At 65.8% G+C, this 115343-nt stretch carries 97 protein-coding genes, 1 tRNA gene, 3 pseudogenes and 2 riboswitches (2 of these 103 cut by a window edge); of the genes and pseudogenes, 50 read left to right on the top strand and 51 right to left on the bottom strand.

The window, feature by feature from the left end; translation table 11 throughout:
• Positions 1 to 128, bottom strand: the 5' portion of a protein-coding gene (locus DL899_RS07815) for a DUF2235 domain-containing protein (protein WP_111733537.1). The gene continues 934 nt to the left of window position 1, outside the view; only the first 128 of its 1062 coding nucleotides appear in the window; its start codon is at positions 126 to 128; its stop codon lies beyond the left edge, outside the window.
• 106 nt (positions 129 to 234) lie between these two features.
• The gene (locus DL899_RS07810; protein ID WP_111733535.1) at positions 235 to 1365 is read right to left on the bottom strand and encodes a type III PLP-dependent enzyme; all 1131 of its coding nucleotides are present in this window, start codon (positions 1363 to 1365) and stop codon (positions 235 to 237) included.
• A 116-nt stretch (positions 1366 to 1481) separates the two neighbouring features.
• On the opposite strand from DL899_RS07810, the gene DL899_RS07805 reads away from it, so the two are divergent.
• Together DL899_RS07805 and DL899_RS07800 are read left to right on the top strand one after the other, a co-directional pair.
• Positions 1482 to 1916 (top strand): Lrp/AsnC family transcriptional regulator, encoded by a 435-nt coding sequence (locus DL899_RS07805; protein ID WP_111733533.1) that lies wholly within the window; start codon positions 1482 to 1484, stop codon positions 1914 to 1916.
• An 81-nt stretch (positions 1917 to 1997) separates the two neighbouring features.
• Complete coding sequence (locus DL899_RS07800) at positions 1998 to 3020, top strand: aspartate-semialdehyde dehydrogenase (protein ID WP_111733531.1); 1023 nt, start codon at positions 1998 to 2000, stop codon at positions 3018 to 3020.
• 167 nt (positions 3021 to 3187) lie between these two features.
• Here DL899_RS07800 and dacB read toward each other — a convergent pair whose 3' ends face one another.
• Positions 3188 to 4678, bottom strand: a complete 1491-nt coding sequence (gene dacB, locus DL899_RS07795; protein ID WP_111733529.1) for a D-alanyl-D-alanine carboxypeptidase/D-alanyl-D-alanine endopeptidase — start codon at positions 4676 to 4678, stop codon at positions 3188 to 3190.
• A 58-nt stretch (positions 4679 to 4736) separates the two neighbouring features.
• Positions 4737 to 5351 carry a nicotinate-nucleotide adenylyltransferase gene (locus DL899_RS07790; RefSeq protein ID WP_111733603.1) on the bottom strand — a complete coding sequence of 205 codons (615 nt, stop codon included), beginning with the start codon at positions 5349 to 5351 and terminating at the stop codon, positions 4737 to 4739.
• Positions 5352 to 5495: 144 nt separating this feature from the next.
• On the opposite strand from DL899_RS07790, the gene ettA reads away from it, so the two are divergent.
• Positions 5496 to 7148, top strand: coding sequence for an energy-dependent translational throttle protein EttA (ettA, locus tag DL899_RS07785; protein WP_111733527.1), 1653 nt, complete (start codon positions 5496 to 5498; stop codon positions 7146 to 7148).
• A gap of 74 nt (positions 7149 to 7222) precedes the next feature.
• Here ettA and DL899_RS07780 read toward each other — a convergent pair whose 3' ends face one another.
• Positions 7223 to 7825, bottom strand: a complete 603-nt coding sequence (locus DL899_RS07780; protein WP_111733601.1) for an REP-associated tyrosine transposase — start codon at positions 7823 to 7825, stop codon at positions 7223 to 7225.
• 622 nt (positions 7826 to 8447) lie between these two features.
• On the opposite strand from DL899_RS07780, the gene DL899_RS07775 reads away from it, so the two are divergent.
• Both DL899_RS07775 and DL899_RS07770 read left to right on the top strand, forming a co-directional pair.
• Positions 8448 to 9002 carry a L,D-transpeptidase gene (locus DL899_RS07775; RefSeq protein ID WP_111733526.1) on the top strand — a complete coding sequence of 185 codons (555 nt, stop codon included), beginning with the start codon at positions 8448 to 8450 and terminating at the stop codon, positions 9000 to 9002.
• A 185-nt stretch (positions 9003 to 9187) separates the two neighbouring features.
• Positions 9188 to 9394, top strand: a complete 207-nt coding sequence (locus DL899_RS07770) for a cold-shock protein (RefSeq protein WP_111733524.1) — start codon at positions 9188 to 9190, stop codon at positions 9392 to 9394.
• A gap of 73 nt (positions 9395 to 9467) precedes the next feature.
• Here the strand turns inward: DL899_RS07770 and DL899_RS07765 are convergent, their stop codons facing one another.
• Complete coding sequence (locus DL899_RS07765; protein WP_111733522.1) at positions 9468 to 10145, bottom strand: arylesterase; 678 nt, start codon at positions 10143 to 10145, stop codon at positions 9468 to 9470.
• Here DL899_RS07765 and DL899_RS07760 point away from each other — a divergent pair.
• Positions 10144 to 10848 (top strand): ABC transporter ATP-binding protein, encoded by a 705-nt coding sequence (locus DL899_RS07760; protein WP_111733520.1) that lies wholly within the window; start codon positions 10144 to 10146, stop codon positions 10846 to 10848. The genes DL899_RS07765 and DL899_RS07760 overlap by 2 nt on opposite strands.
• Positions 10845 to 13364, top strand: a complete 2520-nt coding sequence (locus DL899_RS07755; RefSeq protein WP_111733518.1) for an ABC transporter permease — start codon at positions 10845 to 10847, stop codon at positions 13362 to 13364. Before DL899_RS07760 ends, DL899_RS07755 begins: the two co-directional genes overlap by 4 nt.
• Positions 13365 to 13414: 50 nt before the next feature.
• On the opposite strand, the gene gcvP is transcribed toward DL899_RS07755, so the two are convergent.
• The 4 genes from gcvP to DL899_RS07735 form a co-directional block, all read right to left on the bottom strand.
• The gene (gcvP, locus tag DL899_RS07750; protein ID WP_111733517.1) at positions 13415 to 16264 is read right to left on the bottom strand and encodes an aminomethyl-transferring glycine dehydrogenase; all 2850 of its coding nucleotides are present in this window, start codon (positions 16262 to 16264) and stop codon (positions 13415 to 13417) included.
• A 116-nt stretch (positions 16265 to 16380) separates the two neighbouring features.
• Entirely contained in the window at positions 16381 to 16740 is a 360-nt protein-coding gene (gene gcvH / locus DL899_RS07745; protein ID WP_111733516.1) for a glycine cleavage system protein GcvH, read from the bottom strand.
• Between the two features lie 21 nt (positions 16741 to 16761).
• Complete coding sequence (gene gcvT / locus DL899_RS07740) at positions 16762 to 17886, bottom strand: glycine cleavage system aminomethyltransferase GcvT (RefSeq protein ID WP_111733514.1); 1125 nt, start codon at positions 17884 to 17886, stop codon at positions 16762 to 16764.
• A gap of 87 nt (positions 17887 to 17973) precedes the next feature.
• Positions 17974 to 18057, bottom strand: a riboswitch (glycine riboswitch).
• A riboswitch (glycine riboswitch) is annotated at positions 18058 to 18144 on the bottom strand.
• 8 nt (positions 18145 to 18152) lie between these two features.
• The gene (locus DL899_RS07735; RefSeq protein ID WP_111733513.1) at positions 18153 to 18626 is read right to left on the bottom strand and encodes an RrF2 family transcriptional regulator; all 474 of its coding nucleotides are present in this window, start codon (positions 18624 to 18626) and stop codon (positions 18153 to 18155) included.
• 62 nt (positions 18627 to 18688) lie between these two features.
• Here DL899_RS07735 and DL899_RS07730 point away from each other — a divergent pair, with 62 nt between their 5' ends.
• Both DL899_RS07730 and DL899_RS07725 read left to right on the top strand, forming a co-directional pair.
• The gene (locus DL899_RS07730) at positions 18689 to 19360 is read left to right on the top strand and encodes a gamma-glutamylcyclotransferase family protein (protein WP_239494639.1); all 672 of its coding nucleotides are present in this window, start codon (positions 18689 to 18691) and stop codon (positions 19358 to 19360) included.
• Positions 19361 to 19363: 3 nt separating this feature from the next.
• Positions 19364 to 20644, top strand: coding sequence for a DUF2254 domain-containing protein (locus DL899_RS07725; RefSeq protein ID WP_111733511.1), 1281 nt, complete (start codon positions 19364 to 19366; stop codon positions 20642 to 20644).
• Here the strand turns inward: DL899_RS07725 and gltX are convergent.
• Together gltX and DL899_RS07715 are read right to left on the bottom strand one after the other, a co-directional pair.
• Positions 20628 to 21953 carry a glutamate--tRNA ligase gene (gene gltX / locus DL899_RS07720; RefSeq protein ID WP_111733598.1) on the bottom strand — a complete coding sequence of 442 codons (1326 nt, stop codon included), beginning with the start codon at positions 21951 to 21953 and terminating at the stop codon, positions 20628 to 20630. The genes DL899_RS07725 and gltX overlap by 17 nt on opposite strands.
• Positions 21954 to 22012: 59 nt before the next feature.
• Positions 22013 to 23359: an MFS transporter gene (locus DL899_RS07715; RefSeq protein ID WP_111733596.1), complete on the bottom strand. Its 1347-nt coding sequence runs from the start codon at positions 23357 to 23359 to the stop codon at positions 22013 to 22015.
• A gap of 127 nt (positions 23360 to 23486) precedes the next feature.
• Between DL899_RS07715 and DL899_RS07710 the strand changes: the two genes are divergently transcribed.
• From DL899_RS07710 to ipdC, 3 genes are all read left to right on the top strand, one after another.
• Entirely contained in the window at positions 23487 to 24407 is a 921-nt protein-coding gene (locus tag DL899_RS07710; protein ID WP_111733509.1) for an MBL fold metallo-hydrolase, read from the top strand.
• A 55-nt stretch (positions 24408 to 24462) separates the two neighbouring features.
• Positions 24463 to 24858: a metallopeptidase family protein gene (locus tag DL899_RS07705; protein WP_111733507.1), complete on the top strand. Its 396-nt coding sequence runs from the start codon at positions 24463 to 24465 to the stop codon at positions 24856 to 24858.
• Between the two features lie 79 nt (positions 24859 to 24937).
• The gene (gene ipdC, locus DL899_RS07700; protein ID WP_111733505.1) at positions 24938 to 26575 is read left to right on the top strand and encodes an indolepyruvate/phenylpyruvate decarboxylase; all 1638 of its coding nucleotides are present in this window, start codon (positions 24938 to 24940) and stop codon (positions 26573 to 26575) included.
• Between the two features lie 172 nt (positions 26576 to 26747).
• On the opposite strand, the gene DL899_RS07695 is transcribed toward ipdC, so the two are convergent.
• A complete protein-coding gene (locus DL899_RS07695; protein ID WP_111733502.1) occupies positions 26748 to 28415 on the bottom strand; it encodes an NAD+ synthase in 1668 nt (555 codons plus the stop codon).
• 157 nt (positions 28416 to 28572) lie between these two features.
• On the opposite strand from DL899_RS07695, the gene DL899_RS07690 reads away from it, so the two are divergent.
• Both DL899_RS07690 and DL899_RS07685 read left to right on the top strand, forming a co-directional pair.
• Entirely contained in the window at positions 28573 to 30042 is a 1470-nt protein-coding gene (locus DL899_RS07690; RefSeq protein ID WP_111733500.1) for an MORN repeat-containing protein, read from the top strand.
• Positions 30043 to 30268: 226 nt separating this feature from the next.
• Positions 30269 to 31858, top strand: coding sequence for a 2-isopropylmalate synthase (locus tag DL899_RS07685; protein WP_111733498.1), 1590 nt, complete (start codon positions 30269 to 30271; stop codon positions 31856 to 31858).
• A gap of 107 nt (positions 31859 to 31965) precedes the next feature.
• On the opposite strand, the gene DL899_RS07680 is transcribed toward DL899_RS07685, so the two are convergent.
• The gene (locus tag DL899_RS07680) at positions 31966 to 33864 is read right to left on the bottom strand and encodes an acyl-CoA synthetase (protein WP_111733496.1); all 1899 of its coding nucleotides are present in this window, start codon (positions 33862 to 33864) and stop codon (positions 31966 to 31968) included.
• Positions 33865 to 34114: 250 nt separating this feature from the next.
• Here DL899_RS07680 and DL899_RS07675 point away from each other — a divergent pair, with 250 nt between their 5' ends.
• Positions 34115 to 35134: an extracellular solute-binding protein gene (locus tag DL899_RS07675; RefSeq protein WP_111733494.1), complete on the top strand. Its 1020-nt coding sequence runs from the start codon at positions 34115 to 34117 to the stop codon at positions 35132 to 35134.
• 171 nt (positions 35135 to 35305) lie between these two features.
• Positions 35306 to 35722: an Hsp20/alpha crystallin family protein gene (locus DL899_RS07670; protein ID WP_111733594.1), complete on the top strand. Its 417-nt coding sequence runs from the start codon at positions 35306 to 35308 to the stop codon at positions 35720 to 35722.
• A gap of 449 nt (positions 35723 to 36171) precedes the next feature.
• On the opposite strand, the gene DL899_RS07665 is transcribed toward DL899_RS07670, so the two are convergent.
• The 9 genes from DL899_RS07665 to DL899_RS07625 all read right to left on the bottom strand — a co-directional run bounded on the left by DL899_RS07665 (position 36172) and on the right by DL899_RS07625 (position 46965).
• Positions 36172 to 37137 carry a DUF6236 family protein gene (locus tag DL899_RS07665; RefSeq protein WP_162685526.1) on the bottom strand — a complete coding sequence of 322 codons (966 nt, stop codon included), beginning with the start codon at positions 37135 to 37137 and terminating at the stop codon, positions 36172 to 36174.
• A 305-nt stretch (positions 37138 to 37442) separates the two neighbouring features.
• A complete protein-coding gene (locus DL899_RS07660) occupies positions 37443 to 38570 on the bottom strand; it encodes a TFIIB-type zinc finger domain-containing protein (RefSeq protein WP_111733490.1) in 1128 nt (375 codons plus the stop codon).
• Between the two features lie 87 nt (positions 38571 to 38657).
• Positions 38658 to 39062, bottom strand: a complete 405-nt coding sequence (locus DL899_RS07655; RefSeq protein ID WP_111733488.1) for a RidA family protein — start codon at positions 39060 to 39062, stop codon at positions 38658 to 38660.
• 45 nt (positions 39063 to 39107) lie between these two features.
• Positions 39108 to 40247 (bottom strand): SPFH domain-containing protein, encoded by a 1140-nt coding sequence (locus tag DL899_RS07650; RefSeq protein WP_111733486.1) that lies wholly within the window; start codon positions 40245 to 40247, stop codon positions 39108 to 39110.
• Between the two features lie 20 nt (positions 40248 to 40267).
• Complete coding sequence (locus DL899_RS07645; protein ID WP_239494638.1) at positions 40268 to 41224, bottom strand: DUF2927 domain-containing protein; 957 nt, start codon at positions 41222 to 41224, stop codon at positions 40268 to 40270.
• An 8-nt stretch (positions 41225 to 41232) separates the two neighbouring features.
• Positions 41233 to 42432 carry a toxic anion resistance protein gene (locus DL899_RS07640; protein WP_111733484.1) on the bottom strand — a complete coding sequence of 400 codons (1200 nt, stop codon included), beginning with the start codon at positions 42430 to 42432 and terminating at the stop codon, positions 41233 to 41235.
• A 12-nt stretch (positions 42433 to 42444) separates the two neighbouring features.
• Positions 42445 to 43362, bottom strand: coding sequence for a 5-bromo-4-chloroindolyl phosphate hydrolysis family protein (locus tag DL899_RS07635; RefSeq protein WP_111733482.1), 918 nt, complete (start codon positions 43360 to 43362; stop codon positions 42445 to 42447).
• 166 nt (positions 43363 to 43528) lie between these two features.
• Entirely contained in the window at positions 43529 to 44953 is a 1425-nt protein-coding gene (locus DL899_RS07630) for an FAD-binding oxidoreductase (protein ID WP_111733480.1), read from the bottom strand.
• A 29-nt stretch (positions 44954 to 44982) separates the two neighbouring features.
• On the bottom strand, positions 44983 to 46965 hold the full coding sequence (locus DL899_RS07625) for an AsmA family protein (RefSeq protein ID WP_111733478.1): 1983 nt from the start codon (positions 46963 to 46965) through the stop codon (positions 44983 to 44985).
• A gap of 102 nt (positions 46966 to 47067) precedes the next feature.
• On the opposite strand from DL899_RS07625, the gene rimO reads away from it, so the two are divergent.
• The 4 genes from rimO (at position 47068) to DL899_RS07605 (ending at position 53948) form a co-directional block, all read left to right on the top strand.
• Positions 47068 to 48441 carry a 30S ribosomal protein S12 methylthiotransferase RimO gene (gene rimO / locus DL899_RS07620; RefSeq protein ID WP_111733476.1) on the top strand — a complete coding sequence of 458 codons (1374 nt, stop codon included), beginning with the start codon at positions 47068 to 47070 and terminating at the stop codon, positions 48439 to 48441.
• Positions 48442 to 48537: 96 nt separating this feature from the next.
• Positions 48538 to 49683: a site-2 protease family protein gene (locus DL899_RS07615; protein WP_111733474.1), complete on the top strand. Its 1146-nt coding sequence runs from the start codon at positions 48538 to 48540 to the stop codon at positions 49681 to 49683.
• Between the two features lie 85 nt (positions 49684 to 49768).
• A complete protein-coding gene (locus tag DL899_RS07610) occupies positions 49769 to 50740 on the top strand; it encodes an efflux RND transporter periplasmic adaptor subunit (RefSeq protein WP_111733472.1) in 972 nt (323 codons plus the stop codon).
• Entirely contained in the window at positions 50733 to 53948 is a 3216-nt protein-coding gene (locus tag DL899_RS07605; RefSeq protein ID WP_111733470.1) for an efflux RND transporter permease subunit, read from the top strand. The genes DL899_RS07610 and DL899_RS07605 overlap by 8 nt, the downstream gene beginning before the upstream one ends.
• An 8-nt stretch (positions 53949 to 53956) precedes the next feature.
• Here DL899_RS07605 and DL899_RS07600 read toward each other — a convergent pair whose 3' ends face one another.
• The 3 genes from DL899_RS07600 to DL899_RS07590 all read right to left on the bottom strand — a co-directional run bounded on the left by DL899_RS07600 (position 53957) and on the right by DL899_RS07590 (position 57812).
• On the bottom strand, positions 53957 to 54673 hold the full coding sequence (locus DL899_RS07600) for a hypothetical protein (protein ID WP_111733468.1): 717 nt from the start codon (positions 54671 to 54673) through the stop codon (positions 53957 to 53959).
• Positions 54651 to 57095: a Lon protease family protein gene (locus DL899_RS07595; protein WP_239494637.1), complete on the bottom strand. Its 2445-nt coding sequence runs from the start codon at positions 57093 to 57095 to the stop codon at positions 54651 to 54653. The genes DL899_RS07600 and DL899_RS07595 overlap by 23 nt, the downstream gene beginning before the upstream one ends.
• Before the next feature lie 351 nt (positions 57096 to 57446).
• The gene (locus tag DL899_RS07590) at positions 57447 to 57812 is read right to left on the bottom strand and encodes a hypothetical protein (RefSeq protein ID WP_111733588.1); all 366 of its coding nucleotides are present in this window, start codon (positions 57810 to 57812) and stop codon (positions 57447 to 57449) included.
• 287 nt (positions 57813 to 58099) lie between these two features.
• On the opposite strand from DL899_RS07590, the pseudogene DL899_RS07585 reads away from it, so the two are divergent.
• Both DL899_RS07585 and rpmB read left to right on the top strand, forming a co-directional pair.
• Positions 58100 to 59074, top strand: a pseudogene (locus DL899_RS07585) (glutathione S-transferase family protein).
• 221 nt (positions 59075 to 59295) lie between these two features.
• Positions 59296 to 59586: a 50S ribosomal protein L28 gene (gene rpmB, locus DL899_RS07580; protein ID WP_111733586.1), complete on the top strand. Its 291-nt coding sequence runs from the start codon at positions 59296 to 59298 to the stop codon at positions 59584 to 59586.
• A 61-nt stretch (positions 59587 to 59647) separates the two neighbouring features.
• Here the strand turns inward: rpmB and DL899_RS07575 are convergent, their stop codons facing one another.
• Positions 59648 to 60337 carry an NAD-dependent deacylase gene (locus DL899_RS07575; RefSeq protein ID WP_111733466.1) on the bottom strand — a complete coding sequence of 230 codons (690 nt, stop codon included), beginning with the start codon at positions 60335 to 60337 and terminating at the stop codon, positions 59648 to 59650.
• Between the two features lie 28 nt (positions 60338 to 60365).
• Between DL899_RS07575 and DL899_RS07570 the strand changes: the two genes are divergently transcribed.
• The 7 genes from DL899_RS07570 to DL899_RS07540 all read left to right on the top strand — a co-directional run bounded on the left by DL899_RS07570 (position 60366) and on the right by DL899_RS07540 (position 69129).
• Entirely contained in the window at positions 60366 to 60812 is a 447-nt protein-coding gene (locus DL899_RS07570) for a low molecular weight protein-tyrosine-phosphatase (protein WP_111733584.1), read from the top strand.
• Between the two features lie 122 nt (positions 60813 to 60934).
• Entirely contained in the window at positions 60935 to 62260 is a 1326-nt protein-coding gene (hisD, locus tag DL899_RS07565; protein WP_111733464.1) for a histidinol dehydrogenase, read from the top strand.
• A gap of 6 nt (positions 62261 to 62266) precedes the next feature.
• The gene (gene cuyA / locus DL899_RS07560; protein ID WP_111733462.1) at positions 62267 to 63271 is read left to right on the top strand and encodes a D-cysteate sulfo-lyase; all 1005 of its coding nucleotides are present in this window, start codon (positions 62267 to 62269) and stop codon (positions 63269 to 63271) included.
• Positions 63272 to 63281: 10 nt separating this feature from the next.
• Positions 63282 to 63962: a cysteate racemase gene (gene cuyB, locus DL899_RS07555; protein WP_111733460.1), complete on the top strand. Its 681-nt coding sequence runs from the start codon at positions 63282 to 63284 to the stop codon at positions 63960 to 63962.
• Between the two features lie 166 nt (positions 63963 to 64128).
• On the top strand, positions 64129 to 65049 hold the full coding sequence (locus DL899_RS07550; RefSeq protein ID WP_162685525.1) for a LysR substrate-binding domain-containing protein: 921 nt from the start codon (positions 64129 to 64131) through the stop codon (positions 65047 to 65049).
• Between the two features lie 90 nt (positions 65050 to 65139).
• Positions 65140 to 66693: a trimethylamine methyltransferase family protein gene (locus DL899_RS07545; protein ID WP_111733456.1), complete on the top strand. Its 1554-nt coding sequence runs from the start codon at positions 65140 to 65142 to the stop codon at positions 66691 to 66693.
• A 24-nt stretch (positions 66694 to 66717) separates the two neighbouring features.
• A complete protein-coding gene (locus DL899_RS07540) occupies positions 66718 to 69129 on the top strand; it encodes an FAD-dependent oxidoreductase (protein ID WP_111733454.1) in 2412 nt (803 codons plus the stop codon).
• Positions 69130 to 69150: 21 nt separating this feature from the next.
• Here DL899_RS07540 and DL899_RS07535 read toward each other — a convergent pair whose 3' ends face one another.
• The 4 genes from DL899_RS07535 to ubiA form a co-directional block, all read right to left on the bottom strand.
• Positions 69151 to 70095 carry a DMT family transporter gene (locus DL899_RS07535; RefSeq protein WP_239494636.1) on the bottom strand — a complete coding sequence of 315 codons (945 nt, stop codon included), beginning with the start codon at positions 70093 to 70095 and terminating at the stop codon, positions 69151 to 69153.
• Positions 70096 to 70159: 64 nt separating this feature from the next.
• On the bottom strand, positions 70160 to 70483 hold the full coding sequence (locus tag DL899_RS07530) for a hypothetical protein (RefSeq protein WP_111733452.1): 324 nt from the start codon (positions 70481 to 70483) through the stop codon (positions 70160 to 70162).
• Positions 70470 to 72467 carry an OmpA family protein gene (locus DL899_RS07525; RefSeq protein ID WP_111733450.1) on the bottom strand — a complete coding sequence of 666 codons (1998 nt, stop codon included), beginning with the start codon at positions 72465 to 72467 and terminating at the stop codon, positions 70470 to 70472. Before DL899_RS07525 ends, DL899_RS07530 begins: the two co-directional genes overlap by 14 nt.
• A gap of 61 nt (positions 72468 to 72528) precedes the next feature.
• Complete coding sequence (gene ubiA, locus DL899_RS07520; RefSeq protein WP_111733447.1) at positions 72529 to 73494, bottom strand: 4-hydroxybenzoate octaprenyltransferase; 966 nt, start codon at positions 73492 to 73494, stop codon at positions 72529 to 72531.
• A 12-nt stretch (positions 73495 to 73506) separates the two neighbouring features.
• Between ubiA and DL899_RS07515 the strand changes: the two genes are divergently transcribed.
• The 3 genes from DL899_RS07515 to DL899_RS07505 all read left to right on the top strand — a co-directional run bounded on the left by DL899_RS07515 (position 73507) and on the right by DL899_RS07505 (position 76199).
• On the top strand, positions 73507 to 74235 hold the full coding sequence (locus DL899_RS07515) for a 16S rRNA (uracil(1498)-N(3))-methyltransferase (protein WP_111733445.1): 729 nt from the start codon (positions 73507 to 73509) through the stop codon (positions 74233 to 74235).
• Entirely contained in the window at positions 74232 to 74762 is a 531-nt protein-coding gene (locus DL899_RS07510; RefSeq protein WP_111733443.1) for a hypothetical protein, read from the top strand. Before DL899_RS07515 ends, DL899_RS07510 begins: the two co-directional genes overlap by 4 nt.
• Before the next feature lie 66 nt (positions 74763 to 74828).
• Positions 74829 to 76199: a glutamate--cysteine ligase gene (locus DL899_RS07505; protein WP_111733441.1), complete on the top strand. Its 1371-nt coding sequence runs from the start codon at positions 74829 to 74831 to the stop codon at positions 76197 to 76199.
• Positions 76200 to 76530: 331 nt separating this feature from the next.
• On the opposite strand, the gene plsY is transcribed toward DL899_RS07505, so the two are convergent.
• The 4 genes from plsY to DL899_RS07485 are packed head-to-tail and all read right to left on the bottom strand — an operon-like array spanning position 76531 to position 79928.
• Positions 76531 to 77136, bottom strand: a complete 606-nt coding sequence (gene plsY / locus DL899_RS07500; RefSeq protein ID WP_111733439.1) for a glycerol-3-phosphate 1-O-acyltransferase PlsY — start codon at positions 77134 to 77136, stop codon at positions 76531 to 76533.
• Complete coding sequence (pyrC, locus tag DL899_RS07495) at positions 77136 to 78410, bottom strand: dihydroorotase (protein ID WP_111733437.1); 1275 nt, start codon at positions 78408 to 78410, stop codon at positions 77136 to 77138. Before pyrC ends, plsY begins: the two co-directional genes overlap by 1 nt.
• 19 nt (positions 78411 to 78429) lie before the next feature.
• Positions 78430 to 78969, bottom strand: coding sequence for a hypothetical protein (locus DL899_RS07490; RefSeq protein ID WP_111733435.1), 540 nt, complete (start codon positions 78967 to 78969; stop codon positions 78430 to 78432).
• Entirely contained in the window at positions 78966 to 79928 is a 963-nt protein-coding gene (locus DL899_RS07485; RefSeq protein ID WP_111733433.1) for an aspartate carbamoyltransferase catalytic subunit, read from the bottom strand. Before DL899_RS07485 ends, DL899_RS07490 begins: the two co-directional genes overlap by 4 nt.
• 111 nt (positions 79929 to 80039) lie before the next feature.
• Here DL899_RS07485 and DL899_RS07480 point away from each other — a divergent pair, with 111 nt between their 5' ends.
• The 6 genes from DL899_RS07480 to DL899_RS07455 all read left to right on the top strand — a co-directional run bounded on the left by DL899_RS07480 (position 80040) and on the right by DL899_RS07455 (position 87572).
• Positions 80040 to 80822 carry a uracil-DNA glycosylase gene (locus DL899_RS07480; protein WP_111733431.1) on the top strand — a complete coding sequence of 261 codons (783 nt, stop codon included), beginning with the start codon at positions 80040 to 80042 and terminating at the stop codon, positions 80820 to 80822.
• Positions 80819 to 81418 (top strand): metallophosphoesterase family protein, encoded by a 600-nt coding sequence (locus tag DL899_RS07475; protein ID WP_111733429.1) that lies wholly within the window; start codon positions 80819 to 80821, stop codon positions 81416 to 81418. The genes DL899_RS07480 and DL899_RS07475 overlap by 4 nt, the downstream gene beginning before the upstream one ends.
• Positions 81415 to 82035: a LysE family translocator gene (locus tag DL899_RS07470; RefSeq protein WP_111733427.1), complete on the top strand. Its 621-nt coding sequence runs from the start codon at positions 81415 to 81417 to the stop codon at positions 82033 to 82035. The genes DL899_RS07475 and DL899_RS07470 overlap by 4 nt, the downstream gene beginning before the upstream one ends.
• A gap of 4 nt (positions 82036 to 82039) precedes the next feature.
• Entirely contained in the window at positions 82040 to 82582 is a 543-nt protein-coding gene (moaB, locus tag DL899_RS07465) for a molybdenum cofactor biosynthesis protein B (protein WP_111733425.1), read from the top strand.
• Positions 82583 to 82685: 103 nt separating this feature from the next.
• Positions 82686 to 84158: an efflux RND transporter periplasmic adaptor subunit gene (locus DL899_RS07460; RefSeq protein WP_111733580.1), complete on the top strand. Its 1473-nt coding sequence runs from the start codon at positions 82686 to 82688 to the stop codon at positions 84156 to 84158.
• 3 nt (positions 84159 to 84161) lie between these two features.
• Positions 84162 to 87572, top strand: coding sequence for an efflux RND transporter permease subunit (locus DL899_RS07455; RefSeq protein ID WP_111733423.1), 3411 nt, complete (start codon positions 84162 to 84164; stop codon positions 87570 to 87572).
• On the opposite strand, the gene DL899_RS07450 is transcribed toward DL899_RS07455, so the two are convergent.
• Positions 87551 to 88372 (bottom strand): protein-disulfide reductase DsbD domain-containing protein, encoded by an 822-nt coding sequence (locus DL899_RS07450; RefSeq protein WP_111733579.1) that lies wholly within the window; start codon positions 88370 to 88372, stop codon positions 87551 to 87553. The genes DL899_RS07455 and DL899_RS07450 overlap by 22 nt on opposite strands.
• A gap of 167 nt (positions 88373 to 88539) precedes the next feature.
• On the opposite strand from DL899_RS07450, the gene DL899_RS07445 reads away from it, so the two are divergent.
• Positions 88540 to 89094 carry a YqgE/AlgH family protein gene (locus tag DL899_RS07445; RefSeq protein ID WP_275426788.1) on the top strand — a complete coding sequence of 185 codons (555 nt, stop codon included), beginning with the start codon at positions 88540 to 88542 and terminating at the stop codon, positions 89092 to 89094.
• A 30-nt stretch (positions 89095 to 89124) separates the two neighbouring features.
• Here the strand turns inward: DL899_RS07445 and DL899_RS07440 are convergent, their stop codons facing one another.
• Both DL899_RS07440 and DL899_RS07435 read right to left on the bottom strand, forming a co-directional pair.
• Complete coding sequence (locus DL899_RS07440) at positions 89125 to 90042, bottom strand: histone deacetylase family protein (protein ID WP_111733421.1); 918 nt, start codon at positions 90040 to 90042, stop codon at positions 89125 to 89127.
• 13 nt (positions 90043 to 90055) lie between these two features.
• Positions 90056 to 92737, bottom strand: a complete 2682-nt coding sequence (locus tag DL899_RS07435) for a bifunctional acetate--CoA ligase family protein/GNAT family N-acetyltransferase (RefSeq protein ID WP_111733419.1) — start codon at positions 92735 to 92737, stop codon at positions 90056 to 90058.
• Positions 92738 to 92899: 162 nt separating this feature from the next.
• On the opposite strand from DL899_RS07435, the pseudogene DL899_RS20230 reads away from it, so the two are divergent.
• Positions 92900 to 93045 (top strand): annotated as a pseudogene (locus tag DL899_RS20230) (serine--glyoxylate aminotransferase); the annotation flags it as partial.
• 36 nt (positions 93046 to 93081) lie between these two features.
• On the opposite strand, the gene DL899_RS07430 reads toward DL899_RS20230, so the two are convergent.
• The 3 genes from DL899_RS07430 to hemC form a co-directional block, all read right to left on the bottom strand.
• The gene (locus tag DL899_RS07430) at positions 93082 to 93834 is read right to left on the bottom strand and encodes a sulfite exporter TauE/SafE family protein (protein ID WP_111733417.1); all 753 of its coding nucleotides are present in this window, start codon (positions 93832 to 93834) and stop codon (positions 93082 to 93084) included.
• A gap of 173 nt (positions 93835 to 94007) precedes the next feature.
• A tRNA-Met gene (locus DL899_RS07425) sits at positions 94008 to 94084 on the bottom strand.
• A gap of 200 nt (positions 94085 to 94284) precedes the next feature.
• Positions 94285 to 95244 (bottom strand): hydroxymethylbilane synthase, encoded by a 960-nt coding sequence (gene hemC, locus DL899_RS07420; protein WP_111733415.1) that lies wholly within the window; start codon positions 95242 to 95244, stop codon positions 94285 to 94287.
• 98 nt (positions 95245 to 95342) lie between these two features.
• Between hemC and hemE the strand changes: the two genes are divergently transcribed.
• Positions 95343 to 96377, top strand: a complete 1035-nt coding sequence (gene hemE, locus DL899_RS07415) for a uroporphyrinogen decarboxylase (protein WP_111733413.1) — start codon at positions 95343 to 95345, stop codon at positions 96375 to 96377.
• Positions 96378 to 96554: 177 nt separating this feature from the next.
• Positions 96555 to 97534 (top strand): annotated as a pseudogene (locus DL899_RS07410) (M24 family metallopeptidase).
• Here DL899_RS07410 and DL899_RS07405 read toward each other — a convergent pair.
• From DL899_RS07405 to coxB, 9 genes are all read right to left on the bottom strand, one after another.
• The gene (locus DL899_RS07405; RefSeq protein ID WP_204355269.1) at positions 97531 to 98115 is read right to left on the bottom strand and encodes a GNAT family N-acetyltransferase; all 585 of its coding nucleotides are present in this window, start codon (positions 98113 to 98115) and stop codon (positions 97531 to 97533) included. The pseudogene DL899_RS07410 and the gene DL899_RS07405 overlap by 4 nt on opposite strands.
• Positions 98115 to 99377 (bottom strand): M16 family metallopeptidase, encoded by a 1263-nt coding sequence (locus tag DL899_RS07400; protein WP_111733411.1) that lies wholly within the window; start codon positions 99375 to 99377, stop codon positions 98115 to 98117. The genes DL899_RS07405 and DL899_RS07400 overlap by 1 nt, the downstream gene beginning before the upstream one ends.
• The gene (gene thrC, locus DL899_RS07395; protein WP_111733409.1) at positions 99374 to 100762 is read right to left on the bottom strand and encodes a threonine synthase; all 1389 of its coding nucleotides are present in this window, start codon (positions 100760 to 100762) and stop codon (positions 99374 to 99376) included. The genes DL899_RS07400 and thrC overlap by 4 nt, the downstream gene beginning before the upstream one ends.
• Positions 100759 to 101445, bottom strand: a complete 687-nt coding sequence (locus DL899_RS07390; protein WP_111733407.1) for an SURF1 family protein — start codon at positions 101443 to 101445, stop codon at positions 100759 to 100761. The genes thrC and DL899_RS07390 overlap by 4 nt, the downstream gene beginning before the upstream one ends.
• 115 nt (positions 101446 to 101560) lie before the next feature.
• Entirely contained in the window at positions 101561 to 102361 is an 801-nt protein-coding gene (locus tag DL899_RS07385) for a cytochrome c oxidase subunit 3 (protein WP_111733405.1), read from the bottom strand.
• Positions 102362 to 102387: 26 nt separating this feature from the next.
• The gene (locus DL899_RS07380) at positions 102388 to 102969 is read right to left on the bottom strand and encodes a cytochrome c oxidase assembly protein (protein WP_111733403.1); all 582 of its coding nucleotides are present in this window, start codon (positions 102967 to 102969) and stop codon (positions 102388 to 102390) included.
• Positions 102969 to 103130 carry a hypothetical protein gene (locus tag DL899_RS19590; RefSeq protein ID WP_204355268.1) on the bottom strand — a complete coding sequence of 54 codons (162 nt, stop codon included), beginning with the start codon at positions 103128 to 103130 and terminating at the stop codon, positions 102969 to 102971. Before DL899_RS19590 ends, DL899_RS07380 begins: the two co-directional genes overlap by 1 nt.
• The gene (gene cyoE / locus DL899_RS07375) at positions 103130 to 104071 is read right to left on the bottom strand and encodes a heme o synthase (RefSeq protein WP_111733401.1); all 942 of its coding nucleotides are present in this window, start codon (positions 104069 to 104071) and stop codon (positions 103130 to 103132) included. The genes DL899_RS19590 and cyoE overlap by 1 nt, the downstream gene beginning before the upstream one ends.
• A gap of 82 nt (positions 104072 to 104153) precedes the next feature.
• Positions 104154 to 104996 carry a cytochrome c oxidase subunit II gene (gene coxB, locus DL899_RS07370; RefSeq protein WP_111733400.1) on the bottom strand — a complete coding sequence of 281 codons (843 nt, stop codon included), beginning with the start codon at positions 104994 to 104996 and terminating at the stop codon, positions 104154 to 104156.
• Positions 104997 to 105212: 216 nt separating this feature from the next.
• On the opposite strand from coxB, the gene tldD reads away from it, so the two are divergent.
• The 5 genes from tldD to DL899_RS07345 all read left to right on the top strand — a co-directional run bounded on the left by tldD (position 105213) and on the right by DL899_RS07345 (position 112151).
• Entirely contained in the window at positions 105213 to 106637 is a 1425-nt protein-coding gene (tldD, locus tag DL899_RS07365; protein WP_111733398.1) for a metalloprotease TldD, read from the top strand.
• Between the two features lie 85 nt (positions 106638 to 106722).
• Complete coding sequence (gene dprA / locus DL899_RS07360) at positions 106723 to 107955, top strand: DNA-processing protein DprA (RefSeq protein ID WP_111733396.1); 1233 nt, start codon at positions 106723 to 106725, stop codon at positions 107953 to 107955.
• 146 nt (positions 107956 to 108101) lie between these two features.
• Entirely contained in the window at positions 108102 to 110621 is a 2520-nt protein-coding gene (topA, locus tag DL899_RS07355; RefSeq protein ID WP_111733394.1) for a type I DNA topoisomerase, read from the top strand.
• Between the two features lie 204 nt (positions 110622 to 110825).
• Positions 110826 to 111521, top strand: a complete 696-nt coding sequence (locus DL899_RS07350) for a CoA transferase subunit A (protein WP_111733392.1) — start codon at positions 110826 to 110828, stop codon at positions 111519 to 111521.
• A 3-nt stretch (positions 111522 to 111524) separates the two neighbouring features.
• The gene (locus DL899_RS07345; protein WP_111733390.1) at positions 111525 to 112151 is read left to right on the top strand and encodes a 3-oxoacid CoA-transferase subunit B; all 627 of its coding nucleotides are present in this window, start codon (positions 111525 to 111527) and stop codon (positions 112149 to 112151) included.
• Positions 112152 to 112182: 31 nt separating this feature from the next.
• On the opposite strand, the gene DL899_RS07340 is transcribed toward DL899_RS07345, so the two are convergent.
• A complete protein-coding gene (locus tag DL899_RS07340) occupies positions 112183 to 113013 on the bottom strand; it encodes a lytic transglycosylase domain-containing protein (protein WP_239494641.1) in 831 nt (276 codons plus the stop codon).
• Positions 113014 to 113373: 360 nt separating this feature from the next.
• On the opposite strand from DL899_RS07340, the gene DL899_RS07335 reads away from it, so the two are divergent.
• The 3 genes from DL899_RS07335 to DL899_RS07320 all read left to right on the top strand — a co-directional run.
• Positions 113374 to 113583: a hypothetical protein gene (locus tag DL899_RS07335; RefSeq protein WP_111733388.1), complete on the top strand. Its 210-nt coding sequence runs from the start codon at positions 113374 to 113376 to the stop codon at positions 113581 to 113583.
• A 559-nt stretch (positions 113584 to 114142) separates the two neighbouring features.
• The gene (cpaB, locus tag DL899_RS07325; RefSeq protein ID WP_111733384.1) at positions 114143 to 115006 is read left to right on the top strand and encodes a Flp pilus assembly protein CpaB; all 864 of its coding nucleotides are present in this window, start codon (positions 114143 to 114145) and stop codon (positions 115004 to 115006) included.
• 261 nt (positions 115007 to 115267) lie between these two features.
• Positions 115268 to 115343: the 5' portion of a type II and III secretion system protein family protein gene (locus DL899_RS07320; RefSeq protein WP_111733382.1), read on the top strand. Its footprint extends 1346 nt past the window's final position; 76 of the gene's 1422 nt are visible here — the first part of the coding sequence; it begins with the start codon at positions 115268 to 115270; its stop codon lies off the right edge, out of view.

Genomic DNA, 115343 nt, shown 5'->3' with positions numbered 1-115343 from the left:
GACATGGTGCCGTCAAGGATGATGACATGGGTCAGATGCCCACGTTCGTGCCGCTGTCCCTGCCGCCCCTGCCGCCGGCCGGGACGCAGCACGGAATAGATGCGTTTCGCCCACGCCGTCCATGTCATCGGCAGTCACCTCCGTCGCCCCGATCATGGCAGATATATCTGAACACGGCATTTCATTTTCCAGCGGATCTGCCGTGACCGGGTTCCGGCGCAACAGGTACCGCGATCAGCCCAGACCGTCCACCGTTACCGTCTCGCCCGGTCCATAGCCGTTGAACCGGGTGGCCAGGCTCAGCGAATAGGCGCCCATGCCGGCAAATAGCAGATAGTCCCCCTCGGCCAGATCGGAAGGCAGGTCAATCGCCTCGGGCAGCCGGTCAAGGCTGTCACAGGTCGGGCCAAAGACGGTGCGCGCCACCGGCGCCCCATTGCGCGGGGTGCCATCGGGCGCGATCGCGGTGATGCGCCGGGCGGTGCCGATGTCGCGGGCCTCGAACAGCCCGCCATAGACCCCGTCATTAAGCAACACCGCATTGCCCCCGCGCAGCGCCTTAACCCGTGTCGCCAGGGTAAACGCCTCTGCCGCCATGGCGCGGCCCGGCTCGCACAAGAGCCCCGGCGCGTCAGGGCCGAATTCCTGCCGCGCCACCTGTCCGATATGATCGAATATCGCCTCAAGGTCCGGCGCGGCGCCATCGCGGTGCGAGGCAAAGCCGCCGCCGACATTCAGCCGCCCGATGCGCACCCCGGCCTCGTGCGCGACCTGTGCCGCGGTCCGGATATAGGTGCCCCAGGCCGCAGGATCGGCGCATTGCGTGCCGGGGTGAAAGGTCAGTACCGGGCGAAACCCCATTTCCGCCACCTCGCGCAGCAGTGCCACAGCGGCGGCGGGCGGGGCGCCGAACTTGGCGCCGAAATCATAGGCCGCCCCCGTCACCGGCAGGGCCAGCCGCACCGCCACCTCGACATCGCGCGGCAGGGGGGCCAGCTTTTCCAGCTCGCGCCGGTCATCGACCGAACAGGACGCCACCCCCATTTCGCACGCGAACGCCACCTCATCGGGGCTGCGCACGGGGTTGTTGTAGTGCAGCACCGCATCCGCACAGATGGCGCGCACGGCGCGCATCTCTTGGGGGCTGGCGACGTCGAAGGTGCCGATCCCGGCCGCGACGAGGTTGGCAAGCACCTCTTCGCCCGCGTTGGCCTTGACTGCATAGGTGACAAGACCCGGGAACCCGGCCAGGAACCGGCGCGCCGTGGCCTGTAACACCGCGGGCGCAAAATAAAAAAGCGCGGTATCGGGACGGTGGCGGGCGATATGGGTGGCCGGGTCGGCCCAGGTCGGGATTTCGCGCATGGTGCTGCCTCGTTCTGCCTCGCGGGATTTACCCCAAGAATGGGCGCGAATTACGTCGATTTCACCAAGCACTTCGTATATATATGGTATCTGGCTCGGCAATTCGACGAGGACCAATGCAGATTGACAATCTCGACCGGGCACTGCTGGCGCTCTTGCGTGAAAACGCGCGCCTGCCGGTGGCGGTACTGGCGCGGCGGCTGGGGCTGGCGCGCACCACGGTTCAGGCCCGGCTGGACCGGCTGGAGGCCACCGGTATCGTGCAAGGCTATACCGTGCGGCTGAACGAGTCGCTCAGCGCGCCGCTCAGGGCAACGGCGCTGGTCAGCATCGAACCGCGCAGCGCCCCCGCCGTGCTGGCGCGGCTTGAATCGCTGCCGGGGGTGCGCACGGTGCATACCACCTCGGGCCGGTTCGACCTGATCGTGGGGCTTGAGGCCAGCAGCACCGAGGAACTTGATGCCACGCTCGACCGCATCGGCGAGGCCAAGGGCGTGCGCGGTTCCGAAAGCCTGATCCGTCTTTCGACCAAGCTCGACCGACGCGGCTGAGAGGGCCGATCGGCGCACCCCCCTTTCATCGCCCCGAAAAGCTATGTATGACGCGCCGGCAACCCCGCAATGGAGAGTGAAATGGGTTACAAGGTCGTCGTCGTCGGCGCCACGGGCAACGTGGGCCGCGAAATGCTGAACATCCTGGCCGAACGCCAGTTTCCGGTGGACGAAATCGTCGCACTGGCAAGCCGCCGCTCGCTGGGCACCGAGGTGAGCTTTGGCGACCGAACTCTCAAGACAAAGGATCTTGACGCCTTCGATTTCACCGGCTGGGACATCGCGCTTTTCGCCATCGGCTCGGACGCGACCAAGATCTATGCCCCCAAGGCGGCCAAGGCCGGCTGCGTGGTGATCGACAACTCGTCGCTCTACCGCTACGACGCCGATGTGCCGCTGGTGGTGCCCGAGGTGAACCCCGAGGCGGTCGAGAGCTACGCGAAAAAGAACATCATCGCCAACCCCAACTGTTCCACCGCGCAGATGGTGGTGGCGCTCAAGCCCCTGCATGACCGTGCGCGTATCAAGCGGGTGGTGGTGTCGACCTATCAGTCGGTGTCGGGCGCCGGCAAGGAAGGCATGGACGAGCTGTGGGATCAGACCAAGTCGATGTACAACCCCACCGACGACGTGCCGCCGAAAAAGTTTCAAAAGCAGATCGCCTTCAACGTCATTCCCCATATCGACGTCTTCATGGAAGACGGATCGACCAAGGAAGAGTGGAAGATGGTCGCCGAGACCAAGAAAATCGTCGATTCATCGATTAAGGTGACTGCCACCTGTGTGCGGGTGCCGGTCTTTGTCGGCCACGCCGAAGCCATCAACATCGAGTTCGAGGACTTCCTCGACGAGGATGAGGCCCGCGACATCCTGCGCGAGGCGCCGGGCATCATGGTGATCGACAAGCGCGAAGCCGGTGGCTACGTCACCCCGGTCGAATGCGTGGGCGACTTCGCCACCTTCATCAGCCGCATCCGGCAGGACTCGACCATCGACAACGGGCTGAACCTGTGGTGCGTGTCTGACAACCTGCGCAAGGGCGCGGCGCTGAACGCCGTGCAGATCGCCGAAACCCTTGGCACGCGGGTTCTGAAAAAGGGCTAGGGGCGTATCGCGCCAGATCAGACCTGTTAATTGCCCCGGCCCCGGGCCGGGGCCTTTCCTGTCGGCGGGCGTGGACCCCGGGTCAGGCCCGGGGCGCGGGAATTTCCGATAGAGCGCAACAGATCTCTGTCCCGGCCGGGTCGGCGGCAGCGGCGATTGTCTTGGGCCTAGCTGCCGTAGACCCGCGTCCAGCGTTCGATCAGACCCTGCTGCAGCTTCTTCGCGCGGCGGTTCCAGCCATAGGCGCCCGGCGGGCGTTCGCCGGTGGTGCGGTCGTACCCTTCGCGCAGCTCCGTATTGGCGGCAAGAATCGCAAAGGCCAGTTCGGGACTGCCGGGCGCGGTGACATAACCCGCCAGCGAACTGACAAAGTAAAGCGTGCCGGTCTTGGCAGCGACATTGATGGGGTGGTCCGGCACCGCCTTGCCGTTGCTGTCGCGCATCGGGAACGGCTTTAGCAGCGGCTTGAGCAGGCCGTCGGCATGCATCTGCGCCAGCGCATGTGCCAGCGATGCCGCGCCAAGCCTCGATGCCTCTCCCAGCCCCGAATGATCGACCAGATGCGCGCCCGGTATGCGCAGCAGGTCCTGGGCCCAGGCGCTCATCTCGCGCGCCGAGGCCGCCAGCGGCGCCGGCTTTCCACGCCGCCGTGCCGTGGCGGTCAGGCCCACCAGCTCGGCCGTCAGGTTGTTGGAATACTTCAGCATGCCGCGCAGGATTTCGCTCAGCGGCGCGCTCTTGTGGGTCAGCAGGATCTGCCCGCCCGGCGTCTCGCCCAGGGGGCGGCCGGGGGTCAGCACGATGCCATGGGCGCGGGCGAAGGTGGCAAAGACCTCTGCCGCATAGGCGGCTGGGCGGCGAACCGGCAGCCAGCGCGAACCACCCTTGCCCAGCGCCCCGCTGGCCACGCTCCAGGCGTCATGGTCGCCACGGTCGGCATAGGTGTAGACCGGCAGGCTGCGCTTGGCGACGGCCATCCGCGCGACACGCACCTCGGGCCGATAGCGGGCCGAGCGCGCATCCATCGTCACGCTGTACCCCTGACCGGCGCGCTTCCACTCGAAATGCACCCGGTTGTAGTTGAGGTTGAGCCCCGACAGCGATGGGTTGTAACTCACATGCTCGGGCTGCGAGGGGTCGATCACGCGCTGATAGGGCAACGCCCCGGACCAGACCCTGAACTTGCCGCGCACCTCACGCACGCCCGCCTCCTTCAGCCGGGCCGCCATGTCGGCCAGCTCATCGGTATCCAGCGTCGGGTCGCCGCCGCCGGCCAGGATCAGGTCGCCGTCTACGACCCCGTCGCGCACCGGGCCGGAGGCCAGCAGCCGCGTCTCAAAACGGAATTGCGGCCCCAGCACGTCAAGCGAATAAAGCGCGGTGATCACCTTGGTCACGCTTGCCGGCGGCTGGCCCAGGCCCCCACCTTGGCTTTCCAGCACCTTCCCCGTCGCGACATCGACAACGGCATAGGTGACGCGCCCGCCCAGTTGCGCCGCGTCGATCAGCCCGCTTACCGGCGGTTCTGTCCGACCCCCGAAATCCTCCGGCCTCGTCCTGGGCCGCAGGGACACGGCCGGAGGCCCCGCCCAGCCCGGCCCCGCAAGCCCTGCAAACACGCCCCCCAGAAAAAACCGTCTCGAAACATGATTTAACATATGATCAATTATGCCACGGCACTGCGCTCAGACAATGTGAATTGCACACAGGGCCGGATCAATTGTTGCCCAATTCGCGCCAATTGCCAGCCTCCCGCAGCTCGGTTGACGAAATACTCCGCATCGGCACGTTGACGAAACACCACGCCGGCGCCTGCACCCGGGCCAGCAGGCGGCTTTGCGACGGGCGCAGCCGGGCGTGGGAATAGATGCGCGCAGCCTTGGACATGCGCGCCGAAATGCGCTGTTCCGGCCGGGCCAGGATGCCCAGCGGCACGCGTTTCACGATCTCTTGCCAGTCCTGCCACAGGTGAAACTGCGCCAGGTTGTCGGCCCCCATCAGCCAGACGAACCGCACACCGGGCTGCGCCGCCTGCAGCGCCGCAATGGTTTCGGCGGTATAGCGGGTGCCGGCGCGGGCCTCGAAATCGCTGACCTCCATGCGCGGATGGTCCAGGATGGCGCGGCAGGCCTCCATCCGGTGGGCCAGCGGCGCGGGGCCGTGGGTTTTCAGCGGGTTGCCGGGGCTGACCAGCCACCACACGCGATCCAGCGCGAAACGCTTGAGCGCCTCGCGACTGATATGGACATGGCCCTGGTGCGGCGGGTCGAACGACCCGCCCAGAAGACCGACCGCCTGTCCGGGGCGCACGGGTGGAAGCGGTTGCCGCATGGCGCCTGTTTGGCCGCAGGGGCGCGGCCATGTCCAGCGGTTTTCGCGAAAGCGCGCATATGCCAGCACTTTCGGCATTTGAATTCCGCGCCCCACAAGGTTAGATGCCCCTCAACCCGGCTTCAGCGAGAAAGAACAAGACACATGGCGCAGAAATACGTCTATCACATGCAGGGTGTCTCCAAGACTTACCCCGGCGGCAAGAAATGCTTCGAGGACATCCACCTCAGCTTTCTTCCCGGGGTAAAGATCGGCGTCGTCGGCGTGAACGGCGCCGGTAAATCGACCCTGATGCGGATCATGGCCGGCCTCGACACCGATTTCACCGGCGAGGCATGGGCGGCCGAAGGCGCGCGCGTCGGCTATCTGCCGCAAGAGCCGCAACTTGACCCCTCGCTGGACGTGCGTGGCAACGTCATGCTGGGCGTGGCCGACAAAAAGGCCAAGCTGGACCGGTTCAACGAACTGGCGATGAACTATTCCGACGAAACCGCCGACGAGATGGCGGCGCTGCAGGACGAGATCGACAGCCAGAACCTGTGGGATCTCGACAGCCAGATCGACGTCGCGCTCGAGGCACTGCGCTGCCCGCCCGACGATGCCGATGTCGCATCGCTTTCGGGCGGCGAAAAGCGGCGGGTGGCGCTGTGCAAGCTGCTGCTCGAGGCGCCCGACATGCTGCTTTTGGACGAGCCCACCAACCACCTTGACGCCGAAACCATCGCTTGGCTGCAACAGCACCTGATCGACTATAAAGGCACCTGCCTGATCGTCACCCACGACCGCTATTTCCTGGATGACATCACCGGCTGGATCCTCGAGTTGGACCGTGGCCGCGGCATCCCCTACGAGGGCAACTATTCCGCCTGGCTGGAACAGAAGGCCAAGCGCCTGGAACAGGAGGCGCGCGAGGACAAGACCCGGCAAAAGACGCTGGAGCGCGAACTCGAATGGATCCGCCAGGGGGCCAAGGCCCGCCAGGCCAAGCAGAAGGCCCGGATCAACGCCTATAACGAGATGGCCAACCAGTCCGAACGCGAAAAGGTCGGCCGCGCCCAGATCGTCATTCCCAACGGCCCCCGCCTTGGCAGCAAGGTGATCGAGGTAGAGGGCCTGAAAAAGCACATGGGCGACAAGCTGTTGGTCGAGGATCTGTCGTTCTCGCTGCCGCCCGGCGGCATCGTCGGCGTGATCGGCCCCAACGGCGCGGGCAAGACGACGCTGTTTCGCATGCTGACTGGCCAGGAACAGCCCGACGCGGGCCAGATCGAATATGGCGACACCGTCAAGCTGGCCTATGTGGACCAGTCCCGCGACGACCTGAAGGACAACGAAACCGTGTGGGAGGCGATCTCGGGCGGTGCCGAGATCATCGAGCTGGGCGACGCCAAGATGAACAGCCGCGCCTATTGCTCGGCCTTCAACTTCAAGGGCGGCGACCAGCAAAAGAAGATGTCGCTATTGTCCGGGGGCGAACGCAACCGGGTGCACATGGCGCGCCTGCTGAAAGAGGGCGGCAACGTCCTGTTGCTGGACGAACCCACCAACGACCTGGACGTCGAGACGCTGCGTGCGCTCGAGGATGCGCTGGTGGATTTCGCCGGCTGCGCGGTGGTGATCAGCCACGACCGCTTTTTCCTCGACCGTATCTGTACCCACATTCTGGCCTTCGAAGGCGAGGCGCATGTGGAATGGTTCGAGGGCAACTTCGAGGATTACGAGGAAGACAAGAAACGCCGGCTTGGCCCGGATGCGCTGGAGCCGAAGCGGATCAAGTACAAGAAGTTTGTGAGATGAATGGGGGTGGGTGGGTTTGCAACCCACCATCTGCCTATGCCCTGCAGGGCATATCGGTGGGGTGAAACCCCACCCTACACCGCCTCTCCGAAGTTTCCTTCCGCCACCGTGCCCGCCCATTCCGGCGCCACCAGACCGGCGTCTACATCGCGGTGGATGGACGAATACGGCCAATCGACCGCCCGTTCGACAAACCCGTGCCTGACCGGGTTCGCCCAGCAATAGCGCAGATGGGCATGGTAATCCGCCGCGTCCCGGATGTGGTGTTCCCAGAAACGGCGCTGCCAGATCGCGCATTCGCGTTTGTTCTGTCGTAGGCCGGGCTTCAGCCCGGCATATCGCCCCGCCCTGATCACCGGAAATTCCGTCGGCAGCGGTGCCGGGCTGAAGCCCGGCCTACGATGTGCCTCGTTCAAGCTCCGCGTGAACCGCGCCTTGATCGCGCCCCACCGCGTGGAAAAATCCGCGTCCCCCTCAGGCAGGGTCCAGACCGCGTGGATATGATCAGGCAACACAACCCACGCGTCGATTTCAAAGGGCCGTTCCTGCCGTGTCGCCCGGACAGCGGCGCGCAGGTGCACGATTTCGTCCACCAACAGCCACCTGCCCCGCTCGGCCAGGTTGACGGTAAAGAACACGCATGCCCCGGGCAGCTTTGGACGAATGTATCGCGTCATGCCCCAATCTGCGGGCATCAAGGTTAACAATCCTTTGCACGGCGCCTGAAAAACAGCCCCCACAACCGGCCCCCGGCATGAAAACGGCATCAACATACCCCGGCCCCGCCCCGCCACCGGCAGATTTCCGGCGCAGGCTCCTGATCATCAAGGAGACCGGCAATGCGACACACCGCAGACAAATGGCACGGCACACACCGCCACCCTGACCGCATCCCGACCTACCGGCCGCAAAAGCCCTTTCGTTTTACCGATTGGGCCGCGCTCTGACACTGGCCAGGCGGCTTTCGTGCCCGTCACGAACGCGCCAAGCAGGGGCAGCCCCTGCTGCCAGGGCCGCTTTACCCGCGCCCCAGTTTAATCTTGTCACTCCCGGCGCCGGCCCGGCGCACACGGGCTGTTCGATGGCGTTGGTCGACAAGGCCCTTTCCCCGCGACAAGCTGTGCGGCGGGTTGGTGACGGGGGGTTGCGCGCGGCAGCTGGCAGCAGTGTTCGGGCCCGGCACAGCGGCCGATCTGTCTGACACATGCCGCCAGAGGTCACCGGATTTTGATTTTGCCTATACCTCGTGGCAGATTACATGCAGGGTTCACCGAATGCACCAATCGACGGGAGAATGACATGACGAGCAGGCGCCAGTTCATTGCCACCGGCCTTGCCGCGCTGGCCACGCCGGCGCTGGCGCGGGCCTATGAGCTTGACCCCAAGTTCCAACCCACCCGCGTGCAGATTCAGGCGAATTACGGCCCCGGACAGTTGCTGGTGCTGCCGCGGGCGCATTTTCTCTATTACGTCACCGCACCGGGCGAGGCGCTGCGCTATGGCGTCGGCGTCGGGCGCGCGGGGCTGGAATTCCAGGGCACTGCGGTGATCGGGGCCAAGCGCAAGTGGCCGACATGGCGCCCCACCAACGAGATGATCAAGCGCGACCCCGGTGCCTATGCCAAGTTCGTCGACAACGACTATATCCAGCCCGGCGGGCCCGGTAACCCGCTGGGTGCGCGGGCGCTCTATCTCTTTCAGAACGGGCGCGACACCTATTACCGCATCCACGGCACGAACGCGCCGCGCACCATCGGGCTGTCCGTTTCCAACGGCTGCATCCGCATGCTGAACGAACACGTCAAGGACCTTTTCGAACGGGTGCCGACCGGCACCAAGGTCACGGTGCTCTGATCCGCGCCGCGATCAGACGGTTGAAAGATTCTTCTTGAAAACACGTCAGGGAACGCACATATACGGTTTCGCGACGTTATTTCTATCGACCATCTGTTCCCGTACCACGGCTCAGTCAATCGATCCAGCTATGACGAGCCGACCTGCCGCAGTACCGTGGGCAGGAAACTACAGGAGTAATACAGATGGCCAATGGCACTGTAAAATGGTTCAACGCCACCAAAGGGTTTGGCTTCATTGCCCCCGAATCCGGTGGTCGTGACGTATTCGTTCACATCTCTGCAGTCGAGCGTGCCGGTCTGACCGGTCTGGCCGACAACCAGAAAGTGACCTTCGACGTTGAAGCCGGCCGTGACGGCCGCGAAGCGGCGACGAACATCGCGCTGGCCTGAGCCAACGCCGAAATGACGGATCAGGGCCCCTTTCGGGGCCCTTTTTCATTTGGGCGGCTAAAATTGGCGGTCGTCAGCGCGCGGCCTCGATCAGCCGCATCACTTCGGGGCCGATCGCCTCAATGATGCGCGCGACGCCTTCGGCGTTGGGGTGAATGCCGTCGGGCTGCATCCACTCGCGCATGTCCTCAAGGCTGTCGCCCGCCAGCCCGGCAAAGAAGTTCGGATAGTAGAGCGTGCCATATCGCGCGGCGAGGTCGGGAAAGATCGCGTCGAACGCGGTCTTGTAGTCCTCTCCGAAATTGCCGCTAGCCGGCACCCCCACCAGCAGCACCGGCACGTCCTGCGCGGCGGCCGTATCGAGGATGGCCGACAGGTTGGCCCGCGTCACCGCCGGGTCGATCCCGCGCAGCATGTCGTTGGCGCCCAGCGCCAGGATCATCGCGTCGATATCGGGTGTCAGGCTCCAGCCCACGCGGGCCGCGCCGCCAGCGGTGGTTTCGCCCGACACGCCGCCATTGATGATTTCGGCCGAAATGCCGCGATCCGTCAGCCATGCCTGCAACTGCGGAACAAGGCCCTTTTCCCGCACCAGCCCATAGCCCTGTGTCAGGCTGTCGCCAAAGGCCAGGACCGTGACCTCATCGGCACGCGCCGGCGCGGACAGCGCAAGGCACAGCAGCAGCGCCTTGCCGCAGGCCGCCGCCACCCCATATGTCAGAAAACCCCTGATCCAGCGGCGCCTTTTCATGACCTCTCCCGTCCTTTCGCTTTCCAATGCTTCTCTTGACCTCAAGGGCAATGCCGGCCCCGTCCGGATACTTGATGCGATCTCGCTCGATGTCCACCGCGGCCAGACGGTCGGGCTGGTGGGGCCGTCCGGGTCGGGCAAATCATCGCTGCTGATGCTGATGGGCGGGCTGGAGCGCGCCACCGGCGGGCGGGTCTGTGCGCTTGGCCACGACCTGGGACGGATGAGCGAGGATGCCCTCGCCCGTCTCAGGCGCGACCATTTCGGGGTGGTGTTCCAGTCCTTTCACCTGATCCCGACAATGACGGCGCTGGAAAACGTCGCCACGCCGCTGGAACTGGCCAGCGCGCCCGATGCCTATGATCGCGCGGTCGAGGAATTGCGCGCGGTCGGCCTGGCGGCACGGGCGCAGCATTACCCGGCCGAATTGTCAGGTGGCGAACAACAGCGCGTGGCACTGGCGCGCGCCGCGGTGACGCGCCCCGACATCCTGCTGGCGGACGAACCCACCGGCAACCTCGATTCCGTCAATGGCTCGGCCATCGTCGAGATGCTGTTCGGCCTGCGCGAACGCCATGCCGCGACGCTGGTGCTGGTCACCCACGCGCCGGAGCTGGCCGAACGCTGCGACCGGGTGATCCGGCTGCGCGACGGGCACATCGTCACGGATGCGGATGCCGGGACGGAGGCGGACACGGCATGAGCCTGCGCATCGCCGCAAGGCTGGCGTGGCGCGAGTTGCGCGGCGGGCTGGCCGGGTTCCGCATCTTTCTGGGCTGCGTGATCCTTGGCGTTGCGGCCATAGCCGCGGTGGGCACGGTGCGCGAAAGCGTCACCCGCGGCCTTGTCGCCGAGGGGGCTAGGCTGCTGGGCGGGGACGCCGAGATCACGCTGACCTACCGCTTTGCCAGCGGGGAAGAGCGCGCCTTCATGGACGGCCTGGCCAATGCAGCCTCGGAAATCGTCGATTTCCGTTCCATGGCGGTGGTGCCGGACGGGCCGCAGGCGCTGACCCAGGTCAAGGCGGTCGATGCAGCCTATCCGTTGATCGGGGCGGTAACGCTCGATCCGCCGATACCGCTGGCCAAGGCTCTGGCCGGGCAGGATGGGGTGCCCGGCGCGGTCGTGCACCCGATGCTGGCGCAGCGGCTGGGGATCGGGCCCGGTGACAGCTTTCGCCTTGGCCGGCAAGAGTTTCACCTAATGGCGCTGCTCAAAGATGAGCCCGACAACGCCACCCCCGGTTTCGGGCTTGGCCCCCGCAGCATCGTCGCCACAACCGCGCTGGCGGAATCGGGGCTGCTGTCACCCGGCACGCTGTTTTCCACGCGCTACCGGCTGGACCTGCCGCAAGGCGTTGACCCGGACCATGCCAGGGCCGATGCCGAGGCGGCGCTCAAGAACAGCGGCATGCGCTGGCGCGACGCGCGCAATGGCGCGCCGGGCGTGGCGGCCTTTGTCGACAGGCTGGGCAAGTTCCTGGTGCTGGTGGGGCTTTCGGGCCTCGCCGTGGGCGGCGTCGGCATTTCGGCGGCGCTGCGGGCCTACCTGGCGGGCAAGACCGAAACCATCGCCACGCTGCGCACGTTGGGAGCCGAACAGGGCACGATCTTTCTGACCTATTTCCTGCAGACCGGCGCGCTGGCGGCGGTCGGCATCGTGCTGGGCCTCATGCTGGGGGTCGGCGTGCCGGTGCTGCTGGCCCCGCTGATCGAGGCGCGGCTGCCGGTTCCGGCGGTCTTTGCCCCCTGGCCCCGCCCGATGGCCGAGGCCGCGCTATACAGCGCGCTGACAGTGCTGATCTTTACGCTCTGGCCACTGGCGCGGCTGCGCGATGTGCGGGCAGCCGCGCTCTATCGTGGCGCGCTCTCGCACGGGCGGGCGCTGCCGCCCCGGCCCTTTGTCGTGGCGACATTTGCCCTGCTGGCCGCGCTGCTGGCGGCGGCGGCGCTGTTTTCCGGCAACGCGGTGCTGACGCTCTGGACTGCGGGCGGCATCGCCGCCTCGCTGGCGGTGCTGGCGCTGGCCGGCAGGGGCATCGCGGCAGCAGCACGGGCACTGAGGCGGCGCGCGCGGGGGCGACCTGCGCTGGGCTGGGCGCTGGCGGCCATCGGGGCGCCGGGCGGCAGCGCCGGCGCGGTGGTGCTGTCGCTGGGGCTGGGGCTGTCGGTGCTGGCCACGGTGGGGCAGATCGACGCCAACCTGCGCAGCGCCATCACCCGCGACCTGCCGGACCGGGCGCCGGCCTTCTTTTTCGTCGACATTCAAAAGGACCAAATGCCGGCGGTGCTGGAACGCCTGCAATCCGACCCCGCCGTCGAGCGCGTGGACCACGCGCCGATGCTGCGCGGCATCATCACCGCCATCAACGGCCGCCCGGCGGCCGAGGTCGCCGGCGATCACTGGGTTTTGCGCGGCGACCGGGGCGTCAGCTATGCCGGCGCCCTGCCCCCGCGCACGCGACTGGTCGAAGGGACATGGTGGGGGGCGGGTTATGACGGCCCGCCGCAGATCAGCTTTGCCACCGAAGAAGCCACTGAGATGGGGCTCAAGCTGGGCGACGAGATCACCGTCAACATCCTGGGGCGCGCGATCACGGCGCGGCTGACCTCACTTCGCGCGGTCGATTTCTCGACCGCCGGGATGGGGTTCGTCATGGTGATGAACGAGGCCGCGCTGGCGGCTGCACCGCACAGCTTCATCGCCACCGTCTACGCCACGCCCGAGGCAGAGGCGGCGATCCTGCGCGACATCACCACCGCCCACTCCAACATCACAGCCATCGGCGTGCGCGAAGCGATCGAACGGGTGAGCGGGCTGCTGGACGGTCTTGCCTCGGCCACGGCCTGGGGCGCGGCGGCGACGCTGATGACCGGGTTCCTCGTGCTGATCGGGGCCGCCGCTGCCGACCAGCGCGCGCGCCGCTACGAGGCGGCGATCCTGAAAACACTGGGCGCCACGCGGGCGCGCATCCTGTGGGGGCTGACGCTGCGCGCGGCCTTGCTGGGCGCGGCGGCGGGGCTTGTCGCGCTTGGTGCCGGGATCGGCGGCGGCTGGGCGGTCAGCCATTTCGTGATGGAAACCGGCTTTGCCGTGGCCTGGGGGCCGGCGGTGCTGATCGTGGCCGGCGGCGCGCTGATCAGCCTTCTGGCCGGGCTGGCCTTTGCCTGGGGCCCGGTTTCTGCCCGGCCCGCACGGGTACTGCGGATGCAGGACTGACCGGGGCGGCATCCTGTGCCGCCCCTTTCTGAGATCTTCGAGCGAATTCCCTACTCCGCCGCCTCGCTGTACGCCTCCATCGGCGGGCAGGTGCAGATCAGGTGACGGTCGCCCCAGACGTTGTCGACACGGTTGACTGGCGGCCAGTACTTGTCGACGCGGAACGCGCCGGGCGGGAAACACGCCTCTTCGCGGCTATAGGGACGGTCCCAGTCACGCACCAGATCCTCCATCGTGTGCGGCGCGTTCTTGAGCGGGTTGTTTTCCGGGTCGATCCGACCTTCCTCGATGGCGCGGATTTCCTCGCGGATCGCCAGCATCGCGTTGCAGAAACGGTCCAGCTCGGCCTTGGTTTCGCTCTCGGTGGGTTCGACCATCAGCGTACCGGGCACGGGAAAGCTCATCGTCGGGGCGTGAAAACCGTTGTCGATCAGCCGCTTGGCGATGTCGTCGACGGTCACGCCGGCGCTGTCGGCAAAGGGGCGGGTGTCAAAGATGCATTCATGCGCAACCCGACCGTTCTGCCCCTTGAAGAGCACGTCATAGGCCCCTTCCAGCCGCTTGGCGATGTAGTTGGCGTTCAGGATCGCCACCCGCGTCGCCTGGGTCAGCCCCTGCCCGCCCATCAGCAGGATATAGGCCCAGCTGATCGGCAGGATCGAGGGCGAGCCATAGGGCGCGGCCGCAACCGGCCCTTCCTGCCCGCCGGTTTGCGGATGACCTGGCAGGAAGGGCGCAAGGTACGCCTTGACCCCGATCGGCCCCATGCCGGGGCCGCCACCGCCATGCGGGATGCAAAAGGTCTTGTGCAGGTTGAGGTGGCTCACATCCCCGCCGATGTCGCCCGGCCGCGCAAGCCCGACCATGGCATTCAGGTTGGCGCCGTCGATATAGACCTGCCCGCCATGCCGATGCACGATGTCGCAGACCTCGCGCACGCCCTCCTCGAACACGCCGTGGGTGCTGGGATAGGTGATCATGCAGGCGGCCAGGTTGTCGGCGTTGGCCTCGGCCTTGGCGCGGAAATCGTCCAGGTCGATATCGCCGTTCTCGGCTGATTTCACCGTCACCACCTTCCAGCCGACCATATGCGCGCTGGCCGGGTTGGTGCCGTGGGCGCTGACCGGGATGAGGCACACATTGCGGTGGCCCTGCCCGTTGGCGCGGTGCCAGGCCGCGATCGTCAGCAGCCCGGCATATTCGCCCTGAGCGCCGGAATTGGACTGCATCGACATCGCGTCATAGCCGGTGATCTCGCACAGCCGGGCGCAAAGATCGTCGATCATCTCGCGGTATCCCTCGGCCTGGTCGGGCGGGCAGAAGGGATGTAGCTGCGCGAATTCGCGCCAGCTGATCGGCATCATCTCGGCGGCCGAGTTCAGTTTCATCGTGCAGCTGCCCAGCGGGATCATCGCCCGGTCAAGCGCCAGGTCACGGTCGGCCAGCCGGCGCATGTAGCGCATCATCTCGGTCTCGGCCCGGTTCATGTGGAAAATCGGGTGGGTCAGGTATTCGGTCCGCCGGTGCATGTTCTCGGGCACCCGGTATTCGGGTTCGAAATTGTCGTCGCGGCGTTCGATACCAAAGGCCCGCCAGACCGCCTCGATGCTCTTGGGGCGCGTCGCCTCGTCCAGCGTGATGCCGACACGGGTTTCGCCGACGCGGCGCAGGTTGATGCCCTCGTCCACCGCCGATTTCAACACCGCCGCCTGCAGCGGGCCGACATCCACGGTGATGGTGTCGAAGAACGCCTTGGGATCGACCTTGAAACCCGCCTCTTCCAGCCCACGGGCCAGGCGCACGGTCTTGCGGTGGATGCGCTGGGTGATGGCCTTCAGCCCCTTGGGCCCGTGGAACACCGCGTACATCGACGCCATCACCGCCAGCAACGCCTGCGCGGTGCAGACATTGCTGGTCGCCTTTTCCCGGCGGATATGTTGTTCGCGGGTCTGCAGGGCCAGGCGATAGGCGCGGTTGCCGTGGCTGTCGACCGAAACGCCCACCAGCCGCCCCGGCATCGCCCGTTTGAACGACTCGCGGCACGCCATATAGGCGGCGTGCGGGCCGCCATAGCCCATCGGCACGCCGAATCGCTGGGCGCTGCCCACCGCGATGTCGGCCCCCATTTCGCCGGGTTCCTTGAGCAGCGTCAGCGCCAGCGGGTCGGCCGAGACGATGCCGATGGCACCATGTTCGTGCAGCGCTTCTATGTGAGAGGTGAAATCGCGCACATGGCCATAGGTGCCCGGATACTGGAACAAAGCACCAAAGACCTTAGAGGCGTCCATCTTGTCGGGGTTGCCGACGATCACCTCGATCCCCAGCGGCGCGGCGCGGGTCTGGACGACGGCGATGTTCTGCGGGTGGCAGTCGCGGTCGACAAAGAACGCGCCGGCCTTTGACTTGGCGACGCGCTGCGCCATGGTCATCGCCTCGGCGCAGGCGGTGGCCTCGTCCAGCAGCGAGGCGTTGGCGATCTCCAGCCCGGTCAGATCCGAGATCATGGTCTGGAAGTTCAGCAGCGCCTCCAGCCGGCCCTGGCTGATCTCGGGCTGATAGGGGGTGTAAGAGGTGTACCAGGCCGGGTTTTCCAGGATGTTGCGCTGGATCGCCGGCGGCGTGACCGTGCCGTGATAGCCCTGCCCGATCAGGCTGACCAGGACCTTGTTCTTACCCGCCGTCATCCGCATGCGGTGTATCAACTCGCGCTCGGAAAGCGGCTTGCCGAACTCCAGCGGCTTTTCCTGCCGGATGGATTTCGGCACCGCCTCGTCGATCAGCTGGTCCAGGCTGTCGACGCCCAGCACCTGCAGCATCCCGTCCATTTCCTCGGGCGAGGGGCCGATATGGCGGCGGTTGGCGAAATCGTAGGGCAGGTATTCGGTGGGCTTGAAGGGCATGGTTTCCTCATCCGTTGTTCAGGCGGCGCCGATCAGCCGGCGCCTGCGCCCCGTTCATCAACATCCTAGGCACGACAGCCGTGCCGGAGGCGGGACATTTCTGTCCGCGATACCTGTTAGGCGATGAACGCCTTGTAGGCGGCCTCGTCCATCATCGCGTCCATCTGCGACGGGTCCGACGGTTTGATCCGAAAGAACCAGCCATTGCCCATCGGGTCTTCGTTCACCTTGGCGGGCTCGTCGGCGATGGCGTCGTTGACGGCGGTGATTTCACCGTCGATGGGGGCCAGGATATCGGACGCCGCCTTGACGCTTTCGATGACGACGATCTCGTCATCCTTGGTGACGGTGGTCCCGGGCTGGGGCAGTTCGACAAAGACGATGTCGCCCAGTTCCTCGGCCGCGTGTTCGGTGATGCCAACGACAACCTCGTCATCCTCGACGCGCAGCCACTCGTGTTCTTCGGTAAATTTCATTCTTTTCAATCTCCTGTTGGATCAGCGTTTGAAGCCGGCCGGGACAAAGGGCAGCTTTGCCACGCGGGCGGGCATGCGCCGGCCGCGCACCTCGCCCCAGACCATCGTTCCCGGCTCGGCCAGATCGGCCGGGACATAGCCCATCGCCACGGGCGCGCCGACGCTGGGGCCGAACGCGCCGGATGTGATTGTGCCCACCGGCTCTGCCGCGTCCTCGGCCGCGAACAGCAGCGTGCCGTCGCGCATCGGCGCGCGGCCCTCGGGGGCAAGCCCTACGCGCCGGCGCGCAGGGCCGTCCAGGAACTCGCGCAGGATGCGATCGGCACCCGGAAAGCCGCCCGCGCGCGCGCCGCCGCTGCGGCGAACCTTTTGTATCGCCCAGGAAAGCCCGGCCTCGACCGGGCTGGTGGTGGTGTCGATGTCATGGCCGTAAAGGCAAAGTCCTGCCTCAAGCCGCAAACTGTCGCGGGCGCCCAGGCCGATCGGCTCGACCGCCTCATGCGCCAGCAGGGCGCGCGACAGGGCCTCGGCCTGCTCGGCCGGCACCGAAATCTCGTACCCGTCCTCGCCGGTATAGCCGGAGCGCGACAGCCACAGCTCGCCATAGTCCGAGGCCATGATGGCCAAATCCATGAACCGCATCGCCGCCACGTCGGGCAGGATCGCACCCAGCACCGCATCTGCCGCCGGCCCCTGCAATGCCAGCAGCGCACGTTCGGTCAGTTCCTCGACCTCGACACCGGGCAGGTTCGCGCGCATATGGGCGATGTCATCGCCCTTGCAGGCGGCGTTGACCACCAGGAACAGATGATCGCGCCGGTTGGCGATCATCAGATCGTCCAGGATGCCGCCACCCTCATCGGTAAAGATCCCGTAGCGCTGGCGCATCTCGCCCAGCCCCAGCACATCGACCGGCACCAGCGTTTCCAACGCCTGCGCCGCCGGGCCAACCCCACCCTCATGGCGCAGGATCACCTGACCCATGTGGCTGACATCGAAAAGCCCTGCCGCCGCGCGGGTGTGAAGATGCTCCTTCATCACCCCCAGCGGATATTGCACCGGCATCTCGTACCCGGCAAAGGGCACCATTTTGGCCCCCAGCTCCAGATGCAGGGCATGGAGCGGCGTCTTGCGAAGATCGCTCATCCCGCGTCTCTCCCATCGCTCATGGGCCGGTTGGAAAATGGAATCATTCCCGGCACCGTTTCAGCGCGCGGAAAACCGCGCGCCCTCGATGCCCCCTCTGTCCTTTTGCCTGAGATCGCTATCCCTTCGGCGCCCCGGCTCTTTGCCCGGGATCTCTCCAGAGTCTGTCACAGATGCGGAACGGTCCCTGTCGCCTGAGAGTTTCCGGGGCGGTTGCTCCTTCGGCACCGGCTAAGCCGGTTCTCCCGTTCCGATCGCGGTGTACCCTAGTATGCTGTGCGAGTCGTTTCAAGCCGTCGTGAACAGCCCATCTGCGCAAAAAAACCTGCCAGCGCGTCATTGCCGCAAATCAGGTCTTCCAGCGTCATCGCGTCGAGATGGGTAAAAAAGGCCTCTGCCGCATCGGCCAGCGCATCGCGCAGCCGGCAACTGTCGGACAGCGGGCAGGTGTCGTCGGTATCGGCCAGGCATTCGGTATGGTGGGTGGGCACCTCAAGATCGCGAAAGACCGCGCCGACCGCGATCTCGCGCATCGGCCGCGCCAGCCGCAGCCCGCCCGACCGGCCGCGCCTGGTATGCAGATATCCCAGCTGTGCCAGCTGGTTGACGACCTGCGCCAGGTGACTTTCAGACGTGTTGCACCGCTCGGCGATCTCGGCCTTGGTGGCCAATCGGTCGGAGTGAATGCCGCAGAACATCAGCACACGAAAGGCGAGGTTGGTTCGTTTGGTCAGGCGCATGGTGTCAATCGGGCTCCGAGCTTGATATCGGGACAAGGTGCGGGCAGAAAAAAAAGTGTACCATGACACAGATCAAATCGCCGATTCACACTGCCGGGGCGACCGCCGCCGACCAGACCGCCGAAACCGACCCCTGGTTTTTCAGATATGGCAGCCTGGTGAACCGTGAAACCCACACATTTTCCGAGGCCGCACCGGCCCGGCTGCGGGGGTGGCGACGCGTCTGGCGGCATACCCGGCTGCGGCCCGTCGCCTATCTGACGGTGGTGCCGGACCCGAGCGCTGAAATCGACGGGTTGATCGCCGCCGTGCCCGGGGCGGACTGGGCCGCGCTGGACATGCGCGAACGCGCCTATGCGCGGCTGCCCGCGCATCACCAGGTCAACCATGATCTGTCGCACGCGCCGCAAATCGCGCTTTACGCCATTCCCGAGGGCCGGCACGGCACCCCCGACGCGACCTGCCCGGTCTTGCTGAGCTATGTCGACGTCGTGGTGCAGGGCTATCTGCGCGAATTCGGCGAGGCCGGCGTGCGCCGGTTTTTCGACACCACCGATGGCTGGGATGCGCCGGTGCTCGACGACCGCGACGCGCCGCGCTATCCGCGCCACAGGGTACTGAGCCGGGACGAACGCGCGCTGGTCGATGACCATCTTTCGGATCGCGGGGTACGCCGGACCCGCGGCCAGGCGCAAGGGGCGCTGGACGCACAGGCGTGCTTGCCCCATGGTTGATCCATGGCGAATGTAACGCACCTGTCGGGCACCGCGATGATGGTGCTGCGTTTCGCGCGGCGGCTATGGGTCCGGGTGTCGCTGATGGCCCTGTTGGCACTGATGGCGGCTGTCAGCGCAACGCTGCTGGAAGAGTTCATTCCCCAAGGCCTGCGCGAGCGGGTACCGGCCAAGGCGATCATGCCGGTTCTGACAATCCTGGCGTCGGGAATGCTGGCGGTCAGCACGTTCTCGCTCAACGTCATGGTCACGGCCTATCACGCCGCGGCCTCGCAGGCGACACCGCGGGCGCACCGTATCCTGCTGGCCGACACCACCACCCAGACGGTTCTGGCAACGTTCATCGGCGCCTTCGTCTATTCACTGAGCGCGATCCTGCTGATCCAGGCGGGATTCGGGGCGCAGGGATCATCGGTCATGTATATGGCCGTCACGGTGGCGGTGGTGGTGCTGGTGATCCTGGCGATGCTTCGCTGGATCGACCATCTGAGCGACCTGGGCAGCATGGACGCCACCCTGCGCAAGACCGAGGCCGAGGCCCGAAAGAGCCTGAAACAGACCCGCGCCGCGCCGGCGCAGGGGGCCACACCGCTGACTGCCGAAACCGTCATCCCGAACGACGCCAGCCCCATCCCCGCGCCCCAATCAGGGTATCTGCAGTTCATCGACGCCGCCCGCATCGACAAGGCCCTGACCGATGCCGGCGCCCGGGTGTATCTGCATGTCTCGCCAGGGCAATTCGTGCTGAAGGGGCACGCGATCGGCTATGCCTGTGGCCTCGACGACAAGGGGGTCTGCACGGTGCAGGCGGCGCTGACCATGGGGCAATACCGCACCTTCGAACAAGACGCGGCCTATGGCCTGCTTGTGCTGTCGGAAATCGCCTCGCGCGCCCTGTCGCCGGGGATCAACGACCCCGGCACCGCGATCGACGTGATCGCCCGGCAGGAACGGCTGATCTGGGAATGGGCATGCACACCGCCCACGCGCGATGCGCCATGCTACGAGCGGGTGTTCGCACCGGCACTGACGCCTGAAACGCTGATCACCAATGCCTTTGCCAGCACCGCGCGCGACGGCGCGGACAAAATCGAGGTCGTCTGCCGGCTGCTGCACGCGCTGAGGTCATTGGCGACATCGGGCGACAGCCATCTTGCCGCCGCGGTGCGGGACGCGGCCGACCGCACCCGCAATCACGCCCAGGCCGCCCTGACGCAAGAGGCCGACCGCGAAAGGATGCATCAGGCCTATGACGTCGAAGGGGTCTTTATTCCTTCGCCCTGATCCGCTGCAACAGCGGCAGCAACCGGCGCATGTCGGGTCCGTGCTGCTGGCCGGTCAGCGCCAGCCTGAGCGGCATGAACAGCCCCCTGCCCTTGCGGCCCGTGGCCTCTTTCACCGCGCCCGTCCAGTTGCCCCAGCTGTCTTCATCCAGCGGCCCCTCGGGCAGCATAGCCATGGCCTGTGCCACGAATTCGCGGTCGGCCTCGTCGATGATCGGCTCGGCCCCGTCGCGGCAGAGCGCCCACCAGTCGCCCAGATCGTTGAGCGTGGTGATGTTCTCGCGCATGACCTCCCAGAACCGGGGGGCGATGTCACCGGGTACGCCCAGCGCGGCGATGGTGTCGGCGACCTGTTCATAGGGGCGTTCCTGCAGCACATGCGCGGTCAGCGGAAACAGATCGTCGGCGTCGAACTTGGTCGGTGCCGCGCCGAAATGGGTGATGTCAAAGCCTTCGACCAGCTCATCGATGCTGGTGCGCAGTTCCACCGGGTCGGACGACCCCAGCCGCGCCATCAGCGACAACAGCGCCATCGGCTCTACCCCTCGGGCGCGCAGGTCGCGCAGCGAAAGCGTGCCCAGCCGCTTGGACAACGCGTCGCCCTGCGGGCCGGTCAGCAGCGAATGGTGGGCGAAATCGGGCGCCTTGCCCCCCAGCGCGGCAATGATCTGGATCTGGGTGGCGGTGTTGGTCACATGGTCCGCCCCGCGCACGACATCGGTCACGCCCATCTCGGTGTCGTCCACCACCGAGGCCAGCGTGTAAAGCACCTGCCCGTCGCCGCGAATCAGCACAGGGTCCGAGACGCTGGCGGCGTCGATGGAAACCGGGCCGAGGATGCCATCCTCCCAGCCGATGCGTTGGTGATCGAGCTTGAAACGCCACACACCGGGGCCGCGTTCGTCGCGCAGGCGGGCCTTTTCGTCCTCCGACAGAGCCAGCGCGGCGCGGTCATAGACCGGCGGGCGGCCCATGTTCAGCTGCTTCTTGCGCTTGAGGTCCAGCTCGGTCGGGGTCTCGAACGCCTCGTACAGCTGGCCCATGTCGCGCAGGCGGTCGGCGGCCTCGGCATAGCGGTCCAGCCGCTGCGACTGCCGTTCGATCCGGTCCCAGTGCAGACCCAGCCATTCCAGGTCTTCCTTGATCGCGTCGACGTACTCTTCCTTCGACCGCTCGGGGTCGGTGTCGTCGATGCGCAGGATAAAGGTTCCCCCGGCCTTGCGCGCGATGAGGAAATTCATCAGCGCGGTGCGCAGGTTGCCGACATGGATATAGCCCGTGGGCGAAGGGGCAAAACGGGTAACGGTCATTTCTTGCGGCTCCGGATATGTTGCGCGGGCCATGTCACAGGCTGCGCGTTTTGTCCAGTTCAGCCCTGCCTTGGCCACACCGGATGCAGATCATCTATGACAAAGACATGTGCATGGCGCCGCACTTCGCCGTCTACAGCCCCGTGAGCGTACAGATGCGGATGGTGCGGTGGCAGTTCCGGGTGGTCATGAAACAGCTCCAGCGGCTCTCCCGCTGGCCACAGCCGCCACGCCACCAGCACCCCGACCAGCGCCAGCGCCCCCAGGATGCCCAGCGCGGCGGCCATCTCCAATGCCTCGCCCGCCCAGCCGGCCAGCGGATAGGTGATCAGCCAGCACGCATGGCTGAGCGCGAACTGCGCCGCAAAGATCGCGGGACGGTCGGCGGGATGGGCCGACCGCCGCAAGAGCCGGCCCGAGGGTGTCAGAACCGCGGAATAGGCCAGCCCGAACGCCGCCCAGACGGCCAGAAAGACAGGCCAGCCCGGCAGGCCAGCCACCCCCATCCGCAACGCCAGCCCCAGGCACAGCATCACGAGGGTCGCCGCCCCCGCCATCATCACCCCGCGATCCGGCAGCCGTTCGACCAGGCGCGGCAGCGCCAGGGCCGCAGCCATCGACCCCGCGCCAAAGGCCGCCATTGCCAGCGCCAGATCGGCCTCGTCCCCGGCCATTGCTCCGCGCACAAGGACCACCGTGTTGACCAGCACGAACGCACTTGCCGCAGCCGCCGCGAAATTGAGTGCGAGCAGCCCGCGCAGCCGCGGCGTTGCCAGGTAGATCCGCGTGCCGCGAACCAGTCGCTCACGAAACGGGCGCATGGATGCCTCGGGCGACAGGGGCGGTATCGCCGCCCAGCCGACCAGAACCGCCGAGACGGCAAAGCCCAGTGCCGTGCCCGCAAACAGCATGGAAAAGCCCGTTACGGTCAGCAACAGGGCGGCGATGGCCGGGCTCAGAAGGTTTTCCAGATCGTAGGCCAGCCGCGACAGCGACAGCGCGCGGGTATAGTCACCCTCGTCCGGCAGCAGGTCCGGCAGGATCGCCTGATAGGCCGGGGTAAACGTGGCCGAGGCCGACTGCAACACGAAGATCAGCACGTAGACCTGCCAGACCTGGGTGACAAAGGGCAGGCACAGTGCGACTGCCACACGCACCAGGTCGGCCCCCACCAGCACCGGTTTGCGCGGCAGCCGCTGCGCCAGCGCCTGCGCCACCGGTGACAGGCCCACATAGGACAGCATCTTGATGGTGAACGCGATGCCCAGGACCATCCCCGCGCCATCCCCGGCCAGATCATAGGCCAGCAACCCCAGCGCCACGGTCATCAGCCCGGTACCGAGCAGCGACACCACCTGCGCGGCGTAGAGCGCGGCATAGTCTCGGTTGGCGAACAGCGCGAACATGGTATCGATCATAGCGTTGCGCGACGCGCCGTCCAGCGCACCCGCGTCGGTCACAAAGGCGTGAAAAACCGCTCCGCGCCCTGTTATTGCGCTATGATCAACGTGATTCATTTCAGGGAGAACCGACATGACCCTTCGCATGACCCGCCGCGGCCTGCTGACCAGCGCCGCCGCCGCCGCGTTGCCGCTGGCCGCACCCGGCGCGCTATATGCCGCCGCGCCCATGCTGGGGGCGGGGACCCCGCCCTGGCGCCGTTTTGCGCTCGGCTCGTTCGAGGTGACCAGCCTGTTGGCGGCGACGGCGATGCGCCCCGACCCGCATTCGATCTTTGGCCTCAACGTCAGCGACGACGAATTTGCCCAGGCCTCGGCCGCCGCGATGCTGCCCACCGACGCGGCGCAGTTCTTTTTCACCCCCATGCTGGTGAACACCGGCGAAAAGCTGGTCCTGTTCGACACCGGGCTGAACCCAGAAGGTATCACCGGCGCGCTGGCCGCCGCCGGGCACACGCCCGACCAGATCGATCTGGTGGTCATCACCCACATGCATGGCGACCATATCGGCGGGCTGCGCGCGGGCGGCAGCGACACCTTTGCCAATGCCGATTATGCCACCGGGCGGGTCGAATTCGACGCCTGGTCGGGTATGGAAAACGCGGGGTTCGAGGAAAAGGTGCGCCCGCTGGCCGAGCGCATGACCATGATGGAGGACGGCGCCAGCCTCTTTTCCGGGCATACCGCGATGGCCGCCTTCGGGCACACGCCGGGGCACATGGCCCACCTGATCGAAAGCGGCAATGAGAGGCTGCTGATCGCGGTCGACTTCGCCAATCACTATGTCTGGTCGCTCGCCCATCCCGACTGGGAGGTGAGTTTCGACATGGACAAGGAAACGGCGGCGGCCACCCGGCGGCGCCTGCTGGACATGCTGGCGGCCGAAAAGATGCCCTTTGCCGGCTATCACATGCCCTGGCCCGGCACCGGCTTTGTCGAGGCGGCGCAGGGCGGCTATCACTATGTGCCGACCAGCTATCAGCTGATGCTCTGAGGGCGCGACGGCGGGTGGCCTTCCATTCGCGCCCGCCCCGCCACATATCTGGGGCATGAACCACACCGACCCCGCCCTGCCCGAGTTCGAGGCGATGGCGCGCGCCGCCATCGACGCCCTGCCGCCCGCGTTTCGCGCCCATGCCCGCGATGTGGTGCTGCGGGTCGAGGACTGGCCCGCGCGCTGGATGCTCGATGAGTTGGGCATGGCCGACCCGCTGGAGCTGACCGGGCTGTATGACGGGATCCCGGTGACGGAAAAATCGGTCATTGATCAGCCGATGGGCCCCGACACGGTCTGGCTGTTTCGCGAACCGATCCTGGCGGAATGTCGAGAGCGCGGCAATGTCGCGTTGCCGGACCTGATCGCGCATGTCACGGTGCATGAATTCGCTCATCATTTCGGCTGGTCGGATGCGGACATCGCCACAATCGACCGCTGGTGGGAATGACCGGCCCCGCCCCTTCACCGCCGCCGGCACCGGGATAGGCATTCCCTGCCGGGCACCTTAGTAAAACGGAAACCGCACAATGACCACGACCATCGCCACCGCCCTGTTGCACGCTCTCAAGGATCGCGGCGCCGACCGCCTGTTCGGCATCCCCGGTGATTTCGTTCTGCCCTTTTTCCGTGTGATCGAGGACAGCGCCATCCTGCCCTGGCACACGCTCAGCCACGAACCGGGCGTGGGCTATGCCGCCGACGCCGCCGGGCGCATCACCAGCACGCTGGGGGTGGCGGTCGTCACCTATGGCGCCGGGGCGCTGAACATGGTCAACGCCGTGGCCCAGGCCTATGCCGATAAATCGCCGCTGGTGGTTATCTCGGGGGCGCCCGGCGCGCAGGAGGGCAAGCTGGGCCTCAGCCTGCACCACCAGGTCAAGACGCTGAATTCGCAGTTCGAGATCTACCGCGAACTGACCTGCGCGCAGGCGGTCCTTAACGACCCCGCCACCGCGCCGGCCGAAATCGCCCGCGTGCTGGATGCCGCGCGCAAGTATTCCCGCCCGGTCTATCTGGAGGTGCCGCGCGACATGGTGGATACACCCTGCGCGCCGGTGCCGCCCTTCGACCCCGCCCCGTCGGACCCGGACGCCGCACGCGCCTGCGCCACCGAGATCCTGTCCCGGATGCGCGCGGCGCAGTCCCCGGCGATTCTGGTCGGGGTCGAGGCGCGCCGCTACGGCATCGAGGACAAGATTGCGGCGCTTTGCCGCAAGCTCGGCCTGCCCGCGGCCACCAGCTTTATGGGCCGGGGCCTGTTATCGCGTGAGGATTTGCCGCTGACCGGCGTCTATCTGGGCTCGGCCGGCAGCGAAACGGCGGCGCGCCATGTCGAGGGGTCCGATTGCCTGCTGATGCTGGGGGTGATCGTGAGCGACACCAATTTCGGCGTCTCGGGCCGGAACATCGACCTGCGCGGTGCCATCCAGGCGCTGGACCGCAATGTGACCTTTGCCCATCATACTTATCCAGAGGTCACGCTGGAGGCGCTGGTAGAGGCCATGACCGAACTGGCCGATCCGCTGGACCATGCCCGCCCCAACGCGCATGTGCCCGACTATGCCCACGGGCTGCCGGACGACGACACGCCATTGATGCCCACCCATGTGGCGCAGGCGGTCAACAACCTGTTCGACGCCCACGGACGGATGCCCGTCGCCACCGACATCGGCGATTGCCTGTTCACCGGGCTGGAAATCGTCGATACCGAATTCGTGGCGCCGGGCTATTACGCCTCGATGGGGCTTGGCGTGCCCGCCGGCATGGCAATCGCCGCCTGCACCGGGCGCCGGCCCATCGTTCTGGTCGGTGACGGCGCCTTTCAGATGACCGGGTGGGAGCTGGGCAACTGCCCCAAATACGGCTGGGCGCCCATCGTGATCCTGTTCAACAACCTCAGCTGGGAGATGCTGCGCGCCTTTCAGCCGGGGCCGTCCTATCACGACCTCGACGACTGGCATTATGCCGAAATCGCCAACCATCTGGGCGGGCACGGCGTGCGCGTGCATACCTGCGCGGAACTGGGGCGCGCCTTGGCGCAGGCCCATGCCGACGACAGCCGCTTTCAGCTGATCGAGGTGATGCTGCCCCGGGGCGCGACATCAAAGACGCTGGCCGGCTTTGTCGGCGCGGTGCGCGAGATGTCAGCGCTCAAGGGGGAATGATCGACGGGTAGTACACCGCCGGAACCTTGGTGCAAGCCGACCGCGGGTGGCGCGGAACGCGCCGCCCTGGGGGGCGGTCGGCGCGTGGCCGATCTGCGATCGGCCGGGGCTGAAACCGACCCTTCCGAAGACGCCCGAACATTCCTGGACACTCAGAACAACAGCCCCGCGCTCAGCCCTCGCCGGTGCGGTCGCGCCAGCGGTTGACCACCGGATAACGCCGGTCCAGCCAGAAGGCGCGTTTCGACAGCCTTGTGCCCGGCGCCGACTGGAACCGCTTGTATTCCGAAATCCGCAGAAGATGCGCGACCCGCTCGGCATCCGCCTGCGCAAAACCCGCAGCGACGCAATCGGACACCGCCCCGTCGCGGTCGACGAGAATTTCCAGAATGCCATCCAGCACCGGGTAGTCGGGCAGCGAATCACTGTCCTTCTGATCCTCGCGCAGCTCGGCCGAGGGGGGCTTGTCGATCACCCTTTGCACAATGACCTCACCCGCCGGGGCCTGCATCCAGGGCCGGTGATTGGCGTTGCGCCAGCGGCAGATATCGAAGGCGCGCGTCTTGTAGAGATCCTTGAGCGGGTTATAGCCGCCGGCCATGTCGCCATAGATCGTGGCATAGCCCACTGCCACCTCGGACTTGTTGCCGGTTGTCAGCAGCATCTCGCCGAACTTGTTGGACATCGCCATCAGCAAAAGCCCGCGCAGGCGTGACTGGATGTTTTCCTCGGTCAGGTCGGGGGCCAGCCCCTCGAACAGGGGCGCCAGCGTCTCTGTCACCGCGGCGCGCGGGGCCGAGATCGGCACCGTGTCGTAGTGACAGCCCAGACGTTCGGCCACCGCCTGCGCATCCTCCAGCGACTCGGGCGATGTGTATTCCGAGGGCAGCATCACGCAGCGAACATTTTCAGGCCCCAGCGCATCGGCGGCGATGGCGGCGACAAGCGCGCTGTCAACGCCGCCCGACAGCCCCAGCAACGCCTTTTCAAACCCGCTTTTGCGCATGTAGTCGCCCAGCGACACCACCATCGCGCGGTAATCCTGTTCCATAGTGTCGGGCAGATGCGCGCGCATGCCCGGCTCCGCGCGCCAGCCATCCTCGCCCCGCACCATGTCGAGATGGGCAATCGCCTCTTCCATCACCGGCATCTGCAACGCCAGATCGCCACCGGGATTGAGCACAAAACTGCCGCCGTCGAAGACCTGATCATCCTGCCCGCCGACGAGGTTGAGATAGATCAGCGGCAGACCGGTCTCGACCACCCGCGCCACCATCAGGTTGAGACGCGTATCCATCTTGCCCCGGTAATAAGGCGACCCGTTGGGAACCAGCAGGAACTCGGCCCCGGTTTCGGCCAGTGTCTCGGTCACGTCATCGAACCAGGCATCCTCGCAGATCGGGCTGCCGATGCGCACGCCGTCGATGGCATAGGGCCCGCCGACGGCCCCCGCGGCGTAGATGCGTTCCTCGTCGAACACCGTCTCATTGGGCAGGTGATGCTTGAACACCCGCGCCGCGATACGGCCCTTGTCGAGAATGTAATAGGCGTTGAACAACTCCGCCCCGTCCAGCGCCGGGGCGCCGATGGCCAGCGCCGGGCCATCGGCACAATCGCGCGCCAGTTCGTCGATCATGGCGATGGCCTGCTGGTGAAAGGCCGGTTTCATCACCAGGTCCTGGGTGTTGTAGCCGGTCAGGAACATCTCGGGCAGCGCCACCAGCCGCGCGCCGGCATCGCGCCCCTCGGCCCAGGCACGGCGGGCCAGGGCGGCGTTGCCGGGCAGGTCGCCCACGGTCGCATTGAGCTGGGCCAGGGTCAGGCGGAACCTGTCGGTCATCTCGCTGGGGTCTCCTTGTGCCGCGCCATGCCGCCCGATTTAGCAGATGCGACGCCAAGGGAAACCCGGTTTCGGCAAAACCCGTTGTCAGCCTTGGTCGCGTCCTCTAGGTTTGGCGCCACCGCAGGGTTAAGACGCCGGGGCATCAGAGGCAGACATGAAAAAAAGGCTGACCATATCGCTGGCCGTCGCGATTGCCACCGCCGGGGGCGCGCTGGCGCAGGACGGCGACATCCAGACCAAGCAATACGAGGATGGCGGCATCTACGAGGGTACGTTCAAGGACGGGCTCCAGCATGGTACCGGCACCTACACCCTGCCCAACGGATATGAATATACCGGCGAATGGGTCGAGGGTGAAATCCGCGGCACGGGCGTGGCGCGCTTTCCCAACGGGTCGGTCTACGAGGGCGAATTCGCCCGCGGCAAGCCCCACGGCGTCGGCAAGATCGTCTTTACCGATGGCGGCACCTATGAGGGCGCGTGGGAAGATGGCAAGATCACCGGAAGCGGTGTCGCCGTCTACGCCAACGGCGTGCGCTATGAGGGTGAATTCCTCAACGCCATGCACCATGGCCGCGGCCGGATGGAAAGCCCCGGCGGCTATGTCTATGACGGTGACTGGGTCGAGGGCGTCAAGGAAGGCCAGGCCACGATCACCTATCCCGATGGCGCGGTCTATGAGGGCCAGGTCGTCAACGGCGCGCGCGAGGGCGAAGGCAAGCTCAGCATGCCCGACGGGCTGGTCTATCAGGGCACCTGGAAAGACGGTCAGATCGACGGCAAGGGCCGGCTGGTACAGCCCAACGGCGATGTCTACGAGGGCGACCTCGTGCGCGGCCGGCGCGAGGGCGAGGGCCGCGTGACCTATGACAACGGCGACGTCTACGAAGGTCAGTTCAAGGACGACCGCCGCCACGGGCATGGCACGTTCACCGGCACCGACGGCTATCGTTACGAAGGCAACTGGATGGCCGGCAAGATTTCCGGTCAGGGCAAGGTCACCTATCCCGACGGCTCGGTCTATGCCGGCGAATTCCGTGACGACCTGGCCAACGGGCAGGGCATGATCACCTATCCCGACGGCTCGACCTACGAAGGCGAATGGGTCGGCGGCGTGATCGAGGGCATGGGAAAGGCCACCTACCCCAACGGGCTGGTCTATGAGGGCGAATTCCTGAACGCCCGCAACCACGGCACCGGCGTGATGACCTATGCCGATGGCTATCGCTATGAGGGCGAATGGCGCGACGGCCAGCGCCACGGCCAGGGCACGGCCACCTATCCCGATGGCACCATCTATGCGGGCGAGTTCGCCAATGGCCAGCGTCACGGGCAGGGCAAGATCGTGATGCCCGATGGATTCACCTATGAGGGTGAGTGGCAAGAGGGCGAGATTTCGGGAATGGGCGTGGCCACCTATTCCAACGGCGACGTCTACGAGGGCATGTTCAAGGGCGGAAAGCGTCAGGGTCAGGGCACGATGCGCTATGCCACCGGCGAAGAGGCCAGCGGCGAATGGAAGGACGGCGCGCTGGCCGAGGCCGCCACCGCCGACACCCCGACCGAAGAGACCGACGAGGAAACGGGCGCCGAACCGGAGGCCGGGGAACCGGCCATCGAATAGGGGCAGCATGGCAATTGCGGGTTTTCAACCGCGATTCGTGCGGCTATAGTCCCACCCCATGACGAAGCAGAACCATATTACCGGACCGGCCCCGCGCCTGCGCGCGGCTTGTCATTCCGTTCTGCTGCTCCTAAGCCGCCTCTGAGCGTGCCATCCGGCGCGACCGCTCAGAGGATGTGCCTGTCATCGCGCCAATTGGCTTAGGACAATCGAAAAGAGACACGACATGACGACCGAAAAGATCTCCGTTTCGCCACAGGCGGAAAAGGACAGAGTGGTGATCTTCGACACCACATTGCGCGACGGCGAACAATCACCCGGCGCGACCATGACCCACGAGGAAAAGCTCGAAATCGCCGGGCTGCTGGACGATATGGGCGTCGACATCATCGAGGCCGGCTTTCCCATCGCGTCCGAGGGCGACTTCCGCGCCGTCAAGGAAATCGCCAAGCACAGCCGCAACGCGGTGATCTGCGGGCTGGCGCGCGCCGACCTCAAGGACATCGACCGCTGCTGGGAGGCGGTGCGCCACGCCAAACGCTCGCGCATTCACACCTTTATCGGCACCTCACCGCTGCACCGGGCGATCCCCAACCTCAGCCAGGACGAGATGGCCGAGCGCATCCACGAGACCGTCTCCTACGCGCGCAACCTGTGCGACGATGTGCAATGGTCGCCGATGGACGCCACGCGGACCGAATGGGATTACCTGGCCCGCGTGGTCGAGATCGCCATCAAGGCCGGCGCCACCACGATCAACATCCCCGACACGGTGGGCTATACCGCGCCCGTGGAATCGGCCGAGCTGATCGCGCGGCTGATCGCCGAGGTGCCGGGCGCCGGTGACGTGGTGTTCGCCACCCATTGCCACAACGACCTTGGCATGGCCACGGCCAACGCGTTGGCCGCCGTCGCGGGCGGCGCGCGCCAGATCGAATGCACCATCAACGGGCTGGGCGAACGCGCCGGCAACACCGCACTGGAAGAGGTGGTCATGGCGCTCAAGGTGCGGGGCGATATCATGCCCTACTACACCGGCGTCGACAGCACCAAGATCATGCATATCAGCCGCCGCGTGGCCACCGTCAGCGGTTTTCCGGTGCAGTACAACAAGGCCATTGTCGGCAAGAACGCCTTTGCCCACGAATCCGGCATCCACCAGGACGGGATGCTGAAGAACGCCGAAACCTTTGAGATCATGCGCCCCGAGGATGTCGGCCTGAGCGCCACCAACATCGTAATGGGCAAGCATTCCGGCCGCGCGGCGCTGCGCGCCAAGCTCAAGGACCAGGGCTATGACCTGGGCGCGAACCAGCTGAACGATCTGTTCGTGCGCTTCAAGGAACTCGCCGACCGCAAGAAGGAAGTCTATGACGACGACCTGATTGCACTGGTGGCCGCGGGCGAGGACGAGGCCCGAGACCGGCTGGTTATCCGGTCGCTGCGGGTGGTCTGCGGCACCGGCGGCCCGGCCGAGGCCGAGCTGGTAATGAGCATCGACGGCGTCGAGGCGAGCGCGGTTGAGACCGGCGACGGGCCGGTCGACGCGACCTTCAAGGCGGTGCGCGCCCTGCACCCCAATGACGCGCGTCTGTCGCTCTACCAGGTGAGCGCGGTGACCGAAGGCACGGACGCGCAGGCGACCGTGTCGGTCCGGCTGGAAGAGGATGGCTACATCGCCACAGGCCAGTCGGCGGATACCGACACCGTGGTCGCCAGCGCGCGCGCCTATGTCAACGCCCTGAACCGCCTGCTGGTACGGCGCGGCAAGACCGGCGACGACACGCGCGAAATCAGCTACAAGGACGTGTCGTAAGGCACAGCAGGTGCGGCGGGGGCGCTGCCCCCGTCGCGCGCCGGGGCGCGCGACTCCCCCGGGGTATTTTTGACCAAAAAGAAGCAGCAGGCCCGTCGGCAGGCCCTTCAGTCGGCCTGTTGATCCACCCATTCCCACGGCCGCGTGAACCGGCCCAGGATATGGCCCAGCTTTTCCTCGTCGACCTCGCCCGTGCGCTCGATCTGCGCCACCAGACCGCGTTTCTTGCTGTCGATCACCTGGGCGACGCGGGCGTCGATGCCTTCCTTTTCCAGCTCGGCATCGTAAACTCGCTTGATCGCCAGTTTGCGCAGATCGGGTTTGAACACCTTGCCCACAGCCGTCATTGGCAGTTCAGGCAGCACCTCGATATGCTTGGGCATCGCCGCCCGTTCGTGGATATGCACCTTGCAATGCGCCATCAGCTCTTCATCCGAAACCGAGGCGCCATCGACAAGCTCGACATAGGCGCAAGGTAATTCGCCCGAATAGCTGTCAGGCTGGCCTATCGCGCCGGCCATAGCCACCTGCGGATGCGCCATCAGCGCCTCTTCGATCTCGGCGGGGTCGATGTTGTGACCGCCCCGGATGATCAGGTCCTTGGCACGGCCGGTGATCCAGAGATAGCCGTCAGGGTCGATCCGGCCCAGGTCGCCGGTGCGCAGATAGCGTTCGTGAAAAAAGAGATCGGCGTTCCTTGCCGTCTCGGTATAGGTCTTGCCGGGATAGACGCCCGGGTTCGAGATGCAGATCTCGCCCACCTCGTCGGTTGCGGCCTCGACCGGGGCGCCATCTTCGCCCACGTTGTAGATACGCACGTCGGTATAGGGAAACGGAATGCCGACCGAGCCCACCTTCTTTTCGCCGTCGGGCGGGTTGCACGAGACCAGGCAGGTTGTCTCGGTCAGGCCATAGCCCTCGATCACCTGCATGCCGGTGGCCGATTCGAACCGCTTGAACAGTTCCAGCGGCATCGGCGCCGACCCCGAAAACGCGTTCTTGACGGTCGAGATGTCGGCATCGACCTTGCGTTGCATCAGCGCCGCGACGGCGGTGGGAACGGTGATGACAAATGTCGTCTTCCAGCGTTCGCACAGCTTCCAGAAATTGTCGAACACACCATCGCCGCGATAGCCCGCCGGCGTCGGAAAGACCACATGCGCGCCCGATTTCAGGCCCGCCATCAGAATCACATGGCAGGCGAAGACGTGAAACAGCGGCAGCGGGCACATGATGCTGTCTTTCTCGGAGAACAACAGCCGATGCCCCAGCCAGCCATTATAGATCATCCCCGAATTGAGATGCTGCGCCACCTTGGGCATGCCGGTCGTGCCGCCGGTGTGGAAATAGGCCGCGACCCGGTCGCCCGGGGAATCGGCAAAGGTCAGCGCCTTGGGCTGGCGCGCCACCTCGGCGTGAAAATCCAGAACATCGGCGTGGTGCTGACCGGGGTTCTTGGGCCGGATCAGCGGCACGATCCAGCTTTTCGGCGGGCTCAGGTAGCGGTTGAGGTCGATCTCGAAAACGGTGTGCACATCAGGCGCGTGGCGCACCGCCTCGGCGGTTTTCTGCGCGATGTCGGTCTTGGGAAAGGCCTTGAGCGTGACCACCACCTTTGCGCCGGTTTCGCGCAGGATTGCGGCGATCTGTTCGGGTTCCAGCAGCGGGTTGATCGGGTTGGCGATACCGGCGACCATGCCGCCGATCATCGCTACGACGGTTTCCAGGCAGTTGGGCAGCACCAACGCCACAACGTCGTTTTCGCACCCCTTGAGCGACCGGAACAGGTTGGCCGCCTGGCAGACCTGGTCGTGAAACTGCGTCCAGGTCAGGGTTTGCGCCGGGTCCCTGGCGCCAGACAGCAACTGATAGCTGATCGCGGGCCGGTCGGGAAAGGCGTCGTACGCCTCGCGCAGCATCGCATAGATCGTCTGGGGACGCTCGCGGGCCTCCCATGGCATTTCGTTCTGGATGTCCAGCGCATCCTGGCGCGTGGCAAAGGTCATGGCCCGGTCCTCCCCTGGTCGCGGCCTGTTGGCCCGACATCTCCCAGTCGTTGCGATCGACAAAATCTTCCCTAATGACAGAATGTAAGGCTTTGAGGCGGCTTGCAAGTTTGACGCTGCGTTTTCCATGCCCTCCCGCCGCCCGGATGAGGCCATTCGTCGCCTGCGGGATTTTTCTATTGACTGAATTAGTCAGAAAAGGCACGAACACCTTAGCAATTTACTCGGATAACTGTAAGGACACCCTGGAATGACCCATTTCCCCCGCAAACTTGCCCTCGTGACGGCGTTTGCCGCGCTGGCCGCGCCGGCGCTTGCCGACAGCATCAACGTCTATTCCAGCCGCCACTATGACAGTGACGACTCGCTCTACCAGGAGTTCACCAAGCAGACCGGAATCGAGGTGAACCGCATCGAGGCCAAGGCCGATGAGCTGATCGCCCGGCTGGAGGCCGAGGGCGACAACAGCCCGGCGGATGTCTTTATCGCCGTCGATGTGGGCCGGGTCGCACGGGCCGAAGAGGCCGGCGTGCTGCAACCCCTTGAATCGGATGTGATCACGTCGCGCATTCCCCAACACCTGCGCCACCCCGATAACCTGTGGTTCGGCGTGGCCCAGCGCGCGCGTATCATCTTCTACGCCAAGGACCGGGTGGAAACCCCGCCGGCCACCTACGAGTCGCTCACCGACGAGGAATGGAAGGGGCGCATCTGCATCCGCTCGTCCTCGAACATCTACAACCAGTCGCTGCTGGCCTCGCTGATCGAGGTGCATGGCGAAGAGACCGCGCGCGAATGGGCCGCCGGCATTGTCGCCAACATGGCACGCCCGCCGCAGGGCGGCGACACCGACCAGCTGCGCGGGCTGGTATCGGGCGAATGCGATGTCGCGGTGGCCAACCACTATTACTTCGTTCGCGGCTTTGACGGGAATGTCGAAGGGCTGAGCGACGGCATGGACAATATCGGCTGGATCTGGCCCAACCAGGACGGCCGCGGCGCGCACATGAACCTGACCGTGGCGGCTCAGACGGCATCCTCGCCCAACCCCGAGGCGGCCAAGGCGCTGCTGGAATTCCTGACCAGCGAATGGGCGCAGAAATACTTTGCCGGACAAACCCACGAATACCCCGCCGTTCCCGGTGTCGGGCTTGACGAGGGCACCGCGCGGCTGGGCCTCTTCGTGCCCGACAGCACCACCGGCACCGACGCCTACAGCCGCAACGCCGCCAAGGCGCAGACCATCTTTAACGAGGTCGGCTGGGACTGATCCCTTTCCCGGCGAACCAAGGCAAACCCCCGCCACCCGGCGGGGGTTTTTTTCTGGGCGATCCTTTTGCCAACAGCCGCCGCCGACATTTTTCGGTTTTGACACGTGTCAATGTGGACACATGCGAAAGCGCGCATAGATACGCCACACAACCGCAAAAGGAGTGGAATCATGGTTGAGAAAACCCAGACCTCCGGCCTCTGGCCCAGCGTTTATGAACCCTTCCGCCATCTCGGCGCCCGCATGGCCGACTGGCTGTCGCCGGCGTCCGATGCCAAGGCCGACGACAATGCCTATCGCATCACCATCGAACTGCCGGGCGTCGAGGAAAAGGATATCGACGTCACGGTTCACGAGGGCGTGGTGACCGTCAAGGGCGAGAAATCCGCCGAGCGCGAGGAAAAAGGCGACACCTGGTTCTTTTCCGAACGCCAGTACGGATCGTTCAGCCGCACCTTTCGGCTGCCGTCAGATGCCGATGGCGACAAGATTTCAGCCGACCTCAAGGATGGCGTGCTGACGCTGAGCGTGCCCAAGCTGACACCCAAGGCCGCCAAGGCGACCAAGGTCGCGATCAACAAGGGCTGACGCGGCCTGCATCGCGACGCATATGTCGCGTTCCATCGGGAATACCCGCACGAGCGCCCCGGGCCTGACCCGGGGCCTCTCTTTTCAAGTTGGGCGAGGCCCCGGCTCAAAGGCCGGGGCGGGGATGAGGTCGATCTTGTGCGGCGGGCAATAAAAGACAGAGCCTCAGATACTGGCCTTTTGCAGTATGTATTGCGGTTTGGTCAGAGTTTGGTTGGTGCGGCTAGGGGCCGCTTTGAGCCTACTGACCGTTGCTGCGTGATGCATGGATGTCTGCTATCGCGGCAGGACCAAAAACCTTCAACAACTGGTTAGGTTTTGAACGGCGTTTCTGGTGGCATTAATCACAGCGGTTTGTGAGTGTGTCAAAAAGGAGCGTTTTGGGAGTAATCCTAATATCCACATGTGTGGGCAAGTCTAAAGTTTGGCATCATTCCCTTGATGCTTGATCACACCAATTCTTTGTGTAGCGAACTGACTACCTTGAAAGGGCTGTTGCGGGTAATAAGTTTTTTTGCGCCAATGCCGCGCGAAAAAGAAACAAGCGATGTAGCTCCACCCAGAATTCCGCCTACCAATGGCAACCCTGTTACGGCCCAGCCCGCAGCCTCCCAAACAACAATTCTATTTTTGGCGCTCTCAATGCTATCGAGCGACAGTGAGAAACTTAAATCGCCCACGTAGAATTTGCGTTTGCTTTCCTTGGCCACCTTAATCATGTCACTACACTGCTTATCCACTACCCGCAGCAATCTGGACATCTCGAAGTGGGTGTCTTTTGCATTGGCGATCTGCGAGAAAAACTTGTCTAACTCATGTGTCAGCGCAACGATCTCATCACTACGTTTTTGCTTGAACTCAAGGAGATCATGCAGCGGATAATCAGGGCCTGGCAACGGGATCGACCTAACAAGGGTCACTAGTTGCCCACGCCCTGCGATGAAATTGTCGTTCTTCATCACAAATGAATCATCGCCTTGAGACAGTGTCCATTGTCCAGGTTCATCGCGTTCCAAGTCGATGAATTCATCAACATGCTGCTGGACGAAGTGTTTAGCTTGTTCAATCTCAATGGTTATATCGTATGATTCAGTGAGCCTGATAACTGCCTGCATATTGCCTATGCCAGCAGCATCGTTATGCCGAATTGGGCGCGGTCGGGTAAGCAATCCTTCTGCCTCAAGGAGCTTTTCGTCGTCATTGGAACCAAGGCTGATTATTTTGCTGTCCGGCCAAACAAGCCTGTCCCAAAAAAGCGTCGCACGTCGTAGCTCCGCAGGGTCAACGCTACTGGACTTAGCCAATATTACCTTGCCGTCATAGACAATAGGCGCACTCAGCAATATTCCACGACCGTTCTTTGGTCTCATACCAAAATATGGGTCTGATGCTTTACGGCGCTTTGCCTCGCCCATGGTAATATCCTTTTACGAATTCAATCAATTCAAGAGTCACACCTTTTGGATTGAGGCGAAAATACATTTAGCCACACTAGCACGACATTCCAAAAACGACCATTTGTTGAACGGTTCACGAAACCGGATATTGATATATTTACGGCAAAGGCTCAACTATGTCCGCAAAGCAGCCCTTACCCGCTTACTCCTTATATCTGACCCCAAGCAAAGCCACCGAAGATTTCCTCACCGGCCTGCGCCGGTCAAAGGCCAGAGAGCGTCCACCGACCTCACTCTGCACCATCCGCCACAAAGAACCGCCCTCAGACACCCCCCTGGTTCATCGCCATGAAATATCCGACCGCGCCGGCCACGATCAGGCCCAAGGCCACGGCGATGGCAATCTTCCACGCTGACCAGGGGCGTTCGCCCTGCACCTTGCCGGTGCGGCCATTGACGACAAAGCGATAGGTCTTGCCCCGGTACTTGTAGGCCGCCAGCCACACCGGCAGCAGGATGTGCTTGAAGGTGACGTCGTCGACATCGGTGTCGATGTCGTGGATACGCTGGCGGTCGCCGCCGATGTCGAACCGCACGTCGCGGGCGATGACCGCATCCATCCGCGTGCGCGCCTCGACAAAGCCTTCTTCCAGCTCCACCTGATAGCCCTCGGCCCGGAATCCGGCCAGAAATTCGGGCCGGTAGGGTTCCAGCGCCGCCAGGTCCCAGGGTTCCAGCCCGTCGGTATAGGCCTTGGGCAGGCTGCGCGACGCCAGCACCAGCACATCGTCAAAGGCCCGCGCCACCCGGCCCGAAACCGAGGCCCAGCGCACCTTGGCCACCCGCACCTGCTGACGCTTGCCGTTGCGCGTCACGGTGCGGGTTTCGTAATAGACGGTGCCACGCTCGCCGCGATAGCGCGACCGGGTGTCGGCATCGAAGGTCCAGTAGGGCACATAGATGCCCTGCATCTTGCGCCCCTTGCGGGCGTATTCGCGCAACCCGCCCGGCGCGAACCACAGCCGCCCCAGCCAATCGGTCATCGCGTTGCGCGCGGCGCGTTCGTCCAGCGCAAAGGGCAGAACGCCACGCGGCTTGATATGGCGGTGGGTGCCGGTGCCCGTGACCACCGGTGTGTCGCAGAACGGGCATGCGGTGGCATGCGTGGCCTCGTCGAATTCCACCTGCGCGCCGCAGTTGGGGCAGGACAGAACGCGGGTTTCCTCGATCTCTTCGGTCGCCAGACCGCCGGCGAGGGCGGTTTCGAAATCCAGTTCGCGGATCGTGGCCTCCCACGGACCCGCCTGGGCGATTTCATCGACATGGCCACAATGGTCACAGACCAGCTGGCCCTTGTCCGGGTCGAACCGGTAATCGGCCCCGCACTGGTCGCACGGGAAACGGTGTTCGTCGACAGCACCGCCCGCTGGTGCCTGCGTCCCCTCGGTCATCGCACGTGCTCCCGAAATTCTGAAAGAATATCCAAACCAATAAATGCCCCGGCCAGGATGGGGCAGAAATCACGGTCAAACAAACGTTTACCCCTGCCAGCTTTCGACAATGGCGTCGGCCTCGATCTCGATCAGCCATTCAGGGTTCACGAAACCGCTGACCTCCATGATGGTATCGACCGGGCGGATATCGCCGAAATACGCCTTGCGCACCTCGACCGCCGCCTTCCAGTCGGCGATATCGGTCAGCAGTATGCGCAGGCGCACCACGTCGTGCAGGCCCGACCCCGCCTTTTCCAGCGCGGCGCGGATGATCTCGATGCATTGCCTGGTCTGCGCCGCCACGTCGCCCACGCCAACCGTCTTGCCCGCCGCATCGACAGCCGCTGTCCCCCCGACCGAAATGAACGGCCCCACCCGCACCGCGCGGCTGAAGCCGATTAGCTCTTCCATCGGGCTGCCGTTGGAAATCAGGTTCCGATCATATGCCATCTGTACCTCCTCGCTGTGGTCGCGTCGGGTCTACCCGCCCCGGCGTCACGCCCCCGGCGGCGGCGGCGGCAGAATGGTGAAAAGCTGCGCCAGTTCCGCCACATCCTCGGCCAGTTTCCAGCCGTCCTGACCGGCGGTCCAGACATGGGTATCACGGCTGAGTTTACCCTCGCCCGCCATCCGGCCCAGCGTCGCCTTGGAATAGGGGCCGTGGGTCTTGCCATCCTCGGCGATGTGCCAGACATGTTCGACCGGGGGCGGCGGCGGCGCGACCGGCGCAGCGACCGGCGCGGCAGCAGGCACAGCAGGTCGCGCGCCCCACGGCCCGGCGCCGCCCGCCATCTGCTGGGCCATGCCCACGCCCATGCCCAGCCCCAGCCCGGCACCGATACCGGCCCCGGCGCCGCCCGGGTTCTGGGCCGCCGCGGTCATCGCCTCGGCCGCCGAATACTGGGTGAACTTGCCCAGGTCGCCCGCCAGCCCCATCGAGGTGCGCTTGTCCAGCGCCGCCTCTACCGCCGGTGGAAGCGAGATGTTCTCGATATAGAATTCGGGGATTGCCAGCCCGTATTCGGCCACCACGCCAGAGATTTCCGCCGCGATCAGCTTGCCCAGGTCGGCGGTGTTGGCGGCCATGTCCAGCACCGGAATGCCGCTGCCGGCGATGGTGCGCGAAAACGCCTGCACGATGATATTGCGGATCTGGAACGATATCTCGTCCATGGTGAATTCGCCATCTGTGCCGACGATCTCGGTCAAAAAGCGCGCCGGATCGACCACGCGCACCGAATAGGTGCCATAGGCGCGGATGCGGGTCGGCCCGAATTCGGGATCGCGCAGCATGATCGGGTTCTTTGTACCCCATTTGAGGTTGTTGAACCGGGTGGTGCTGACAAAATAGATCTCGGACTTAAACGGCGATTTGAAACCGTGATCCCAGTGCTGCAGCGTGGTCATCACTGGCATGTTGTTGGTTTCGAGCATGTAAAGCCCCGGCGTGAACACGTCCGCCAGCTGCCCCTCGTGCACAAAGACCGCCGCCTGCCCCTCTCGCACCGTCAGCTTGGCGCCGTACTTGATTTCATGGCCTTCGCGCTCGAACCTCCAGACCATGGTGTCGCGGGTGTCATCGGTCCAGTGGATGACGTCGATGAACTCGCCGCTCAGAAAATCGAAAATGCCCATATTGAAAGTCTCCCCTTATCTCACATCGCCCCCGCCGGACCCAAAAGGATGCGGCGGATGATCGGGCGCGCCTCGTCCAGCGTCATCCCCGGCCGCAGCGCGGGATGGTACAGCAGGCTCAGCAAATCCTCATCATGGCTGGTCAGGAACGCGAATTCCTCGTCGTCGTTAAAGATCGTAGGCCGCGCCGTGGCGCTGTCGTTCCCCAGCCCCAGCCCCTGCGCCACTTCTTCGTGAATGCAGGCCTGGCGCATCAGCTCCGGCTGTTCGGTCCGGATCAGCGCGACCGCCTTGCCATAGGTATCCCCCTGGCCAGAGCCAACGAGAGTCAGCACCATGCAATAGATGCTGCGCGGCGGGTTGGCCACGAGGCTCAGCGTTGCCGGGCCGATCGAGGGCGCCAGCGCACGCACGCGGGCGACCGTCCATTCGCGGTCGTCCTCGGACGCAAAGATGACGTGGAAATTGGCGCCATGATCCACCGCCCTGATCGGGTGCCCGGTCACGCGCGCCAGCCGATCGGCATAGGCCGCCACCGCCGCGCGATCGCTGTCGCGCATCTCCTGCGGGACGTTGGCGCCGAACTCGACCCCGATGCGCACCGGCGCCTGCCAGCGGCGCAGCACGCCCGGCCCGTCGCGCGACGCCCGCAGGCCACCGCCGCTTACATATTCGTCATAGAACGCAATACGTTCGAAATTGCGGGCCACGTCCTCGGCGCCGTAGGGGGTATCGATGCCGCCGCCATCGGTGCGCAACAGACCCTGCGCCAGCAGATGCGACTGCAGACGGGAATAATAGCGCGTCAGCGCGGCGCTGCGGGGCGACGGTGCTTGCCGCGCCACCTGGGCCTCGGGTCTGTTCGACGGGGGGCGCTGTGGCGGCTGTGTTTCGACGCAGGCCGCAAGTACCAGAACCCCGGCCAGGGCGCACACCGCCCCGGCCCGGCGCAGTACCTGGTTGCGCCGCCCGTACAAGGCCGGCCTCAGTTGCCGGGCACGGCGGTGCCGGCATTGTCGCCGGTCCCGTCGCCCCGCGCCTTGGCGGCGGCCAGCGTGTCGCGCAGCTCGCGCTCCATCTTCTTGAGCTCCTCCTCGGCGGCGGCGCGACGCGCCTTGCCTTCGTCGGCGATGCGCAGGCTGTCCTCGATGGTGCCGATCAGGTCGGCGTTGGCCTTTTTGATGGCCTCGATGTCAAAGACGCCACGCTCCATTTCCTCGCGGATCATCTTGTTGCTTTCGCGCAGGTTCTGGGCATTCGCGGTCAGCAATTCGTTGGTCAGGTCGTTGGCATCGCGCACCGCCGCCGCGGCCTCGGCGCTGCGCTGGATCGTCACCGCCTGGGCAAGCTGCGTTTCCCAAAGCGGCACGGTGTTGACCAGGGTCGAGTTGATCTTGGTCACAAGGCTCTTGTCGTTTTCCTGCACCAGCCGGATCGAGGGCAGCGACTGCATCGTCACCTGCCGCGTCAGTTTCAGGTCGTGAACCCGGCGTTCCAGGTCGTCGCGCGCCGCGCGCAGGTCGCGCAGCTGCTGCGCCTGCATCACCTGGTCCTGCTCGGGTGCCGCCTCGACCTCGGCCTGCTTGGCGGGAATCTCGGTTCCGTCGAGGTCCTTCAGCTTGGCCTCGCCCGCGGCGATGTAAAGCGCCAGTTCGTCATAGAATTCAAGCGTCTTTTCATACAGCTTGTCGAGCGACTTGATATCCTTGAGTAGCGTATGTTCGTGGTGCAGCAGCTCGTCGGTGATCTTGTCGATCTGGGTCTGCACGGTTTCGAACTGGGCGGTGAACTTGGCAAAAGGTGCGGCCCGGCCCAACAGCCGTTCCCACCAGCTGCGCTTGCGCCGCACGTCCAGCTCGGAAACCGAAAAGCCGCGGATGGTGGTGACGATGTTGCGCAGGCTGTCGCCGGCGGGGCCGACATCCTTGTTGCGAACCCCGGCCAGCATCGACTGAGATATTTCCTGCAATCCCGCCTGCGCGCGCGACCCGAAGGCGACGATCGAGTTGGTGTCGCCCATGTCGATTTCCTGCATCCGCGCGGCGATCTCGCGCGACTGCCCTTCGTCGGCGGCCTCCAGCGGGACCACGGCGTTGGCGTCAACGGGTTCGGGCAGGATCGCGCGGCTCACTTCCTCGACCTCGGCCAGCGTGGCCTGGGCTTTTTGACGAATGTTTTCCGACATGGGTTTGAATCCTTATTCCTTGGGGGTGGCGGGGCGAATGCCCTCGCGCTTCAGGCGGTCGCGCAGAACCTCGATCTCGACCTCCAGATCCGAGGTATCGTCGTCGAGCAGCGCCCGCGTCTTGGCAGCAAAATTCCCTTCCAGATCGCTCAGCAGCGCGAAATAGTTTTCGCGCGCCGTGGCGTCGCGTGAATGGGCGTAGATGTCCGCGAACTTGGCCGTCGCGTCGCGTGCGCCCATCAGATAGACGGTCAGGTACTTGCGCGCCGCTGTCAGGTCGCGGGGGTCGTTTTCCACCGTGCGCAGCATTTCGCGCACGCTGGCCTGAAACCGCTCTACCCGGCCCTCGGCCTGACGATCGCCGGCACGCCGGACCGCATCCGCCATCGCCTTGAGATAGCTTTCGGCCTTGTCCACCGCACGCGCCACGCGGTCGGTCTGAAAGGCGTCTATCCCCTCCATCCCCTTGTCGCGAAGCGGGTCGAGCCCAAAGGCCATCACATGCAGCGCCGCACCCACCACCGCATAGATCACCGGCTCGAACGCCCCGCCGGCAGCGGCGAAACCGGCCAGGCCCAGCCCCAGGCCGGTGGCAATGCTGCCGGCGATCTTGCGCGGAAAGGCGGGGCGGCGGGCGACCTTGCGTGCCTCATAGGCCTCTTGCGCGCGCAGGCCCTCGCGCGTCAGCCAGGCCGCCAGCAGCAGTAACCCCAGCGCCGCAAGGTTCAGCACCAGCCCGGTCGGGCCGGATGTGAACGCCGCCCAGATCAGCGGCAGCGGGGCCAGAAACAGCAGGTTCACCCGCCCGCCCGCGCGGGTACGCACCGCACCGCGATAGGCACCTGGGTCAGTCACATGGCCGGGATCGGTCGGTCCATCCGGTCCGTCCTGCCCGTCGGGGCTGAACTTGCCGCCATAGCGCCGCGCCATCTAGAGCCCCCCCGCGACAGACACGTAGAGGATAAGAATGACGAGCAGGACAAAGGCGAGTTTCTGAAGCCCGGTTTCCGACATGCCTACCCTAACCAATCGCCTGACCGGTTCAAGTTAGGCTAAGGTGCGCCTGCTTTCTAGGGCTAAGATCGTTTGCGCGCGGCTATCTTGGGTCCGCACGCAGCACCGCACCGGGGTTCATGATGCCCGCAGGGTCGAGCGCGGCCTTGATTGCACGCATCGCCGACAGCTTGGCCGGATCGCCATAGCGTTCCAGATCGCCAACCTTGAGCCGCCCGATACCGTGCTCGGCGCTGACCGAACCGCCCATCGCGTGCACCAGGTCATGCACCGTGCGCTTGATGTCATCGCGCTGCCCGGCATAGCCGTCGCGCGACTGCCCACGGGGCGGGAACACGTTGAAATGCAGGTTGCCGTCGCCCAGATGCCCGAAACAGTTGATGCGGAACGGCCCCAGCGCGGCGATGGCGGCGTTGCCCTGTTCGATGAACTCGGCAATCGCGCCCAACGGCAGCGAAATGTCGTGCGAGCTGATTGCGCCGACACTGCGGTTGGCCTCGGGGATGCGCTCTCGCACCTCCCAGAAGTCGTGCCGCTGCGCCTGCGATTGCGCGACCAGCCCATCCTGCACCAGCCCGGCCTTGTACGCTTCGGCGAAAAGCGTCTCCAGCGCCGCCGCCGGGTCCAGCCCGCGCGCCAGCCCGATGTCGATCAGCACCGACCATTCGGGGGGCTCGGCAAAGGGCAGGCGGGTGTCGGGCAGAGTTTCGGCCAGGAAATCGAACCCGGTGCGGTGCATCAGCTCGAACGCCGAAATCCCTTCGCCCATGTGGTCACGCGCCATCTCCAGCAGGCTCAGCGCCGCGCCGGGCCCGGCGGTGGCCAGCAGCGCGGTGCCCTCGCCCACCGGGCGCGGGTACAGCTTGAGCGTGGCGGCGGTGATCACCCCCAGCGTGCCCTCGGACCCGACCAGCAGGTTGCGCAGGTCATAACCGGTGTTGTCCTTTCTCAGCCGCCGCAGGCCGTGAAAGACCTGCCCGTCGGGCATCACTGCCTCTAGCCCCAGGCACAGGTCGCGGGCATTGCCATAACGCAGCACGTTGACACCGCCGGCATTGGTCGCCAGCAGCCCGCCGATGCGCGCGCTGCCCTTGCTTGCGATCGACAGCGGGAAAAGACGCCCGCAACCCGCCGCGGCGTCGTGCACATCCGACAGGATCGCACCGGCCTCGACCTCGATCACGTTTTCCTCGGGCCAGATGCCGCGCACCTTGCGCATGCGTTCCAGGCTGAGGATCATCGGCGCCGGCCCGTCGGGCATGACCTGCCCGCCCACCAGGCCCGTGCCGCCGCCATAGGGCACCACCGGCACCCGCGCCTCTGCCGCCGCGCGGATGGCTGTCGCCACCTCTTCGGTGCTGCCGGGGGCCACCACCACGCCCGCCCTGCCGGTCCAGCGGCCGCGCGGCTCTTCCAGATAGGCCGGTGCGATCTCGCGCAGGGCGGCGGCGGGCAACAGGTCGCACAGGCGGGCGACAAAGCCGTCATCGGCGGGGCAAAGCGTCATCTCACAGCATCCTTTCCGGACCGGCAATGTCAGCGAAAGAGCCTCTTGAGCCCGCGCTCGACCTCGTCCTTCAGCTTTTCCTCCACCGCGTCTTCCAGCGCATCCTCGACCGATTCGCCCTCTTCGACCTCTACGCCCAGCTCGTCCTCGATGGCGCGGCGCACCTCTTCCTCGGCCTGCTGCTTCAGCTCTTCCTTTTCCTCGGCAAAGTTCAGGTCGATGGCTTTTTCCAGGTCGGGCTTGATCGAGGGGTCGGCCCAGGACCCGCGGATGCGCACCGGTATGGCCAGCCCGCTGCTGTTTTCACCCTCCAGCAGAACCGGGATAAACATATAGTCGATGCTGCGCTGCCCCAGGTCGATGGTGCCCTTGCCCTCGGCCCGCGCCAGCGGCAGCTTCATCACCAGGTCGTTGTTGGCCACAACGCCGCCATTCATCCTGAACGTGGCGCTCATCTCGTCAAAGATGGTGGTGCCGCCGGTCAGGTTGCCCCGTCGCATCAGCTTGTCCAGATCGAACCCCTTGATCACGCCATCAGCGGCCTTGAACGAACCTTCGCCGCTCAGGCTCGACATGATGGCCTGCTGGGTGCCGCCCACGCCCAGAAAGCTGACATGCCCCTCGGCGGTGCCGGTCAGGCGGGTCACGTCCGCCGCATCGGTCAGGAAGGTTTCGACATCAAGCCCTTCGGCCTTGAGGTCGCCGCCCACAGACAGGCCCGAGCGGTTGTTGATCACGAAATTGCCGGTGATCAGCGCCTCGTAGCCGCGCACCTCGCGCAGCTCGAATACCAGCCGCGAACGGTCGAGCGTGGCCAGGCTGCGTATCTTGCCGATCTTCAGATCGCCCAGGTCGATGCTGTCGGCCGAAAACGCCACCTGCCCGTCGGCCTGCGCCAGCGCGCTGGCGTCGATGGGCGTTTTCGACCATCCGGCCGGCGCGGCACCGCCGCCGCTGCCGCCGCCCTGCCCGGCCGCTGCGTCATCGCCACCGCTCAGCCCGGACAGGTCAAGCGCCCCGGCGTCAAGCTGTGCATTCACCTGCGGCCTGTCCCCGCCCAGCGCCACATCCGCCGCCCCGGTGATGCGGTTGCCCCGGTCAAGCGACAGCACCATGTCGCGCAACGCCAGTTGCGCCCCATCGACCAGGGTCAGCTGCGCCTGCGCGGCAATGCTACGGCCCAACCCCGGCGGGATCTCGGGCGCGGGCAGGCCCAGCCCGGTCAGGAACGCCGCCGTGTCGCTCAGATCGGCGGTCAGTTGCCCCTCGGCCGCGGCCGAGGCGCTTGCCCGCCCGGCAAAATGCACCTCACCCGCCTTGGCACTGACATCCACATCGACATCGCTTACCGCGCCGTCGATGAAGGCATCGAGCCGGTCAAGGTGACCCGTGATGCGCACCGGCTCACCCGCCGGGCGCAGGGTGATGTCGAAACTGGCACGGCCGCGGTATTCGGGCCAGCGCAGGTCGAAATCCATGCCCGTCATCTCGGTCAGCTTGCCGGTTCCGTGATCGGTATAGCGAAAGCTGGCATTGGTGATCAGCGCCCGGTCCAGCGTCAGCGCCAGCGCCTCGGACTGCGCCGGGGCGGCATCCGGCGCCGCCTGGCCCGATGGCGCGACGCCTTCAACCCCAAGTTCCCAGTTCACCCGCCCATCGGCGGCGCGTTCGAGGTTGATCACCGGGTCCGTCGCCTCCAACCCGGTGATGCGGATGTCGCCGCCCCACAGCACCTGCGGTTCGACCCCGATCTTGAGGCTTTCGGCGGTGAACATCGACCCGCCCTGCCCCCATTCGGCATTGGCGACGCTGACCGGGCCGGTCGCCACACCCAGCACCGGCCAAAAGCTGACACGGGTGTCGCCCTGCATCGTCACCTCGCGGCCGGTCAGGCGGGAAATCTGCTGTGCCGCGACCTTGGCGATGCGGTCGCCCGGCATCAGCAGCAGCGACCCGACCGCCACCACCGCAACGATCAGCAACAGACCGATTAACCGAAATATCCAACGCATAGCCGCCCGCCCTTTGTTTACGACGAATCTATGCGCGCGCGCGAACGGCAACAACACCTTTTCGCTTTGCCGCCACCGCAGCGACAGTCTATATCGCGCGGCATGAGCGCCAATCCCCCCGAGCTGCGCCCCGATATGGCACGCAGCCACCTGACCGAGACCCGCCGCCCCGGCCAGCCGGTGATCGGCATGGTTTCGCTTGGATGTCCCAAGGCGCTGGTCGACAGCGAACGCATCCTGACCCGCCTGCGCGCCGAGGGTTATGGCATCTCACCCGACTACGACGGTGCCGACGCGGTGATCGTGAACACCTGCGGATTCCTCGACAGTGCCAAGGCAGAAAGCCTGGACGCCATCGGCGAGGCGTTGCGCGAAAACGGCCGGGTGATCGTGACCGGCTGTCTGGGGGCAGAGCCCGATTTCATCACCGGCGCCCATCCCCGGGTGCTGGCGGTGACCGGCCCGCATCAATACGAACAGGTACTCGACGCGGTACATGCGGCCGTTCCGCCTGACCCCGACCCCTTTGTTGACCTGCTGCCTCCCGCGGGCGTCAGGCTGACGCCACGCCATTACAGTTACCTAAAGATTTCCGAGGGCTGCAATCACAAGTGCAGGTTCTGCATCATCCCGGACATGCGCGGGCGGCTGGCCTCTCGCCCCGCGCACGCGGTCCTGCGCGAGGCCGAGAAACTGGTCGAAAGCGGCGTGCGCGAGCTGCTGGTGATCAGCCAGGACACATCCGCCTATGGCGTTGACCTGAAACACGAAACCCGCAACGGCCATCGCGCCCACATCACCGATCTGGCGCGCGACCTTGGCAGTCTCGGCGCTTGGGTGCGGCTGCACTATGTCTATCCCTATCCGCATGTGCGCGACCTGGTGCCGCTGATGACCGAAGGTCTGATCCTGCCCTATCTCGACATCCCCTTTCAGCACGCCCACCCCGACACGCTGAAGCGCATGGCGCGGCCGGCGGCGGCGGCGAAAACCCTGGATGAAATAATGGCTTGGCGGGCGATCTGCCCCGATATCGCGCTCCGCTCGACATTCATCGTCGGCTATCCGGGCGAAACCGAGGCCGAGTTCCAGACATTGCTGGACTGGCTCGATGAGGCGCGTCTCGACCGGGTGGGATGTTTCAAGTACGAAAACGTGGCCGGGGCGCGGTCAAACGACCTGCCCGACCATATCCCCGAGCCTGTGAAAGAAGAGCGCTGGCAGCGGTTCATGGAAAAGGCGCAGGCCATTTCTGCGGATAAACTGGCCGCCAAGGTCGGAACCCGACAAGAGGTGATTGTCGATGATATCGACGCCGACGGCATCGCCACCTGTCGCACCCGCGCCGACGCGCCCGAGATCGACGGCTGTCTTTTCATCGACGAGGGCACCGATACCCTCGCCCCCGGCGACATCGTCACCGTTACGGTGGACGAGGCGTCGGAATACGACCTGTGGGGACAGCTGACGCCTTAGCGCGCGGTCATTGACCCGTATCAAGGCAATGGCAATATACGTGTGCATGATGGCGTCAGGCCGCGCCCGTGCGGCACAACCCGAAAAGGCGAGACCATGTTCACCAACAAGATCGACCTGTTCACGATTCTCGGCTTTCGCGTCAGCCTGGACCTGACCTGGTTCATTCTTGCGATCCTGATCGTGTGGTCGCTCGCCGGTGGCTATTTCCCCTCTGTGATCGAGGGGATTTCGACCGGTACCGCCGTTGCAATGGGTATCGCCGGGGCGTTGGGCTTGTTCGTTTCGATCATCCTGCACGAGTTTTCCCACGCCATCGTGGCGCGGCGTTACGATATTCAGATCAAGGGGATCACGCTGTTCATATTCGGCGGCGTCGCCGAGATGGAGGAAGAACCCCCCAGCGCCAAATCCGAATTCCTGATGGCCATCGCCGGCCCGATCATGAGCTTTTTCCTGGCGCTGGTGTTTCAAAGCATCGCCATGGCCCTGCCCGGCGCGATGGACGAGTCGACGCTGGTGGCGCTGTTTTCCTATCTGGCGCTGATCAACGCGGTGCTGGCGATCTTTAACCTTGTCCCCGCCTTTCCGCTGGATGGGGGCCGGGTGCTGCGGGCGGCAATCTGGTGGTGGACGGGTGACCTGGACCGCGCAACCCGCATCGGCGCCGGCACCGGGCGGTTCCTGGGCTCGGTCCTGGTGGCGCTCGGCTTCCTCAACGCGCTGACCGGCAACATTGTCGGCGGCATGTGGCAGGCGCTGATCGGGCTTTTCATCATCGGCGCCGCGCGATCGACCGAGACGCGATTGACGATGACCACCCTGCTGGAAGACATCCCCGTGCGCCGGCTGATGGTGGCGCACCCGATCACCGTGCCCGACGACACCCCGGTCGATTACCTGATCGAGAACTACTTTTACCGCTTCAACCACAAGGTCTTTCCGGTCCTGCGCGACGGCGTGCTGCTGGGCTGCGTGCGGCTGGACGATGTCGGCCCGGTTCCGCCCCAGGAGCGCGCCAGCCGCACCGCCGGCGACATACTGGCCGCCGACAGCGCCGCGCGCACCATCGGCCCCGACAGCCCGGTGCTGGAGGCGATGAAAGTCATGCAAACGCATAATGTCAGCCGCCTGATGGTGGCCGAGGCGGGCGAACTGATCGGCATGCTGACAATGCGCGACATCGTCGCCCATATCGGCATCCGCCGCGAACTGGGGGCGGCAACCGAAGCGCGCACTTGACATTCCATTTGCTGAATATCAAATACGCCCTTCGCAGGCCGCACCACGCCCCTGCCCCGCCGCCAACCGCAGGAGCACATGATCCATGCGTCTGACCCCTGCCCTTTGCGGGCTCTTCGTTCTTGCCTTCGCCGCCCACGCCGCTGAGGTCACCGTCGCGCCGGTCTCGGTGACCGAGTGGAAACCCGTCTATGGCCAGGTCGAGACGCGCGACCGCGTGCCCGCCCGTGCCCGCATCGGCGGCACCATCGTCGAACTGACCGTAACCGAGGGCGACCGGGTCAAGGCAGGCGCCACCATCGCGCGGATCGAGGACGTCAAGCTGGACTTTCAGATCGACGCGCTGGATGCCCGGCTGTCGGCGCTTGCCTCGAGGCTGGAAACCGCACGCGCCGAGCTGGCCCGCGGCGAGACGCTGATCGAACGCGGCGTCATCACCACCCAGCGGCTGGAAACGCTGCGCACCGACGTCAACGTGATCGAGGGCGAGATTTCCAGCATCAAAGCCGAACGCGCCGTTGTGCGCCGCCAGATCGAAGAGGGCCGCGTTCTGGCCCCCGACGCCGGCATCGTGCTGTCGGTTCCGCTTTCACGCGGCTCTGTCGTCACACCGGGCGAGGCGGTTGCCGAGATCGGCGGCGGCGGCGTCTTTCTGCGCCTTGCGGTGCCCGAACGCCACGCCACCGACCTGACCGAGGGCGACAGCATCGAGATCGGCGGCACCGGGGCGGGCCGCAGCGGCGTTCTGGCCCGGATCTATCCGCTGATCGAGGGCGGGCGCGTGCAGGCCGATGTCGAGGTCGAGGGCCTCGACCCCCGTTTCGTAGGCCGCCGCCTGCCGGTGCGCCTGCCGGTGGGCACGCGCGACGCGATCCTGGTGCCAGAGGCCGCGCTCAGCCGCGAGGGCGGGCTCGACTTCGTCACCGTCAGAACCGAGAGCGGCGAGATGCACCGCGCCATCGTGCCCGGCGCCGTGGCAGAGCATGACGGCACACAGATGCGCGAGATCCTGTCCGGGCTGACCCCCGGCGAGGTGGTGGTCATACCCGATGAGTGACCGCGACGACGCATCCCGAACCACGCTGGGGCTTGCGGGGTATCTGACGCAGGCCTTCATCGCATCGCCGCTGACGCCGCTCATCCTGCTGGCCGCGCTGGCGGTGGGGCTGCTGGCCCTTGTCGGCCTGCCGCGCGAGGAAGAGCCGCAGATTTCCGTGCCGATGGTCGACATCCTCTTGCGCGCCGACGGGCTGAAAGCCGAGGACGCGGTCAAGCTGGTCACCGAACCGCTGGAAACCATCGTCAAGGGCATCGGCGCGGTCGAACATGTCTATTCCGAAACCCGCGACGACGGCGCGATGGTGACCGCGCGCTTCGAGGTCGGCGTGCCCTCGGACACCGCCATCCTGCGGGTGCGCGACAAGATACTGGCCAACATGGACCGTATCCCCGTCGGCATCCCAGAGCCGCTGATCGTCGGGCGCGGCATCGACGACGTTGCCATCGTCACGCTCACCTTCAGCCCCGCGCCGGGCAACGCCGCGATCAGTGCCGCCGATCTCACCCGCATCGCGCGCGAGGTCGAGGTGCGGCTGGCACGGATCCAGGATGTGGGGCTGAGCTATCTCATCGGCGCCGAGGAAGAGGTGCTGCGCGTGGCCCCCGACCCGGCGCGCCTGGCGCTTTACGGCATCACCCTGCAACAGCTCGCCGGAAAGGTCGGCGGCGCCAACAGTTCCGCGCCGGCGGGCGATCTGCGCGACGGCGGCCAGCAGATCGACCTGATCATCGGCAAGACGCTGGCGACACCGGACGAGATCGGAAACCTGGAACTGACCGCGCGCGACGGGCGTACCGTCTATGTCCGCGACGTGGCCGATGTGGGCTTTGTCAGCGGCACCGACGAACGCCATGTCGCCACGCTGTCGCGCGATAGCGATGGCGAAATCACCCGCCGCCCCGCCGTCACCCTGGCCCTGGCCAAGCGATCCGGCGCCAACGCCGTTCTGGTGGCCGAAGAGATCCTTCACCGGCTCGACCAGATGAAGGGCAAGCTGATCCCCGACAGTGTCGAGGTCGAGGTCACCCGCGACTATGGCGAAACCGCCAATGAAAAGGCCAACGAGTTGCTGTTTCACCTCGGCCTCGCCACGATTTCGATCGTCGCGCTGGTCTGGCTGGCGATCGGCTGGCGCGAGGCGCTGGTCGTCGCGGTGGTGATCCCGGTCACGATCCTGCTGACGCTCTTTGCCGCCTGGATCATGGGGTACACGCTCAACCGCGTGTCGCTGTTCGCGCTGATCTTTTCCATCGGCATTTTGGTCGATGACGCCATCGTGGTGATCGAGAACATCGCCCGGCACTGGGGTCTCGAGCCGAAAAAGCCGCGCCTGACCGCCGCGGTCGAGGCGGTGGCAGAGGTCGGCAACCCCACCATCGTGGCCACGCTGACGGTGGTGGTGGCGCTGTTGCCGATGCTGTTCGTGTCGGGGATGATGGGCCCCTACATGAGCCCCATTCCCGCCAACGCCTCGGCGGCGATGATCTTTTCCTTCTTCGTGGCGGTGACGATCACGCCCTGGCTGATGCTGCGGATCGCGGGGCGCGCGCCGTTGCACCACGAAACCGGCGGCGGCTTTCCCGGCGGGCGGCTGGGGCGCTTCTATGCCGCCATCGCCCGGCCCGTTCTGGCCGGCAAGGGGCGCAGCGGGCTGTTTCTGGCGGGGGCGGCGGCGCTGTCGTTCGGCTCTCTGGGGTTGCTTTACACCAAGGACGTGGCGGTCAAGCTGCTGCCTTTTGACAACAAGTCCGAGCTGTCCATCGTCATCGACCTGCCCGAGGGCGCCAACGTCGAGGCGACCGATGCCATGTTGCAGGACGCCGCCCGCATCGCCATGACCCTGCCAGAGGTCGTCTCGGCCCAGACCCATGCCGGCGCGGCGTCTGCCTTCAACTTCAACGGGCTGGTGCGGCATTACTACATGCGGTCCTCGCCCGAGATGGGCGATGTGCAGCTGAACCTGCGCCCCAAGGACAGCCGCGAGCGCGCCAGCCACGACATCGCGCTGGAACTGCGTCAGCGGCTTTCAGCCCTGTCGATGCCCGAGGGCACCGTCGTCAAGGTGGTCGAGCCGCCCCCCGGCCCGCCGGTCATGGCCACCCTGCTGGCCGAGATTTATGGCCCCGACCCGGACACCCGCCGCGCTGTGGCCGAACGCGTGCGCACGGCATTCGAGTCGGTCGACTTCGTCGTGGACGTGGATGACAGCTATGGCACCCGCGCGCGGCGCATGCGGGCCGAACTGCGCCCCGCCGACCTGGATTTCTACCGCGTCGAAGAGGCGGACGTGTTGCAGACCCTGCGCCTGCTCAATGGTCCCAGCACGGTGGGCTATTCCCATCGCGGCGAGGGGCGGCGCCCGATCCCGATCATGGTCGAGCGCCCCAAGTCCCAGCGGGTGATGGACGCCGCCACGCTGTCGACGCCGGTGCCGGCCAACGCCCTGCCCGGCGGGCGCGGCGTGGTCGAACTGGGCGACGTGGTCAACATCGTGCAGGAACGCGCCTCTTATCCGATCTTCCGCCATAACGGCTATGACGCGATCATGGTCACGGGCGAACTGGCCGGCACGTTCGAGGCGCCGCTTTACGGCATGATCGAGGTGGCCAGAACGCTGGACGCGATGGACTGGTCCGACCTGCCGAAACCGAAGATCAGCCTGCACGGCCAGCCCGAAAACACCAACACCCCGACCCTGCTCTGGGACGGCGAATGGGAGGTCACCTGGGTCACCTTCCGCGACATGGGCGCGGCATTCGCGGTGGCGCTCTTGGGCATCTACATCCTGGTCGTGGCGCAATTCGGCAGCTTCCGCCTGCCGCTGGTGATCCTGACGCCGGTGCCGCTGACATTTCTCGGCATCATGGCCGGGCACTGGCTTTTCGGCGCGCCGTTCTCGGCCACCTCAATGATCGGCTTCATCGCGCTGGCCGGCATCATCGTGCGCAACTCGATCCTGCTGGTCGATTTCATCCGCCACGCCGACCCCGGCGGCAAGGTTACCGTCGAAACCCTGATCGAGGCCGGCGCGACACGGTTCAAGCCGATCCTGCTGACCGCGCTGGCGGCGATGATCGGCGCGGCGGTGATCCTGACCGACCCGATCTTTCAGGGGTTGGCGATCTCGCTGCTGTTCGGGCTGTTGTCATCGACCGCGCTGACGGTGCTGGTCATCCCGGCGATCTATCGCATCGCCAAGACCTGAGGGGCGCCTTACCCCTCCTTCGCGGCGGCAAAGACCACCGGACAGCGCGCCGCCTCGACCACCCGCGCGGCGGGCGGCAGGGTGGCGGGGTCGGCCGCGACGATCACCGCTGCCGGGCTGAGCGCGCCCAGCCGCTGCAACAGCTCGTCCGGGCCGTGATAGACCTCGCCTGCCGCGCGCGCGGGCTGCTGCGCCCCCTCCGACAGGATGACGAGGTGCTTTTTCATCCCCGCCGCCAGCGACGCGGCAAAGCCGGGCACGTCGCGGCCCTGCCCGAGCACCAGCACCACGCTGCCACTGTCGCCCACCGCGCGGCGATAGCCGAACACCGCCACCCCGCCCGGGCCGGCGGCCTTTTGCACCGCGTCCCACAACCGTCCCTCGGTGGCCTGGAATTCGGCCGCGACCCGCGCCAGACGCGCAGCGCCACCCAGCCGCTCGGCAAAGCGGCGGGCATCGGCGCGATAGGCCCGCAGCAGCGCCGTTTCGGTCACTTCGGATGCCGGTTCGCCCGTGAACGAAATCGTGCGCGCCCGGAACACCCGCACCGCGCTGAGGCTGGCCTCTTCGCGCACCAGCAGCCCGTGCAGTTCGGCCCCCGCATGGCGCGCGAGTTCCACCGCGATGTGCAGCCCGCCCTCGGCATCGGCGAAACAGGTTGCCCCCAGCACCACGCGCCGCCGGGCGTGCCCGGCCGTGTAGTCAGCGCTGCTCTGCGGAACCATTGCGCGCCTCCCTGGCAAAGCGTCTGCGGATGTCGGCAAACGCGGTCAGCCGCGCCTCGACCCGCGCGTTGAGACTGCCCTCGGGGAAGGCGTCGTCGGGGCCCCGTTCGCCCGGCTCCAGCCCGGTCAGCACAGCCAGCCCGTCCGCGATCGTCGTCATCGGGATGATGCGAAACTGCCCCGCCTCAACCGCGTCGACCACCCGCTGGCGCAGGCACAGGTTCTTGACGTTCGAGGCCGGGATCAGCACGCCCTGCGAGCCCGTCAGCCCCCGCGCGGCACAGATGTCGAAGAAGCCTTCGATCTTTTCGTTGACCCCGCCGATGGGCTGGATGTCGCCGAACTGGTTGACCGAGCCGGTGATCGCAAAGGACTGGTCTATCGGCGCCTCGGCCAGCGCCGACAACAGCGTGATGAGTTCCGCCGCCGAGGCGCTGTCGCCGTCGACGCCGCCATAGCTTTGCTCGAACACCAGGCTGGCCCACAGCGACATCGGGGCGGTGGTGGCATAGGTGGCGGCAAGATAGCCCTGCAGGATCAGCATGCCCTTGGAATGGATCGGCCCGCCGAGTTCCGTCTCGCGCTCGATATCGACCACCTTGCCGGCACCCGGCCGCACCCGCGCCGTCAGCCGCGACGGGCGGCCGAACATGTAGCCGCCGATCTGCAGCACCGACAGGGCGTTGATCTGACCCACCCGCGCGCCGTCGGTGTCGATCAGCATGGTGCCGCGGGTGATCGCCTCGTGGCTGAGCTCGCGCAGCCGCCCGGCGCGGCGTTCGCGCTCGGCCGTCACTGTGTCGATGTCGGCGGCAGAGATATGGGCCGCCTTGCGCTGAGCGGCCCAGAAATCGGCCTCTTGTATGAAATCTGTCAGGAACCCGGTATTGAGCGACAGGCGTTCGGCATCACCCGTGGCGCGCAGGCTTTCGCGCATCAGCGCGGCGACGGCGCCGGCCTCCAGAGGGCGCGCATCCACCCGGCGCGCCAGCCCGGCGATCAGCCGGGCATAGCCCGTGCGGTTTTCGTCAGCCAGCGGCAGGTGATCGTCGAAATCGGCCTCCAGCTTGAAAAGCTGGGGAAAATCCGGGTCCAGCGCCGACAGCAGGTAATAGTGCTGGCGCTCACCAATCAGGATCACCCGCACCTTCAGCGGCACCGGTTCGGGTTTCAGCGACACGGTCGAAAGCAGGCCCATCCGCTCACCCGCCGAATAGATCGGGATTTCGCCGGTGCGCAGGCAGCGTTTGAGCGCATCCCACGCCATCGGCTCGCTCAGCACCCTGAGCGCATCGAGAACCAGATAGCCGCCATTGGCGCGGTGCAGCGCGCCGGGCTTGATCATGGTGAAGTTGGTGACCAGCGCCCCCATCTGCGAGACGTATTCGACCCGCCCGATCAGGTTGTCCAGCGTCGGCAGGTCCTCGACCACCACCGGCGCGCCGGTCTCCTGCTTGCCGTTCGAGACCATGACGTTGACCGTGTAGGGCTGAAACTGCTCCTTTGTGACATGCGGCGACGTGGCGACAGGGAAGGACGGGCCGGCCTCCTCTCCCGCGGGGCGTTGCATGAACAGGCCGGCATTCTCGATCAGGTGGTCGCGCACCCGGTCGAGATGTTCCACCACCCGTTCCTGCCCGGCGAACGCCTCGCGCACCCCGGCGATGGCGGCATCGACCCCCTGCCGTGCCAGTCCGGAATTCAGTTCCTCGACCTCCTGGCGGTGGGCCTTTTGCTGCTTGGGCAGGGCGCGCAGCACCTCGGACAGCTTTTCCTGGATCTCCTCCATCGCGGCGTCCAGTGCCTCGCGCTCTGCGTCCGACAGTGCTTCGTACTGCTCCTTGGTCATCACCTCGTCGCCGTGCATCCCGGCGAAGGTGAACCCCATGGGCGTTCTGATGATCGCCACCTTGCGCGCGCGGGCCTCTTCGAAGACAGCGCTCATCGCCTCTTCATGGGTCGAGGCAAAGGCCTCTTCGATGGCGCGGCGGCGGGTCTGGTAGTCGTCCGATTCGAACAGCGCGGGGATGTCGGCAGCCAGATCGTCGATCAGTTCTTCCATCGCCTTGCGGAAACGTTCCGCATCCCCCGGCGGCAACGCGATGGCGATGGGCTTGTGCGGGGCGTCGAAGTTGTTGACATAGACCCAGTCCCGCGGGCTGGGCCTGCCGCTGGCGGCATCGGCCAGGATCGCCCGCGTGATCCGGTGGCGGCCGCTGCCGGGGTTGCCCATCACGAAGGCGTTGAAATCGCCCTGCTCCATCGCCGCGGCCATGCGCATGACCCCGATACTGCGGTCCTGTCCCAGCCAAGCACCCAGCGGTTCCACCGATCGGGTGGTGTCGAAATCGAATTCCGATTCCGAGACCGGGGCGCGCAACGCCTCGGGCGGCAGGGCGGCGGGTTGGTCGGGCTGCGGCATGTGGGGCTCCGCTATCATGTTGCGTTGGGGGCGCGGCGCGAATTGCAGCCGCACGGGTGTGTCGCACGCAAGCTATGCCCACCGCGGGCGCACCGCAAGCATGCGCTTCAGGGCAGGTGATCCGCCGCCGCGCCGTTTCGCCCCCGCTTCCAAGTCACCACGGCAGGTTCCACCAGCCCGGCGCAGACGATCAGCACCCCCGCCAGCAGCGCGATCACCCCGGGGCCTTTTGACTCCCGCTTTCCCGATTGCGCGAATCGGCCACCAGAAAAGGCCGAATGCCAGGCCGGCACAAAGCCCGGTCAGCACGACCAGCCGGACCTGTTGGTCGGGGTTTCCGTTTCGTGGTTCTCAGCGTTCGGGATCACGTCCGATCAGGGCCACCGGCGCATCCGGCGCGCGTTCGAAGTCCGCCGGCGGGGCGGTGACCGGTTCGGTCACGCGCTTGTATTCGAAACGCACCGCTTCGCCGCCGTCCTCTTCTTCCGCAGCGACGATCAGGCAATCGGCGATCAGCCGCGCACCATCGTACAGCGTCACATGCCCGCGCAGATGCCCGGCAACCTGCCGGGTGACGGCGAACCCATCCTCCCACGCGCCCAGCACGGGGTATTCATCCTCTCCCGCCCGCACCCGCAGGCGGTGACCCTTGCGCCAGGCCCGCTTGCGGGCCTCTTCCAGGCCGGCCTGGATTTCCGGCGGCAAATAATCCTGCATGGTCTCATCCAAAGCGTTTCGTTTCCCTGAACCGTAGCGCCACGGGATAGGGAGTCACGATGCTTTGCCAGCCCGGGCCGATTTCGACTCCAGGCTGTGGCTTTCCAGCGCAGGGGTGCGGACACGCAGGCCCACGGCACCTGCCGCCCTGCTTCTTTCTGGTCTCAAATACCCGACCCCCGACCCCATGTGCGCAACCGCACCGGCGCTGCGCGGGTGCGCAACTGGGCGGGGCCGGCACCAGAGCCTAGCTTTGTGGCAGGAAACGCCGCGAAAGGAGGCCGCCAATGGGACTGCTGGTCAAAGGGCAATGACACGACAAGTGGTACGATACCGAATCAACCGGGGGCGAGTTCGTTCGCTCGGGCGCCAAGTTCCGCAACTGGATCACGCCCGACGGCCGGCCCGGCCCTTCTGGCGAGGGCGGGTTCGCGGCAGAAAGCGGGCGCTATCACCTTTATGTCTCGCTTGCCTGCCCCTGGGCGCATCGCACGCTGATCTTTCGCGTGCTCAAGGGGCTTGAGGGGCACATCGGCGTCTCGGTCGTGCATCCCGATATGCTGGCCGAGGGGTGGGAATTTCGAACCGACTTTCCCGGCGCGACGAGTGACACGCTCTATGGTCTGCGCTACCTGCGCGAGCTTTACCTCAAGGCTGACCCCGGGCTGTCGGGCCGGGTGACGGTGCCGGTGCTTTGGGACCGGAGCCGCGAAACCATCGTCTCGAACGAAAGCGCCGAGACCATCCGCATGCTGAATTCGGCCTTCGACCACATCACGGGCAACACTGACGACTACTGGCCCGCGCCGCTGCGCGACCAGATCGATGCGGTGAACATACGCGTCTACGACACCCTCAACAACGGCGTCTACAAGGCCGGCTTTGCCACTACCCAGGCAGCCTATGATGCAGCCATTCATCCGCTCTTCGACACGCTCGACTGGCTGGAAGATCGGCTGGGCCGGGGCCGCTATCTGATGGGCGACACGCTGACCGAGGCCGACTGGCGGCTCTTCACCGCGCTGATCCGCTTTGACGCGGTCTATCACACCCATTTCAAGTGCAACCGCGCGCGGATCGTCGATTACCCCAACCTCTGGGGCTATCTGCGCGAACTTTACCAGTGGCCGGGGGTGCGCCAGACGGTGGATTTCGACCACATCACCCGGCACTATTACGTCAGCCAGCGCACGGTGAACCCGCATGCGATCGTGCCGATCGGCCCCCGACCCGATTTCGATGCGCCGCACGGGCGGGGATAGGGGGAAGTGAACCCACTCCTGCTGCGCTCGCGCGGCATCAGGGCCGCAGGCCGCCGCACGCAAGCGAGAGGCGCAGCAGGCGATTTTCGCCCCCGAATCCCTTGACGCCTGTGCCCCTTGGACGTAAAGACCGACAACGGAATTCGGGGCGCCGCCGCTTGCGGTGCCCATTTGCATTGCCGGGCACCCCATGTGCCCAGCCAAGGACGAGGATGATCCAAATGTCGCGTGTCTGCGAACTGACCGGAAAAGGCCCGATGGTTGGCAACAATTCCAGCCACGCCAAGAACAAGACCAGGCGGCGCTATTTGCCGAACCTCAACGACGTGACGCTTCAGTCCGAAATGCTGGGCCGCGGCATCAAGATGCGGATCTCGGCCGCCGCGCTGCGCAGCGTCGATCACCGCGGCGGGCTGGATGCCTTCCTGGCCAAGGCCAAGGATACCGAGCTGTCGGCGAACGCGCTGAAGGTCAAGAAAGAGATCGCCAAGGCCAAGGCCGCGACCGCCTGAGGGTGACGCGCCGCCACTGGCCGGCCAAAGGCCCCGTCGCTTGCGGCGGGGCCTTGTCGTTTCAGCCCAGAAGTTCCGCCACCCATTCCGGCACGACCTCGCTTGCCCGGCCCTGCCGATGCTCGTGGAAATCGGCAGAGGCGGCAGACGGTTCAAGGTTCAGCTCGACCGTGTGTGCGCCCATCTCGTGCGCCAGCCGCGCAAAGCCCGCCGCCGGCCAGACCTGCCCCGAGGTGCCGATGGCGGCAAATATCTCGGCCCCTGCCAGCGCCGCCTCGATCCGGTCCATGCCGTAGGGCATTTCCCCGAACCAGACCACGTCGGGCCGCGTCAACGCCGCACCGCACCCAGGGCAGACATCCTGCGCCGACATCTGTTCCGGCGCGTCCCAGCGCGCGCCACAGGCACGGCACAGCGCGCGCGACAGCTCACCATGCATGTGCAGCACGTTGCGGCTGCCGGCGGCCTCGTGCAGGGCGTCGATGTTCTGGGTGACGATCAGAACCTCGCCCGCGCGCGCATCCTCCAGCCGCGCCAGCGCCCGGTGCGCCGGGTTGGGCCGGGCCGCAGCCACCTGTGCCCGCCGCGCATTATAGAATTCGTGCACCAGGACAGGGTCGCGGGCAAAGCCCTCGGGCGTGGCGACATCCTCCAGCGGGTACTGTTCCCACAGTCCGCCGGCGCCGCGAAAGGTGCCCAGCCCGCTTTCGGCGGAAATTCCCGCCCCGGTGAGAATGACGATCTTTTCCATGATCCCTGATTGCCTTATCAAACCCGCCATGACCAACCGTATCCTGTTCGTCTGCCTTGGCAATATCTGCCGTTCGCCCGCCGCCGAGGGGGTGTTTCGCGCGCTCGCCCCAGAGGTCGCAACCGACAGCTGCGGCACCGGCGGCTGGCATGTGGGCGAGCCGCCCTATGGCCCGATGCAGGCCGCCGCCCGCGCCCGTGGTCATGACATCTCGGACCTGCGCGCGCGCCAGTTCACGCCCGACGATTTCGACCGCTTCGACCTGATCGTGGCGATGGACGCCGCCAACCAGCAAGAAATAGAGACCCGGCGCCCCACCGGCAACACCACGCCGGTGCGCCTGCTGACCGATTTCGCGCCCGAAACGGGCGCAGACCACGTTCCCGACCCCTATTACACCCGCGATTTCGACGGCGTCCTGGACCTGATCGAGACCGCGGCGCGGGGCCTCAAAGCCAGCCTTCAGCCCGGCTAGGGCGGCTCGTTCAGCTTTCCCGAAGCACGCCTTCGGCGGGCGGAAAAACAGGGGGCGCGCGGCGCGGTGCCCCTTGCCGGGCAGCTCCCTGCACCCACAGGATAGGGCGAGGAGAGACGCCCATGCCAGTGATCACGCTGAAATCCGCCGCCCCCCGGCCACCGCAGGCGGATGCCGACGTCACCGACATGGTGGCAGTCATGCTGACGCGGTTGCGCGTCGGCGGGGCGCAGGTGGCGCTGGAATACGCCCGCCGACTGGATGGCTGGGACGGGCCGATCACCGTGCCCGCCGCGCGCATCGATGACGCCGCCGACGAGGTGTCGCAGCAGCTGCGCGACGATATCCGCTGGGCGCATGACAACATCTCGCGCTTTGCTGCCGCCCAGCGCGCCACGGCGCAGGACATGGAAATCGAACTGCGCCCGGGCCTGTTTGCCGGTCAGCGGCAGATCTCGGTAAGGGCAGCGGGCTGTTACGTGCCGGGCGGGCGGTACACGCATATCGCCTCGGCGCTGATGTCCATCGCCACCGCGCGCGAGGCCGGGGTGCCCGATATCACCGCCTGTTCTCCTCCCTCCGGGGCGGGGGGCATCCCGGCTGCGATGCTCTATGCGATGCACCTTGCGGGGGCGACGCGCATCCTGACCATCGGCGGGGTGCAGGGCATCGCGGCGATGGCGCTGGGGCTGTTCGGCGCCCCGCCCGCCGACATTCTTGTCGGCCCCGGCAACGCCTATGTCGCCGAGGCCAAGCGCCAGCTTTTCGGCCCGGTCGGCATCGACATGTTCGCAGGCCCCACCGACAGCCTGATCCTGGCCGACGACAGCGCCGACCCCGAACTGGTCGCCGCCGACCTGGTGTCGCAGGCCGAACACGGCGCCACCTCGCCGGTATGGCTGGCCACCACCAGCCGCCCCCTGGCCGAAGCGGTGCTGGCGCGGGTTCCGGCGCTGATCGCCACGCTGCCCGATCCCAACCGCAGCGCAGCTGAAACGGCCTGGCGCGACCTGGGCGAGGTGGCCCTGTGCGCCAGTGCCGAGGAAATGGCCCGTCACGCCGACGACCGCGCGCCCGAACACCTGCATGTGCAGGCGCGCGACCTGGCCTGGTGGCGGGAAAGGCTGGCGGCCTATGGTTCGCTATTTCTGGGGGCCGAGACGACCGTGGCCTTCGGCGACAAGGCGGCGGGGCCAAACCATGTGCTGCCCACCTCTGGCGCGGCGCGCTATACTGGCGGGCTGTCGGTGCACAAGTTTCTCAAGACCGTGACCTGGCAGGAGGTACGCGCCAAGGCGCTGCCCGACCTGGCCCGCGTCACCGCCGCGATCAGCCGGCAAGAGGGGATGGAAGGCCACGCCCGCAGCGCCGATATCCGCCTGAATCGGTTCGGCGGGCTGGACAGAAAGGGCCGAATGCGCAAGCTGGCCGCAAATGACCAAGGATAGTTACCCATGAATCTTGCAAGGTTTCCCCGTGTGCGTCTGGCCCATCTGCCCACCCCGCTGGAGCCGCTGCCGCGGCTGTCAGAGCATCTTGGCGGGCCCGAGATATGGATCAAGCGGGACGACTGCACCGGCCTGTCGACGGGCGGCAACAAGACCCGCAAGCTGGAATTCCTGATGGCCGAGGCACAGGCGCAAGGCGCCGACATCGTGCTGACCCAGGGCGCGACGCAGTCGAACCACGCCCGCCAGACCGCCGCGGCAGCCGCAAAGCTGGGGATGGACTGTCATATCCTGCTTGAGGATCGGACCGGCTATAACCACGAGAATTACAAGTATAACGGCAACGTCCTGCTCGATCACCTGCACGGCGCGACGATGGAACATCGCGGCCCCGACCTTGATATGAATGCCGAGATGGAAGCCGTGGCGGACAAGTTCCGCGCCGAGGGGCGCAACGCCTATGCCATTCCCGGCGGCGGGTCGAACCCCACCGGCGCACTGGGCTATGTCAACTGTGCGCTGGAACTGATGGGACAATTCGCTGAAACGGGACTGGCGGTTGATCACATCATCCACGCCACCGGCAGCGCCGGCACACAGGCCGGGCTGATCACCGGGCTTTGCGCGATGAATGCCGGCATTCCCTTGCTGGGCATCGGTGTGCGCGCACCGAAGGACAAGCAGGAAGAGAACGTTTTCGCCCTGGCATGCCGCACCGCCGAAAAGCTGGGCTGCCCCGGCGTCGTCCCGCGCGAGGCGGTGGTCGCAAACTGCGATTATGTCGGCCCCGGATACGGCATGCCGGCGGATGACACGCTGGAGGCGATCGACCTTTTCGCCCGTTTCGAGGCAATCCTGCTCGACCCGGTCTATTCGGCCAAGGGCGCGGCGGGGCTGATCGACCTGATCCGCAAGGGCCACTTTGCCAAGGGCGAAAAGGTCGTGTTCCTGCACACCGGCGGGGCCATCGGCCTGACCGGCTACACCCATTGTTTCGACGTGCCGCGCTGAGGGTCGGGTCATGAAGCCCGTGGGTATCCTCGGTGGAATGGGGCCGGAGGCCACGATCCTGCTGATGCAAAAGGTGCTGGATGCGGTGCCTGCCCGGGATGATGCGGACCATGTGCCGCTGATCGTGCATCAGAACCCGCAAGTGCCCTCGCGCATCAAGGCGCTGATAGAGGGCACGGGCCGCGACCCGATGCCGGTGCTGATGTCGATGGCGCAGGACCTGGAACGCGCGGGCGCGCAGGCGCTGGCGATGCCGTGCAACACCGCCCACCACTATGCCTTGGCGGTGAGGAACGCCACGACGCTGCCATTTCTGGACATGATCGGGCTGACCGTCGATCACCTGATCCGGACGGGGGCGCGGCGCATCGGCATGCTCGCCTCGCCCGCCGTGCGGAAGGTCGGCGTTTTTGACCCCGCGTTCGAGGCAGCAGGGCTGACGCAGGTCTGGCCTAAGGACGACAAAAGCCTGCTCGACGTGATCCGCGCCGTCAAGGCGGGTGCGCCCGCGTCTGTGGCCGCCCCGCCCCTTTGCCGGGTGGCGCAATCGCTGGCGGGGGCCGGGGCCGACCACCTGCTGGTGGCCTGCACCGAGTTGTCGCTGCTGACCGATGCATTGCCCGCCGACCCGCCCCACACCGACAGCCTGGACTGCCTGCGCGACGCAATCATCGCCTTTGCCAAGGGCTGAGCGATCAGCGGGCATCGCAGGTGGCAATGCCGGCTTGGCCCGCGTCATTTTCCCGCCCGGCGGCGCCCGCTTTTTTGCTGGACTCGATTTCAGGTGCTCAGGCATCGTTTCCCCGGACACGCGATCCGAACTGGCCATCGCCATACGATACGGGGGGGGAGGGCGATTGAGAAAATACCACCTGCCGGCATTGTCGCAGCTACACACCTTTGAGGCAGTCGCCCGGAGGATGAGCTTTACCGCCGCCGCGAATGAGTTGTGCCTGACCCAAAGCGCCGTCAGCCGGCAGATCGGATCGCTGGAACGCGACCTCGGGCGAATGCTGTTCGTGCGCCGGCACCGCGCCATCGACCTGACCCCCGATGGCCTGCGCCTGTTCGATGCCGTCACCCGCGGGCTGGATGAAATCGCCACCTGCGTTGGTGACTTGCGCGTCGCGGCGGACATGCCGCAGATCACCGTCGCGGCCTCGGTCGCGTTCGCCTATTACTGGCTGATGCCCCGGCTGGAACGGTTCGGCGAACGCCACCCCGATGTCGATCTGCGGGTTCTGGCAACCGATCAAAAGGTCGATCTGGCCAGGCAGGACGCGGATATTGCCGTGCTCTACGGCGATGGCGGCTGGGACGGGGTCGAGGCCTACCGTCTGTTCGGCGAACGTGTCTATCCGGTTTGCAGCCCCGGCTATGCGCGGGATCATCCCGAACTGCGGCGCGCGGGCGACTTTCTGGACCAGACGCTGCTGCATCTCGACAGCGGCGGCACAATCTGGGGCTCGGTCGACTGGCGTGTCTGGCTGATGCAGCAGGGGGTTACCGGACAGCCCGTGCGCCGCGGCATCCGCCTCAACAGCTATCCGATGGTGCTGCAGGGCGCCCAGGCCGGGCGCGGCGTTGCGCTGGGATGGGCCTATATCACTGACGAAATGCTGGCCAGCGGACAGCTGGTTTCCCCCGTCGGGGGGGTGCTCGAAACATCCAGCAGCTACTATATCGGCGCCCCCATCGACCGGATGTCAAACCCGGCGGTCAAGGGCTTCGTACATTGGATGCTGGAGGAATGTGAACACGACAAGGTCGTTGCATGATCTGAGGGAATGCATCGCATTCAAAATGATCGTTTGAGGCGGGCGCTTTTCCCGGGGCTACTGGACCATGGGAAACGCGCGAGATCCGTCATGCCTGAATCCGCCATCCAAAGATCGCACCGGCGCAGCCGCAACAGGTCGATTGCCACCCTGGCCGCACCGCCGATCACGCCGGGCATGACCGGCGGGTGCTATCGCCCGCTTGAGCCCGCCGAGATAGAGCGCATCCACGCCCTGGTGCTGAGGTTGCTGGCCGATCTCGGCTTGTCGCAGATCACCCCCAGCCTGCAGGCCCGTGCCGTGGCGGCGGGGTGCAAGATGGATGACAACCGGCGCCTGCGCTTTCCCCGCGCCCTGGTCGAGGACATGATCGCGCGCACGCGGCGCAAGTTCACCCTGCACGGGATTGACCCGGCGCATGATATCGAGATCGGCGGCCGGCGCGTCCATGCGGGCACCGGCGGCGCCGCCCCCACCATCATGGATTTCCATAGCGGCAAGTACCGTGAAAGCACGGTGGCCGATCTTTACGATATCGCCCGGCTGGTGGACCGTATGGACAACATCCACTGGTATCACCGCTCGGTCGTGGCGCGCGATACCGAAACGATCCTCGATCTCGACGTCAACACCACCTATGCCTGCCTGTCCGGCACAACGAAATCCATCGCCGTCAGCTATACCGACAGCAACAGCGTCAGGGCCGTGATCCCAATGCTGGATGCGGTCGCCGGGGGCGAGGGCGAATTTCGCAAACGCCCCTTCTGCACCGCCGTCTGCTGCCACGTCGTGCCGCCAATGCGCTTTGCCACCGAAAGCTGCGACGCGCTGGAGGCCGCGGTCGAAGCCGGCATGCCGATCTTGCTGGTCGCGGCCGGTCAGGCCGGGGCGACAGCGCCCGCCGCGCTGGCCGGGGCCGTGGCGCAAGCCTGTGCCGAGGTGCTGGCGGGTCTCATCCCGTGCAACATCATCGACCCGGATTGCCGTGCGGTCTTTGCAACCTGGCCCTTTGTCAGCGACCTGCGCACCGGCGCGATGTCGGGCGGGTCGGGCGAACAGGCGCTCTTGTCGGCGGCCTGCGCCCAGATGGCCGGGTTCTACGATCTGCCCAACTCGGTGCCTGCGGGCATGACCGACAGCAAGCTGCCCGACATGCAGGCCGGCGGCGAAAAGGGTTATACCATCTCGCTGGCGGCCCATGCCGGCGCGTCGATGATCCACGAATGCGCGGGCATGCATGGCTCGCTCATGGGGACGAGTTTCGAAAGCTACGTTCTGGACAACGACCTGATCGGGGCTATCCTGCGTACCGTGCGCGGGGTCGAGGTGACCGAGGACAGCTTGAACTTCGACGTGATCCGCGACGTGGTGCTGGGCGAAGGGCATTACCTGGGCCACGCCCAGACCTACGGCCGGATGAAGACCGATTACCTCTATCCCGAAATTGCCGACCGGCGCAGCATCAGCGAATGGGAAGACGCCGGCGCCCGCGACGCGCGCGAGATGGCCCGCGACAAGGTGCGCCATATCCTGGCAGAGCATTATCCCGGTCATATCCCAGAGAGCGTGGACAGTCAGCTGCGGCAGAATTTCAACATCATTCTCCCGAAAGACCGGATGATCGCCGGCAACGACGCCTGGTAGTCAAAGAAGGAAAGGAAACCCGGAATGCAATCTCATGCAAAGGTGGTGATCGTCGGCGGCGGCATGATGGGCGTGGGCCTGGCCTATCACTTGGCCGAAGATGGCTGGAAAGACGTAGTGCTGATCGAAAAAGGCGAACTGACCAGCGGCTCGACCTGGCATGCAGCAGGGCAATGCCCCAGCTTCATCAGCAACTACAATATGGCCAAGATCCATCATTATTCCAACACGCTCTATCCGCGGCTTGAGGAAATCACCGGCCAGCCCGCCGGGTGGCATGGCTGCGGCGGCATCCGGCTGGCCACGACGCAAGAAGAGGTGGACTGGTTTCGCCACGTCGCGGGGTTCTCGGCCACTATCGGCTTTCACATGGAGGTCATCGGCCCCGATGAGATCAGGCAACTGAACCCCTGGCTCGATACCGACTGCATCCTGGCCGGCGCCTGGACCAACATGGATGGCCATGTCGACCCCTCCAGCGCCTGCAACGCCATGGCGGCGGGCGCGCGGCAGATGGGGGCCACCATCATCCGCCGCACCCGCGTGACGGATATCAAGGTACTGCCCTCGGGCGAATTCGAGGTCGTGACCGATCAGGGCAACATCACCTGCGAACACGTGGTCAATGCTGCCGGCTGCTATGCCCGCGAGGTGGGCAAATGGGTGGGCGTCGAGACCCCGATCACCAACATGGAACACCAGTACCTGGTCACCGAACCGCTGGAAGAGTTCAAGGACATCGACACCGAACTGCCGGTCATGCGCGACCCGGCCACTGCGGGCTATTACCGGCAGGAACAAAAGGCCGGGCTGGTCGGCATTTATGAGCATTACGGCAGCCGTCAGGCCTGGGCCGGGCGGGGCGGTTTCCCTGAATGGGACAGCGAGAACGAGCTGTTCGAGGACGACATTGACCGCATCGCCCCCTGGCTGGAAAAGGCGCTGGAGCGGATGCCGATCTTTGCCAATGCCGGGATCAAGCGCATCATCAACGGCGCCATCCCCCACACGCCTGATGGCAACCCGCTGGTCGGTCCGGCGCCGGGGCTGCGCAATTTCTGGCAGTGCTGCGGCGCGGCGATCGGCATCGCGCAGGGTGCAGGCACCGGCAAGTACCTGGCCCAGTGGATGGTGCACGGCGATGCCGAGATCAACATGCACTGTGTCGATCCGCGCCGCTTTGGTCCCTATGCCGACCAGGACTATACCCGCGCGAAAAGCTTTGACGACTACGAGAACATGTTCGAAACCCCGCTGCCGGGCCGCGAGATCGAGGCCGGACGCCCCAGCCGGGTGACGCCGCTTTATGAACCGCTCAAGGCCAAGGGTGCCATCCATACGGAAGTGTATGGCTGGGAGCGACCCAAGTATTTCGCCCCCGAGGGTTTCGAGGAAAAGCTGCAATACCGCCGCAACAACGTCTTTGACATCGTCGCCGCCGAATGCCGCGCCGTGCGCGAACGCGTGGGCATCATGGACCTGTCGAGCTTTGCCAAGTTCGACGTCACCGGCCCGGGGGCCGAGGCCTTGCTGGATCGGCTGACCGCCAACACGCTGCCGAAAAAACAGGGCGGTATCAAGCTGACCCATGTCCTGTCACAGGGTGGCCGGATCGAGGGCGAATGGACCATCACCAGGCTGGCCGATGACAGGTTCTACGTGCTGTCGGGCGCGGGCACCGAGCGCCAGGCGCTGGACATGCTGACCTTTGCCGCCGGCGACGATGTGACCATCGCCAACGTGACCGATGATTTCGGCATGTTGGTGGTCGCGGGCCCCAAGGCGCGCGATGTCCTTGCCCCCCTGACCGACACCGATCTGACCAATGCCGGTTTCCGCTGGCTGTCGGGGCAGGAGATCGAAATTGCAGGCATCCCCGTGCGCGCCCTGCGGGTGAACTATGTCGGCGAACTGGGGTGGGAGCTGCACGCGCCGATGGCCGAACTGGCCCGCCTCTACGATGCGATCCGGGCCGGGGGCGCGGCGCATGGCATCGCCGATTTCGGTGTTCAGGCGGTCAATTCCCTGCGCATGGAAAAAGCCTATCGCGGCTTTGGCGCCGAGCTGACCAACGAGATCACCCTGATCGAGGCCGATTGCGAACGTTTCTATGCCCCCGGCAAGGGCGACTTCAAAGGCCGCGCCGCCACCGAGAAGGTGCGCCAGCAGGGCATCACCACAAGGCTGGTCTATGGCGAAATCTCCGCCACCGATTGCGATATCTACGGCGGCGAGGCGGTGATGCAGGGCGATCGCGTGGTCGGTGTCTGCACCTCGGGCGGCTATGGCCACGCGACGGGCAAGAGCCTGGCCTTTGCCTATGTCGAACCGGGCGTGGCCGAGGGGTTGGAGGTTGTCATCCTCGGGGAACGCCGGGCGCTGGCACTGCTTGACGAACCCGCCTGGGACCCTGCCAACGACCGGCAAAGGGCCTGATCGGCATACCCCTGGACCCCGTCACCTGAAGGGAAAGGACCGGCGCCAGTGGCCGGGGATCGGCAGTTCCGTCCAGAAAAGGCAGGCGACGATCAGCCCGATCCCCAGCCAGCCCAGCGGCGGCAGCTGCTCGCCCACCACGACAATGGCCAACATGGCCGCCACGATAGGCTCGAACAGCGAAATCGTCGTGGCCTGGCTGGACGGGATGCGCGACAGGCCGGCGCCATAGGCGATGTATCCCAGGAACATCGGCACAAGGGCCATATAGGCCCCCACCGCAAGGTTAGACGCGCTTTCCAGGAACGGCCCGCCTGTCAGCAAAAGGACCGGCATCAGCAACAGCCCGCCCAGCCCGAACGTCGCGCCCATTGCCGCGCGCGCCCGCGCGCCGCGCTGCATCAATCGCCGCGCCGACCATGAATAAAGCGCATAGGTCGCACCGGCGACGAGCCCGAGAACAACGCCCAGCGGCACATTCGGGGCCAGCCCCTCGTCGGCCCCTTCGGTCAGGCCAAGCAGGGCGATACCGGCAATCCCCATCGCCGCGCCCGTGGCCCAGCGCCGCGACAGACGGCTGCCCTCGATGCGGTTTTCAATCAGCGCTGCAATCGCCGGGGCCGACCCGATCGAAATGACGGTACCGATGGTCACCCCCGCCAGTCGCATCGACAGGTAAAAGGCCAGCGGATAAATCGCCACGCACACCGCGCCGACCAGCAATAAACGCCCGTGCCGGGCCAGAAGCGGCAGATCGCCCCGGATGGCGCCAAGCGCGATCATCGCCTGCAACAGGCCGCCGATGCCCATCGCGGCGGCCCCGATGGCCACGGCGGGCACATCGGGCGCGAAAGTCGCCGCCGTGCCGGTGGTGCCCCACGCCGTCGCCGCCAGCAGGCAAAAGGCGACCCCCGCCGCCCGGCCCTGCTGGCTGGCCGTGCTCATGTGATCATCATCTTCGCACATGCAATGTTGCCTGGTTCCGCGATCCGGCCTGTCCGGTCGCGCAGGATTTCCGCACGACGGGCGGTCAGGATCGCGCCTGTTCCAGTTCGATGCGCATCATTTCCGCCTCTTGGCGCGCCTCGCGCAGCCCTTCCATCGTGGCCGCCAGTTCTGCCTCGGTCTGGGCCAGCTGGTTGGTCAGCTCGGCCTCGCGCTGTTGCAGATAGGTGATCGCCTGGTCGCGGGTTTCCTCGGCCTCGTGCAGTTCCTGTGCCATCCGTTCCAGTTCGCCCACATCCGAATGCGGCACCCGGATGAAACGGTGCACAAGCCAGTTCGCAAACCATCCCAGGCAAAAGGCCACGAATAGGATGATCGCTGTCACGATGACGAATTCAGTCCTGTTCATCAGCCCCGTCTTCCTGCGTTTCGCTATCAGGGGAGGCGTCGGTCTGTGCCGCTTCGCCATCGTCGGCCGGCGTTTCGCCGTCGCCGGCACCCCCGGTATCCGTTCCGGCCTGTTCTTCCGACGTCTCGCCGCCGGTTGCAAGCGTCTCCTGCCCCTCGGTCGCGTCTTCAGCCGCCTCTTCGGGCACGATCACCTTGAACTCGATACGGCGGTTGGCCTCGCGCCCCTCTTCGGTGTCGTTGTCGGCAATGGGGCGGCTTTCGCCATAGCCCACGGCGGTGATCGAGCTGGTCAGCATCCGCCGCATGCGTAATTCGTTCAGCACCGTCTCGGCCCGCGAAAGGCTGAGCTGCTGGTTCATCACCTCGCGCCCCTGGCTGTCGGTGTGACCGCCGATTTCCAGCGTGATCTCGCCGCACTCGCGCAGGATATCGGCGATCTGATCCATGATGTCAGAACCGTTGGCGTCGATATTGGCCGATCCCGGCTCGAACGTGATCTTGTGCTCCTTCTGCACCTCGGCGATGCGGGCCTCGCATTCCTCGGGGGTGGGCAGGCTCGCCACCGGGTCGAGCGCCTCGACATACTCGACGTCGATGCTGAAACGTGCGCCCTTTCCCAGCTTTTCCGACAGCATCCCCGAAATCGCGTTACCGGCGTCTGCTTCGCCGGTCGAACCGGTGATCGACACCTCGTCAGGCGAGACCCAAGCCGTGCCGTTCGACAGCCGGGACAAGGCGTCAATCGCGGCCAGGGTACGCAATGTCCAGCCTTCGGGCAGGTCGTCGTCGGCACGCGCCGCCATATGCACCCCGTCGGACGAAAACCGCGCCCTTGCAAAGGTGTCGATCATGTCGCGGTCGGCCGCGAACACACGCCCGCGCAGCTGTACCAGTCCCTCGGGCGACAGGGTGGCGGTGAATTCCGGCGCCTCGTGAGACAGCTTGTCGGGCGAACGGGGCAGAACCGCGTGCAGGGCAAAGACCTCTGGCAGTGCGCTGTCAAGCCCGCCGATAACGTTGTCAAACTGGCGCTGCTCCACGGTCTCGTCCGCGACAAGCGAGATGTCCGCGTCCGAGAACGTGACCTTTCCGCCGCCCAGTTCCGCCAGCGCGCCGATGGCCTTTTCCACCGCCTCCGCCCATCTTGGCGAGGGCACTCCCAGCCCGATCAGGCAGTTCGCCCGCCCGGTCAGGCCAGCGGCCCGCGCCGCGGCGATGATGCGTTCGCGCGCGACCTTGGTGTCGGCCGAACAAGCGTCAAACCGCACCTTGCCGTCCTCGATCACGAATCGCAGCGCGAAAGGTGTGATCACCGGGCGCGGCGCCGAGATATCCAGCGCCAGTGACACCCCTTCGGGCCGGCGGCGGGACAGGCGCGCCTCGATATCGGCTTTTTCCGCGGCGCTGTCGGTCGTCGCGGTGATCTCTACCCGCGTGGCGTCCAGCGATATCTTGGTGCGCTCGAGTTGCTTGAGAGAACGCAGGGCATAATCGGTCGCATCCTCCCAGGTGTCGGGCTGGGGATAATTGGCGGCCTCCAGGAAATCGGCCACGGGGACGCCGTCCGCCGCATCCTCGACCTCGGCGACGAACGCCTCGCGGTCCATCGCTGCAGGCACCAGCCCGATCAGCGATATCCCGCCCTCGTTGCGCAGAATTTCCATCGAAAAGCGGGGCGGCTCGATCCGGTCGCGGGCTTCGACCAGCATCTGGTCGATGACCCGCGCGGCATCCACGACCGTGCCCGCCACCGACAGCGCCTTGAAGCGCGCCGCCTCGGACGGCGCGGTGCCAGCCAGGAAAACCTGCAGACCGTTGGCGTCCACCTCGGTCCAAATCATGCCGTTCTCATCCAGCCTGTCGCGTACCGTGTTGCGGGTGGTATCCTCGATCCCACCCACGGCAAAGCGTGCGCAGACAAGGCTGAGCACCGCGGCGGCCAGGAATACCCCGGCAATGGCGAAGATCTTGGAAAGGCGCATTCTTTTGCAGTCGGTTGTGCGTTGCTCAGGCCGTTTTATGCCCCCGGGCGAGCAAGTGCAATCAGAGCAGCAGCGCAATGGCGAAAAACGGCAAGGGCAAGAGCCCCGCATCGCGGTTTGAGCGAAAAAGTGCCAGCAGGCGGTCATTGTCGGTCATGTCGAAGCGCGACAACTGCCACGCCATGTGCCAGCCGAACGCCCATGTTCCCGCCAGCGCCACGGCCATCGCCAGCGGCGACGCTCCGATCAGCGCGGCGATCACCGCGATGCCCTGCAACGTGACAGCCACGACCAGAAAACGCCGCAGCCAGGTGGGCGAGTTTTCGCCAAACAGCCGGGCGGTGGATTTCACCCCGATCAGGGCGTCATCCTCGGTATCCTGGTGGGCATAGATGGTGTCATAGAACAGAGTCCACGATATACCGGCGAGATACAGCACCACCGCCGGCCATTCCAGCCGCCCGGAATGGGCCGTCCATGCCAGCAGCGCACCCCAGTTGAACGCGACCCCCAAAAAGACCTGCGGCCACCAGGTGAACCGCTTGGCAAAGGGATAGATGCACACCGGCGCCAGCGAAATGACCCCCAGCAGGATGGCGGCACTGTTGAAGGTCAGCAGGATCAGCAGCGCGACAAGCGCCTGCGCCGCCAGCCATGCCAGCGCGCCCCTGACGCTGACCTGTCCCGATGGGATCGGGCGCGAGGCTGTCCGCGCCACCGAGCCGTCGATATGCCGGTCGGTGATGTCGTTCCAGGTGCAACCCGCCCCGCGCATCAGCACGGCACCGATACCGCAGCCGGCAAAGATCCACAGATCGAACCAGCCTCCGCGCCCGTCATGCAGCATCGACAGCAACAGCCCCCACCAGCAGGGCAGCAGCAACAGCCATGTGCCAATGGGCCGGTCGGCGCGGCTGAGCCGCAGATAGGGGCGCGTGCGCGGCGGCGCCAGGCGGTCGACCCAGTTGCCGCGCACGGCGTCGGCGACGGTGCCTGCGACCTCTGGCGTCTTGTCCCTGCCGGTCATAAGCTCCCCCTCATGACGAATGCGAAAGTCCGGCTTTATGTAGATCACTTGCTGGGGCAAGGGCAAACGGTTCCCCTGACCCGCGACCAGGCGCATTACCTTTTCGGGGTGATGCGCCTGGCGCCGGGTGACGGGGTGTTGCTGTTCAACGGGCGCGACGGCGAATGGCGCGCCTCTGTTGCCGAGGCGGGCAAGCGCGGCGGCAGCCTGACAGCCGAACAGCAAAGCGGACCGCAGGCAAACCCGCCCGACGTGTGGCTCTTGTTCGCGCCGATCAAGAAGGCGCGCACCGATTTTATTGTCGAGAAGGCAGCCGAGATGGGCACCGCGCGCATCCTGCCGGTTCAGACCGAGTTCACCAATGCAGAGCGCATCCGCCGCGACCGGCTGCAGGCGCACGCGGTCGAGGCGGCCGAGCAATGCGGCGGCACCTATGTGCCCGAGGTGGCGGAACTGCAGCCCCTGTCCCGCCTGCTGACCGACTGGCCCGCAGAACGGCAGTTGATGTTCTGCGACGAGGCGCTGGCGGGCGGGGCCTGCGCCCTGCCCGGCGATCTTGCCGGCGCGCCCTGGGCGATCCTGATCGGACCCGAGGGCGGGTTTTCGCCCGCCGAACGCACGCAGCTGGGCGCGCTGCCCTTTGCCCATCCGGTGGCGCTGGGCCCTCGCATCCTGCGCGCCGACACGGCGGCGGTCGCCGCGCTTACCGTCTGGCAGCAGGCGCTGGGGGACTGGGGATGAGCCTGATCCGGCCAGAGGCGCGCGCAACGCTGTGGCGCTGGCGCGAGGTGCTGGCGGGCGCTGCCGTGCTGGGGCTGGGCCTGTGGTGGGGGATCGGCACCAGTGGCATCCTGCCCTGGATCGGCGGTGTTGTTGCCCTGGCCGGTGCCGCCCTCGTGCTGGCCGGGCTGCAAAGGGCGCGGTTTCGCACCGGGTCGGGCGGGCCGGGCGTGGTGCAGGTGGACGAGGGGCGGATTGCCTATTTCGGGCCGCTGACCGGGGGTGCGGTGGCATTGTCGGAAATCGGCGCGGTCACGCTTGACCAGTCCGGCCGGCCCGGGCACTGGGTGTTGTCCCAACCCGGCCAGCCCGACCTGCATGTGCCGCTGAACGCCGAAGGGGCCGAGGCGCTGTTTGACGCCTTTGCCGCCCTGCCGGGCTTTCGCACCGAACGGATGCTGAGCGCGCTGCGGCAACGGGGACCGCAGGCGGTACCGCTCTGGCGCCGCGCCGGTCACGCTGGCGCGAGCATTGCCCGCCTGCATTGACACTTTGACCGAATAGCGCCAGTTGTCACAGCCGTTCGACCCAATCCGCGCAAGGAGGCCAGCCACATGTCCATTCCCCAGACCGGCGGCGGGCCGATCGAAAGCCGCGATCAACTGGCCGAATATCTCGAATCCGGCTGCAAGCCGCGCCAGAACTGGCGGATCGGCACCGAGCACGAGAAGTTCGGCTATTGCAAGGACACGCTCAAACCGCTGCCCTATGCCGGTGAACGCTCGATCCTGGCCGTGCTCGAGGGCCTGCGCGACCGCCACGGCTGGGCGCCGCTGACCGAGGCCGGCAACCTGATCGGGCTGGAAAAGGATGGCGCCAATGTCAGCCTCGAACCGGGTGGACAGCTGGAACTGTCGGGCGCGCCGCTGGAAACCATCCATGAGACCTGCAACGAGGTGAACGCCCACCTGGCCGACGTCAAGGACATCGCCGACGCCGTCGGCGTGGGATTTATCGGGCTGGGCGCGGCACCGATCTGGAAACACGAGGACATGCCGATGATGCCCAAGGGGCGCTATCGGCTGATGACCGATTACATGGATCGCGTCGGCACCCTGGGCAAGGCGATGATGTACCGCACCTGCACGGTGCAGGTGAACCTCGACTTCGGGTCCGAGGCCGACATGGTGCAAAAGCTGCGTGTCGCGCTGGCGCTGCAGCCGGTGGCGACCGCGCTTTTCGCCAATTCGCCGTTCTTCGAGGGCAAGCCTTGCGGGCACAAGTCGTGGCGCTCGCGCGTCTGGCGCGATCTCGACGCCGACCGCACCGGCATGCTGCCCTTCGTGTTCGATGACGGCTTCGGGTTCGAGGCGTGGGTGGATTACGCGCTCGATGTGCCAATGTATTTCGTCTATCGCGACGGAAACTATATCGACGCGCTCGGCCAGTCGTTCCGCGATTTCCTCAAGGGCGAGTTGCCGGCGCTGCCGGGCGAGACGCCGACCCTGTCGGACTGGGCCGACCACCTGACCACGATCTTTCCCGAGGCGCGGATCAAGCAATTCATGGAAATGCGCGGCGCCGATGGCGGGCCGTGGCGGCGGCTGTGCGCGCTGCCGGCCTTCTGGACCGGGCTGATGTATGACCAGGCGTCGCTGGACGCGGCCTGGGACCTGGCCAAGGGCTGGAACGCCGAAACGCGCGAGGCGCTGAGGGTCGCCGCCAGCGTGGACGCGCTGGACGCGGTGGTGGGCGATATCCGCATGCACGACCTGGCGCGCGAGGTGTTGGAGATTTCCGAGGCCGGACTAAGGGCGCGGGCGCACAAGGGCGCGGGCGGCATGATCGCAGACGAAACCCATTTCCTGAACGCGCTGAAGGAAAGCGTGGAATCGGGCCAGGTGCCCGCCGATGAATTGCTGGCGAAGTATCACGGCGAATGGGACGGCGATCTGAGCCGGATCTACGCCGAATACAGCTACTGATTATCGGCAAGTTCGCGGGGCCGGTAAGCCATCCTCAAAGGTTCGCCACTTTTCCTTGTTCCGCCGGGCGGCGCCCGGCCGCGGGTGGGCGCGCCGACGGTCTAGCTGTGTAAATTTATGGCGCCGCCACACCGGGCGTTGGGACTGTTTGCATCCGTTGCAAAAGCGCCCGCACATCGGGGCGGTCGGGCGCTGCCCGGCGCCGCGCAGAGCGCGGCTTGTTCCGGGCATTGGCTTCGGCGCAATCACCACCCCATTCACACCGTGCGAACGCCACCGTCACGTCACCGCACCACGGCCCGTCGATGGGCGCCTTGCGAAAAGGCCCGGCCTATTTCTGCCCGATCTTCGGCTCGGTTCCCGCCCTGAGCCGCACGATATTGGCCCGGTGGCGGGCAAAGACCAGCAGCGTCAGCACGACGCCCAGCGCGAATGTGTCGGTATAGCCGAACAGGAACAGCCAGATCGTCGACAGCGCCGCCGCCATCAGCGCCCCCATCGACGAGACCCGCGTGACCGCCGCCGCCACGGCCCAGCTTGCGCAACAGGCCAGACCCACCGGCCAGGCCAGCGCCAGCCAAAGGCCGAGGAAAGTCGCAACACCCTTGCCACCGCGAAAGCCCAGCCAGACCGGAAAGCAATGGCCCAGAAACGCGGCCAGCCCGGCGACCTGCACAGCATCCTCGGCCGCAAAGGCCCGCGCCAGCAGCACCGCAGCCGCGCCCTTGGCACCGTCCAGCACCAGCGTCGCCGCCGCCGCGCGTTTCGAGCCGGTGCGCAGAACGTTGGTCGCCCCGATATTGCCCGATCCGATCTGGCGCAGGTTACCCAGCCCCAGCCAGCGGCTGATGAGCAACCCGAAGGGCACCGAGCCCAACAGATACCCCAGTGTCGCCCAGAGCAGCAACAACGCGTCGGGTGTTTCCAGCGCCGGCATCAGGCGGCCCCGTGAACGCGCTTGCCGCCCACCCAGGTGCCCAGCACCCGCCCCTGCATGCGCTGCCCGTCAAAGGGGGTGTTCTTGGACTTGGACCTGAGCTGCCAGCGGTCCAGCACGAAAGGCGTTTCGGGGTCGAACAGCACCAAGTCAGCCGGCGCGCCCTTGGCCAGCCGCCCGGCATCCAGCCCCAGTCGGCGCGCGGGATTGAGCGACAGCGCGCGGAACAGTTGCGGCAACGTCAGATCGGCCGAATGATAGAGCCGCAGCACTGCCGGCAGCAGGGTTTCCAGCGCCACCGCGCCGCTTGCGGCCTCTTCATAGGGCAGGCGCTTGCTTTCTTCGTCCTGGGGGGTGTGCATCGAGCTGATGATGTCGATCAGCCCCTCGCGCAGCGCGGCAACCACCGCCTGGCGGTCGTCCTCTGACCTGAGCGGCGGCTTGACCTTGAAAAAGGTACGGTAATCGGCGACGTCGAACTCGTTGAGCGTCAGGTGATGGACCGAGGTTCCGGCGGTGATGTCCAGCCCGTTGCGCTTGGCGCGTTCCAGCGCTGGCAGGGCGCGGGCGGTGGTGATCTGGTCGGCGTGATAGCGCGCCTGCGTCATCTCGATCAGCGCGATATCGCGATCAAGGCCCATGCGCTCTGCCATCGGCGACACCGCCGGCAGGCCCTTGAGCGAGGCGAATTTGCCAGAGGTGGCGGCGGCCGCGGCCGACAGCCCCCGATCCTGCGGGTGGGCAATGACCAGCGCACCGCAACCCCGGGCATAGATCAGCGCCCGCGACAGAACCTTGGTATCGCTCACCACCCGGTCGCAATCGGTAAAGGCCACCGCGCCGGCATCCATCAGGAAACCGATCTCGGTCATCTCGCGGCCCTCGCGCCCCTTGGTCAGCGCCGCCATCGGCAGCACGTTGACGGGGGCGGCGGCATTGGCGCGGCGGGCGACGAATTCCAGCGTCTCGGGGTTGTCGATGGCGGGCGTGGTGTCGGGGCGCGTCACCATCGTGGTCACGCCCCCGGCGGCAGCGGCCAGCCCGGCGGAGCGATAGCTTTCCTTGTGCCGCTCGCCCGGCTCGCAGACCTTGACGCCGATATCGACAATACCGGGGGCCAGGCACTTGCCGCCGCAATCGACACGCTCGCCGCCCTCTGGCGGGGCATCGTTTCCCCTGCCCCCGATCACACCATCCTCGACCAGCAGCCAGCCCGGCGCATCGGTGCCGGCCTCGGGGTCGACCAGACGGGCGTTGGTGAAGAGGGTTTTCATGCGCTGGACCTTCCCGTGTTCATATCGCCACCACTACGGCCAGCACCGCCAGGATCACCACCGCCACCAAAATCAGCGCGCCCAGCCGGCCCTGTCCGCCGCGTGGCGCGGGGCCGGCAGTGGCGGACGCCACGGTGCCGGTGGCCGCCTCGGATGGCAGCGGCTCGAACGTGACGGGCGGGCGGTCTTCGGCAAGGCTGGCCAACAGCCTGAGCGGCGCGCGCGGGCTGAGGGTCTGTTCGCGGTCCCTGAGGGCGCGCGAAGTCAGCACCAAAACCGCGCCTTTTTGTGCATCGAGCCGCTCGCGCAGCCCCTCCAGGTCGGCGGCGGCGATGCCGTGCCCCTGTTCGAGGTAACCCGAAAGCCCTATCCCCTGCAGGTCCGAGACCAGAAAAACCTCCACATCGTCCGGGTCGAGAACCTCGGCCCCCAGCGCATCGCGCAGCGGCCAGCGGCCGTTGCGCCGCTTGAAGGCCTCCAGCTCTGCCGGGTCCAGATCGACCGCAAAGACCCAGACCCGCCCGCTGTCGCCTGCGCGGATATGAATGCGCTCGCTCATGCCATTACCCCTTTGCCCGCTTCGCGCCGACGCGCCCTGAGGCCGCGCGCCAGCAGGTCCATCACCGCCATGCGCACGGCAACGCCCATCTCGACCTGATCCTGAATGACACTGCGGTTGATGTCGTCGGCGATCTCGCCGTCGATCTCGACCCCGCGGTTCATCGGGCCCGGATGCATGACGATGGCGTCGGGTTTGGCAAACGACAGTTTTTCGGCGTCCAACCCGTAGCGAAAGTAATACTCGCGCTCTGACGGGATGAAACCGCCATCCATCCGCTCGCGCTGAAGGCGCAGCATCATCACCACGTCCACGTCGCGCAGCCCCTCGGCCATGTCGTCGAACACCTCGACCCCGAAATCGGCGATGCCGGCGGGCATCAGCGTCGGCGGACCGATGAGGCGGACGCGGTTTTCCATCTTCTGCAGCAGCAGGATGTTCGACCGCGCCACGCGGCTGTGCGCGATATCGCCGCAGATGGCGATGGAAAGACGGTACAGCCGCCCCTTGGCGCGCCGAATCGTCAGCGCATCCAGCAGCGCCTGGGTGGGGTGTTCGTGGCGTCCGTCACCGGCGTTGAGAACCGAGCAGTTGACCTTTTGCGCCAGCAGGTCGACCGCGCCGGAATGCGGGTGGCGCACCACCAGCAGGTCGGGGTGCATGGCGTTCAGCGTCAGCGCCGTGTCGATCAGGGTTTCGCCCTTTTTCAGGCTGCTGACCTGCATCGCCATGTTCATCACGTCCGCGCCCAGACGCTTGCCCGCCAGTTCGAAACTGGCCTGGGTTCGGGTCGAGTTCTCAAAGAACATGTTGATCTGGGTAAGCCCGGTCAGCGCATCGGCATGCTTGCGCTCTGACTGGTTGAGATCGACATATTGTTCGGCGAGATCCAGCACCTCGGTGATCTCGACTGGCGAGAGCGGCTCGATCCCCAGCAGGTGGGTTTGTGAAAATTGCATCCGCCGCTCCCGTCCGGTTACGGTGCGGTTATAGAAAGCACCGCGCGCCGGAGCAAGGCGGCGTGCGCTTGCCTGTTCCAAGTGCCGGCGGGGCAGGATAGCCTCTGACACATGGAATCGGCACTGGATCATCACACCGCGCTGGCGCTGCTCGCCTGGCAGATCGAACTGGGCGCGACCGAGGCGATCGGGGATATGCCGGTCAACCGCTTCGATCTGCCGCGCGACGCGCCAAAAGCCGCGCGCAGCCCCGCCGCACCCCACCGCGCCGCCGTTCCGCCGGACAAAGACCCCGTCGCCGTCGCCCGCGCCGCAGCGGCCGACGCGCAGGACCTGGCGGCGCTGGCGGCAGCACTGGATGCCTATGAGCATTGCGAACTCAAGCGCGGCGCGCGCAACCTGGTCTTTGCCGATGGCAGGCCCGGCGCGCGGGTGATGATCTTGGGCGAGGCACCGGGCCGCGACGAGGATATGCGCGGAAAACCCTTTGTCGGCCGCGCCGGGCAGTTGCTTGACCGGATGCTGGCCGAAATCGGGCTACGACGCGATGCCGACGACCCCGAACACGCGGTCTATATCACCAACATCCTGCCCTGGCGGCCACCCCAGAACCGCGACCCGACACCGCAGGAAATCGCCATGATGCTGCCCTTTGTCGAGCGCCATGTCGCACTGGCCGCGCCAGAAATACTGGTATTGATGGGCAATATAAGCTGCCAGGCGGTATTGGGGCGGCGCGGCATCACCAAAATCCGCGGCAACTGGACAGAGGCCTGGGGCCGTCCCGTATTGCCGATGTTTCACCCCGCGGGGCTGCTGCGCAACCCGCACAACAAGCGTTTCGCTTGGGCGGACCTGCTGGCGCTGCAGGCACGACTGGAGAAAAAAACATGAAGATACTCGCCTTTTCCGACCTGCACCTTGCGCGCGCCCGCGCCGCCGCCCTCGTCGAGGCCAGTCACGAGGCCGATCTAGTGATCGGGGCCGGCGATTTCTGCAACATGCGCCAGGGGCTGGACGAGGCGATGGGCTTGCTTGCCGGCATGACCGCGCCGTTGGTGATGATACCCGGCAATGCCGAAAGCATCGAGGAACTGCGCGCAGCGGCCCCCGAGGGGGCGCATGTGCTGCATGGAGAAGCCATCGAGATCGGCGGCCTGCACCTCTTTGGCCTGGGGGGCGGCGTGCCGGTCACGCCGTTCGGCCCGTGGTCATGGGATCTGACCGAGGCAGCGGCGGCCGGGTTGCTTGCCACCTGTGCGCAAGCCGACATCCTGATCACCCATTCCCCGCCCAAGGGCGTGGTCGACGTTACCTCTGACGGGGTGTCTGTCGGCTCTACCGCCATTCGTGACGCCATCGCACGCATCCAGCCGGAACTGACGCTGTGTGGTCATATCCATGACAGCTGGGGCCGCGAGGGCCAAATCGGATCGACCCGCGTCGTCAACCTGGGCCCCACGCCCAACTGGTTCGAGATCGGGAAATGATCGACACGCTGACATTGCTGGCCTTCGTTCCGGCGGCGCTGGCGCTGAACCTGACCCCGGGGGCGGACATGATGTTCTGCCTGGGCCAGGGGCTGCGCGCCGGCGCGCGCCCGGCGGTGGCCGCCAGCGCCGGCGTCGCGGCGGGCGGCATGGTGCATGTCACCGTGGCAGGGCTGGGGCTGGGCGCCTTCGTGGCGGCGTTGCCGTGGTTCTTTGACGCGATCCGATGGGTCGGGGTCGCCTACCTGATCTGGCTGGCCATCCATGTGCTGCGCCACCCGCCGCAGGCGGGCGACGCACCGCCGGTGCGCCCGACGCGGGCCTTTCGTGACGGGATGGTCGTGAACCTGACCAACCCCAAGGTGATCTTGTTCGTGCTGGCCTTCGTGCCGCAGTTCATCGACCCCGCGCGCGGCGGAGTGCTGACGCAGTTCCTGATCCTGGGATTACTGATCGCCGTGGGCGGTTTCATCGTCAACGCGCTGGTCGGGATCTTTGCCGGGGGGCTGGGCCGGCGCATGGCCACATCGCCCGCCTTCTCTCGCGGTATCGGCTATGTCTGTGCCGCCATCTTTACGGGCCTCGCCTTGCGCCTGGCCCTGATCGAAAGGACCTGACCCGATGAGCCGCATCGCCGATGACAACCCCTTTATCCCCGTGCGCATCGCCGTGCTGACGGTATCCGACACCCGCGACGCCACGCAGGACCGGTCAGGCGACGTGCTGGCCGACCGGATCGAGGCGGCGGGCCATACCCTTGCCGACCGGGTGATCGTGCGTGATGAGCGCGACCAGATCGCGGCACAGCTGCGCGGATGGGTCGCCAGCGACGGCGTCGACGTGGTTATTTCGACCGGGGGCACCGGCCTGACCGGGCGCGACGTGACCGTCGAGGCCCATCGCGACGTTTATGAGAAAGAGATCGACGCCTTCGGCACGGTCTTTACCATGGTCTCGTATCAGAAAATCGGTACCAGCGCGGTACAGTCGCGGGCCACAGCCGGTGTGGCGGGGGGAACATATCTTTTTGCCCTGCCCGGCAGCCCCGGCGCCTGCAAGGATGCCTGGGACGAAATACTGGGTCCGCAGCTGGATTACCGCCACGGGCCCTGCAACTTTGTCGAGATAATGCCACGGCTGGACGAACATTTGCGACGGAAATGACCCGGCGGCACGTATAACCCCCCCTAAACTTGGCTTTATGCCGGGTTTACCTACATTGTTTCATGACCCGGACCTGCCGGGCAAGATGGGGTCGATACGCCGGATGCGATTTTTGCGCCACAGTCTGACAGGTCTGTTTCTCCTGGCGCTTACCCTTGGGATTCTCGGTTTCGCGGCGCAAACCGTGATCGAGGCGGTGCGCGCGCGCATGAACGACACCCCCGCCATTCCCGAACGGCAGGAAAGGGTCTTTACCGTCAGCGTCATAGAGGCGCGCGAGGGCACGCATACGCCGGTGCTGACGGCCTATGGCGAGGTGCTCAGCCGCCGGACGCTGGAAATCCGAGCCAAGGCCGCAGGTACGCTGGTGATGCTGGCCGAGAATTTCGAGGAAGGCGGCACCGTCAGAGAGGGCGACATCCTGGCCCTGGTCGACCCGGCCGATGCCGAATTCGCGCTGAGCCGGGCGCAAACGGAACTGACCGATTCACAGGCCGAGGAGCGCGACGCCCGTCGCGCGCTGGAACTGGCTGGCGAAGAACTTGCCGCCGCAGGGGAACAGGCCGCCCTGCGCGAAACCGCCTATCGCCGGCAGGTCGACCTGGAGGCGCGCGGCGTCGGCACCGCGGCGGCAGTCGAAACCGCGGGGCTGGCGGCGGCGCAGGCGCGTCAGGCGGTGATCGCCGCCCGCCAGGGACTGGCGCTGGCCGAGGCCCGGGTCAGCCTGGCCGAAACCCGGCTGGCGCGCTCGAAAATCGCGCTCGACGAGGCCGAGCGCCGGCTGGAGGACACCCGCATCAAGGCCGGGTTTTCCGGCACGCTGAGCGACGTTTCGGTGGTCGAGGGGCGGCTGGTCTCGGTCAACGAAAAGCTGGGCACACTGGTCGACGGCACCGCGCTGGAGGTCGCCTTTCGGGTATCGGCAGCGCAATATGCCCGGCTGGTGGACGAAACCGGCGTGCTGATACGGGCGCCGGTCGTTGCCCGGCTCAGCATGCATGGGCTCGAGCTGACCGCGAAGGGCGTGATCAGCCGCGAGGCCGCCACCGTCGGCGAAGACCGCACCGGACGACTGGTCTTTGCCCGGCTCTACGAGGCACCGGCGCTGAAACCCGGTGATTTCGTCACGGTCGAAATCGAGGAATCCCCGCTGGAACGCAGCGTACGCCTGCCCGCGGCGGCGCTGGGGGCAGACGGCACGGTGCTGGTTGTTTCCGATGATGAACGCCTTGCGGCGCTGCCGGTCACGCTGTTGCGCCGCCAGGGCAACGACATCCTGGTGCGCGGCGACGGGCTGCCCGGGGCGCGAGTGGTGGCCGAACGCACGCCGCTGCAGGGCGCGGGGCTGAAGGTGCGCCCGATCGCGCTGCAACCGGATGCGCTGCGCAGCAAGCCGGACATCGGCACCGATACCACGCTGCAGCTGAGCGACGAACGCCGCGCGCGGCTGATGAGCTTTGTGCGCACCAGCCCCGAGATCAGCGCGATGGCAAGGCAGCGCCTGCTGAGCACGCTCGAGCAGGAACGCGTGCCCGTACGCGTGGTCGAAGGTCTTGAACAGCGCATGGGAGGCTAGGCGATGACGCGCACCCCCTCGCCCAAGGTTTCCGGCGTCCTTTCATATTTCACCCGCCACCCCACCGCCGCCAATCTGCTGATGGCGATGATGGTGATTCTTGGGCTGTCGGCGGCGCCGCAGATGCGGGCGCAGTTCTTTCCCGATGTGGTAATCGACAACGTCACTGTCTCGATCACATGGGAGGGGGCAAGCCCCGAGGATATGGATGCCGGCGTCGTGCAGGTGCTCGAACCGGTGTTGCGGGCGGTCGAGGGGGTCGAGACAAGCAGCGCCACCAGCCGTGAGAGCATCACCACCATCGCGCTGGAATTCGAACCCGGCTGGGACATGGGCCGCGCCGCCGACGAGGTGCAGGCCGCCGTCGATACCGTCACAACCCTGCCCGAGGACGCAGACGAGCCGGTGATCCGACGGGGCAACTGGCGCGACGGGGTGACGAATGTTGTCATTTCGGGCCCCGTCGCGCCCGAACAGCTGGGCCGCTTTGCCGACGAACTGGTCGCGCGGCTGTTCGATGCCGGGGTGACTCGCACCATCATCCGCGGTCTGGCCGCACCCCGGATCGTGGTCGAGGTGGCGTCGGTCAATCTGATCGCCCACGACATCACCATGGCCGAGATAGCCGAGGCCGTCGGCGCCGAGGTCGATGCCGACCCCGCGGGCGATGTCGGCGACGCCAACATGCGCGTGCGCACTGGCGCACAAAAGCGCTCCGCCGCCGACATTGCCGCCATAACCCTGCGATCACAGCGCGACGGCAGCCGGCTGACCGTGGGCGACGTGGCGCGCATCGTCGTCGAGGGCGCCGCGCGCGACCGGCAGTATTTCGTGGGCGACAACCCGGCGATGTCGGTTCAGGTGGAACGATCCGCCCAGGGCGACGCCATCGGCATCCAGCACCAGGTCGAAGAGGTCGTCGCCCAGTTGCAAAGCAGCCTGCCGCAGGGCGTGGAAATGTCGCTGATCCGCACCCGGTCCGAGGCCATATCGGGCCGGCTGAACCTGCTGCTGGATAACGGGCTGACCGGGCTGGGGCTGGTGCTGGCGCTGCTGTTCCTGTTCCTCAATGCGCGCACCGCGTTCTGGGTGGCCGCCGGCATTCCCGTGGCGCTGCTGGCGACGGTGGCGCTGATGTATGTCGCGGGGCTGACGCTCAACATGATTTCGCTCTTTGCGCTGATCATCACGCTGGGGATGATTGTCGATGACGCCATCGTGGTGGGCGAACATGCCGATGCCCGTGTCGGGCGGCTGGGCGAAGGCCCGGTCGTCGCCGCCGAACGCGCGGCGCGGCGCATGGCGTTGCCGGTCTTTTCGGCCACGCTGACCACCATCATCGCCTTTTTCGGCCTCGCCGCCATCGGCGGCCGCTTCGGCGACATGATTGTCGACATTCCCCTGACGGTGATCGCGGTGCTCACGGCATCGCTGGTCGAGTGCTTTCTGATCCTGCCCAGCCACATGGCGCATGCCCTGGCCCATGCCGGGCAGACGCACTGGTATGACTGGCCCAGCCGGGTGGTGAACCGTGGCTTTGTCTGGGTGCGCGACAGGCTGTTTCGCCCGCTCGTGGCGCTGATCGTGCGCGCACGCTATCCGGTGGTGGCCTGCATCATCGCGTTGTTGGCGACGCAGGCGGCGATGTTCATCCGGGGCGACGTGGTCTGGCGTTTCTTCAACGCGCCCGAACGCAGCAGCATCTCAGGCAACTTCATGATGGCGCCGGGGGCCACCCGCGCCGACAGCATGGCGATGATGCGCGAGATGCAGCGCGCGACCGAGGAACTGGGCGCCGAATACGCCGAACGCCATGGCGGCCCCAATCCGCTGGACTTCGTGCTGGCCGAGGTCGGCGGCAACAGCGGGTCGGGCCTTGCCGGAGCCGACACCAAGGACCCCGACCAGCTGGGCGGCATCTCGATCGAGCTGATCGACGCCGACCTGCGCCCCTATTCCGGTTTTGCCTTTGCCGCCGAGTTGCAGCGCCGCGTGCAGCCGCATCCGATGGCCGAGGCGGTCAGCTTTCGCGGCTGGCGCTCGGGCCCCGGCGGCGACGCGCTGGATGTCGAGCTTCACGGCGCCTCGCCCGAAAGGCTGAAAGCCGCCGCCGAGGCGCTGAAGACCGCGCTTGAACAGTATCCCGAGGTGTCGGCGGTCGAGGACGACCTGGCCTATGACAAAGACGAACTGATCCTCGATCTGACCCCGCAGGGGCAGGCGCTGGGCTTTTCCATCGGCGATCTGGGCCGCGTCCTGCGCAATCGTCTCACCGGGATCGAGGCCGCCACCTATCCGGATGGGCCGCGCAGCGCCGAGGTGCGGGTGGAACTGCCCGAGGACGAACTGACCGCCGATTTCCTGGAACGGATGCAGATGCGCACCCCGTTGGGTGGCTATGTTCCCCTGGCCGATATCGTCAGCGTTCAGCGCAGCACCGGCTTTTCCACCATCCGCCGCGAGAACGGCATCGCAAAGGTCAGCGTAACCGGCGACATCGCCGAGGACGATCCCGCCCGCGCCGCCGAGATCACGCGCATTGTGGAAAGCGACATCCTGCCCCGCATCAAGGCCGAGCACCAGGTCGACTGGCGCCTGTCGGGGCTGGCCGAGCAGGAGGGCGAGTTCCTGGCGGACGCGCGCACCGCCCTGATCCTGACCCTATGCGGCATCTACCTGGTGCTGGTCTGGGTCTTTGCCAGCTGGACGCGGCCGCTGGTGGTGATGGCGGTCATTCCCTTTGGCCTGGTGGGCGCGATATGGGGGCACTGGTCATGGGGTGTGCCGCTCAGCATGTTCACGGTGGTCGGGCTGCTTGGCATGATCGGGATCATCATCAACGATTCCATCGTGCTGGTGACCACGATCGACGAGCACGCGCAGGAACGCGGCATCATCCCGGCGATCATCGAAGGCACCGCCGACCGTCTGCGGCCGGTGATGTTGACCACCCTGACCACGGTGCTGGGTCTGGCGCCGCTGTTGTTCGAACGCTCGGTGCAGGCGCAGTTCCTGAAACCGACGGTGATCACGCTGGTCTATGGGCTGGGGTTCGGCATGGTGCTTGTGCTGGTGCTGGTGCCGGCGCTGATCGCCATTCAGCAAGACCTGTCCCGGCACCGGGTAGCGTTGCGGCGGGCGCTGCGCGTGCGCCGTGCGCGGGGGCTGCGGCTGGGCCTTGGTATGGCGCTGCTGGTGACAATCGGCTGGCTGGCGGCGACGATGGGCGTGACGCTGGTCAATGGCGCCCTGCCGGCGCCGCTGGCCGCTATGGTGCCCGCAGCCGGGCTTTCGCCGCTGACCTCTGCCTTCGTGCTGTATCTTGCAGGGGTCGGGGTGTTCCTGCTGCTGATGCTGGCAGGTGCGGGGCTGTGGCGGCTGCGCGGGCGCTCTCAACCGGCGGTGCAGCCCTGAATGTCGACGGCGCGCGAATTCCCCAGGACGGTGATGCGAACGCCCGAACGATCCAGCGCAAACGACCGGCCCTCAGCATGGTAAAGGCGGGTATTGGCGATCAGCCGGTTGCCTTGATGGCTCATCTTCGCGGGCGCGACCCATATCTGCGGGTTGTCGACCTCGATCACCGCGGCCTCGTACCCAGCGGCGCCGGGCATATCGACCTCTGCCCGCAGGCCCAGCCCGCCGTCGATGGGCGAGATGCTGCAGGTGACGGCGCGCACCCCGGCCTCTGCCGCGGTGTCGGGGCGGTTGGCCAGCGCCGCGGCGATGCGCGGATCAGGCTTGGCCGGGGCCTTTGGCAACTGCCCGGACACACGGACATCGACAGGCACGCAGATATCGCTGCACACGCCCATCTCGATGCGCCCCTTCAGCATCACGTCACCCCCGGCACGCACGGGCAGAACCCGGATGGGCAGGATCAGAACGTCGCTGTAGCCGATCGTGCGCAGCCCGCCCTTGTCGCGGATGGTGGGCGTGGGCCAGACGATTTCGACTCCGGTCAGGTTCTTCGAGCGGCGCCAGTCGAATTCCGGCGGGATGCCGGCATCGCCGGGCGCGCGCCAATAGGTCATCCAGCCCGGCCGCAGCCGCATTTCGATGGCAGCGATATGCAGCCCCTCGGCAGTGCGCCAGCCGGGCAGCAGCCGCACATCGACCATGTCGGAGGCCTGCTGGGCGCGCGCCGGCCCCGTTGCCGCCAAAAGCGCCACAATAAAAACAGCGAAAGAGAGTTGAACGATCCGTCTGAACATGCCCCCGAAATGGGCCATCACACCGTAAATGCCAAGTCACGTTCCGGCGAGCGGACTGTAGCCAATTCGAATGCTCGCGTGCGGCTGATGGTCATGCTGCGCTTGCACTGGCGCGTTGGAATGCCCATCATCTGATAAACACCCAGCCGGAGACCCGAGTGAGCGAGATCGACCTGAACGGAAAGCTGCTGATCGCCATGCCGGACATGGGCGACCCGCGTTTTGCCTATTCGGTGATCTTTCTGTGCGCCTATTCCGCCGAGGGCGCGATGGGGCTGGTCATCAACAAGCCGACGCAAGATCTGCGTCTATCCAACCTTCTGGAACAGCTGGAAATTTCCCAAAGCACCGATGCCCGAAACATGGCCGTGCATTTCGGCGGACCGGTCGAACACGGGCGCGGATTCGTGCTGCACGATCATGGCTATCATTCGACCATCTCGACGCTGGAGGTGAACGAGGATTTCGCCATGACCGCGACGCTCGACATTCTGGAGGATCTCTCGCAGGGGCGCGGGCCCGCGCATGTTCTAGTGGCGCTCGGTTATGCCGGCTGGGGGCCGGGGCAGCTGGAGGCGGAGATCGCCCAGAACGGATGGCTGATCTGCGATGCCGACGCCGAACTGGTGTTCGACACTGCCGACGCCCTGAAATGGGAGGCCGCGTTGAAAAAGCTCGGCATCAGCGCGCTGACCCTGTCGGGCGACGCCGGCCGGGCCTGAGGGACCGCTTTCGCCGAGCAGATTCGCGCCCTACCCCATCAACGCGTTGATATGCGCCACCACGCTGCGGGCCAGCGCGCCCGGCTCATACCCCCCTTCGAGCATCGACAGGATGCGCCCGCTTGAATGGGTGTTCGCCAGCGCCACCAGTTCACGCGTGAGCCAGCGATAGTCATCCTCGGTCAGCGCCAGCGACGACATGTCGTCCAGCAGATGTGCGTCGAACCCCGCCGATATGAACAGGAACTCGGGCCTGAACCGATCCAGCGCCGGCAGCCAGTGTTCGGCCACCGCGGCGCGGAACGCGGCGCCATCGGTGCCGGCGGGCAGCGGCACGTCGACAAGGTTGGTGGCGTCGCTTTCATGCCCGGTGAAGGGATAGAACGGATGCTGGAAGGTCGAGCAGAACAGCACCCTGTCATCAGAATGGAATATCTCTTCGGTGCCATTGCCGTGATGCACGTCGAAATCGAGGATGGCGATGCGGGAAAACCCGTATTCGGCCAGCGCATGCGCCGCCGCCACGGCGATGTTGTTGAACAGGCAGAACCCCATCGCGGTGTCGTGGGTTGCGTGGTGGCCCGGCGGGCGGACGGCGCAGAATACCGGGTTTGCCTCGGCTCGCATGATCAGGTCAACGCCCAGAACCCCGGCCCCGGCGGCGTGCAGCGCCGCCGCCAGCGTGCCGGGAGACATCACCGTGTCGCCGTCGATCTCGACGCTGCCATCGGTCGGGGCGGAGGCGAATATGCGATCCAGATAGGCCCGGTCATGGGCGCGCAGCAGCTGTTCGCGCGTGGCCAGCGGCGCATCATAGTGGCGCAGCACGAAATCCAGCCCCGACATGATCAGCTGGTTGCCGATGGCATCCAGCCGATCAGGCGTGTCGGGGTGCATCGGACCCGCGTCATGGTCGTGGCAGGCAGGGTGGGAAATGAAGCCGAGCATTGGCGCCCCTTTGTTACAGCCAGCGTTCGACCATGACGCATTCACGATCGTCGGGATCCGGGGTGACGGTAAAGCCCAGTTCTTCCATCAGATGCAGCATCGGCACGTTCTCGCGCAAGACCGAACCCTCGAGCTTGGTCAGCCCGTGGTCGCGGGCGGCGGCAAAAAGCGCCTTCATCAGCCGCGTGCCAATCCCCTGGCCTTGCAGTTCGTCCGATACCGCAATGGCAAACTCGCCACTGGTATTGTCCGGGTTGATTGTATAGCGCGCAACCCCGTGCTGCACCTCATCGCCGCCCGAACCCACCATCGCCACCATCGCCATTTCGCGGCGATAGTCGATCTGGGTAAAGCGCGCCAGCATTTCATCCGACAATTCGTTCACCGTCCCCATAAAGCGAAAGCGTTTGGCCTCGGGCGACATCCTGCGCACGAACGCGGCCTCCGATTCGGCATCTTCGGGCCGGATCGGACGGATTGTCAGCGTAGTACCATCGGCAAGGTGCTCGGTACGCACCAGGTGGCGCGGATAGGGATGGATGGCGACGTGGTCATAGGCCCCGTCGCGCGATGGCGGGCGAGCCACGCGAATGCGCGCATCCACCGCCAGCACACCGTCAGGTCCGGCGATCAACGGGTTGATATCCATCTCGACGATCTGCGGCATCTCGCACACCATGTCCGAGATGCGCAACAGCACGTCGATCACTGCCGCCCGGTCGACGGCGGGCCTGTCGCGGAAGGCCTCCAGCAGCCGCGCCACACGCGTGCGGTTGATCAGGCGCTCGGCCAGCACTTCGTTCAGAGGGGGCAGCGACACGGCGCTGTCCTGCAGAACCTCGACCATCGTGCCGCCAGCCCCGAACAGGATCACCGGGCCAAATACCGGGTCGCGGCTGACGCCAACCACCAGTTCGCGCGCATCGTCCATATGCGCCATCGTCTCGACGGTGACGCCCTTGATGCGGGCCTCGGGACGCAGCTTTTTCGCGCCGGCAACGATGTCACGAAACGCCTGCTTGACCTCGACGCCCGAAGCCACGCCCAGGCGCACACCCCCGACATCCGACTTGTGGACGATCTGGGGCGAGTTGATCTTGACCGCAACCGGGTAACCCACGGTTTCGGCCGCGATCAGCGCATCCACGTCGGTGGCCGCCTCGATGGTGATGTTGATGGGGATGCGAAAGGCCCTGAGCAGCGCCTTGGATTCGATATCCGACAGCATCTCGCGGCCATCCGCGATGACACCGCCGATGATCATGCGCGCGCCATCCACATCGGGCGGATTGCTGTCGTGCAGCGGGCCAGGCACCTCGTTCGCCAGCCAGCGGTGACGCTGATGCTGGGCGAGATAGGAAAACGCCTCGACCGCGCGTTCGGGGGTGTTGAAATCCGGGATCCCCGAGGCGGACAGCAGCGTGCGCCCCTCACTCACCGCCGTTTCACCCATCCAGCAAGCAAGCACCGGCTTGCGCGTGCGTTCGGGAATGGCGTCGATCACCGCCTGTGCCGCCGCGGTCGGGTCGGTCATCGCCTGCGGCGTCAGCATCACCAGCACGCCATCGAATTCCGGCTCTTCCAGCGCCGCGCCAAGCGCGGAGGCGAAGTCTTCGGGCGCGGCATCGCCCAGAATGTCGATCGGGTTGGCGCGCGACCAGAACTCCTGCAGCGCGGCGTCAAGCCTGGCCAGCGTCTTGTCCGATGGCTGCGGCATCACGATGCCCAGGTCGCCGGCGCGATCAGCCGCCAGCACCCCGGCGCCGCCGCCATTGGTGATGATGCCCAGCCGGTTTCCCCGCACCCGTTTGCCCGGCGACAGTATCTCGGCCGCGGCGAACAATTCGCCAAAGGTCTGGGCGCGAACCGCCCCGGCGCGCGCCAGTGCCACGTCGAACACCGCGTCATTCCCGATCAGCGCGCCGGTATGGGTGTGCGCGGCGGTCGAGCTTTGGATATGCCGCCCGGCCTTGAGCACGATCACCGGCTTGGTGCGCGCAGCCCCCCTGAGCGACGACAGAAATTCCGGGGCGTCGCGCACCCCCTCGACATAAAGCAGGATCGCCGAGGTCTTGGGATCGTCGGCCAGGAAATGCAGCACGTCGCCGAAATCGATATCGAGCGAATTGCCCAGCGACACCAGCGCGGAAAACCCAAGGTGATGCGGCGCCGACCAGTCGGCAATGGCCGAACACAGCGCGCCCGACTGCGACACCAGCGCCAGCCCGCCCTTGGGCGTGTGCGAGCGCAGGAACGTGGCGTCGAGCCCGATCCAGGGCCGCACCAGCCCGACGCAGTTGGGCCCCATGACCCGCACGCCGGCCTTGCGCGCCGCCATCGTCAGCTTGCGGGCGTTGTCGTTGCCGGGGCCGCCGCCCTCGCCAAAGCCAGCCGACAGCACGATGGCATGAGCGGTGCCGGCCATGCCGCATTGGGTGATGATTCCGGGCACGGTGTCGGCGGGGGTGGCGATCACCGCCAGGTCGACCGGCTTGGGCAGCTGGGCGATATCCGACAGGCACTTGACCCCGGCGACCGTTTCGTAACGCGGGTTGATCGGATAGATATCGCCCTTGAATCCGCTGTCGCGGATATTGGTAAAGACCCGGCCGCCAACCGAATCGGGACTGTCCGAGGCGCCGAATACGGCAACCGATTTCGGGTCGAACATCGGGGTTAGCGGGCTGCTATCCATTGCGGTTCTCCGGCTCCGGTGTATGTGCGCCCCTTGCCGGGCGCGGTTTTCCGGTCGCCATGCTGCGCTGCAGCATTACGCCAGTCAACCGCTTAAAGCGTGAAGGCTACGATAAATCCGGTCAACTCCCCTTGTGACGCTACGTCGCCGGGGCGAACGGGTGCTGGCAGCGTGTTCCACATCGGCACCTTGGGTCGCTGTCCCACGTCATGGCCCTGTCGGACGTCACCCCTGCGGAAATGGTCATGGCCGACCTAGGGCTGGACATCCGGCTTGGGTCCGGCGTGGCCGCAAGGGCAGTCGCGTAACCGGGCCGGGCCGGCTGACAACCGGCCTTGTCACTATCAACCAGCGGCGAGGCGCCAGAAAAACACCGCGCTCATCCCAAAGCCGATCACGGCGATGAATGCCCGCACCGCCCACACCGGCGCCGCCCGCGCAATCGGCGCCCCGGCATAGCCGCCCAGCGTGGCCGCGACCATCATCACGATGGCCTGCGGCCATTCCACAAACCCTGCCACAGCGAAGGTGACGACCGAAATCGAAGAAAGCGCAAAGGAAAGCCCGTTCTTCAATCCGTTCATCTGGTGGATCGCCGTCATCCCCCAAAGCGAAAAGAGCGCCAGCAGAACGATGCCCAGCCCGCCGTTGAAATATCCGCCATAGACACTGACCGCGAACAGCCCCAGCGCGCCTTGCGGCGTCACCGCGCGCGAATGGCGCGCGGCCCAGGCCCGAACCTGCGCGCCGAAAAGAAAGATCAGCGTGGCGAACAACAGCAAAAAGGGTACCACCACCGAAAACGCGCGGTTCGACGACACCAGCAGCAACAGCGACCCGGCCAGTCCGCCAGCCAGCGTGATCGCACCCAGACGCATCAGGGCGCGGCGGTCATGCCCGCCCAGTTCGCGCCGAAACCCCAGCGCGCCGCCCAGATAGCCGGGAAACACCGCCACCGCGCTGGTGGCGTTGGCCACCACGGGCGGCACACCGGTAAAGACCAGCGCCGGAAATGTCAGAAAGGTGCCGCCGCCGGCGATGGTGTTGATCACACCGGCACCGAAGGCGGCAACCGCAAGCAATAGATAATCGGTCATGTCGGGGGCCAATCCGGTCAGTTTCCGCGACCCTGCCAAACCGGCGCGGCAACGGCAAGACGATCTGCGCAGGTTTTGGCGCCGGGATGACTGCGGGATAACTGCGGGCCGTCCGACCACGCACATGACCGCGTCTCAGACGCGCGGAATCATCTGCCGGACAAGGGATATTCTGGTAGCGGAGGAGGGACTTGAACCCCCGACACGCGGATTATGATTCCGCTGCTCTAACCAACTGAGCTACTCCGCCAAACCGAGGCGCTAGGTAAGACAGCCCCCGGCGGTCGTCAAGTGAGAAATGGCGCGGCTCAGCCCGGTGGCAGCAATGCCTCGATGCGGCGGGTCAGGGTCCGCGACTGGGGCCAGGAGATACCACCCCAAGCCCCCACGACACTGCCATCGGGTGCAATCAGGACCTTGTCGATGTTCCACGCCCCTGCCCCGGCGCGCTCAGCCACGCCAGTCGAAAAAGCCCGGACCGGCGCGGTCCAGCAGACGGCGCGCCATGTCGCGGCCCAGCGCGGCGCCGTCCTCGACCGGGGCGCTGGCGTCGTCCTTCAGGCACTCACTGCCATCGGGGCGCAGGATCTCGCCCCTCAGCCGCAGCGTGCCGCCCTCCAGTTCGGCCAGCCCCGCGATCGGGGTCTCGCAGGAACCGTCAAGCGTGGCCAGGAACGCCCGCTCGGCCGCCAGCCGCTGCCCCGTTTCGACGTCGTGGATGGCGGCCAGCATCTCGGCCACGCGGCTGTCATCCGCGCGACGCTCGATCCCGATGGCGCCCTGCGCCACGGCCGGCAGCATCTCTTCGGGCGCAAGCGCCTTGCGCGCCACGTCAGTGCGCCCCAGCCGGTTGAGCCCCGCCATCGCCAGAAAGGTGCAGGCCGCGACGCCCTCATCCAGCTTGCGCAGCCGGGTCTGGACGTTGCCGCGGAACTCCACCACCTGCAGATGCGGCCAGGCGACCAGCACCTGCGCCCGCCGCCTGAGCGACGAGGTACCCACCTTGGCCCCCTCGGGCAGCGCCGCCAGCCCGTCCGCCACGGGCGAGACAAAGGCATCGCGCACATCCTCGCGCGGCAGGTAGGTGTCCAGCACCAGCCCGGCCGGTTGCAGGACCGGCATGTCCTTCATCGAATGCACCGCAATGTCGATACCGCCCGACAACAGCGCCTCTTCGATCTCGCGGGTGAACAGCCCCTTGCCGCCCAGTTCCTTGAGCGGCGTATCGGTGGCGATCAGTGCACGGTCATCGCCGGTGGTCCGGATCACCACGATCTCGAATGCACCGGGGTCCAGATCGAACGCCGCTGCCAGCCGGTCACGGGTTTCATGCGCCTGTGCCAGCGCCAGCGGCGAGCCGCGCGTGCCGATCCTGAGCGGGCGGTCGGGGGTGGGCAAATCCTTGGTCATGGCGCCGGTCTAGACGGGCAAGGCGCGACTGACAAGCGCAGGGTGGTTGACATTGCAAGCCTGTAAGGTGACCACCCATCCAAACGGAGGGCCGTGCAATGGCACAGACAAAATCCATCCTCAGGGCGCTTGCCGGCGAGGTGCAGGAAATTCCGCCCATCTGGATGATGCGGCAGGCCGGCCGCTATCTGCCGGAATACCGCGCCACGCGGGAAAAGGCGGGCGACTTTCTGTCGCTTTGCTACAACAGCGACCTTGCGACCGAGGTGACGTTGCAACCGATCCGCCGCTACGGCTTTGACGCGGCGATCCTGTTTGCCGACATCCTGCTGCTGCCGCAGGCGCTGGGCGCCGAGCTGTGGTTCGTCACCGGCGAGGGGCCGCGCCTTTCGCCCCTCACCACCCAGAACGATTTCGACCGCCTGGCGGGACCACAGGACATTCACGACACGCTCGCGCCGGTCTATGGCACCGTTCGCAACCTGGCCTCTGCCCTGCCGGCGCAGACCACGCTGATCGGCTTTGCCGGGGCGCCCTGGACGGTGGCGACCTACATGATCGCCGGGCGCGGCACCCCCGACCAGGGGCCGGCACACGCGCTCAAGGCCGAGAACCCCGCGCTGTTCGATGCCCTGATCGAGCGGATCAGCGCGGCCACCGTCGAATACCTTTCGGCCCAGATCGAGGCCGGGGCGGAGTGCGTCAAGCTGTTCGACAGCTGGGCCGGGTCGCTGAAGGGCGAGGATTTCGACCGCTACGCCATCGCCCCCACGCGCCGGATCGTTTCCGAGCTCAAGGCGCGGCACCCGGACATCCCGGTCATCGCCTTCCCGCGCGAGGCGGGTGATCGCTATATCGGGTTTCACGCCGCCACCGGCGCCGATTGCGTCGCGATCGACAATTCGGTGACGCCGGAATGGGCCGCCGAAAACGTGCAGGTGTCGGGCTGCGTGCAGGGTAACCTCGCACCCGGCCACCTTGTAACGGGGGGCGATGACCTGGTGCGCGAAACCCGCCGCATCGTCGCGGCGTTCCGCAAGGGCGCGCACATCTTCAACCTCGGCCACGGGATTACCCCCGATGCCGACCCCGACAATGTCACCCGCATGATCGAGGCGGTGCGCGGCGGCTGAAAGGCCCCGGCTGCCGCTTCTTTCTGGTCACAAATACCCCGTCGACACATCGGCCGCTTACGCGGCGTTGCGGGGGGTGTGTCGCATTCAGGCACGGGGGCGTGTCGTGAACGGACGCGCGGGGGCCCTGCAGGGGCGGGCAGGCTCGGGCAAACGCCGCCCCCAGGACCACCGCCCATGCAGCCCCATTACCGCGACATCCGCAAGATCGACCCGGGCCGCGCCGACCGGCTGGGCGACAACACCCCCAACGACGCCGACCGCATCGAGATCGGGCCGACGCAACTGGCCTTCGCCGAGTGGGCGGCGGCGGGTCTGGACCTACCCGACCTGCAGGCGATGCGCCGCTATCGCTGGGAACGGCTGACGCGGCACGTGGTCGAGCGCGACTATGCCGGTCTGCTTCTTTTTGACCCGCTCAACATCCGCTACGCCACCGACAGCACCAACATGCAGCTTTGGAACACCCGCAACCCGTTTCGGGCACTGCTGCTCTGCGCCGATAGTTATATGGTGATTTGGGACTACAAGAACGCGCCATTCCTTACGTCCTTCAACCCGCTGGTGCGCGAGGCGCGTTCCGGCGCGGCGGCGAATGGATCGAAACCCGCCTGCTGACCAGCGGGCCCCGCACCAACCCGTGGTTTCAGGAATGCGGCCCCCGCATCGTGCAGATGAACAAGATCGTCGCCTTCGACACCGACCTGATCGGCTGCTACGGCATCTGCGTCGATATCTCGCGCACATGGTGGATCGGTGATCGCAAACCATCGAACGCGATGATCTATGCCATGCGTCACGCGCACGAACACATCATGACCAACATGGAAATGCTAAAGCCCGGCGTGATGATCCCCGAGTTATCGAAAGGCATGCATATGCTCGACGACGCGTTCCAAGCCCAGAAATACGGATGTATGATGCACGGGGTCGGGCTGTGCGACGAATGGCCGCTTGTCGCCTATCCCGACGCGGCGGTGCCCGGTGCGTTCGACTATCCGCTCGAGCCCGGCATGGTACTGTGCGTCGAGGCGCTTGTGGGCGAGGAAGGCGGCGATTTCTCGATAAAGCTGGAGGACCAGGTGCTGATCACCGAGGACGGGTACGAGAACCTGACCCGCTATCGCTATGACCCCGCGCTGATGGGCGAGGGCTAGCCGCCCTGCACCCGTCCCCTGCGGTCGGAGCGCAGCGCGGCATAAAGAACATGCGTCCGCCAGCGCCCGTTGATCTGCAGATAGCTTTGCGCGACGCCTTCGTATTTGAACCCGCAGGTTTCCAGCAGCCGGCGCGATGGCTGGTTTTCCGGCAGGCAGGCGGCCTCCAGCCGGCTGAGATCCAGCCGTTCAAAGGCGTAATGCACCACCCCCTGCAGCGCCTCGTGCATGAAGCCCTGCCGCGCATGGGGCTGGCCCACCCAATAGCCCAGCGTCCCGGCCAGCGCCGGCCCGCGGCGGATGTTGTCCAGCGTGATCGCCCCCACCAGTTCCTCATCCGAACGCCGGATCAGAAACAGCGGTATCGCCGACCCGTCCGCGATCGCCCGCTGCGCCCACCATACGCGGTTGGAAAAGCCCTTGCGCGACAGGTGATCGCGCGCCCATTGCGGCTCCCACGGGGTCAGGAATTCGGCGCTTTGCGCGCGCAGGGAGGACCAGGCGCGAAAATCGGAAAGCTGGGGTTCGCGCAGGGTCAGACGCTCGGTTTCTATCCGCAGCTTCCGGCGCTGCAGAAACATCAGGCGGCGCGCCTTTCCTGCAGCGCGGCCAGTGTCGGCGCGGACTCGACCGGCCCGTATAGCGCCATCGCGGCGGGCGCTGTGGCGATGGTGCGTTCTGCGATGTCGTGCAGATCGGCCAGCGTGACCGCGTCGATCTTTTCCACCACCTCGTCCAGCGGCGGCACCCGGCCCCAGATCTGCAGCATCCGCGCCAGCCGTTCCGCCCGGTTCGACGAGCTTTCCAGCCCCATCAGCAGCCCTGCCTTCATCTGGGCGCGTCCGCGCTCCAACTCGGCCAGGGTCATGTCGCCTGCGGCGCGCTTCATCTCGTCGATGGTGATCTGCGCCAGGTCCTGCATCTGCGCGGCAGAGGTGCCCGCGTAGATCGTCATCATGCCGGTATCGGAATAGGCGCCGGCCTGGGCATAGATGGTATAGCACAGCCCCCGCCGTTCGCGGATTTCCTGGAACAGTCGCGACGACATCGACCCGCCCAGCGCGTTGGCATAGATCTGCGCCGCGTGAATGCCGGGGTCGGTATAATCCGGCCCCTCGAACGCGAGCGCGAAATGCGCCTGTTCCAGTTGCTTGACGTGGCGGCTTTCGCCACCGGCAAAACGCGCGGCGGGCGCCGGGCTGGCGGTGCCACCGACCATGTCGCCGAACAGCCGTTCCGCATCGCGCACCAGCGCGTCGTGATCGACCGCGCCGGCGGCGGAAAGGACCATCTGCGCAGGGCGGTAATGACGGCCGACAAACCCGGTCAGGTCATCACGGGCAAACCGCTGCACGCCGGCGGCCTCGCCCAGGATGGTGCGGCCCAGCGGCTGGTCGGGATAGGCCCGTTCCTGCAACCAGTCAAAGATGATGTCGTCGGGCGTGTCCAGCGCCTGCCCGATTTCCTGCAAGATCACCCCGCGTTCGATCTCGATCTCGCGCGGGTCGAAGACCGGCGCGCGCAGGATGTCGGCCAGCACGTCCACCGCCAGTGGCACGTCGTCCTGCAATACACGGGCGTAATAGGCTGTCACCTCGCGTGAGGTATAGGCGTTGATGTAGCCGCCCACATCCTCGATCACCTCGGCAATCTGCAAGGCGCTGCGCCGCTCGGTTCCCTTGAACGCCATGTGTTCGAGGAAATGCGCGATGCCGTTCTCGGCTGCCTCCTCGTGCCGGGCGCCGGCCAGAACCCACACCCCGACCGCGGCCGATTGCAGGCCGGGCATATGCTCGGTCACGATACGAAAGCCGTTCGGCAGGGTGGTCAGATTGACACTCAATTCCCGGTACGATCCCTGATGATATCCTCGATGGCGGCAAGGTCGTTGGCGACCCGTGTCACCCGTTCCGATCGCTCATACAGGTCAGCCATGTGCTTAGGCAAGGGGGGGCGCGTGCCGCTGGCCTGTTCCACCGCGTCGGGGAACTTGGCCGCGTGGGCCGTGGCCAGCGTGATCATCGGCGTGCCGGGGGCAAGATGTTCGCCGGCAACCTTGACGCCCACGGCGGTGTGCGGGCAGATCAGTTCGCCGGTCTCCTGCCGGGTGCGGGCAATGGTGGCGCGGGTTTCATCCTCGGTGGCGCTGCCGCTGTCAAAGCTCTCTTGCAGCGCCTCCAGCGCGCCCTGGCTGACGTTGAAACCGCCGGCCTTCAGCTCGTCCATCAGTTGCGCCACGGCGCCACTGTCCTGGCCATAGGCGCAAAAAAGCGCGCGCTCGAAATTCGAGCTGACCTCGATATCCATCGACGGGCTGATCGTGGGGGCCACCCCTGCGGGGCGATAGGCGCCGGTGCCCAGGCAGCGGTGCAGGATGTCGTTGCGGTTGGTGGCAACGACCAATCGGTCGATGGGCAGGCCCATCCGTTTGGCGATGTAGCCGGCGAAGATATCGCCGAAATTGCCGGTCGGAACGGTAAAGCTGACACTGCGATGCGGCGCACCCAACGAAACCGCCGAGGTAAAGTAATAGACCACCTGCGCCAGCACCCGCGCCCAGTTGATCGAGTTCACGCCAGCAAGGTGCACCGCGTCACGAAAGGCGAAGTCATTGAACATGTCCTTGACCCGCGCCTGGGCATCGTCGAAATGCCCGTCGATGGCCAGCGCGTGCACGTTGGCCTCGGACGGCGTGGTCATCTGCCGGCGCTGGACCTCGGACACCCGGCCATGCGGGTAAAGGATAAAGACATCGACCGCATCGAGGCCGCGAAATGCCTCGATCGCCGCGCTGCCGGTGTCGCCGCTGGTGGCGCCGACGATGCACACCCGCCGGCCCGATCGTTTGAGCGACGCCTCGAACAGCTGGCCGATGAGCTGCATAGCGAAATCCTTGAACGCCAGCGTCGGCCCGTGAAACAGCTCCAGCAGAAAATGCCCCGGCGCCAGCTGCACCAGCGGCGCGCGGGCCGCGTGGGCGAAACCGTCATAGGCACGCGCGATGATGGCGCGGAATTCGTCCTCGGTGAAGGCGCCGCCCAGATAGGGCCACATCACACGGAACGCGGCCTCTTCATAGCTCTGCCCCTCCAGCGCGGCGATGTCGGCCGCCGACATCTGGGGGATGGTTTCGGGCAGGTAGAGCCCGCCATCGCGCGCCAGACCCGTCAGCATCGCCTCTTCGAAACTCAGCACCGGGGCGTTGCCCCGCGTCGAGATGTATTTCATCGTCCCGCACCTTTCCGCGCAGCCTGCGCGCGCAAAATGAAATATCCGGTCATCACCGCCCAGACCACCGCGAGGGCGAACCAGGTTATCGCATATTGCAGGTGATCGTTCGGAATCGCGGCGGTGTCCACAGGCAGAGGCGTCACACCCTGCTCGGGCTGCGACAATTTCCGCACGATCACCAGCACCGGGTCGGTCCCCAACTGCCGCGCCATGGCGTCGATATCGCGCGCATACCAGATGTTGCCGCCGGTATCGTTTTCCGGCGTCGCGCTGCCGCGATCGTCGGGCCAGTGCAGGTTGCCGGTGACAGTCACATTCCCGCCCCGTGGTGCTGGCACCGGATCATTCACCCCGACAAAGCCGCGATCGACCAGCACCCGCCGGCCGCCGGTCTCAAACGGCGAAATCAGCCGATACCCTGCGCCCACCAGCTTGCGGCTGACCAGCACGCGCAGCGCCTCGTCGCCGAATGTACCGTCGATTTGCACCGGCAGGTACTTGTCGCGCTCGGGTTCGGGGTTTTCAGGCAGAGGCACGGGGGCGTCGGCGATGCGCTCCTTGATCTGGGCAAGGATGCTATTTTTCCAGGCCAGCCGCTCGACCTGCCACGCCCCCAGCCAGACCAGGACCGCCACCCCGATAATGCCAAAGACAAGGGCAATGATCGTCCGCCCGTTCATGCGCCTGCCTGTCCATCCGCCTGAAAGCGAAGAGGCGGAGAGGCCCCCCTCCCCGCGTCTTCTTTCTGGTCACAAATACCCTCGCCGAAGGCGAAGCCCGGTTCGCCGCGCGTGATCAGCTTCCCCAGATATAGATCACGGCGAAGAGGAACAGCCAGACCACGTCGACAAAGTGCCAGTACCATGCCGCAGCTTCGAACCCGATATGGTTTTCGGGCGTGAAATGCCCCTTCAGCACCCGCATGAGGCACACGAACAGGAAGATCGTGCCGATGAGCACGTGCGCGCCGTGAAAGCCGGTCGCCATGAAGAAGCTGGCGCCGTAGATGTTGCCGGAAAAGCCAAAGGCGGCGTGGCTGTATTCATACACCTGAAAGAAGGTAAAGAGCGCGCCCAAGGCAATCGCCAGGGTCAGCCCCCATTTCATGTCGTTGCGGTTGTTCTCGTGCACCAGGGCGTGGTGTGCCCAGGTCGCCGCCGCGCCCGAGCTGAGCAGGATCAGCGTGTTGATCAGCGGCAGGTGCCAGGGGTCGAAGGTCTCGATCCCGGCGGGCGGCCACTGGCCGTCGACCAGCGGGCTATCGGGGCCCATGGGATACATGGCGTGCTTGAAGAAGGTCCAGAACCACGCCGAAAAGAACATCACCTCGGACATGATGAAGAGAATGAAACCATAGCGCAGGCCGATCCGCACCACCGGGGTGTGATCGCCTTCCTGGTTTTCCTTGATGGTTTCGCCCCACCAGCCGAACATGACATAGGCCACGCCGATCATGCCGATCAGCATCATCCAGGGCCCGCCATCGTGGAAATAGAGCGCTGCGCCAAACAGCATCACAAAGGCCGAGACCGCCCCCAGCAGCGGCCACGCCGAGGGGGTCAGGATGTGATAATCGTGGTTCTTCTCATGTGCCATAGCCGTATCCCTCGCCAAAGCGTTTGTCAGTTGGGTGTATTACCGGTGTCGCCCCCGGCCGCCAGCGCGGCCTGTTCCAGGGGCAGGTCGATTTCGTAAAAGGTATAGGACAGCGTGATCGTGTGCACGAACTTGGCGTCGCGGTCAGTGACGATTTCCGGATCGACGTAGAACGTCACCGGCATCTCGATCCGTTCGCCGGGCTGCAGCACCTGTTCGGTAAAGCAGAAGCACTCGATCTTGTTGAAAAAGCTGCCCGCCTCGAAGGGCGTGACATTATAGGCGGCCTGCCCGGCGATGGGCCGGTCGGTGGGGTTGTATGCCTCGTAAAAGGCCAGCCCGGTTTCGCCGATGCGCAGCTCTGTCTCGCGGACGAGGGGGCGGAATTCCCAGGGAAAGTCGCGGTCCTTGGACGCGTCGAAACGTATCTTGATGGTCTGGTCCAGCACCTCGCCCGGGGCGGCCACCTGGGTTCCGGTGGTGCCGCCATAGCCGGTGACCCGGCAGAACCAATTGTAAAGCGGTATCGACGCCCAGGCCATCGCCCCCATGACGACGACCACGCCCACCAGCCGCGTCAGCGTGCGGGTATTGGCATCCATCGCCATCAGTTGGCTTCCTCTGCTGTCGGCCGGGCGGCGCCTTCGTTGGTCACCTTGACGATGGTCAGCCCGAAAAAGAGCGCCACCAGCGCCCCCAGCACCAGCCCCAACCCCAGGTTCCTTGAAAACCGCCGCTTGTGCAGCTCGTGTTGCCGGGACAGCGCCATTACCAAACCCCACCCCAGAACGGCGCCGCCGCAGTGTCCAGCGCGATGGCGCCGAAATGCGCGAATAGATAGAACAGCGAATCGCGGAAGAACCGCTTTTCGACGCGATAACCGTCAGCCTCTGCCGCCGTCTCGTCGCGCCGCCAGATCGCCCAGGCCCCCCTGAGGAACAACGCGTTGAGCACGACAGCCACGGTCAGGTAGATCGGACCGCCCAGCGCGGTAAAGCCCGCGCCCAGTGCCAGCCCGGCCAGCAGCACGGTATAGACCAAGATATGCGTGCGCGTGACCCGGCGCCCGTGGGTGACGGTCAGCATCGGCACGCCGGCATCGTCGTAATCGCTCTTCATGAACAGCGCCAGCGCCCAGAAATGCGGCGGCGTCCACATGAAGATCAGCGCGAACATCAGCACCGCCTCGATGCCGATGCTGCCGGTCGCCGCGGCCCAGCCGATCATCGGCGGAAACGCCCCTGCGGCACCGCCGATGACGATGTTCTGCGGCGTCGAGCGTTTCAGCCACATCGAATAGATGACGACGTAAAAGAAGATGGTAAATGCCAGCAGCGCCGCCGCCAGCGCATTCGTGGCTAGCCACAGCAGGATCACCGCGAAACCGGCCAGCGCCATGCCGAAACCAAACGCCTCGGCCTCGGTGATGCGGCCGGTGGGGATCGGGCGGGCGCGCGTGCGCCGCATCACCCGGTCGATGTCAGAGTCCCACCACATGTTGAGCGCACCCGACGCACCGCCGCCCACGGCGATGAACAGGATCGCAGCGAAACCGACCAGCGGATGCACCGACACCGGCGCGGCGTAAAGCCCGACAAAGGCGGTGAACACCACTAGCGTCATCACCCGCGGCTTGAGCAGGGCAAAGAAGTCGGCAAAGCCGGCATCGCCCGCATCAGCGGTGGCGCTGCGAAGCCCTGCGTCGCTCATTCCCTTCTCCCCTCGTTGCAGATCGGCGGGCCGTCACAGGGCACGCATTCGCGGCCTTGTTCGCCCCCGCACCCTATACAGTTCAGTTGGCCGAGGCCACATCCACCGTGCGCGGCGTGCCGGCGTATTCTTCGATCGCGCCGTCAAGCCATTCGTCGTATTCCGCCTCGCTCACCACCTTGACGGTGATCGGCATATAGGCGTGGTCCTTTCCGCACAGTTCGGAACACTGGCCGAAATAGATACCTTCCTTTTCGGGCGTGAACCACAGCTGGGCGATCCGGCCCGGCACGGCATCCTGTTTCACACCGAATGCGGGGATGGTCCAGGAATGGATCACGTCGGCGCCGGTCACCTGCATCACCACGGTCTTGCCCACTGGCACGACGATCTGGGTATCGGTCGCCAGCAGGTATTCATCGGGCGAGTATCCGTAATCGGCGAGTTCCTCACGCGGCAACAGGAAGCTCTCGAACCCGAAATCATGATCGGTGTACTCATAACCCCAGAACCACTGGTAGCCGGTGACCTTGATGTTGATGTCGCCATCGGGGATCTCCTGCTGCTTGAACAGCACCGGCAACGAGAACGCCCCGATAAAGATCAGGATAACGATCGGCACCACCGTCCAGGCCACCTCGAGCGGCGAATTGTGGGTAAAGCGCGACGGCTTCGGATTGGCGCGACCGTTGAACCGCACCAGACAGATCAGCAGCAGCACGCAGACGAGCGCGACGATGGCGAAGATGATCACGTTGATCATTCCGTCGAGCCACTGCAGATCGCGCGCCAACTCGGTCGCGGCTGGCTGGAAACCCATTGCACCGTCGACCGGCTTGCCTATCGCCTGGCCCGTCTCCTGGGCCAGTGCGGGAAGGGCTGTCATCGCGGCCGTGGCGGCCATCAGGCTGGTAAGTCGTCGCATTTTGCACCCTGTTCCGGTTGCAGCGGTTTCCCGCCGCGTTAAGCTTCTGTCCGGCGATGCCGCGCGAAATCGTCGGCACCCCTTTGTATGCAGGCGGTAAAAACCATATTCTACCAGCACAGACAAGAAAGAGCATGCGGCCTGATGCCGCTTTTTTTGACATAGGTCAAAAAATAGTTTGCCGCCAGAGGTTCCGCCACAATCAAGGACGACCGCATGACCGACACCCCTTTCCGCCCCTTTGAGACCGATATCGACCGCGAAACGGCGCTGCTGCATCTGCGCGCGGCGACGGCAGGGGGCGACGACGGAGAGCTGTTTCTGGAACGCCGGAGGGCCGAATCGCTGGTATTCGACGACGGGCGGGTAAAGACCGCCTCTTACGATGCCGCGCAGGGGTTCGGGTTGCGCGCGGTCAACGGCGAAGTGGCCGGCTACGCCCACTCCACCGAGATTTCCGAGGCGGCGCTGGCGCGCGCAGTTGATACCGCACGGCTGGCGGTTGGCGCTGGCGGCGGGGTGATGGCGCCGCCGCCGCAGCGCACCAATACCCGCCTTTATACAGACGCCGACCCGATCGCCGGCGCGACCTTTCCCGCCAAGATCGACACGCTGCGCGAGATCGACGCCTTTGCCCGCGGACTTGACCCGCGCGTGGTGCAGGTCAGCGCCACCCTGGCCGCCGGGCTGCAGGAGGTCACGATCCTGCGCCCCGACGGGCGCGAGGTCACCGACACCCGCCCGATGGCGCGGCTCAACATCGCCGTCATCGTCGAGCAGGACGGACGCCGCGAATCGGGTCACGCCGGCGGCGGCGGGCGGATTGGCCTGGACGGTCTGCTTGACCCCGCCGACTGGCAGGGCAAGGCGCGAGAGGCGCTTAGGATCGCGCTGGTCAATTTGGGCGCCGAACCCGCGCCGGCGGGGGTGATGGACGTGGTGCTTGGCCCCGGCTGGCCCGGCATCCTGCTGCACGAGGCCATCGGCCACGGGCTGGAGGGCGATTTCAACCGCAAGGGCAGCTCGGCCTTTGCCGGGCTGATGGGCAGCCGCATCGCCGCGCCGGGGGTGACCGTGGTCGATGACGCCACCATCCCCGACCGGCGCGGCTCTCTCACCGTCGATGACGAGGGCACGCCGGGCGCGCGCACCGTCCTGATAGAGGACGGGATCCTGGTCGGCCTGATGCAGGACCGCCAGAACGCGCGGCTGATGGACACCGCCCCCACCGGCAATGGCCGCCGTGAAAGCCACGCCCACATGCCGATGCCGCGGATGACCAACACCCTGATGATGGGCGGCGATGCCGCACCGGGCGACCTGGTGTCCGAACTGAAGGACGGCCTATACGCGGTGGGATTCGGTGGCGGGCAGGTCGACATCACCAGCGGCAAGTTCGTCTTTTCCTGCACCGAGGCCTACAGGGTAAAGAACGGCAAAGTTGGCGCGCCCGTGCGCGGCGCCACGCTGATCGGCGACGGGGCGACGGCATTGCAACGCATTCGCGGGCTGGCGAATGACATGGCGCTCGACCCCGGCATGGGCACCTGCGGCAAGGCCGGTCAATGGGTGCCTGTCGGGGTCGGCCAGCCGACCGTTCTGATCGGCGGGTTGACGGTGGGCGGGTCGGCGGCGGGCTGAGCGCGGCGCGATTTCGTCTGTCTGGTTTACCGTGCATTAACCCTGCGTGCGCTAGGAGTGATTCCGTCAAGACGGCGGAGTCACGATGACCGAGGATACACATCCTTCCACTCACCCCCCACTCCCACCCACCACGGAAGATGACCGGGTGTCGTGGCTTCGCCTCTTGCGCTCTCGCCGGGTGGGACCGTCGACCTTTTACCGGCTGATGGCCGAACACGGCAATGCCGCCGATGCGCTGGCAGCCCTGCCCGAAATCGCCCGCACCGCCGGGGCGCGCGGCTATACCCCCTGCCCGCCCGAGGTGGCAGAGGCCGAAATTATTGCCGCCCGCGCGGCCGGGGCACGGATGATCTGCATTGGTGATCCCGCCTATCCCCCCGCGCTGGCCCAGGTCGCCGATGCACCGCCGCTGATGTGGGCGATGGGCGACATCTCTGTACTGTCGCGCCCGATGGTCGCGCTGGTCGGCGCGCGCAATGCCTCGTCGCTGGGGTTGCGAATGGCGCGCGCGCTGGCGGGCAGGCTGGGCGAGGCGGGCCATGTCGTTGTCTCGGGGCTGGCGCGCGGGATTGACACCGCGGCGCATCTTGCGGCGCGCGATACCGGCACCGTCGCGGTTCTGGCCAGCGGCGTCGACGTTGTCTATCCGGCCGAAAACGCTCGGCTGGGCGATGAAATCCTCGCCAATGGCGTGCGCCTTTCCGAACAACCCATGGGGCTGGTGCCGCAGGCGCGTCATTTTCCGTCGCGCAACCGCATCATCAGCGGGCTGGCGCAGGCGCTGGTGGTGGTCGAGGCGGCGGCCAGGTCGGGATCGCTGATCACGGCGCGGGCCGCGCTGGACCAGGGGCGCGACGTGCTGGCAGTGCCGGGCCACCCTTTTGACGCGCGCGCCGCCGGCTGCAACATGCTGATCCGCGACGGCGCAACGCTGGTACGGTCCGCCGCCGACGTGATAGAGGCGCTGCCGCAGGCCAAGGCACCGCCCGTTCAGCTTTCTCTGAACGAGGCGGCGGCGCGTAATGCCCTGACAGAGATACCGGCGCGCAACGCCGCGCCCGCGCCTGCGCGCGCCACCCGGTCGCCCGCGCCGGGCACGCCACCCGCGCCTGCACCTGACCGGCGCAACCCGCGCGAAACCGCCACGCTGCACCGCGACATTCTGAATCGCCTCGGTCCCTCGCCGCTGGCCGAGGATCAGCTGATCCGCGATCTCGCCGCGCCGGCGGCGACGGTCGCGCCCGCGCTGACCGAACTGGAACTCGACGGCAGGATCACCCGCCATCCCGGCGGCCTGCTGTCGCGCAGCGCCTGACCCTCGCGCCCTTCTCCGGCGAGTGCAGCGGCGTGCGACCCGGAAACCACCGGCGACACCGGCCAGCACGGTACGATTGACATTCCCGCTTGCACGCCCACATCCTGCCCGGCCATATGCGGTGGCCCGAGTCGCAAGGAGTTTTCATGCCAGTCGTCGTTGTCGAATCCCCAGCCAAGGCCAAGACCATCAACAAGTATCTGGGATCCGACTATACGGTTCTGGCATCCTATGGGCACGTCCGGGACCTGCCGCCAAAGGACGGATCGGTCGATCCCGATGACGGCTTTGCCATGAAATGGGAGATCGGCACCGACGCCCGCCCCCACGTCAAGGCCATCGCCGACGCGCTGAAGGACGACGACGAACTGATCCTCGCAACCGACCCCGACCGCGAGGGCGAGGCAATCAGCTGGCACCTGGAAGAGGCGCTGCGCAAGCGCCGCGCCATCCGCAAGGATACCAAGGTCAGCCGCGTCGTTTTCAACGCGATCACCAAATCCGCCGTCACCGAGGCGATGAAATCCCCCCGCAACGTCGACGAAGCCCTTGTCGATGCCTACCTTGCGCGCCGCGCGCTGGACTACCTCGTCGGCTTCAACCTGTCGCCGGTGCTCTGGCGCAAGCTGCCCGGCGCGCGCTCGGCCGGGCGGGTGCAGTCGGTCTGCCTGCGCCTGATCGTCGAACGCGAGATGGAGATCGAGGCATTCCGCCCCCGCGAATACTGGACCCTCACCGCCACGCTGGTCACCCCGCGCGGACAGGAATACCAGGCGCGCCTGGTCACGCTGGCGGGCAGCAAGCTCGACAAGTTCGACATCTCCGACGCCACCCAGGCCGAACTTGCCCGCGCCGCCATCGAAAGCCGCGACCTGACCGTCACCTCGGTCGAGGCCAAGCCCGCGAACCGCAACCCGGCGCCGCCCTTCATGACCTCAACCCTGCAGCAGGAGGCCAGCCGTAAGTTCGGCATGGGCGCGCGCCAGACCATGAGCGCGGCGCAACGGCTCTACGAGGCCGGGCTCATCACCTATATGCGAACCGACGGCATCGACATGGCGCCCGAGGCGGTGCACGCTGCGCGCGACGCCATCAAAGACCGTTTCGGCCCGCAATACGTGCCGAAGTCCCCGCGCATGTACAAGAACAAGGCCAAGAACGCGCAGGAAGCGCATGAATGTATCCGCCCTACCGACATGACCCGCGACGCCAGCGCGATCCGGATCTCGGACACCGATCAGCGGCGGCTTTATGACCTGATCTGGAAACGCACCCTGGCCTGCCAGATGGAGGCCGCCCGCCTCGAACGTACCACAGTCGACATCACCAGCGCCGACGGCCAGGTCGGGCTGCGCGCCACCGGCCAGGTGGTGCTGTTCGACGGCTTCCTCAAGATCTATGAAGAGGGGCGCGACGACAACGGCGACGATGGCGACAGCGCCCGCCTGCCCCAGATTGCCGAGGGCGAGCCGGCCGAAAAACGCGCGGTCAGCCCTGAGCAGCATTTCACCCAGCCCCCGCCGCGCTATACCGAGGCGACGCTGGTGAAAAAGATGGAAGAGCTGGGTATCGGCCGGCCCTCGACCTATGCCTCGATCGTCACAACGATCCAGGAACGCGAATATGTCCGCAAGGAAAAGAACCGCCTCATCCCCGAGGACAAGGGCCGCATCGTCACCCATTTCCTACTGAACTTCTTTCGCAAGTACGTGGGTTATGAATTTACCGCCGACCTCGAGGAAAAGCTTGACGTCGTCAGCGCCGGAGATGCCGACTACAAGCAGGTGCTGGCGGATTTCTGGCGCGATTTCTCGGCCGCCATCGCCGAAACGTCCGAGCTGCGCATATCCGAGGTGCTCGACAAGCTGGACGCGGCACTTGCGCCCACACTCTACCCCCCGCGCGAGGACGGCAGCGACCCGCGCATCTGTCCGCTGTGTGGCGAGGGGCAGTTGCACCTCAAGACCTCGCGCTCGGGTGGCTTCGTCGGCTGCTCGCGCTACCCCGAATGCCGTTATACCCGCCCCATCGGGGGCGAGATCGAATCCGGCGACCGGGTGCTGGGCGAGGATAATGGCGACGAGATCAGCCTGCGCACCGGCCGATTCGGCCCCTATGTCCAGCGTGGCGAGCCGACCGAGGAAATCCCCAAGCCGCCCCGCGCCAGCCTGCCCAAGGGCTGGAACGCGGACGACATGGACCTGGAACGCGCGCTCAAGCTGCTCAGCCTGCCGCGCGAGATCGGGCCGCACCCCGAGGACGGCGAACCGGTCGAAGCCGGCATCGGCCGCTATGGACCCTTCGTCCGTCACGGCAAGCTTTATGCCAACCTCAAGGAGGCCGACGAGGTCTTTACCATCGGCATGAACCGCGCGGTCGAGGTGCTGGCGCAAAAGGCCGCCAGCCGTGGCAAGGGGCGCGGCGCGGCGGCCAAACCGTTGAAGGAACTGGGCGAGCACCCCGAAAAGGGGGGCGCGGTCAATGTCATGGACGGCCGCTATGGCCCTTATGTGAAATGGGACAAGATCAACGCTACCCTGCCCAAGGGGGTCGAACCGGCCGACATGACGCTGGAAAAGGCCGTGGAACTGATCGCCGAGAAAGCCGCGAAAAAGGGCAAGGGCAAGAAACCGGCCGCGCGGCGCAAGACTGCCGCCGGGAAATAGACCCTGTCCGAGCGGGAATGAATGCCGCCGGCTGAGATGCCGGGGACCGGAAAGAAGCATGGGCAAACGTGCCTGTTGCTTCTTTCTGGTCGAAAATACCCAAACTCCCCCCTGGCCAACCGCACGACGCCCGATCCCCGGGGCAGGCGTTGACACTCATGCCCTGCCTGCCCCATATCGGGATGAAATTCAGGAGGGTTATCCATGAGCAAGATCTACGGGTCCGCAGCCGAGGCGCTCGACGGACTGTTGCATGACGGCATGCTGATCGCCGCAGGGGGTTTCGGCCTCTGCGGCATCCCCGAGCTGCTGCTCAAGACGATACAGGACTCGGGTGTGAAGGATCTGACCTTTGCGTCGAACAATGCCGGGGTTGACGATTTCGGTATCGGCATACTCCTGCAGACTCGCCAGGTGAAAAAGATGATGTCGTCCTATGTGGGCGAAAACGCGGAATTCATGCGCCAGTACCTGGCAGGCGAGCTGGAGATCGAATTCAACCCGCAGGGCACACTGGCCGAACGCATGCGCGCGGGCGGCGCCGGCATTCCCGGCTTTTACACCAAGACCGGCGTCGGCACCCAGGTGGCCGAGGGCAAGGAGCACAAGGATTTCGACGGCGAGACCTATATCCTTGAACGCGGCATCGTTGCCGACCTCTCGATCGTCAAGGCGTGGAAAGCCGACGAGACCGGCAACGCCGTGTTCCGCAAGACGGCGCGCAACTTCAACCCGCCGGCGGCGATGTGCGGCAAGGTCTGTGTGATGGAGGTCGAAGAGATCGTACCCGCAGGCAGCCTCGACCCCGACAACATCCACCTGCCGGGCATCTATGTGCATCGCCTGATCCAGGGCGACCACGAGAAACGCATCGAACAACGCACCGTTAGGGAGGCCTGAGACATGCCCTGGGACCGCAATCAGATGGCCGCCCGTGCGGCACAGGAACTGGAAGACGGGATGTATGTGAACCTCGGCATCGGGATTCCGACGCTGGTGGCCAACTACATTCCCGAAGGCGTGCATGTGACACTGCAATCGGAAAACGGGATGTTGGGCATCGGTCCCTTCCCGACCGAAGACGAGGTCGACCCCGACCTGATCAACGCGGGCAAGCAGACGGTCACCGAACTGCCCCACACCGCCTATTTCGACAGCGCAACCAGCTTTGCCATGATCCGCGGCGGCAAGATCGCCATGGCGATCCTGGGCGCAATGGAAGTGGCCGAGAACGGCGACCTGGCGAACTGGATGATTCCCGGCAAGCTGGTCAAGGGCATGGGCGGCGCGATGGACCTCGTCGCCGGCGTCGGCCGCGTGGTAGTGGTGATGGACCACACCAACAAGGCCGGTGTGCCCAAGCTGCTGAAGGAATGCACGCTGCCGCTGACTGGGACCGGCGTGGTCGATCGCATCATCACCAATCTCGGCGTGCTCGATGTCACCCACAAGGGGTTGCATATCGTGGAATGTGCGCCCGGTGTCACCCGCGAAGAGATGATCGAAAAGACCGAAGCCACGATCGTGTAGAACCCTGACTGACGGGCGCGGCCAGCGCCCATCAGTTGGCGGCGAGCCTCAGCGCACAGGCGTCGGTGATCAGTTGCGGCGGCGTCTGGCACAGGCCGCTGGCCACCCGAAAGGCGGCCAGCACCTTGGGGATATAGTCGCGCGTCTCGGCAAAGGGCGGCACCCCGCCATGCGCCCTGACAGCGCCTTCACCGGCGTTGTAGCCGGCGAGCGCCAGCACCGCGTCGCCGCCGAATTCATCCAGCAGCCAATCCAGATAGGCAACACCGCCGCGGATGTTCTCGGCCTCTGACAGGCTGTCGGTCACGCCGAACCGCGTGGCAGTATCGGGCATCAGCTGCATCAGCCCCTGCGCGCCCTTGCTGCTGGTGGCCCCGACCTGGCCGGCGGATTCGACCGCGATCACCGCCAACGCCAGTGCCGGCGAAACCCGTGTGCCGATTGTGGCGCGCAGGATGTCGGGTCCGTCGCGTGACGCGATGGATTGCATCAACTGCAGCCGAGGGGCGGCGACACGCGCGCCGTCCGGCCCCTTGTCCAGGAGGTCAAAGGCGCGCGACAGGCGCGCGGTGGGGTCGGTGTCTGCTGCGGTTTCCACCTCGGACCAGAACCAGCCATAGTGTGACGCCGGTGATGCGGCGCCCGGGCTTTCACCCTCTTCGGCCACCTCGTCGGCATCGCGCGCCCTGGGCAGCGGCTGGTCGCCGGGCTCGATCTGCACGGTGATGCGCTTGCCGGCGCCGGGTTTGGGCGGCTTGCCCATCTTGAAGGTAAAGTCGGGAAATGGCGGCGGGCTGTCGGCCACCGCACCCCCGGCCACCGCCAGAGCGGCTGCGAAAGCCACGAAGATCGGGAAACGGATCACTGCCTTGCCTCGGTTTCTTTTGCAGGAAGCATAATCGAAACAGTCCGTGATTTCACGGTGTTTATCCCCCGCCACCGAACAATAGCGCGGGTTATGATGCCCCAAAATCAGCCGAAATCACCGCAATCCAGAATTTTATTCAATTTTTTATTACGTGTTTTCAATATCTTAAACATATATCCGGGAAGGAAAATTCGATTCACAAAATGCCTCCAATGCTGCCAAATTCCTGCCCGATTCCACTGGCTATATCTCCCCATACCGCAACGGCGACGGGCCTTTTTTGAGAGAGGCGGCCCTGTCAACCCCCGGCGCGGTTGGAAACCGAACCACAGAGATCCTTTGGAGGGACCAACCATGATCAAGTTTATCAAAAAATTCCGCTCGGAAGAAGAAGGCGCCGTGACCGTTGACTGGGTCGTTCTGACCGCAGCTGTCGTGGGTCTGGGTGTTGCCGGTGTTGCCACCGTTTCCAACGGTGTTGACGCCCTGGCTACCAAGATCGAGACGGGCGTGACTGCCGGTTCCGGCGGAACTGGTGGCGTTGGCCTCCCGGATGCGGAGTGAACCATCGTCTGAACAATCAAGCCGGCTGCAAGACATCTGTCTTGCGGCCGGTTTTCTGTCTGCGGGCGGTAGATATTAACGGTTTGTGAAACAACTCCCTCTGGATGACGCGAGGTCGGCAGATCTTGACGCATCGAAAGGCGGGGGCGTCTTGGCAGATACTATCAAAGGGGCCGCGGTACGGTTCCGTACCCGCTGGCCTGACGGCCCGTTTCGCGCCCAATGGTGGGACGACAGCGGCACCGTCACTCTCGACTCGGTGGTGCGGAGCACCGCGATTATCAGCACGGCGCTCGGGACCGTCAGCCACATCTCCGGCGCGACCTCGTCGTTGTCGTCCAGGGTTCGCACCAGCGTCGCGAGCGAACCGGTTAGCATCGGGAACTGAGAGACCTGTCGCCCACGTCCGCGACGGAATCGAGAACAAGACCAGCGAGAGATCCCGCAAAGCTCCATCTGGGTTCCGTAATTTCGCCACAAAGACGAAGCAGGATGCCCGATGCGAAACCGGCCTACTCGGTGCCGGAAAAAACGAGCAGCATATCGGGAAGGATATTCCATGCGTTTGGTTTTTGGACTCGTACTGATACTGGGGATCGGTCTGGCCGGATTTGCCGTCTTCATGGCCAAGAACTATATCCAACAATATCAAGCCGAACTGGCCCAGGAACGCGCCAACCGCGATCCGGGAATCGACACTGTCGATGTTTATGTCGCCGCCAAGCCGCTGAAGTATGGCCAGAAGCTGGACATGGACGACGTGCGCCTGACGCCGTTCCCGCGCATGTCGCTGCCCGAAGGGGTGTTCCAGGTCAAAGAGGTGCTGTTCCCCGAAGGTCCCGCTGCACCGCGCCGGGTGCTGCGCGCGATCGAGCGGAACGAGGCCATCCTTGCCGTCAAGGTCACCGAACCTGGCGAAGAGGCGGGCATCACCTCGCAGCTGGGACCGGGCATGCGCGCCTTTGCCATCAAGGTCGATGTCTCCAGCGGCGTTTCGGGCTTTTTGCGCCCGGGCGACCGGGTTGACGTCTACTGGACCGGCAAGTCTGGGCAGCCCGTGCTCGAGGGCCGCGGTTCAGGCGGGGTCACCAAGCTGATTGAAACCAATGTACGGCTGATCGCGGTCGATCAGGTCGCCAATACCGACATCACCGAGGCGGTCATCGCCCGGACGGTGACCGTTTCGGCCACGCCGCAACAGGTCGCGTCGCTGGCGCAGGCGCAATCCACCGGCCGGCTGTCGCTGTCACTGGTGGGCGCCGAGGACGACAGCGTCGCCCAGGCGATCGAGGTCGACCAGCGCAGCCTGCTGGGCATCGAGGCACAAGTTATCGAGGCCGCACCCGCGAAAAAGGAGGTGTGCACCGTCCGCACCCGCCGCGGTGCCGAGGTGATCGAGACCCCGATCCCCTGCACCAACTGATCCGGAAAAACGAATTCGAGGCGGTGCCGTTCGCGGCGCCGCCTTTTTCATGCGCCCGGATCGGCGGCTCGCCCAGCGGGCAGAGCAGTCGGAAACCGGATGGGGAAATGGTTTCATTCGCGCAACGCCCGCGTGAAAATCGCTGTAATTTCGGCCAGAAACCCATTGATTCTTGCAAAATTTCTCGAATTGGCACATTCTCGCTCGAAAGGCGGGCGTCAAGACCCGACTGAATGAGGCGTGATCGGAAAGGCAGGTCACATGAAAATTCTGGGTTTTTGCAAGGCTGCCCTTGCCGGGTTGGTTCTTGCGTATGGGCCGATAGCAGCGCCCGCAT

Source organism: Roseovarius amoyensis (assembly GCF_003260265.1).
GTDB lineage: Bacteria > Pseudomonadota > Alphaproteobacteria > Rhodobacterales > Rhodobacteraceae > Roseovarius > Roseovarius amoyensis.
This window is presented reverse-complemented; position numbering and strand designations above follow the sequence as displayed.

Excerpts from the sequence above, each read along its gene's own strand:
- DL899_RS07470 (WP_111733427.1), top strand. The coding sequence starts at position 81,415 with ATGATCGACACGCTGACATTGCTGGCCTTCGTTCCGGCGGCGCTGGCG.
- DL899_RS07545 (WP_111733456.1), top strand. The coding sequence starts at position 65,140 with ATGCCTGAATCCGCCATCCAAAGATCGCACCGGCGCAGCCGCAACAGG.
- DL899_RS07650 (WP_111733486.1), bottom strand. The coding sequence starts at position 40,247 with ATGGGCATTTTCGATTTTCTGAGCGGCGAGTTCATCGACGTCATCCAC.
- DL899_RS07350 (WP_111733392.1), top strand. The coding sequence starts at position 110,826 with ATGAGCAAGATCTACGGGTCCGCAGCCGAGGCGCTCGACGGACTGTTG.
- hisD (WP_111733464.1), top strand. The coding sequence starts at position 60,935 with ATGCCAGTGATCACGCTGAAATCCGCCGCCCCCCGGCCACCGCAGGCG.
- ubiA (WP_111733447.1), bottom strand. The coding sequence starts at position 73,494 with ATGACCGGCAGGGACAAGACGCCAGAGGTCGCAGGCACCGTCGCCGAC.
- DL899_RS07450 (WP_111733579.1), bottom strand. The coding sequence starts at position 88,372 with ATGTTCAGACGGATCGTTCAACTCTCTTTCGCTGTTTTTATTGTGGCG.
- DL899_RS07475 (WP_111733429.1), top strand. The coding sequence starts at position 80,819 with ATGAAGATACTCGCCTTTTCCGACCTGCACCTTGCGCGCGCCCGCGCC.
- moaB (WP_111733425.1), top strand. The coding sequence starts at position 82,040 with ATGAGCCGCATCGCCGATGACAACCCCTTTATCCCCGTGCGCATCGCC.
- DL899_RS07635 (WP_111733482.1), bottom strand. The coding sequence starts at position 43,362 with ATGGCGCGGCGCTATGGCGGCAAGTTCAGCCCCGACGGGCAGGACGGA.
- thrC (WP_111733409.1), bottom strand. The coding sequence starts at position 100,762 with ATGAAATACATCTCGACGCGGGGCAACGCCCCGGTGCTGAGTTTCGAA.
- DL899_RS07690 (WP_111733500.1), top strand. The coding sequence starts at position 28,573 with ATGAAAAAAAGGCTGACCATATCGCTGGCCGTCGCGATTGCCACCGCC.
- DL899_RS07510 (WP_111733443.1), top strand. The coding sequence starts at position 74,232 with ATGAGCCTGATCCGGCCAGAGGCGCGCGCAACGCTGTGGCGCTGGCGC.
- DL899_RS07680 (WP_111733496.1), bottom strand. The coding sequence starts at position 33,864 with ATGACCTTTGCCACGCGCCAGGATGCGCTGGACATCCAGAACGAAATG.
- DL899_RS07335 (WP_111733388.1), top strand. The coding sequence starts at position 113,374 with ATGATCAAGTTTATCAAAAAATTCCGCTCGGAAGAAGAAGGCGCCGTG.
- DL899_RS07530 (WP_111733452.1), bottom strand. The coding sequence starts at position 70,483 with ATGAACAGGACTGAATTCGTCATCGTGACAGCGATCATCCTATTCGTG.
- DL899_RS07505 (WP_111733441.1), top strand. The coding sequence starts at position 74,829 with ATGTCCATTCCCCAGACCGGCGGCGGGCCGATCGAAAGCCGCGATCAA.
- DL899_RS07730 (WP_239494639.1), top strand. The coding sequence starts at position 18,689 with ATGACACAGATCAAATCGCCGATTCACACTGCCGGGGCGACCGCCGCC.
- DL899_RS07390 (WP_111733407.1), bottom strand. The coding sequence starts at position 101,445 with ATGAACGGGCGGACGATCATTGCCCTTGTCTTTGGCATTATCGGGGTG.
- DL899_RS07655 (WP_111733488.1), bottom strand. The coding sequence starts at position 39,062 with ATGGCATATGATCGGAACCTGATTTCCAACGGCAGCCCGATGGAAGAG.
- DL899_RS07770 (WP_111733524.1), top strand. The coding sequence starts at position 9,188 with ATGGCCAATGGCACTGTAAAATGGTTCAACGCCACCAAAGGGTTTGGC.
- DL899_RS07435 (WP_111733419.1), bottom strand. The coding sequence starts at position 92,737 with ATGGATAGCAGCCCGCTAACCCCGATGTTCGACCCGAAATCGGTTGCC.
- DL899_RS19590 (WP_204355268.1), bottom strand. The coding sequence starts at position 103,130 with ATGGCGCTGTCCCGGCAACACGAGCTGCACAAGCGGCGGTTTTCAAGG.
- DL899_RS07660 (WP_111733490.1), bottom strand. The coding sequence starts at position 38,570 with ATGACCGAGGGGACGCAGGCACCAGCGGGCGGTGCTGTCGACGAACAC.
- DL899_RS07630 (WP_111733480.1), bottom strand. The coding sequence starts at position 44,953 with ATGACGCTTTGCCCCGCCGATGACGGCTTTGTCGCCCGCCTGTGCGAC.
- DL899_RS07380 (WP_111733403.1), bottom strand. The coding sequence starts at position 102,969 with ATGGCGATGGATGCCAATACCCGCACGCTGACGCGGCTGGTGGGCGTG.
- hemC (WP_111733415.1), bottom strand. The coding sequence starts at position 95,244 with ATGACCAAGGATTTGCCCACCCCCGACCGCCCGCTCAGGATCGGCACG.
- DL899_RS07715 (WP_111733596.1), bottom strand. The coding sequence starts at position 23,359 with ATGTTCGCGCTGTTCGCCAACCGAGACTATGCCGCGCTCTACGCCGCG.
- DL899_RS07455 (WP_111733423.1), top strand. The coding sequence starts at position 84,162 with ATGACGCGCACCCCCTCGCCCAAGGTTTCCGGCGTCCTTTCATATTTC.
- DL899_RS07405 (WP_204355269.1), bottom strand. The coding sequence starts at position 98,115 with ATGTTTCTGCAGCGCCGGAAGCTGCGGATAGAAACCGAGCGTCTGACC.
- gcvH (WP_111733516.1), bottom strand. The coding sequence starts at position 16,740 with ATGAAATTTACCGAAGAACACGAGTGGCTGCGCGTCGAGGATGACGAG.
- DL899_RS07595 (WP_239494637.1), bottom strand. The coding sequence starts at position 57,095 with ATGCCGCAGCCCGACCAACCCGCCGCCCTGCCGCCCGAGGCGTTGCGC.
- cuyB (WP_111733460.1), top strand. The coding sequence starts at position 63,282 with ATGAAGCCCGTGGGTATCCTCGGTGGAATGGGGCCGGAGGCCACGATC.
- DL899_RS07705 (WP_111733507.1), top strand. The coding sequence starts at position 24,463 with ATGAACCACACCGACCCCGCCCTGCCCGAGTTCGAGGCGATGGCGCGC.
- DL899_RS07535 (WP_239494636.1), bottom strand. The coding sequence starts at position 70,095 with ATGTGCGAAGATGATGATCACATGAGCACGGCCAGCCAGCAGGGCCGG.
- ipdC (WP_111733505.1), top strand. The coding sequence starts at position 24,938 with ATGACCACGACCATCGCCACCGCCCTGTTGCACGCTCTCAAGGATCGC.
- DL899_RS07605 (WP_111733470.1), top strand. The coding sequence starts at position 50,733 with ATGAGTGACCGCGACGACGCATCCCGAACCACGCTGGGGCTTGCGGGG.
- DL899_RS07540 (WP_111733454.1), top strand. The coding sequence starts at position 66,718 with ATGCAATCTCATGCAAAGGTGGTGATCGTCGGCGGCGGCATGATGGGC.
- DL899_RS07615 (WP_111733474.1), top strand. The coding sequence starts at position 48,538 with ATGTTCACCAACAAGATCGACCTGTTCACGATTCTCGGCTTTCGCGTC.
- DL899_RS07610 (WP_111733472.1), top strand. The coding sequence starts at position 49,769 with ATGCGTCTGACCCCTGCCCTTTGCGGGCTCTTCGTTCTTGCCTTCGCC.
- DL899_RS07625 (WP_111733478.1), bottom strand. The coding sequence starts at position 46,965 with ATGCGTTGGATATTTCGGTTAATCGGTCTGTTGCTGATCGTTGCGGTG.
- DL899_RS07490 (WP_111733435.1), bottom strand. The coding sequence starts at position 78,969 with ATGAGCGAGCGCATTCATATCCGCGCAGGCGACAGCGGGCGGGTCTGG.
- DL899_RS07485 (WP_111733433.1), bottom strand. The coding sequence starts at position 79,928 with ATGCAATTTTCACAAACCCACCTGCTGGGGATCGAGCCGCTCTCGCCA.
- rimO (WP_111733476.1), top strand. The coding sequence starts at position 47,068 with ATGAGCGCCAATCCCCCCGAGCTGCGCCCCGATATGGCACGCAGCCAC.
- DL899_RS07515 (WP_111733445.1), top strand. The coding sequence starts at position 73,507 with ATGACGAATGCGAAAGTCCGGCTTTATGTAGATCACTTGCTGGGGCAA.
- DL899_RS07805 (WP_111733533.1), top strand. The coding sequence starts at position 1,482 with ATGCAGATTGACAATCTCGACCGGGCACTGCTGGCGCTCTTGCGTGAA.
- cuyA (WP_111733462.1), top strand. The coding sequence starts at position 62,267 with ATGAATCTTGCAAGGTTTCCCCGTGTGCGTCTGGCCCATCTGCCCACC.
- DL899_RS07670 (WP_111733594.1), top strand. The coding sequence starts at position 35,306 with ATGGTTGAGAAAACCCAGACCTCCGGCCTCTGGCCCAGCGTTTATGAA.
- hemE (WP_111733413.1), top strand. The coding sequence starts at position 95,343 with ATGGCACAGACAAAATCCATCCTCAGGGCGCTTGCCGGCGAGGTGCAG.
- gltX (WP_111733598.1), bottom strand. The coding sequence starts at position 21,953 with ATGACCGTTACCCGTTTTGCCCCTTCGCCCACGGGCTATATCCATGTC.
- rpmB (WP_111733586.1), top strand. The coding sequence starts at position 59,296 with ATGTCGCGTGTCTGCGAACTGACCGGAAAAGGCCCGATGGTTGGCAAC.
- DL899_RS07810 (WP_111733535.1), bottom strand. The coding sequence starts at position 1,365 with ATGCGCGAAATCCCGACCTGGGCCGACCCGGCCACCCATATCGCCCGC.
- DL899_RS07575 (WP_111733466.1), bottom strand. The coding sequence starts at position 60,337 with ATGGAAAAGATCGTCATTCTCACCGGGGCGGGAATTTCCGCCGAAAGC.
- DL899_RS07695 (WP_111733502.1), bottom strand. The coding sequence starts at position 28,415 with ATGACCGACAGGTTCCGCCTGACCCTGGCCCAGCTCAATGCGACCGTG.
- DL899_RS07430 (WP_111733417.1), bottom strand. The coding sequence starts at position 93,834 with ATGACCGATTATCTATTGCTTGCGGTTGCCGCCTTCGGTGCCGGTGTG.
- DL899_RS07345 (WP_111733390.1), top strand. The coding sequence starts at position 111,525 with ATGCCCTGGGACCGCAATCAGATGGCCGCCCGTGCGGCACAGGAACTG.
- DL899_RS07480 (WP_111733431.1), top strand. The coding sequence starts at position 80,040 with ATGGAATCGGCACTGGATCATCACACCGCGCTGGCGCTGCTCGCCTGG.
- topA (WP_111733394.1), top strand. The coding sequence starts at position 108,102 with ATGCCAGTCGTCGTTGTCGAATCCCCAGCCAAGGCCAAGACCATCAAC.
- DL899_RS07790 (WP_111733603.1), bottom strand. The coding sequence starts at position 5,351 with ATGCGGCAACCGCTTCCACCCGTGCGCCCCGGACAGGCGGTCGGTCTT.
- DL899_RS07800 (WP_111733531.1), top strand. The coding sequence starts at position 1,998 with ATGGGTTACAAGGTCGTCGTCGTCGGCGCCACGGGCAACGTGGGCCGC.
- DL899_RS07675 (WP_111733494.1), top strand. The coding sequence starts at position 34,115 with ATGACCCATTTCCCCCGCAAACTTGCCCTCGTGACGGCGTTTGCCGCG.
- DL899_RS07760 (WP_111733520.1), top strand. The coding sequence starts at position 10,144 with ATGACCTCTCCCGTCCTTTCGCTTTCCAATGCTTCTCTTGACCTCAAG.
- cpaB (WP_111733384.1), top strand. The coding sequence starts at position 114,143 with ATGCGTTTGGTTTTTGGACTCGTACTGATACTGGGGATCGGTCTGGCC.
- DL899_RS07525 (WP_111733450.1), bottom strand. The coding sequence starts at position 72,467 with ATGCGCCTTTCCAAGATCTTCGCCATTGCCGGGGTATTCCTGGCCGCC.
- DL899_RS07780 (WP_111733601.1), bottom strand. The coding sequence starts at position 7,825 with ATGACGCGATACATTCGTCCAAAGCTGCCCGGGGCATGCGTGTTCTTT.
- DL899_RS07685 (WP_111733498.1), top strand. The coding sequence starts at position 30,269 with ATGACGACCGAAAAGATCTCCGTTTCGCCACAGGCGGAAAAGGACAGA.
- DL899_RS07590 (WP_111733588.1), bottom strand. The coding sequence starts at position 57,812 with ATGCAGGATTATTTGCCGCCGGAAATCCAGGCCGGCCTGGAAGAGGCC.
- dacB (WP_111733529.1), bottom strand. The coding sequence starts at position 4,678 with ATGTTAAATCATGTTTCGAGACGGTTTTTTCTGGGGGGCGTGTTTGCA.
- gcvP (WP_111733517.1), bottom strand. The coding sequence starts at position 16,264 with ATGCCCTTCAAGCCCACCGAATACCTGCCCTACGATTTCGCCAACCGC.
- DL899_RS07570 (WP_111733584.1), top strand. The coding sequence starts at position 60,366 with ATGACCAACCGTATCCTGTTCGTCTGCCTTGGCAATATCTGCCGTTCG.
- DL899_RS07600 (WP_111733468.1), bottom strand. The coding sequence starts at position 54,673 with ATGGTTCCGCAGAGCAGCGCTGACTACACGGCCGGGCACGCCCGGCGG.
- cyoE (WP_111733401.1), bottom strand. The coding sequence starts at position 104,071 with ATGAGCGACGCAGGGCTTCGCAGCGCCACCGCTGATGCGGGCGATGCC.
- pyrC (WP_111733437.1), bottom strand. The coding sequence starts at position 78,410 with ATGAAAACCCTCTTCACCAACGCCCGTCTGGTCGACCCCGAGGCCGGC.
- gcvT (WP_111733514.1), bottom strand. The coding sequence starts at position 17,886 with ATGAGCGATCTTCGCAAGACGCCGCTCCATGCCCTGCATCTGGAGCTG.
- DL899_RS07735 (WP_111733513.1), bottom strand. The coding sequence starts at position 18,626 with ATGCGCCTGACCAAACGAACCAACCTCGCCTTTCGTGTGCTGATGTTC.
- dprA (WP_111733396.1), top strand. The coding sequence starts at position 106,723 with ATGACCGAGGATACACATCCTTCCACTCACCCCCCACTCCCACCCACC.
- DL899_RS07765 (WP_111733522.1), bottom strand. The coding sequence starts at position 10,145 with ATGAAAAGGCGCCGCTGGATCAGGGGTTTTCTGACATATGGGGTGGCG.
- DL899_RS07640 (WP_111733484.1), bottom strand. The coding sequence starts at position 42,432 with ATGTCGGAAAACATTCGTCAAAAAGCCCAGGCCACGCTGGCCGAGGTC.
- DL899_RS07710 (WP_111733509.1), top strand. The coding sequence starts at position 23,487 with ATGACCCTTCGCATGACCCGCCGCGGCCTGCTGACCAGCGCCGCCGCC.
- ettA (WP_111733527.1), top strand. The coding sequence starts at position 5,496 with ATGGCGCAGAAATACGTCTATCACATGCAGGGTGTCTCCAAGACTTAC.
- DL899_RS07440 (WP_111733421.1), bottom strand. The coding sequence starts at position 90,042 with ATGCTCGGCTTCATTTCCCACCCTGCCTGCCACGACCATGACGCGGGT.
- DL899_RS07755 (WP_111733518.1), top strand. The coding sequence starts at position 10,845 with ATGAGCCTGCGCATCGCCGCAAGGCTGGCGTGGCGCGAGTTGCGCGGC.
- plsY (WP_111733439.1), bottom strand. The coding sequence starts at position 77,136 with ATGCCGGCGCTGGAAACACCCGACGCGTTGTTGCTGCTCTGGGCGACA.
- DL899_RS07460 (WP_111733580.1), top strand. The coding sequence starts at position 82,686 with ATGCGATTTTTGCGCCACAGTCTGACAGGTCTGTTTCTCCTGGCGCTT.
- DL899_RS07665 (WP_162685526.1), bottom strand. The coding sequence starts at position 37,137 with ATGGGCGAGGCAAAGCGCCGTAAAGCATCAGACCCATATTTTGGTATG.
- coxB (WP_111733400.1), bottom strand. The coding sequence starts at position 104,996 with ATGCGACGACTTACCAGCCTGATGGCCGCCACGGCCGCGATGACAGCC.
- tldD (WP_111733398.1), top strand. The coding sequence starts at position 105,213 with ATGACCGACACCCCTTTCCGCCCCTTTGAGACCGATATCGACCGCGAA.
- DL899_RS07775 (WP_111733526.1), top strand. The coding sequence starts at position 8,448 with ATGACGAGCAGGCGCCAGTTCATTGCCACCGGCCTTGCCGCGCTGGCC.
- DL899_RS07725 (WP_111733511.1), top strand. The coding sequence starts at position 19,364 with ATGGCGAATGTAACGCACCTGTCGGGCACCGCGATGATGGTGCTGCGT.
- DL899_RS07385 (WP_111733405.1), bottom strand. The coding sequence starts at position 102,361 with ATGGCACATGAGAAGAACCACGATTATCACATCCTGACCCCCTCGGCG.